Here is a 110,208-nt window from a genome sequence, read left to right on the forward strand (position 1 = left end):
TGGCCGTTTCCACACGCGGCGGCATTGCCATCGACCGGCCGCGTGATCACCAGCCGGCCGCCGGCGTGCATATAGATAAGCCGCCCGCGCTCGTCGATCACGCCTTCGGGCGCGCCGAGCACGCCGAGGATCGCGTCGTAAAAGCGCTTGCTCGCGGCGATGTCGTTCGACCCCAGGGTCACATGGCTGAACATGGCGTGTCCCTCTCCGCGTCAGTAAACGACGACGCTGCGGATGCTCTCGCCCGCGTGCATCAGGTCGAAGCCCTTGTTGATGTCTTCCAGCCCCATGACGTGGGTGATCATCGGGTCGATCTCGATCTTGCCCTGCATATACATGTCGACGATCTTGGGCACGTCGGTGCGGCCCTTGGCGCCGCCGAACGCGGTGCCGCGCCAGTTGCGCCCGGTGACGAGCTGGAACGGGCGCGTCGCAATCTCCTTGCCCGCCTCGGCGACGCCGATGATGATCGAGGTGCCCCAGCCGCGGTGGCAGGCCTCGAGCGCCGTCCGCATCACTTCGGTATTGCCCGTCGCGTCGAAGGTGTAATCGGCGCCGCCGTCGGTCATTCGGACGATCGCCGCGACGACATCCTCGCGGCTCATGCCTTTCGAGTTCAAAAATTCGGTCATGCCGAACTTGCGGCCCCATTCTTCGCGGGTCGGATTGATGTCGACGCCGATGATCTTGTTCGCCCCGGCAAGCCGCGCGCCCTGAATCACGTTGAGCCCGATGCCGCCAAGCCCGAAGACGACGACATTGTCGCCGACCTGCACCTTCGCGGTGTTGATGACCGCGCCCACGCCGGTGGTCACGCCGCAGCCGATGTAGCAGCTCGACTGGAACGGCGCGTCCTCGCGGATTTTCGCTACCGCGATCTCGGGCAGCACGGTGAAGTTCGAGAAGGTCGAACAGCCCATATAGTGAAAGATCGGCTGGCCCTTGTAGCTGAAACGCGTCGTGCCGTCGGGCATCAGTCCCTTGCCCTGCGTCGCGCGGATCGCGGTGCAGAGGTTGGTCTTGCCCGAAAGGCAGCTTTTGCACTGGCGACATTCGGGGGTGTAGAGCGGAATCACATGATCGCCGGGGACGACGCTGGTGACGCCCGCGCCGACCTCACGCACGACGCCCGCGCCCTCATGCCCCAGCACGCTCGGGAAGATGCCCTCGCTGTCGAACCCGCCCAGCGTATAGGCGTCGGTGTGGCAGATGCCGGTCGCCATGATCTCGACGAGCACCTCGCCCGCCTTCGGGCCTTCGAGATCGAGTTCGACGATTTCGAGCGGCTTCTTCGCTTCGAACGCAACGGCGGCGCGGGTCTTCATGGGCGGTCTCCTTCTCGGGCGCTCCAATCAGGCAAATGGGGTCGCAATGCAAGATGCGAGGGTCGCATTCCCAGCCTTCGTCATGCTGAACGCGTTTCAGCATCCATGGCCCGGCGCTATCCAACTAGGGCGGCGCCAGTTTGAGTTTCGCACAAAGACACAAAGCCACAAAGAAGAGGGCTTGGACCCGACAAGCCCATTATTCCCGTCAACGGTGTGGCGGGCCGTGCCGTCGCAAAGGAAAGCCGCTTCGCGGTCCGCACGACATCTTCGTGGCTTTGTGCCTTTGTGCGAAACAAAGAAGCGCGGCGTTGAAGGACAGGTCAGGCCATGGACCCTGAAACAAGTTCAGGGTGACGAGGATGAAGGAAGCACGGCGTCTGCCAGCTTCCCGATTTCTATGTGATGCCGCATCTGCAAAGCGGCGCGTTCGCCTCGCTCCTCGATCCGCTGCGCCCGCAGGAGGAACCGGTCTATCCGCAGCGCCGCCACCTGCTACCGAAGGTGCGGCTGCTCATCGACAAACTGCGCGAAGAATTGCCGGCGTTGCGGCGGAGTGGGGAGGATAGGCTACCGACGATAAGCTAACGTACAGGCGGCGGCGTAGGCACAAAAATAGGGTTCGGGTTTTTACCTCGACACAGTTCAAAGTTTCCCGCTTCCTGTTTTTGGAACCGGGTCGGCCAGCCTCCAATGCAATCCGTTGGCGTAGTATCGATGCCGTCGGTGATCGCGATCGACATTGAATTGATCCTTGCTTCGCCGATAAGACAATTCAAATTTGCTTTCGGCATTCCATCTATCTTGACGAATGATGACCCTGCATAGTCCAATTGCGACGTATCCGTAACAAAGGCCTCAATCTTGCAGTTCCTGATGATCTTCGTGCTCAGAGGGCCGTCTTCCGGCTTATGGTTGGGCCCAAGAATATAGTCATAGTTGTCGTCGATAATGCGGAGATATTGATTAGGCTCGTCATCAGACATCCAAGATGCCATAGCCATTGATGAAATCGCAAATATTGCGCCGATCAACGTACCAACAAGAAACGTTCGGCGGCTCGACGTCTTTATCATGAAATAGGAGCTTACCGAGGATTCCCCTGCTGGCAAGCTTTCGATTTCATACCATCGTCATCCCGGACTTAATCCGGGATCCACAGCAGCGCCGAAGTCATGGACCCCCCTGAGTTCACAAACGAAGTGCAACACCTCAAGCAGGTGGTGCCATGTCGAGATACCGTCATTTATCGCTTGAGGAGCGCTGTTCGATTGCCCGTCTTCATGAAGACGGGCAATCGATCCGGCAGATCGCTGCAGCTCTGGATCGCCAGCCGTCGACCATCGCGCGCGAGTTGAGGCGCAACGCGGGCACCAAGGTCGGTTACCAGCCCGCCTACGCGCAGGCGCAGGCTGAAGCCCGGCGCTGGACCGGCGCCCGGCTGGACCGCGATGATGCCTTGCGTGGGGAGGTGCTCGACCGGCTCGCGTCGGGCTGGTCGCCCGAACAGGTGGCGGGCCGCCTCGCCCGCGAAGCGGGCCATAAGGTCATCAGCCACGAGAGCATCTACCGCTTCGTCTATGCCCAGCTCAAACGCACCAACGACCGGCGCTGGCGCTTCTACCTCCCGCGCGCCAAATACAAGCGGGGATGGCGTACCAAGGGCGGCTGGCCGCGCCACACCGATCGTCCCTCGATCCACAACCGCCCCGACAGCATTGCCGCCCGCAAGCAGGCAGGCCATTGGGAGGCCGATGCCATGCTCTTCTCCGCCCCCGGACAGGCGATCCTCCTCGCACATGAACGCCACTCGCGGCTCACCATCGCCGTGCCCCAAAACAGCCTCAAGGCCGATCCCGTCGCCGACGCCATCGTCCAGTTGCTCCAGCCAATGCCCGCGTCGCTGCGACGGTCGATCACCTTCGACAATGGCACCGAATTTACCCGCCATCACCGCATCGAAAGGCAACTCGCTATCCAGGCCTTCTTCTGCGATCCGCACGCCCCATGGCAGAAAGGCGGCATCGAAAACGCCATCGGTCGCCTCCGTCGATACCTCCCCCGAAAAACCAGCCTCGACGACTTGCCCCCCAACGCCTTCGACGCCATCATCGCAATCTACAATAATACTCCCAGAAAATGCCTCGGCTTCCAAACCCCAGCCGAAGTCTTCATACCGTTGCACTTCAAATGTGAATCCACACCCGGATCAAGTCCGGGGTGACGATAAAGGGAGCGTAGCCCTCAACACTCCACCACGCTGACCGCCAACCCGCCCTTCGACGTTTCCTTATACTTATCGCGCATGTCGCGGCCCGTTTGCAGCATCGTCGCGATCACCGTGTCGAGGCTGACGACATGCGTGCCGTCGCCGATCATCGCGATGCGGCTCGCGTCGATCGCCTTGATCGCGCCCATCGCGTTGCGTTCGATGCACGGGATCTGGACGAGGCCGCCGATCGGATCGCAGGTGAGGCCGAGGTTGTGTTCCATGCCGATTTCGGCGGCATTCTCGACCTGCGCGTTGGTGCCGCCGAGCGCGGCGGTCAGCCCCGCCGCCGCCATCGAGCAGGCAACGCCGACCTCACCCTGGCAGCCGACTTCGGCGCCCGAGATGCTGGCGTTACGCTTATACAGGGCGCCGATCGCGGCGGCGGTGAGCAGGAAGGTGCGCACGCCCTTCGCATCGCCGCGGCAGCCGCGCTTGTAATAGCGGATCACCGCGGGAATGATCCCGGCGGCGCCGTTGGTCGGCGCGGTGACGACGCGGCCGCCGGCGGCATTCTCCTCGTTGACCGCCATCGCCCACAGGTTGATCCAGTCCATCATCGCGAGCGGTTCGGACAGGTTCGCCTCGTGCCGTTCGCGAATGTCGGCGGCAATCTGCGGCGCGCGGCGGCGGACCTTGAGCCCGCCGGGCAGGGTGCCGGTGCTGCAACAGCCCGAATCGATCGAGGCATCCATCGCCGCCGCGATCGCGTCGATCCCCGCCTCGACCTCGGCGAGGCTGCGGTGCGCGAGCTCGTTGTCGAGCATCATCTCGCCAAAGCTCTTGCCCGACGCCGCGCCCATTTCGATCAGGTCGGCGCCCGAGGTGAAGGGATAGGGCAGCTCCACCTCATCCTCGCCGCCGCGGCTGTTGCGTCCCGCTTCCTCCTCGTCGACGACGAAGCCGCCGCCGATCGAGAAATACATGCGCTTCGCCAGAATCTCGCCCGCGTCGTCGCGCGCGGTGAAAGACAGCGCATTGGTGTGGAAGGGCTGGCGCTGGCGCGTCAGGAAATGGAGGTCGCGCTTGGGCTGGAAACGCACGCGGCGGCGCCCGAGCAGATAGAGCGCGCCCTCGGCTTCGGCGCGCGCCCAATGCGCCTCGATCGCCGTCAGGCTGGTTTCGGCGGGGATTTCACCCGCGAGCCCCGCGACGAGCGCGGTGTCGGATGCGTGCCCCTTTCCGGTCAGCGCGAGCGAACCATAAAGGTCGGCCTCGACATGCGCGGTGCGGTCGAGCAGCCGGTGCTCGTCGAGCCAGAGGCCGAAACGCCGCCCCGCGACCATCGGGCCGACGGTGTGCGAGCTCGAAGGGCCGACGCCGATTTTGAAGAGTTCGAAGAGGCTGATCGTCATGCCGGCGGCGTATAGGCGAAGGCGCGCCGGGGCGATAGGACATTACAGAGTATCGCGAACCCGAAAAACATGTGCTCCCGCGAAGGCGGGAGCCCATCTTCCGCCGGCGCTATTTTTAACCGGCAGGAGACGGATCCCCGCCTTCGCGGGGATACACGCTTTCTGATAGCGGAAGATCAGCCCGGATAGGTCCAGCTGCCGTCGCGCGCGAGGTTTTCGGCGGCGAAGTCCCAGTTGAGCAGCTCGTCGACCACCGCATTGACATAGTCGGGGCGGACGTTCTTGCGGTCGATATAATAGGCATGTTCCCACACATCGACGACGAGCAGCGGCTTGACGCCCTTCGTCGCTTCAGTGCCGGCGTCGTGGGTGTCGGTGACCGACAGCTTGCCGTCCTGCGCGACGAGCCACGCCCAGCCCGACGCGAAATGGTTGATCGCGGTGTCCTTGAGCTTCTTTTTCAGATCGTCGAGCGAGCCGAAGTCGCGGTCGATCGCCGCGGCGAGATCGCCCGAAGGCGCGGTCTTCTTGGGCGCCATGCTGTTCCAGTAGAAGGCATGGTTCCACGACTGCGCGCTGTTGTTGAACAGGCCCTTGTTGCCCGCGCTTTCGGCGTGGCGGATGATGTCCTCGAGGCTCTTGCCGGCAAGATCGGTGCCCTCGATCGCGGCATTCACCTTGTCGACATAGGTCTTGTGATGCTTGCCATGATGCGTCTGCAGCGTTTCGGCCGAAATATGCGGCGCCAGCGCGTCGTCGGCGTAGGGCAGCGGCGGAAAGGCGATGGTCATGGCAGTCTCCATTTTCTGTATGAACTATGGGGTCACTAACTCGGTATCGCGCTTAGCGGTTGCAAGGCCGTGAAAGCAAATATTCCTGCAACCAAGCCCCTCCTTCCGAAGGGGGAATTTATTCTTTGCATACGCGCGCCGGCGCCCACCCCTATGCTTCGCGCCACCGTGCGGGCAACGCGATATCGACGACCAGGCCCGTCGGTTCCCAATGGCGCTCGATCGTCCCGCCCAGGTTGTTGCGCACGCTGCGCTCCATCAGCAAGGTGCCGAAGCTGGTTCGGTCGGGCGCCACGACCATGCCCGTGCCGCCGCTCTCGCGCCAGCTCAGCCGGAACTTGCGATCCTCGGCGTCGCCCTCGTCCTGCGTCCACGTCACGTCGACGCGCCCGCTGTCGTTCGACAGCGCACCGTGCTTGACCGCGTTGGTCGCGAGTTCGTTGAACAGCAGCGCCATCGCGACGAGCGCATTTTCGGGCAGCACCAGATCGGGCCCGGCCCAGCGCACGCGCGGAAAGCCGGCCTCGACCTCGCGCATCAGCGCGTGCATCGACCCGGTCATGAAATTGGCGCCGAGGAGGACATTCTGCGCCCGGTTGAGCGCATCGAGGCGGCTGTTGATGCGCTCGACATAATCCTCGACATCGCGCGCCGAATGGCGGGTCAGCGAGATGATCGCGCTGACCGTCGCGAACAGGTTGCGCATCCGGTGGTGCAGCTCGCGCATCAACAGATTGGCGGTTTCCTGCCGGCTCTTCTGTTCGGTGATGTCGACGCAGATCCCCGTCAGCATCGCGTCGTTCGCGCGCACGTCCCAATCGCCCCGCGCGCTGATCCAGCGCACGCCCCGCTCGGGATGGTTGATGCGATATTCGGTCGCATAGGGGTCGCCGCTGTCGATCGATTCGTCGAGTATGCGGCGCACCGCCTCGCGATCGTCGGGATGGACGCGCGCGAAAAAACCCGCGCCGGTCGACAGCGCGGTTTCGAAATCGGCGCCCCACAGTTCGGCGGTCGCGCCGCGCCAGCGCAAATCGTCGGTCCGCGGGTCGAACTGCCACGACGCGATGCACGAAAAGTCGAGCGCGCGCTCGAGCATTTGCCGCGCCTCGTCGCGCTCGACCGCGGCGCGGCGCAGTTCGGCCTCGCCCATGATGATGGCGGCGAAATCCTCTAGCCGCGCAAGCTCGCGCGGCCCGAAGGCTGCGCGCGGTTTCGTGTCGATGATGCACAGCGAGCCGAGAATGAGGCCGTTGTGCGCGCGCAGCGGCACGCCGGCATAGAAGCGGACATAGGGATCGCCGGTCACCAGCACATTGCCCCGAAACCGCGCGTCTTCGGCGGCGTCGGCGACGACGAGCGGCTGGTCGCCGGCGATCATCTGCTGACAGAAGCTGATGTCGCGCGGCTTTTCGGGCGCGTCGAGCCCGTACGCCGATTTGAACCACAGCCGGCGGTCGTCGACGAACGAAATCAGCGCGATCGGCACCTCGAACAGATCGGCCACCAGCTTGGTGACCCGATCGAAGGCCGGTTCGGGCCTGGTGTCGAGAATATGATAGTCGCGAAGCGTCGTCAGCCGCCGCCGCTCGTTGAAGTCCGCATCCCTGTCCCCGCCATCTGCCACATTCCGCCCCTCGCCCCTCGATGCCGCGGCATCGCGATTTTTCCCGGGCCGCTGTGCCATGAAATTGGTCCCTACAAAAGCCTGGCAGCCCGACAGGCGCGCGACTGGTGCCGTTTGACCCATGTCCGCCTTCGGCCCCCGGTGCGTCCCGTACCGTCTTTTACGCACCGCCCCGCAACAAGTTGCAGCCCCCGATTTTCATTATTGTCTCAAAAAAGGAACCCGGGGCAGCGAAGCCGCGTATGATGATTTTAAGAGGGAGGAACCCGCATGAGCCTGGGCGATGAAATCCGCGGCCACCTGCCGTTTCTGCGCCGCTATGCGCGCGCGCTGACGGGAAGCCAGCAGCATGGCGACAATTTCGTCCACACGCTGCTCGAGGTGGTCGTCGCGGCGCCGGAGGAATTTTCATCGAACCGGGGCACCCGCATCGGCCTCTACCGCGCCTTTCACCGCATCTGGGAAAGCGCCTTCATCGACGAAGGCGGCGGCGACGATGAAGAGGATGCGCTCGTCCGCGCCGCGAACCGCCGGCTCGCGCGCATCACGCCGCTCGGACGGCAAATTCTGCTGCTGACCGCGCTCGAAGGCTTTTCGATCGAGGAAGCGGCGCTGATCACCGGCACCGACGATGCGACGGTCGCGACGCTGCTCGACGAGGCGGTCGCCGACCTCGACCGCGAATCGCGCACCTCGGCCCTGATCATCGAGGACGAGCCGCTGATCGCGCTCGAACTCGAACAGATCGTCGAGGCGCTGGGGCACAGCGTCGCGGGCATCGCCGCGACGCACGCCGATGCGGTCGCGGCGTTCGAAAAGACCGAAGCGGGCCTCGTGCTCGCCGACATTCAGCTCGCCGACGGATCGTCGGGGATCGACGCGGTGCAGGAAATATTGGGCGTGGCGCCCGTTCCGGTGATCTTCATCACCGCCTTCCCCGAACGGCTGCTCACCGGCAACCGCGTCGAGCCGACCTTCCTGATTTCGAAACCGTTCCGCGAAAATACGGTGCGCGCGGCGATCAGCCAGAGCCTGCTGTTCACGCCCGAACTCGCGGCCTAGCGCGCCTATCAGTCGCCGCCGGGGCCGTTCGCGGTCAGGTCGTCGACGCGGTCCATGATCGCGCGAAAGGTTTCGCTTGCGGGCAGTTCGTCGTCGCTGCGCAGCGGCATGTCGCCGCCCTCCAAAATCTCGTGCAGCGCCGCGCGCGCGCGCGACACGCGGCTTTTCATCGTGCCCACCGCGCAGCCACAGATCGCCGCGCCCTCTTCATAGCTGAGCCCGCCCGCGCCGATCAGCACCAGCGCCTCGCGCTGATCGACGGGCAGCAGCATCAACCCGCGCTGCACATCGGCGAGGTGCAGGCTGTCGTCCTGATCGTCGGGGGCGACGAGCAGCCGTTCGGCGGCGAGCTCGTCATAGTCGGCGGTGAATTTCTTGCGCCGCATCTGCGACAGGAAACAGTTGCGCAGGATGACGAAGGCCCAGCTTTTCATGCTCGACGGCCCCGGCACATATTGCGCGCGCGCCTTCCACGCCTTCAGCATCGTTTCCTGAACCAGATCGTCGGCGAGATCGGCATTGCCGGTGAGGCTGCGCCCGAACGCGCGCAAATGCGGCAGCATCGCGGCAAGTTCGCGCTTGAAGCTCGCATCGTCGAGCTGCTGGGGGCCTGTGTCGCTCGTCATACCCTGCGTCGATCCGGACGCTGGAGCGGCGTCGGGGAAAAACTGTTCATCTTCATATCGCTTAGCGGCTGGTCGCGGCCAAAGCAAAGCAGAAGTGGGGCGGACGGCGGTGAGAGAAGGGCTCGCGCCGCCCGCCCTCCCGCCGGCCGCCAACTGCGCGAGGTCGGCGCCGGGGCACGAAACGGCGGCAGTGACGATGGGCCGCAAGCATGGATCAGAGGGCCGCTGTGTCTTTCAGGCAACGCACCGGCGCCAAAAAATGCATGGCCGGGGAACTTGCGTGCCCTTCTGTCGTTGCTTCGGCATGGCAACGCATGGCGACGACGGAATGAACGGAAAGCTCAGCTTGCTCCCGATCGCGGAAGCGGCGCACCGGCGGCAAGGAAGTTTTCCCGGCGTCGGCGGCGACCAATGGCATCGCGCACTGACCGGCCGCCAATCGCCGGAGCCGGTGAGCGCGAAGCTGCGCATGATCTATGGCAAAATCGTTGCGGAGGACCTGCCCGACCGCATGCTCGACCTTTTGTCCCAGCTCGATCAGAAAAGCCCCGGATGACCCGCCCCCAAGCTGCGACGCAGCCGAAAGAAGAAGACAATCTTTCCGACAGCGAATTCAAGGCGTTGCTTGCCGACGTCATTCCGCATCTGCGCGCCTATGGCCGCAGCCTGTGCGGCAATCCCGATCTTGCCGACGATCTGACGCAGGACACGATGGTCAAGGCGTGGGCCTCGCGCGACCGCTTCGAGCGCGGCACCTCGATCAAGGCGTGGACCTTCGTTATCCTCCGCAACACCTTCCTCTCGCAGATGCGCCGCAACAAGTTCAAGGGCGAGTATGACGAGGGCGTCGTCGAGCGCACGCTGTCGACCCCCGCGGCGCAGGAGGATTCGGGCGACATGGCCGACCTTCAACGCGGGCTGATGGAATTGCCGCAGGACCAGCGCGAGGCGCTGATCCTCGTCGGCGCCGGCGGCATGTCCTATGAGGAAGCGGCGCAGATCTGCGACTGCGCGCTCGGCACCATGAAGAGCCGGGTGTCGCGCGCGCGCACCGCGCTCGAAGAGATTATGAGCCGCGGCCAATTCTCGCAGAAACGCTCCGATGCCGCTCCGGCCAGCGAGGCGGTCAGCGCGATCATGGACAGTGTCGAGGAAATCGCCGCGCGGCGCGAAGCCGAGCGCTGAGATATGAAGATTTTTTCCTGGCGATTGTGTGTCCCCGCGGAGCCGAAGGCGGCGCGTAGCGCCAACGCAGGGACCCATCTCCTGCCAGCTCGAAATAGCGCTGCCGGATGATGGGCTGCCGCCTCCGCGGGAGCACACCGCTTTTCTTTCGGAGGTCCTCTTGCTGTAGCCTCGCAGCCCTCGCCCTGCCGACAGACACCCTCGACTTTGACAGGATGGCGCGGCAAAATGCCCGCATTCCACAACAAGGCGAGCCTCTCCCCATGAAAACCCTTTCGACCTTTGCGCTTTCGGCGGCCCTTGCCGTCGCCGCCTGCTCGGGCAGTTCGCCGAGCGAAGCCGCGCCCGGCGACACTGCCGCGCTCGACGCCTCGGGCGCGCAGCCCGCTGCGCCGCTCGCCGATGCGCCCTTCACCGTCGAGGAGGTCGCCAGCTTCGACGAGCCGTGGGCGATGACCTTCCTTCCGGGCGGCAAGCAGGCGCTCGTCACCGAAAAGGCAGGCAAGCTCAAACTCTGGCGAGCCGATGGCCCGATCCTCGATGTCGCGGGCGCGCCCGCGGTCGCCTATGGCGGACAGGGCGGCTTCGGCGACGTGATCCTCGCACCCGATTTCGCCGCGACCGGCACCGTCTATCTGAGCTGGGTCGAGGCGGGCGGCAGCGATACCTTTGGCGCGGTCGTCGGCAGGGCGAAGCTCGTGCAAGGCGCCGCGCCGCGCCTCGAAGGCCTCGACATCATCTGGAAACAGGACCCCAAGGTGCCGGGGCGCGGACATTTTTCGCACCGCCTCGCCTTCTCCCCCGACGGGCAATATCTGTTCATCGCCTCGGGCGAGCGGCAGAAATTCGACCCCGCGCAGGACATGACCAAGAATCTGGGCAAGCTGATCCGCCTGAAGCCCGACGGCAGCGTTCCCGCCGATAATCCCTTTGCCGAAAAGGGCGGCGTCACTGCGCAAATCTGGTCGCTCGGCCACCGCAACCTGCTGGGGCTGGCGTTCGACGGCACCGGCAAGCTGTGGCAGCAGGAGATGGGGCCGAGGGGCGGCGACGAGGTCAACCTCGTCGAGCGCGGCGGCAATTACGGCTATCCGGTCGTTTCGAACGGCGATCATTATGACGGCAAGGACATCCCCGATCATCCGACACGTCCCGAGTTCAATGCCCCGAAACTGTGGTGGAACCCGTCGATCTCCCCCGCCGGGCTCGCCTGGTATGGCGGCACCCTTTATCCGGGCTGGCAGAACAGCCTGCTGATGGGGGCGCTGTCGGGCGAAGGTCTGATCCGCATGGCGATCGACGGCGAGGCGCTGCACAAATCCGACCGCTGGGACTTCGGGGAGCGCATCCGCGAGGTCGAGGTCAATGAGGACGGCTCGGTCTGGCTGCTCACCGACGGCAAGGACGGCAGGCTGGTGAAGCTGGTTCCCAAGGACGGATGATCCGCGCCTTCCTCTCCCGCCGCGCCGAATGGCCGGCGCGCGTGCCCGATCCCGACGCGCCGCCGCGCCTCGGGCTGTTGTGGCGTGAGGCAGGGGCGCTCGTCCGCGCGATCGGCGGGCGCATCCGGCCGATGCCGCCCGAGCCCAATCCCGACAGCCCCTATCCGCCCGTCATGGTGCTGCCCGGCTTTCTGTCGGGCGACTGGGCCACGAAGGGCCTGCGCGCCGACCTGCGCCGCGCCGGCTTTCGCTGCTACGCCTGGGGCCTCGGCTTCAACCGCGGCGCGACCGCCGACATCATCGACCGCATCGACGGCCGCGTCGATTGGATCATCGACCGCACCGGGCGCGCGCCCGCGCTCGTCGGCTGGAGCCTCGGCGGCATCTATGCCCGCGAATATGCCAAGCACCACCCCGACAAGGTCGCGCGCGTCGTCACGCTCGGCTCGCCCTTTTCGGGCAGCCGTCGCGCCAATCGCGCGTGGCGCCTCTATCATCTGATCGCGCGTCATCCGGTCGACAATCCCCCGATCGACTTTCACCCCGCGCCGCGTCCCGAAATGCCGACCTTCGCGCTCTGGTCGAAGCATGACGGGGTGATCGCTGTGAACAGCGCACGCGGGCTGCCGCACGAAAGCGACCGCCAGATCGAGGTCGATTGCGGCCATATGGGCTTTGCCTATGCCTCGACCTCGGTCGCGGCGATCGCCAAGGCGCTGACCGAAGAGGTCGGCGAGGACGCCTCCGCCGAGCGATGACCGACGCCGAAATCGCGGGCTTCATTCGCGCCAACCTGCCCATCGCCCCGGTCCCCGGCGTCCCCGAAATCCGGCTGCACAGCGCGGTGCCGTCGAGCCGTATCGGCCGGCTGACGCAGGATGACGAGGCGGCGGATGCACCCTATTGGGCGCATCGCTGGGCGGGCGGGCTTGCGCTCGCGCGCCATATCCTCGACCGGCCCGAAACCGTGCGCGGCCGCCGTATCCTCGACCTCGGCGCCGGATCGGGGCTGGTCGGAATCGCCGCGGCGAAGGCGGGTGCGCGCCGCATCACCGCCGTGGAGACCGGCCGCCACGCGGTCGCTGCGCTGCGGCTCAACGCCAAACTGAACGGCGTCAACATCGCGGTGCAGCGCGCCGACGTCGCGGCACTGCCGCTGCCCGACGCGGACACCGTGCTGGTCGGCGACCTCTTCTACACCGACGAGCTCGCCGAGCGCGTAACCAACTTCCTCGACGGCTGCCTCGGCGCCGGGATCGACATCCTCGTCGGCGATCCGTGGCGCCGCCCGCTGCCGCTGGGCCGGCTTCGGGAAATCGCGCGCTACGACGTCTTCGAAAGCGGACTGCGCAGCGTCGCCAGCGGTGTCTTCCGCTTCGGCGTTCAACAGACGTCGAAGCGGTAATCGGGCTCGGCGCGCCACCGGAAGCGCATCCGTCCGGGCCGGTGCCCAGCCTCGCCCGTCGCCGCGAAACCCAGCCGCAGCAGCAACGCGCGCGACCGCTGGTTGGCGGGGCGGCATTCGGCGACGATCGCGCAGTCCGGCCGCGACGCAGCAAGCGACGCGACCATCGCGCCGACCGCTTCGGTCGCCAAGCCCCTGCCCCGCGCCGCGGCGGCGAACCAATATCCGACCTCATATTCCGGGCCGGGGCGGCGGTGGACGCCGATCACTCCCAGCAGCGCCGCATCGCGCCGGTCGCGCACGGCGTGGAACACATCGCCGCCGCCCGATCCGGCGATCAGCGCGCGCGCGTCGCTTTCGGTGAAGGGGGTGGGGAGGAAATGGACCTGGGACGTCACCGATTCATCGGTGATCGCAGACAGGGCGCGCGCATCGTCCGCCAGCAGGGGCGTGATGCGGATATGGTCGGTCGACAGGGCAAGCAGAGTATCGGTCATGTCGCGTCTTCTTCAAAATACGCACGCCGTGACCGGGGGGTAGTGGTGTGATGATGACCATTCGCCTGTCCGAACACGGCGGCGATGGTCACAGGATGATGCCACGCCGCTCCTAGATAAAGGAGCGCCAATAGGCCTTGAATCGCAGGGATCGGTCGGTGGTCATCACGATTGCGGCGCTATCACCGCCGCGCGCCGCGATCAAGTGCGGGTTGACTCCTTCGTTTCTCGCACTAATTAAAGTTACATGAAACGCGACAGCCGACTTTCGGGCGTGCTTCACGTCCTTCTCCACATGGCGGAGGACGGGGGACCGTTGACCTCCGAACAGCTCGCCGGGGCGATGCGGACCAACGCCGTCGTCGTCCGCCGCATCCTCGGCGGGCTGCGACAGGCGGGATTGGTGCATAGCGAAAAGGGGCATGGCGGCGGCTGGACGATCGCCCGCGAGCCGTCCGGAATCACGATGCGCGACATCTATGACGCGATCGGGCGCCCGCGGCTGATGGCGATGGGCAATCGCACCGATGCGCCCGGCTGCCTCGTCGAACAGGCGGTCAATGCGGCGCTCGACGCGAGCTTCCGCGACGCCGAAGCGCTGCTGCTCGCACGTTTCGAGGCGGTGACGCTTGCCGAGCTCGCCGCCGATTTCCACCGCCGCATGGCGGCGCGCGCCACCCACTCGCAGGAGCATGGTCATGGCTGAAGGCGTCCAATATTTCCTCGACAGCTTCAAGGACCCCGCCGCGGTCGCGCGCTATAGCGAAGGCCCGCGCCGCTTCGTCCCCGGGCTCGACGGGCTGCACCGGATGACGGGCCTGCTGCTCGCCGAGCGCGTGCCGGCCGACGCGCATATTCTCGTGCTCGGCGCGGGCGGCGGCAGCGAGATGAAGGCGATGGCCGACGCCTATCCGGGCTGGCGCTTCACCGGCGTCGATCCCGCGGGCCCCATGCTCGACCTCGCCGCCGAAGTCATGGGGGCGGACGCCGACCGTGCCGAACTGGTCGAGGGCTATATCGACGATGCCCCCGCCGGCCCCTTCGACGGCGCGACCTGCCTCCTCACCCTCCATTTCCTCGACCGCGACGAGCGTGTCCGCACCGCGGCCGGGATCCGGGCGCGCCTCAAGCCCGGCGCGCCCTTCGTCGCCGCGCACGGCAGCTTTCCCCAGGGTGCCGACGAACGCGACCGCTGGCTCGACCGCTATGCGGCCTTCGCCGTGGCGTCGGGCGGCGACCCCGAGCAGGTCGCCAAGGGCCGCGCGGCGGTCGCGACGCATGTGGCAATGCTGAGCCCCGAGGAAGACGAAGCCGTGCTGCGCGCGGCTGGCTTCACCGGGGTCGAAGCCTTTTACACCGCCTTCACCTGGCGCGGCTGGGTCGGCTACGCCTGAAGGTCAGGGAGCAAGGCACGCTTCCGCGATCGCGGTGACGTGGCGCAGGTCGGTGCCGCAGCAGCCGCCGACGACCCGAATCCGCGGGAAGCGTTCGATCAGCGCGCGATGCCGGGCCGCGAGGTCTGCGGGGTCGCCGATGTCGAGTTCGGTCATCGCATCGAGTTCGGCGTGGCTGAGGCACGAGGCGTTCGCGCGCACCCCGCCGATCCGCGCCGTCCAAGCTGCGTCCGCATCGAGGATGCCGTCGAAATGCGTCGGATGGGCGCAGTTGATCATATAATAGGCCGGGTAATCCTCGGTCGCGGCATCGACCGCTGCGATCGCGTCGCCGAGCGCGTCGCCCGTGGGCAGCCGCCCGTCGGTCTCGACGGTAAAGCTGATCGCGACCGGCAAGCCGAGCGCCTTTGCCGCATTCGCAATGCCGACCGCTTCGGGGATGGTGGTCATCGTGATCGCCGCCAGCATGTCGGCGCCCGCCGCGGCCAGCACCCCCGCCTGATGCGCATGATAAGCCTGCGCCTCGTCGGGGAGCATGATCCTGCCCGGATCGTAGCCGTCGCCGCGCGGACCGATACAGCCGCTGATGACGGTCGGCACATCGGCATATTCGGCGCGCAGTCCGCGGAGCAATTCGATCGCGGACCCGTTCAGCCGGTCGAGCTCGGCGAGCGACAAGCCCAAGGGCTCTGCCCAGTCCGGGCTCGCGCGCCAGGTCGCGCTTTCGAGCACCAGCCCCGTCCCCATCCGCCGCGCGAGGTCGAGGAAACCCCGATAATAAGCGTCGAGCACGTCGAGGCTCTCGTCCGATGCAAACAGGGTAACCGACGAAAAATGGGGCAAGTCGATGCCCTTGTTGAACAGGATATCGGTTTCGAGTCCTGCGTCGGTCAGGAAAAAGCGGTTCAGTTGCGGTAAGGAAGCCATCGCCGATACCCCCCGGAGACCGTGGCCAAGTTAGCGGAGCGAGGGGGCCTTGTCCATCGAACCACCCGCCGGATCGCTATCGAGAAAAGGCGCAACAATTTCGTCGCTTACGCGAAGCGGCCGGCCGCTCGCCTTGTCGAGCAATGCCCAGACCGTGCGTGCGCGGACGTGGACCCTGCCGTCGGCACCGGTGAATTCCATGAAGCGATCGAATTTCGCGCCGTGCGGCTTGTCGGCAACCCATGTCCGCGCGATTACCGTCTCGCCGGGGCCGAGCGCGCGCAGATAGTCGATCTCGTGCCGCACCACGACCCAGATATAGGCGTCCTTGTGCGCCTGCGGCGCGGCGGCGTCCCAATGGCCGGTCGCGACCTGCTGAATCCACTGGACCCACACGGCATTGTTGACGTGACCGAGCTCGTCGATGGCATCGGGCGTGGCGGTGAGGGAGAGGGTGAAGTCTTTCATCGGCCGACCATAGCAATCCCCTCCCGCAAGCGGGAGGGGCAGTGAGACTTGCGAACTTGTTCGCTAGTCGCAGCGGGGTGGGCATGCAGCAAGGCCGGTCTGCCCACCCCGCTGCGGCTAGGCAGCAAGCTGCCAACCCTCGCTGCCCCTCCCGCAAGCGGGAGGGGAACTTAAGCCAGCTCGACCGTCGTCACCATATAGCCCGCATCGCGGAGCGCCGCGACGAGGCTGTCGAGATGCTCGCGGTCGCGCGCCTCGCATTCGATGTCGGTGATCAGCCCCTTGGCGGGGAGCGTCGTGAAGATGCGCTGGTGATAGATTTCGATGATGTTGACCTGTTTCTCGTCGAACAGCTTCATCACCTTGAACAGCGCGCCGGGGCGGTCCTGCAAGCGGATGCGCAGGCGCGCGATGCGCCCCGACCGCGCAAGGTCGCGCAGCAGCACATTGGCGAGCAGCCGCGTGTCGATATTGCCGCCGGTCAGGACGAGCCCGACCTTGCGCCCGGCAAATTCCTCGGGATGCGCGAGCATCGCCGCGAGACCCGCGGCGCCCGCACCCTCGACCACCGTTTTTTCGATCTGGAGCAGCAGGCTGACCGCGCGCTCGAGATGGCGTTCGGCGACGAGCACGATGTCGTCGTTGAGCTCGGCAACGACCTTGCGCGTATAGGCGCCCGGCTCCTTGACCGCGATGCCCTCGGCAAGCGTGTCGCCCTCGCACGCCATGTCGACCCCGTTCAGTTCGGCATACATCGACGGGTAAAGCTCGGCCTGCACGCCGACAAGGCGCATGTCGTTCTTGATCCCGCGCGCCGCGGTGCCCATGCCGGTGAGCAGCCCGCCGCCGCCGATCGGGACGATCAGCGTGTCGAGCTCGGGCACGTCCTCCAGCATTTCGAGCGCGACCGTCCCCTGCCCCGCCGCGACATGCGGATGGTCGAAGGGATGGACGAAGGTGAGTCCACGCTCTTTTTCCAGCTCGCGCGCATGGGCGTAGGCGTCGTCGAACTTTTCGCCGAACAGCACGATCTCGGCGCCGTGGCTCGCGGTCTGCGAGACTTTCACCTGCGGCGTCGTCTTCGGCATCACGATCGTGACGGGGATGCCGAGGCGCTTGCCATGATAGGCGAGGCCCTGCGCGTGATTGCCCGCCGACGCCGCGATCACGCCGCGCGCGCGCGCCGCATCGTCCAGCAGCAGCAGCGCGTTGAGCGCCCCGCGCTCCTTGTAAGCGGCGGTGAATTGCAGATTTTCGAATTTCAGCCACACCTCGGCGCCGACCATTTCGGACAGCGTCTGCGACTTGAGCGTCGGGGTGCGCACCACCGCGCCGTTAATTCGCTCTGCCGCCGCGCGCACGTCGTCGAGAGTGATCGCCGGAAAATCGGCGGCGAGCGTGGGGGTGGCAAGGTCTGTCATAGCGACAGGCGCCCTACCCCATCTGGCGCGCGAAGCAAACAATGCTATGGACCACCCCATGAGCGAAGAAAAATTGCGCATCGCCTTCATCGGCACCGGCGTCATGGGCGGACCGATGGCGGGACATCTCGTCAAGGCCGGCCACAGCGTCACCGTCTATAACCGCACCCGTGCCAAGGCCGACGCCTGGGCGGCAAAATATGGCGGCAACGCCGCGGCGACGCCCGCCGAGGCGGCAAAGGGCGCCGACGCCGTGCTTGCCTGCGTTGGAAACGATGACGACCTTGCCGAAGTGACGCTGGGGACGAATGGCGCGTTCGATGCGATGAAGGCGGGTGCGGCTTTCGTCGATCATACGACCGTCTCGGCGCGAATCGCGCGGCGGCTCGCCGATGAGGCGGGGGCGCGCGGGCTGCTGAGCGTCGATGCGCCGGTGTCGGGCGGCGAATCGGGCGCGCAGGCGGGCAAGCTGTCGATCATGTGCGGCGGCAGCGATGCGGCCTTTGCCGCCGCGCAGCCGGTAATGCGCGCCTATGCCGCGCGGATCGTCCATATCGGCGGCCCCGGCGCCGGGCAGACGACGAAGATGGTCAACCAGATCGCGATCGCCGGGGTGCTGCAGGGCCTGTCCGAAGCGCTGCGCTTTGCCCAGGCGTCCAGGCTCGACACCGACAAGGTGTTCGAGGCGGTGTCGGGCGGCGCGGCGGCGAGCTGGCAGATGCTCAACCGCTGGGACACGATGGCGAAAGACGCGTTCGATTTCGGCTTCGCGGTCGACTGGATGCGCAAGGATCTGGGCCTCGCGCTCGAGGAAGCACGGGCCAATGGCGCGACGCTGCCGGTCGCGGCGCTCGTCGATCAATTTTATGCCGAGGTGCAGAAGGCCGGCGGCGGGAGAAAGGACACCAGCTCGCTGGTGACGAGGCTGCCGAAGTGATCCGCGCCGCGCTTTGTGCTTCGCTCGCCCTGCTCTTCGCCGCCCCCGCGCATGCCGATACGCTGATCGACAATGTCAACGGCATCACGCTCGACAAGGACGGCAAGCTTATCCGCTTCACCGGGCTCGTCATCGACAAGGACGGCAAGGTCGCGAAGCTGCTCGACCGCAAGGACAAGCGCCCCGAGCGCCCTGACTTCAAGGAGGACGCGAAGGGCAAGACGCTGATCCCGGGGCTGATCGACGCGCATGGTCACGTCATGGGACTTGGCTTTTCGCTGATGACGCTCGACCTCAGCGAAACGAAATCGCTCGACGAGGCGCTCGCCGCGATCCGCCAATATGCCGCCGACAATCCCGAGCTGCCGTGGATCATCGGGCGCGGCTGGAACCAGGAAGCCTGGGGGCTCGGCCGCTTTCCGACCGCCGCCGACCTCGACGCCGCCGTCCCCGACCGCCCGGTGTGGCTCGAGCGTGTCGATGGCCATGCGGGCTGGGCGAACAGCGCCGCGATGCGCGCCGCGCGCGTCACCGCTGCGAGCAAGGCACCCGAGGGCGGCCGCATCGAAATGGCGAATGGTCAGCCGAGCGGTGTGTTCGTCGATGCTGCCACAAATCTGATTGCCGCTGCGGTGCCGAAGCCGCTCGCGCGCGACCGCGACCGCGCCTTCCTGCTCGCGCAGCAAAAGCTGCTCGAACAGGGGATCACGACGATCGCCGACATGGGCACGACGATCGACGACTGGCAAAGCTATCGCCGCGCCGGCGACAAGCATCAGCTTGCCATCCGTATCATCAGCTATGGCCATGACGTCGACAATATGGCGCTGATCGGCGGGCCGGGACCGACCCCCTGGCTCTATGACGACAAGCTGCGCATGGTCGGGGTGAAACTCTATCTCGACGGCGCGCTAGGGTCGCGCGGGGCGTGGCTGAAGGCGCCCTATGCCGACGCGCCGGGGCAGAAAGGCCTGCCTTTGCTCACGCCGGCGCAGCTGCGCAACAAGATGGTGCGCGCGTCGATGGACGGGTTCCAGGTCGCGATCCACGCGATCGGCGATGCCGCCAATGCCGAAGCGCTCGACGCGATCACCGACCTCAACGCCGACCTGCCCGGCGAGCGCCGCTGGCGCATCGAACATGCGCAGATCGTCGATCCCATCGACATCCCGCGCTTCAAGCAGCTCGGCGTCGTCGCCTCGATGCAGCCGATCCACCAGCCGTCGGACCGGCTGATGGCCGAAGCGCGGCTCGGCCCCGCGCGGCTCAAGGGCGCCTATGCGTGGCGCAGCATGGAGCAGGCGGGCGTGCGCCTGGCCTTCGGGTCGGACGTGCCGGTCGAGAGCGCGAACCCCTTCCCCGGCATCGCCGCCGCGATCTCGCGCACCGACGCGCAGGGCCAGCCTTTCGGCGGCTGGCACCCGGAGGAAGCGGTGAGCCGCGAGACCGCGCTCGACGGTTTCACCCGCAGCGCCGCCTTCGCGGGCTTCGCCGAGGACCGCATCGGCACGCTGATGCCCGGGATGCGCGCCGACTTCCTGATCCTCGATGCCGACCCGCTGCTCGCGAGCCCGAGCGAGATCCGCGGCATGGCCCCGCGCGAAACCTGGATCGGCGGCTATCGCTATTACAAGCGCAAGGGCAGCTGAATGGATCGCCGCCGCCTGCTCGCAGCGATGGCGACCGCCCCGGCGGCACTGGCGCTCGGTGGCGCGAAAAAGCCGAAACGGAACGATCCGCCCGAGCCGCGCCGCTCGCGCCGGCGCAAGGGCGCCAAGGCGCCCGAACGCCACGTCGATGTCGCGGTTGTCGGCGCCGGTGCGCTCGGCGCATGGACCGCGTGGCACCTCGTCCGCAAGGGGCTGAGCGTGCGGCTGTTCGACGCCTATGGCGCGGGCAACGGCCGCGCGGCGTCGAACCTGCCGTCGATGATGCTCGATCCTGTGCAGGGCGGCGACGCGCTCTATGCGGGGCTGGTCGAAGAGAGCCGCGCGGCGTGGGAGCGGCTTTCGGACACGGCCAGCCTGCCGATCCTTGCCCCGTGCGAAGCGGTGACGACGCTCGCCGCGACCGACAATTTCGCCGCGATGCGCGGCAGCGAGCGGCTGACCGGCGAGGCGCTCCGCCCGCGCTACACGCAGGTCGCCTGGCGGCCCGAAGAAGCGGCGCTGGTCGCCGAAAAGGGGGCGATGCTCGCCGGACGCCGCGGCGTGCTCGAAACGATCCTCGACGCGCAGGTCACGCCCGAGGATATGGTGATGCCCGCGCCGCTGCGCGACAAGCGCCGCGACCGCTATGTCCTTCCCGACGGCGGCAGCGCGGACAGCCTCGTCTATGCGAGCGGCGCATGGCTGACCGAGCTCTTCCCGCAGCTTTTGACCCCGCAGCATCTGTCGGCGGTGCGCCACAATATCTTCCACTTCGGCCCCGGGCAGGGCGACACGCAATTCCGGCCGCCCGCAATGCCCGCGCTCGTCGACCGCGCCTATGGCTTCAACCTGCTTCCCGATGTCGAGGGCGTCGGCGTGCGCGTATGGAAGAGCACGCCCGATGCGAGCGTCGATCCCGACAGCTTCGACCGCCGCGCCGATGACCGCGCGCTTGCCGAGGTGCGGCAATGGGTCGCGGCCCGCCTTCCCCGCCTTGCCGATGCGCCGGTCGTCGCGAGCGCGGCGACGCACGATTGCCGCACGGCGACCGGCGACCTGCTGCTCGACCGCCTGCCCGGCCACCCGCGCGTCTGGCTCGTCGGCGGCGGCGCCGGCCGTGCCTTTGCGCTCGCCCCGGCAATCGGCGCACGCATCGCCGCGCATGTCGAGGAGGCGAGCCGGCCGGTCGAGCCGCGATGGGCGCTCTCGCGGCTGGTGGGAGGAGCAATATGACGATCAGCGACGCGCGTTCATCCGTTTCTTCACCGTTCGCATCGAGCGAAGTCGAGATGCCCATCGGCTGGGCGCAATCTCGATGGGTGTCTCGACTTCGACCGAAGGTCGAAGTTTATCCTGAGCGCCTGTCAAGGCAGTCGAAGGGCTCGACACGAACGGAGACGAAAGAATGAAACTCGCCGACTGCCATAATATCGACGATTTCCGCGCGCTCGCGAAGCGGCGGCTGCCGTGGCCGGTGTTCGACTATATCGACGGCGCCGCCGACGACGAGGTGACGCGCCGCCGCAATCGCGCGGCGTTCGATGCCTGCGACCTCGTCCCGCGCGTGCTCGCGGGTGTCGAGACGGTCGACATGCGCACGACCTTGTTCGGGCGCGAAATCGCGATGCCGCTGTTCCTCTCCCCCACGGCGCTCCAGCGGCTGTTCCACTGGCAGGGCGAGCGCGCGGTGCTGCGCGCGGCGGCGAAGGCGGGGACGGTCGCCGGCATATCGAGCCTCGCGACGATCGGCCTCGCCGAAGCGGGGGCGCTCACCGATGGGCCGAAGCTGTTCCAGCTTTACGTCCACAAGGACGAAGGGCTGAATCGCGCGATGCTGGAAGCCGCGCGCGACGCGAGGTTCGATGCGGTGGCGCTCACCGTCGACACGATCGTCGGTGGCAATCGCGAACGCTGCCTGCGCTCGGGCTTTACCTCGCCGCCGCGTTTCACCGCACGCAATATGCTGAGCTATGCGGCCAAGCCCGGCTGGGGATTGAACTACATCCTGCGCGAAAAATTCAGCCTGCCGAATCTTGCGACGCATGTGTCCGAAGGATCGAGCGTCCCCAAATCGGTCGCCGACTATTTCACCTCGATGCTCGACCAGAGCCTCGACTGGAAGCGCGCCGAGGCGATCCGCAAAATATGGGACGGCCCCTTCTGCCTGAAAGGGATCGCCGCGGTCGAGGATGCGAAGCGCGCGGCCGACATCGGCGCGACGGCGATCATGGTGTCGAACCATGGCGGGCGCCAGCTCGACGGGAGCATCGCGCCTTTCGACGCGCTCGCCGGGATCGTCGATGCGGTCGGCGACAAGCTCGAGGTGATCTGCGACGGCGGCATTACCCGCGGGACGCATGTGCTGAAAGCGCTGTCGGTCGGCGCCAAGGCCTGTTCGGGCGGACGGCTCTATCTTTATGCGCTGGCCGCCGCGGGCGAGGCGGGGGTCGATCGTGCGGTCGCGCTGCTGCGCGCCGAGATCGAGCGGGGCATGAAGCTGATGGGCGCAAAGGGCCTCGCCGACCTGGGGCGGGACAATCTGCGCTGGCGATAGTCTGAATCGTCATTGCGAGCGCAGCGAAGCAATCCAGAGCGGTTTACGCACGCGCTGGATTGCTTCGCTGCGCTCGCAATGACGACAATAGGACGGGGCGGCCTCCCCCCAGAAGCCGCCCCGGGCCCGGCGTCAGAAGGAGACGCCGAGCGAAAAGATGACCGCGCCGTCGGCGCCGACGCTTTCCTTGTAGCCGAGCGCCTTGGGCGCATCGGTGTTCACATAGGCGACGCTGCCCGTGAGCGCCTTCCAGCTCGCCGATACGCCGATCGAATAGTCGACGACGCTGCCGTCGGCGCCGCCGAGGAAGCTGTCGCTTTTGGCGAAGCCGATATGGCCGTTGAGGCTGAACGGCGTGCTCGGGATCGCCACGCCGGCGTCGGTGTAGATATAGACGCCGCTGTCGTCTCCGAGCGAATCCTGCCCGCTCGGCGCCCAGGCAATCGCCGTCTTGATCGACGCGGGGCCGATATCGCCCGACATCGCGAGATAGGGCTCGATGATCGAGCTGTCCGCGGTGCCGGGATAGAGATAGAGGGTCGCGCCGATGTCGGCGGTCAGGCCCGGAACAAGCTCGTGCGAATAGCCGCCGACGACGTCGATTTCGGTGCCGTTGGCAAAGCCGATGCTCGACCCCCAGGTCCCGATATAGAGGCCGCTGTCGTGGCTGATCGTGAAGCCGCCCTGGATCGCGGCTTCCTCGTTCGACTGGCTGAAGCCGCGGAAGCGATAGTCGCTGACGACGGTCGCGGTGCCCGAAATGGAGATACCGCTGCTGTCTTCTTCTTCCTGGGCATGGGCGGCCGTCGGAACCGCGGCGGCGGCGAGAAGCATGCCGAGGCACGCGCGGGAGAAATTCTTCATGGACAGATCCTCTGAACAAATAAACGGATCGTCCCTGCCTGCTGCCTGATGGCCGGCCTCTTTTTCGGGCTCGGTCCTGTCAGACGAGCCCTCCTCTTTCACAAAGTTGCCGCACCGCACAATGGGAAAAGTTCCATGAGCTGCCCAAATAATGGGCTATGTGACAAATTTGCAACAACTACCTTTCGCTAAACCGGTTACACCAGCAATATTATTTCAAAATACTAGAAAAGAAGGCCGATACCGAAAACCAGGGTCGGATCGTAAAGCGTATCGACCGCCTTCACCCCCGTCTTGCGGATGTCGGTATCGACATAGCGTGCCGACAACGTCACCGGCCCGTGTATGATGCGCGCGCCGAGCGACCAGTCGAGATAATGGCCGTTCGTCGCCGCCGTCCCGAGCGCACCGTCGGTGTAGCCGACCGACGCGGTCAAGGTGACCGGGCTATTCGGAATGCCCGACGACAGATCGAGATTGAGATAGAGATTGTCGTCGTCGCCGAGCGATTTCTGCTTCGGCGCATAGGCGAGCATCGCGGTTGCGGAGACAGGGCCGAGATCGTGCGACAGCCGGCCCGCCGCTTCGACATAGTCGCTCGGGCCGGCCCGGTCGCGATTGCCCGGATAGACATAATAGGTCGCGCCGAGGTCGATCGAGGTGCCCGGCGCAATCTCGGCCGCATAGCCGCCATAGAGATCGAGTTCATATTGGCCGTAGCGCGGGCTGTCGGGCAGTCCCGATCCCCAGGCCCCCGCATAGAGCCCGCTTATATGGCTGACGGTGACCGTCGATTGCAGCTCGACCTTTTCTTCCGATTGCGAAATGCCGCGGAAGCGATAGTCGGACACGACATTGATCCCCCCCGACACCGAAAGCGGGCCGCTCGGAACGCCCTGCGCCGACGCGGCGGCGGGAACGAACGACAGGGCAAGCAGCGCGCCGCAACACGCCTTGGCCGGAAACTGCATGGAAACTCCTCTCGAAATCGGGACGGGCCGCCGGTCCCCCGCCCGCATGGCCTTTGCCAAGCGACGGCCGGACGTCTAAAGAGCGGCCACGGCTCCTCTTTTATCTGGCATGCAATATGAGCGATCACAATCCCGGCCTGCGCCCCTGGCGCGACATCGCGCGGCGGACAAGCCGCCGGATCATGGTCGGCAGCGTTCCGGTCGGCGGCGGCGCGCCGATCACGGTGCAGACGATGACCAACACGCCGACGAGCGATCCGGTGGCGACGATCGACCAGATCCGCCGCTGCGAGGATGCGGGCGCCGACCTGATCCGCGTCTCGTGCCCCGACACCGACAGCACTGCCGCATTGGGCAAGATCGCCCGCGCGGCGCGCATTCCGATCATCGCCGACATCCATTTCCATTATAAGCGCGCGCTCGAAGCCGCCGATGCCGGTGCCGCCTGCCTGCGCATCAATCCGGGCAACATCGGCTCGTCGGAGCGCGTCGGTGAGGTCGTCCGCGCGGCCAAGGCCAATGGCTGCGCGATCCGCATCGGCGTCAACGCGGGGTCGCTCGAAAAGGACCTGCTCGAAAAATATGGCGAACCCTGCCCCGAGGCGCTCGTCGAAAGCGCGCTCGACCATATCAAGCTCTTACAGGACCATGATTTCCACGAATATAAGGTCGCGGTGAAGGCGAGCGACGTCTTCCTCGCCGTCGCCTCTTACATGCAGCTCGCCGAAGCGGTCGATTGCCCGCTCCACCTCGGCATCACCGAGGCGGGCGGGTTGATCGGCGGCACGGTGAAGAGCGCGCTCGGCATCGGCAACCTCCTCTGGGCCGGGATTGGCGACACGATCCGCGTCAGCCTGTCGGCCGAGCCCGAGGAAGAAGTGCGCGTCGGCTATGAAATCCTGAAATCGCTGGGCCTCCGCACCCGCGGCGTCCGCGTCGTGTCCTGCCCCAGCTGCGCGCGGCAGGGCTTCGACGTGATCCGCACGGTGCAAAAGCTCGAGGATGCGCTTCAGCACATCAAGACCCCGATGTCGCTCTCGGTCCTCGGCTGCGTCGTCAACGGCCCCGGCGAAGCGCGCGAAACCGACATCGGCATCACCGGCGGCGGCAACGGCAAGCATATGGTCTATCTGTCGGGCGTCACCGACCACCATGTTGAGGACGCCGACATGATCGGCCATATCGTGAGGCTCGTCGAAGCGAAGGCCGCTGAGATCGAGGCGGGCAGCGCGGTGAGCATGGATACTCTGCACGGCAAGGCGGCGTGAGCCACCGTCCCCGCTGGATGACCAACCCCGCGGACGTGGGGAGCGGACATTTGCTTTCTTCGTCATCCCGGACTTGATCCGGGATCCATCCCACCGGCGCCGCGCCCATGGACCCCGGATCAAGTCCGGGGTGACGAGGAAGAATGTCCCGTAACGGTCGAAGTTTGACATGACGCACTCAACCCGACACAGCGCCGACATGACCCTCTCGATCCGTCCTGCGGCGCCCGCCGACCTTCCGCTCATCGCCGCCTTTATCCGCGAACTTGCGGAGTATGAGAAATTGCTGCACGCGGTCCGGTTCGACGAAGCGGCACTCGGCGAAAATCTCTTCGGCGCGCGCCCCTATGCCGAGGTGGTGATCGGCGAGATCGACGGGACGCCGCAGGGTTTCGCGCTCTTCTTCCACAATTTTTCGACCTTCGAGGGCAAGCCCGGCATTTACCTCGAGGATCTGTTCGTGCGTCCCGACGCGCGCGGTGCCGGGCTCGGCAAGGCGCTGCTCGCGCATCTGGCGAAGCTCTGCGTGACACGCGACTGCGCGCGGCTCGAATGGTCGGTGCTCGACTGGAACGAGCCCTCGATCGGCTTCTACAAAAGTCTCGGCGCGAAGATGATGGACGAGTGGACAGTGATGCGAGTCGACGGCGACGCGCTCCCCGCGCTGGCCCGGTCTGATACCAAGGTGCGGTGATCGCGGCCGCCGCCCGTCAGGGCCGGCGCGAAAACCAGATCAGCACCACGCCGACGACGGCAAGAACGACGCCGTTGCGCGTCCAGGTGGTATCGCCGAGCATGAAGCTGCTCGACGGCCAGCGCACGATGTCGAGACCTTGCAAGATCCAAAGGCCGCCCATCAGGATCGCCGCCACCCCGACGATCGCCGCTATTGCCTTGATCGAACCCATGTCATCCTCCCGAAATATTTGCCGAAGGCTGGCACAAAGCCGTCGGCCTGTCACGCGCCTTGCGTTGCAGCCCGATCAGCGGGCGCAACCAGCCGACGCGCCGCCCGCCGAGGTAGAAGGCCCAGCAGCCCGCGACGGTCGCCGCGACGAGGACCAGGAAGGATGCGAGCGGCCCGACGCCGCCGAGCAGCAGCCAATAGCCGACGAGCACGATGATCGTCTGGTGGATGATATAGAAGGGAAAGACCGCCTCGGCGAGCATCGCGCGCCCGGGATGATCGCGGTTCGCGAAGCGGTCGGCGACCCCGACGAGCGCGACGATCGCCGCCCATCCCTGCACCAGCCGTATCGCCATGAACAGGGTGACCACGCCTTCGGGCGGCGGCCCCTCGCCCGGCGCGGTCCACAAGGCCCACGCGACATAGGCATAGGCCGCGATGGCGACGACCGCCGCGACCGGCCAGCAGCGCGCGACGGTATCGAACAGCGCCGGCCGGACGCGCAGCAGCCAGCCGATGAAGAAGGGGACGAGATAGTGAAGATGGTTCGGCCCGTCGTCGAACAGCGCGTGCGTCTCGCGATAGCCGGGGAAAGCGAAGAGAATGGCCAGCCATGCCGCGAGCGGAACGAACAGCATTCCCCAGCCGGCGAGCAGCCGCGCCGCGCCGTCGGCGATAGCAACGCGGGCACGCTCGGGGATCGCGGCGAGCACCATGGCCGCAAGCAGCGTATAAACAAATAGATAGACGACGAACCACAGATGCTGCCACGTCGGCAGCACGATTCCTTCGAGCGTCCCGAAGCGGAAATAGTCGCGGCTCCAGAAATGGAGGAAGCCGCCCGCATAGTCATGCTGGGTGACGAGTTCGATCCACGGCTGCACCGGGATGATCGCGATCATGCCGAAGGCGAGCGGGATGAGCAGCCGCGCGCTGCGCGAGCGCAGAAAGGGGCCGGCGCCGCCGAGCTTTGCGAACAAGGCCGCGCTGGCATAGCCCGAGACGAGGAAGAGCAGCGGCAAGCGCCAGCTGTTCGTCGCCATCATCGGGATCTGCACCCAGTCCATCGGGTGCGGCGTTTTGACGTGCCACCCCCACGGCACGAAATACATGCCGATATGATAGAAGATCAGCAGCGCGAAGGCGCCGATCCTGAGCCAGTCCATTCCGTAGTGCCGGTTCGTGTTCATCGCGGCGAATCTCCGTCTTGCCCCGTTCATCCTGAGGAGGGGCCGAGCGAAGTCGAAGACCCGTCTCGAAGGACCCCGGTATAGCGTTTTGGTCCTTTCGAGACGCCATTTCGACGAGCTCAATGGCTCCTCAGGACGAACGGCGTTGTGCAGGAACCCGAAACTGGTCAAAGGATCGCCTTGAAACCATTGCAGCGGGACGAGATGCGGAGCCGATGTGACGGACGAGCAGCGGTCAGGGACGAGCGGCGGCGAAGCCGGGACGAGCGGACTCAGCGCGCGGGCGCTGACCGCGCTGCTGCTCGCGGCGATGTTCCTCTTCGGCCTCGTGCGCATCGCCGCCAACGTCTATTCCTATATCGCCGACCGGCAGGGTGCGGGCCTCGCCACCTCGCCGACGATCGCATGGCTGCTCGAGGGATGCAGCCTCGTCGCCTGGGCGGTGATGATGATCCCCTGCTGGTTCAGCGTGCGCCATATCCGCCCGCCGCGCTTCGGGCTCGCCGCCACTGCGGCGATCCACGCGCTGCTCGCGATCCCCGTTTCGCTCGGCCATATTGCGCTGATGGTCGCCTTTCGCTCCGCGACGTGGTGGGCGATCGGCAATACCTATCATTTCACTTCGCCGGACGGCAGCCCGCTGCACTATGAAATGCGCAAGGATGTGTCGGCCTATGTCGAGCTTGTTTTCATCCTCTTCCTCGTCCAGTGGCTCGTCGCGCGCTATGCGGCGGCGGCGGCGCCCGCCCCGCCGCAGCGGCAGATGCTCGCCGTCGGCGACGGCTCCGTCACCCATCACCTGCCCGTCGACGAGATCGAGCATGTCGCAGCGGCGGGCAATTATGTCGAAATCGCCTGGAAGGGACAGCGGCTGCTCCACCGCGCAACGCTGAGCGCGATCGAGGCCGAACTGGCGGGCGCGGGCTTCGCGCGCATCCACCGGAGCCGGCTCGCCCGCAAGGCCGCGATCCGCCGCGTCGTCACGCAAAAGAGCGGCGACTTCGACGTCGAGATGGACAGCGGCGAGACGCTGCGCGGCAGCCGACGCTACCGGCCGAATATCGAAGGCTGAGACGCGCGATAGCCCAACCTCGTCATTGCGAGCGGAGCGAAGCAATCCAGAGCGGTTTAAGCGGGCCCTGGATTGCTTCGCTGCGCTCGCAGTGACGCCAGGGGATCAACGCCAAATCATCATGATCTATTCGCTGTCGGGCAATTGCTCCTCGACCAGCGGCGCGAGGCCTTTCGCGATCACCGCCACGCCCTTGGCATTGGGGTGCATATGGTCGCCGAGCATCAGCGACGGATCGGTGACGACATCGTCGAGGATGAAGGGATAGAGGCTCGCATCATATTTGGCCGCAAGTTCGGCGTAGATCGGATTGAATTTCCGGGCGTAATCGGCGCCGAGATTGGGCGCGGCGACCATGCCGGTGAGCAATACCGGAATGTCGCGCCGCTTGAGTTCGGCGAGCATTGCGTCGAGGTTGGCGCGCGTCTGATCGGCGTCGATGCCGCGCAGCATGTCGTTGCCGCCGAGCCCGAGCAGTACGAGCGCGGGCTTCGCCTTCGCATTGTCGAGAACGAAGTTCAGCCGCTGGCGCCCCGCCGCGGTCGTGTCGCCCGACACGCCGGCATTCTGCACTCGCGCCGCGACGCCGTCGGCGGCGAGCGCGGCCTGAAGCTGCGGGGCGAGCCCCTCCTTCGGACCGAGTTGATAACCCGCATAGAGGCTGTCGCCGAAGGCGATGACAAGTGGCGCATCGTCCGCGATCGGCGCCCTGGTTTCGGCCCCTTCGCGCTTCGCCGCGGGCGCCTCGGCGCTTCCACAGGCAGCGAGTGGTTGGCAAAGCGCCACGGCGCAACCATATATGAAGGCCGAACGCCATCCGGCGGTTTTCATATCCAAAGGGTTCCTTCCTTGTCCGACGCGCCCCGACCTTCGCCGAGCCTGGCGATCGCCGCCCATAATGTGACGCTGACGCTGGGGAGCGACAAGGCCCCGGTCGAAATTTTGCGCGGGGTCGACCTCGAGGTTGCGGCGGGCACCTCGGTCGCGCTGCTCGGCCCGTCGGGATCGGGCAAAAGCTCGCTGATGGCGGTGCTTGCGGGGCTCGAGCGCGCGAACGGCGGCAGCATCCGGGTCGCGGACCTCGATTTCGGCACGATGGACGAGGACGCCCTCGCCCGCGCGCGCCGCGGGCGGATCGGCATCGTGCTCCAGGCCTTTCACCTTCTCCCGACGATGACCGCGCTCGAAAATGTCGCGGTGCCGCTCGAGCTTGCCGGGCATGGCGATCCGTTCGCACGCGCGGCGGCGGAGCTGGAGGCGGTCGGCCTCGGCCATCGCCTCACCCATTATCCCGCGCAGCTTTCGGGCGGCGAGCAGCAGCGTGTCGCGATCGCCCGCGCGATGGCGAGCGAACCGGCGATCATCTTCGCCGATGAGCCGACCGGCAATCTCGACACCGCGACGGGCCATGCGATCATCGAGCTGATCTTCGCGCGCCGCGCCGCGCTCGGCGCGACGCTGCTCATCATCACCCACGACCCCGAACTCGCCGAACATTGCGACCGCGTCGTCACGATGCACGACGGACGGATCGAGGAGCGGGCGTGAACGGCGCCCTACGATCCTCCCCCTGGGGGAGAGGGAAATCGCATATGCATGCGACGGTGCCTCCCCCCTCCCGCTTGCGGGAGGGGTTGGGGGTGGGCAACGACGTCGCTATGGCCCACCCCGCTGCGACTAGCGAGCAAGCTCGCAAGTCTCGCTGCCCCTCCCGCAAGCGGGAGGGGAAATATCGACGCGCAGAAATCTCAGATGCGATTGCCCTGCGCCACGGTGGGAGGATCTGATGCTCCCGCTCGCGACGCTCTGGCGCATCGCCCGCCGCGATCTTGCGGCCCGCATCCGCGGGCTGCGGTTGCTCGCGGTGTGCCTGTTCCTCGGCGTCGCAACGCTCGCCGCGATCGGCAGCCTGACCCGCGGGATCACTTCCGAACTCGAAACGCGCGGGCAGACGATCCTCGGTGGCGACGTCGAATTCGAACTGCCGCAGCGCGAGGCTACGCCCGCTGAAATGGCGGCCTTCCGCCGCGCGGGAACGGCATCGGCGACGGTGCGGATGCGCGCGATGGCAGCCGTGCCCGGCGGCGACGCGCTGCTCGCCGAGCTGAAGGCGGTCGATGCCGCCTATCCGCTTTATGGCACGATGCGGCTGGAGAGCGGAACGCGGCGCGGTCCGCCCCCGCCCGGGCGCGTGTGGATCGGCGCCGACCTCGCCTCGCGATTGGCGCTGAAGGTCGGATCGCGCGTGAAGTTCGGCGAAAAGATGTTCGTTGTGGACGGCATCATCGCCGACGAGCCCGACCGGCTCGGCGAAGGCTTCACGCTGGGGCCGGTCGCGATCATCGGCCTGGGCGACCTGCCGGCGACCGAGCTGATCCAGCCCGGCAGCCTCTATGAAAGCAAATATCGCATCCGCCTGCCCGGCGGCGCCGACCCTGCCGCGGTCGGCAAGCGCCTTTCGGCCGAATTTCCCGATGCCGGCTGGGACGTCAACGACCGGAGCAACGGCGCGCCGGGGACGCGGCGCTTCATCGAGCGCATGGGGCAATTCCTCGCGCTCGTCGGGCTCGCGGCGCTGGTGATCGCCGGGATCGGGGTCGGCAATGGCGTCGCGAGCTATCTTGCCGGCAAGCGGCCGGGCCTAGCCACGCTCAAGATACTCGGCGCCGACAGCGCGACCGTGATGCGCATCTATGCGCTGCAGATTCTGGCGGTCGCGGCGGCGGCGATCGTCGCCGGGCTCGCGGTCGGGGCGTTCGCGCCGTCGATCATCACCGCAATTGCGGGCGATGTGCTCCCCGTGAAACCCGGCGTCGCCGTCTATCCGCTGCCGCTCGCCGTCAGCGCGGCCTATGGCCTGCTCATCGCGATCGTCTTCGCCCTGCCCCCGCTCGCCGCGGCGCGGCAGGTGCCCGCGGCGGGGCTGTTCCGCGCCACCGTCGACGGCATGGCACGCCCCGAGCGGCGAACGGTGGTCGCCGTCGGCGTTGCACTTGCGGCGATCGTCGCGCTCGCGGTCGGGACGGCGCGCGAGCCGCTGTTCGCGCTTGGCTTCGTCGGCGCGGCGGCGGGCTTGCTCATAATCCTCGTCGGGCTCGGATGGCTGGTGCGGCGCATCGCCAGCCGCCTGCCGCGGCCGAAGCGGCCTTTGCTGCGTCTCGCGCTCGCCAACCTCCATCGCCCCGGCGCGGCGACCGGGGCGCTCGTCGTCGCACTCGGCCTTGGCCTCACCCTGTTCGTTACCCTCGCCGCCGTCCAGACGAGCATCACCGCCGAGATCGCGCGCACCGTGCCGCAGCGTGCGCCGAGCTTCTTCATCCTCGACATTCCGCGCGATGGCGCCGCGCAGTTTCGCGCACTGGTCGCGCAGGCGGATGCGAAGGCCGAGGTCAATATGATCCCCGCGCTGCGCGGCAGCATCACCGAATTTGGCGGCCAGCGCGTCGATCAGCTCGAAACGCTGCCCGAGGGCGCGTGGGTGCTGCGCGGCGACCGCGGCCTGACCTATAGCCCCGATCTGCCCAAGGGCAGCACGCTCGTCGGCGGCGCGTGGTGGCCCGCCGATTACAAGGGGCCGCCGCTCGTCAGCGTCGAACGGGACGTCGCACAGACGCTGGGTCTCAGGATCGGCGACACGCTGACGGTCAATGTGCTGGGGGTCGAGGTGCAGGCGAAAATCGCCTCCTTCCGCACCGTCGAGTGGGACAATTTCGGGCTCAACTATGTCCTCGTCTTCTCCCCCGGCACCTTCGCCGCCGCGCCGCACAATATGGTCGCGACGGTCGCGGTGACCCCGGCGGCCGAGGCCGAACTCGCGCGCAGCCTCCCGCGCGCCTTTCCCTCCGCCTCGCTGATCCAGGTGCGTGATGTCGTATCGCAGGTCACGACGCTGCTCACCCAGATGAGCCAGGCCATCGCCGCGGCGGCGAGCATCGCGATCCTCGCCGGCATCGCGGTGCTGATCGGCGCGATCGCGGCAAGCCGCGAGCGGCGCGTCTACGACAGCGTGATCCTGAAGCTGCTCGGCGCGACGCGCGGGCAGATATTGGGCGCGCAGGGGGTCGAATATGGAATATTGGCGACCGTCCTCGCCATATTGTCGCTCGGGCTCGGTCTCGCGGCGGCGTGGTACGTCGTGACGCAGATCTTCGATTTCACCTTTGCGCCCGACCCGCTGATCGTCGGCCTGACCCTGCTCGGCGGCGCCGGCCTGTCCTTCCTGATCGGCATCGCTGGAAGCTGGCCGCTCCTGTCGGCGCGCCCGGCGCGCGCGCTGCGGAGCCTCTAGAGCATCGTGCCGGAAATCTGCACCGTTTCCCCGAGCGAAGACGAGGGGCCTTGCCGAGCGAAGTCGAGGCTGCGACGCTGCGGTTCTCGCTCCGCTCGAACGAGCCCCTCGTCTTCGGCCAAAGGCCGAAGTTCATCCTGAGCGCCCGCCAGGGCAGTCGAAGGGCTCGGGGATGCGGATGATTCAGATTTCGCGCAATTTGCTCTAGTCGATCAGCCGCACGACTGCGGAGATCGCGGCCAACCCGAGCACGACCGCCACCATCGCCTGCCAGACATGCGGCGGCACGCGCCCGAAATGGCCGCCGCCGACGCGGTTGCCGAGCCACATGGGCGGAAAGAGCAGCAGCGCGAACAGGAACAGCCTGGCGGTCGCGATCCCGACCCACAAGGCCGCGAGCGTGCCGGCGATCGCGGTCAGGAAGAAGATGAGCAGCATCGACGCGCGCGACACCTTCGGGTCGAGCGAGCGGCGCAGATAGAAAGGCACGACCGGCGGCCCCGGCATCGCGGCAAAGCCGGTGAGCAGCCCCGAAGCGATCCCGGTGCCAAACACCGCCCCGCGGCCGGGCCGGTGCCCCTCGGGCTGCTTGGGCAGCAACACCGCGACGAAGGCGCCGACGGCGACCGCGGTAATCAGCAGCCGCGCGACATCGGGCCGCGTCACGTCGAGCACCGCCATGCCGAGCGGCGTCGTCGCCATCGCGGTCAGGCCGATCGGGATCGCCGTCGCGCGGTCGGCGTCGGCGTGGATCAGCCCGATCCCTACGGGGCCGATCAGCAATTGCAGCAGAATGCCGAGCACCACCGCTTGTGCGGGCGGGATAATCAGGCCGAGCAGCGGCACAAGGATGATCGCCATGCCGAAGCCCGTAAGCCCGCGCACATAGGCCGCGGCAAAGGTCATCGCTGCTGCGCCGAGGAGCGTGAGCGGCGCAACGCCGAGAAGACTGTGGCTGGCGATCGGACGTCCCCTCACCTGGTGGTCCGCGCCCGATACCGAAGGATAGGCGCGACGGCCAGCGGAGAGATCAGGCCGGCAGCGGCCAGAGCGCGTCGATCGGCCGTTCGAGCACCCGCGCCGCGACCGCATGGAGCCGCGGCGGCGCGAAGCGCCCCGCCTTCACCGCCGCCGCGAGCCAATCCTCGATCGACCCGCCGGTGTCGATCCAATGATCGTCGCGCAACATGCCATAGATCGCCCCCGCGAGCACATGGATGCCGTCGTCGGCCTTGCGCCAGCGGTCGGCGGGATTGCGACCGACGCCCAGCGCCTCGCTGATCAGCTGGTCGAGCGCCTGCGCCATATCCTCGTTGAGCAGGCCTTCGAGCGTCGTATAGCCCCATTTGGGGTCATGCTCCTTGACGATGCGGGGGATCAGCGGATCGCGCGCCAGCGCCGCGAGTGCGGCGATCGCCGCCGCGCCGTCCATCGGCACCGGCGGATGCAACATCTCGTGCGCCGCCACGCGAACGGTGATCGGCGTGTTCCAGTCGGCCGCCTGAAGGAAGGTCTGCCCCTGCACGCTGATCCCGTGCGGCTTGCAGAATTGCAGCAGGACGACCTCGATTTCGGGATCGAAGGTCCGGCCGGTCAGCTTTTCGTGCCAGCGAATGACATCATAGGCGCCAAGGTCGCTCTGAAGCTGCACGATCCGCCGATCGAGATCGCCGATGCGTTCCGCGCGGAAGGCGGCAAAACCGGCGCCCTGCATCGCCTCGAAGATCATCTTCAGCCGCGGCGCGACGCCGAGGAACCAGCGCCAGTCCTTTTCATCCCATTTGTCGCTGCCCCTATAGGACGCGAGCAATCGCGCCTCGGGCGCGGCCGCCGACTCGATCAGCGCCGCCATGCTGCTGTCGTCGTTCCCCGAGAAGAAGACCGACAGACCGGGACCGAGCAGTCCGAAGCCCGAATCCTCCGCTTCCTGCCACAGCGCCTTGATGTCGGCGCGCAGCGGCTCCGACAGGCGCGGCGCGAACGCCTCGGCGTCGTTTTGATAATATTTCAGATAGAGTTCGCGCCCGGCGAGCGGGCCGAGGAAGGCGAGCGCGTCGAAGCCTTCAGAGGCGCGGACCTTCCAGCGCGTGCGTTGCGAAACCTCCTGCGCCCGGACGAGCGCGGGAAGAGCGAGACTGCCGAGCGAAGCGGCGAGAAAGAAGCGGCGATCCATGCCCCGCGGCTTAACGGTTGGCGGAGTTTCCCGCTTGAACGGACTTTGCCCGGATCGCCGCTGGGGGCATGCCGGTCATTATAGCGACGGCGCGCGTCATATGCGCCTGGTCGGCAAAGCCCTCTGCCGCGGCGAGATCGGCGAGGCTTCCCTGCCAGCCATCGAGCGCCGCAAGCGCGCGCCGCACCCGCGCCTCGAGCCGGAAGCGCTTCGGCGTCACGCCATAGGCTCGAGCAAAGCCGCGGCTGACCGACGCGGGGTCGAGCGCCGCGCCGCGCGCCCAATCGGTCAATCGAAGATCGGGGTCATCGCGCAGCGCCGCAGCGAGCAGGTCGGGCCAGTCATCGACGGGCGAAACGATCGGCACGATATGGTCGCGCACATGACGCGCCGCCGCGACCGGATCGCGCTCGCACAAGCGCACGGCGAAATCGGGATCGGCGAGCCGCCCCGCCCCCGGTCTCATGCCGACGACAAACGGCAGGTTGAGCACCTCGGCCCCGCGCCGCCCGAACAGGTCGCGGTGCGCCGTCCAGCGGTCGTGGACGACGACGGTGCCCGCGTCGGCGTCGATCCGACCCTGATCCCCCGCCTCGACATAACCGCCACTCAGCACCACCGCGACATAGGGTTCGGCATGGCGGTGACGCGGCAATGCCTCGCCCGCCGCGTGCCGGCCTATGCCGGGCAGACTCACGGCTCGCGCAGATCGGGCGGGGTCGCCTCGCCCTTCAGCATCGCGATCGCTTCGGCGAGCGGCATGATGCGCTGCCCTTCCTGCCCGAGCGTGCGGATCGCGACCGTGCCTTCGTCGGCCTCGCGCTTGCCGACGACGAGCAGATAGGGGACTTTGGCGAGGCTGTGTTCGCGCACCTTGTAGTTGATCTTTTCGTTGCGCAGGTCGGTTTCGACGCGAATGCCCGCGGCTTCGAGCCGTGCCGCCGCATCCTTTGCATAATCGTCGGCGTCGCTGACGATCGTCGCGACCACCGCCTGCACCGGCGCAAGCCAGGTCGGGAAGCGACCGGCGAAATGTTCGATCAAAATGCCGATGAAACGTTCGTAGCTGCCGAAGATCGCGCGGTGGAGCATCACCGGGCGGTGACGCTCGCCATCTTCGCCCACATAGGAGGCGTCGAGGCGGTCGGGAAGGACGCGGTCTGACTGGATCGTCCCGACCTGCCACGTCCGGCCGATCGCGTCGGTCAGATGCCATTCGAGCTTGGGCGCATAGAAGGCACCCTCGCCCGGCAGTTCCTCCCAGCCATAGTCCTCGGTCGCGAGCCCCGCGCGCACCACCGCGTCGCGCAGCTCGGCCTCGGCCTGGTCCCACATCTCGTCGCTGCCGAAGCGCTTGTCCGGACGCAGCGCGAGCTTGATCGCATAACCGTCGAAACCCATGTCGCGATAGATGCGGTCGGCGAGCTTGCAGAAGGCCTGCACTTCGCCCACGATCTGATCCTCGCGGCAGAAAATATGCGCGTCGTCCTGCGTGAACTGGCGCACGCGCATCAGCCCGTGGAGCGCGCCGTGCGGTTCGTTGCGGTGGCAACAGCCATTTTCATAGATGCGCAGCGGCAGGTCGCGATACGACTTGATCCCCTGGCGAAAGATCAGGACGTGCGCGGGGCAGTTCATCGGCTTCAGCGCCATCCACTCGGCGGCGTCGGAGACGAGCGGGCCTTCGTCCTCGATATTCGGCACCTCGTCGGGAATGACGAACATATTCTCGCGATATTTGCCCCAGTGACCCGACGCCTCCCACTGGCGCGCGTCCATTACCTGCGGCGTCTTGACCTCCTTATAGCCTGCGCCGTCGATCGCGCGGCGCATATAGGCCTCAAGCTCGCGCCAGACGATATAGCCGTGCGGGTGCCAGAAGACGCTGCCGTGCGCCTCTTCCTGAAGGTGGAACAGGTCCATCTCGCGCCCGAGCTTGCGGTGGTCGCGCTTGGCGGCTTCCTCGAGCTTGTGCAGATGCGCGTCGAGCTGCTTCTTGTTCAGCCAACCGGTGCCATAGATGCGCGTGAGCTGCGCATTGCGCTGGTCGCCGCGCCAATAGGCGCCCGCGACGCGCATCAGCTTGAACGCCTGCGGGTCGACCTTGCCCGTGCTCGCGAGGTGCGGGCCGCGGCACATGTCGAGCCAGTCGTCACCCGACCAATAGACGCTGAGTTCCTCGCCCTCGGGCAATTCCTTCGCCCATTCGGCCTTGAAGACCTCGCCGTCCTTTTCCCATTTGGCGATCAGCGCGTCGCGGCTCCACACCTCGCGGCGCAGCGGCTTGTCGGCGCGGATGATCTCGCGCATCTTTTCCTCGATCGCGGGCAGGTCGTCCATCGAAAAGGGATCGCGGCTCTCGGGCGCCTTCACATCGTAATAGAAGCCGTCGTCGGTCGCGGGACCGAAGGTGATCTGCGTTCCCGGCCACAACGCCTGCACCGCTTCGGCGAGGATATGCGCATAGTCGTGGCGAACGAGCTCGAGCGCCTCGGCCTCGTCGCGGTTCGTTATCAGCGCGAGGTTGGTGTCGGCCTCGAGCGGGCGCAGGATGTCGCGGACCTCGCCGTCGACCTTCGCCGCGAGGGCGGCCTTGGCAAGGCCGGGTCCGATGTCGGCGGCAATCTGCGCCGGGGTGGTGCCGCGCGCGACTTCTCGGGCAGAGCCATCGGGAAGGGTGACGCGGATCATCTCGGACATCGAAAAAGGGGCCTTTCTGGCGGGGTAAAACTGCGCCCCTTTGCCAGTATGCGACAGGAGCGGCAAGGGGTGGTTTCGCAGTCGCCCCTTGCAATGATACACTATATCATTATCTGGGCGGGCGATCCTCTTTCGGAAAGCCCCTGTCGCATGTGCCTCCCCTCCTCCCGCGCGCGCCTGTTCGACGCGGTCGGCGTCGGCCTGTCCTTCGCCTGCCTGATCCATTGCCTCGCGCTGCCGCTGCTGTTGCTGCTCGCGCCCGCGCTCGCCGCATGGCTGTCGCTGCCCGAATGGATTCACGCCGCGATCCTGCTGCTCGCCACGCCCGCGGCAGCCGCGGCGATGACGGACGGGTGGCGCGGACACCGGCGGCTGGCGCCGGGGCTGCTCGCCGCGAGCGGGCTGACCCTGCTCGGCCTCGGTCTCGCCGGTCACGCAGGCTGGCTCGGCACGCTCGATCCCGAAGCCGCCGACCGCTGGTTCACCTCGGCCGGCGCGCTCGGCCTCGCGGCGGCGCATCTTGCCAACTGGCGGCTGCGGCACCGGATGCCCGCCGGGAGAGGCGGCGCGGGAGAAGAGAGGTAAGGTCGCCCCAGCGAAAGCCGGGGCCGCTGGCGTAGCGCAAGAACACGAGCGATCCCAGCTTTCGCTGGGATGACGGAGGTTGGAGGCGGCCGTCATCCTTTCTCGACAAGCATCCCAATCATTATGTCAATGTCGCTTGACTTCTCTATCGGAATATGTCAACTTCCCTTGACTGATTAACAAGGGAGATTGACCCATGCCGTCCATCCGCCACGCCCTGCCCTGGATCGCTGCCAGCCTGTTCTTTGCGCTGGCGAGCATCTTCGAGCTTATCCCCCGATCGCTGGCGCAGACGATGATCGTCGTGCTCCCCGCGCTGATGGTGGCGAGTCTGAACGGCAAGGCTTGCGCGCTTCGCCGCAAGGGCGCCTGACATGGCCGAGGACAGCGAAATCTCGGGCGGCCGTGCGCCGCTCTATTGGGCCGCCGCCTTCGTCGCCGCGATGTTCGGCGCGGGGTTCGGGGCACGGTTCGCAGGCCTCTCCGGCTTCTGGACGATGGTCGTCATGCTGCCGCCGATGCTGCTGCTGATCCCGCTGGTCCGCTCGACCGAGCGCGGCGGCAATTTCGCCGGTTGCGCGTCGCCCGCGCTCAGGCGCTACAACCGGCGCGGGCTGATCTGGGCCTTCACTTATATGGCGGCGCTGTTCTTTGCGATTTCGGTCAACGACTGGCTGAAGCCCGAAGGACCGCTCCTGTGGCTGATCGCGGTGCTGCCGGCGCTGCCGATCGTCTATTTCGTCTGGTCGCTCTATCGCTATCTGATCGAGGAAAGCGACGAATATCTGCGGATGCGCTATGTCGGCCACGCACTGTTCGGGCTCGGCCTGCTGCTGATCGTCGCGACCGTGTGGGGTTTCCTCGAAAGCTTTCAGGTCGTGCCGCACGTCGAAAGCTGGATGGTCGTCCCCGTGTGGGCGATCGGGCTCGGCCTCGCGCAGATCGCGCAGCGGGTGCGCGGCGCGTGAGGAACCGCCTCAAGGTCCTGCGCGCCGAGCGCGACTGGAGCCAGGGCGACCTCGCCGAGCGGCTCGAAGTGTCGCGCCAGTCGGTCAACGCGATCGAGACGGGCAAATATGACCCGTCGCTCCCCCTCGCCTTTCGCATCGCCGACGTGTTCGGCCTGCGGATCGAAGATATTTTCCTGAAGGATTGAACGCGATGAAGAAGAAAATTCCGCTTGGCGCCGCCGTCGCCATCGCCATCGGGATCGCCACGGCGCTCGTCGTCGCGACCGGCGCGCGGGCGGCCGAGCCCGCCGCCTGTGCCGCGCCATTCGTCGAGCGCGACCGCGTCACGATTGCGGTCGAGGGCAAGGGCCCCGACGTCGTGCTGATCCCCGGCCTGTCTTCGCCGCGCGCGGTGTGGAACGCAACCGCCCAGCGGCTGAAAGGCCAATATCGCCTGCATATCGTGCAGGTTCGCGGTTTTGGCGATAATCCGGGGATCAATGCGGCAGGGCCGGTGCTCGACCCGATGATGCAGGAGATCGCGACCTATATCGGCGATTGCATCGCCGGACAGGGCCGCCCTGCCCCCGCGATCATCGGCCATTCGCTCGGCGGCCTCACCGCGATGATGATTGCGGCGCGCGAACCAAAGGCGGTCGGCAAGCTGATGGTGGTCGACAGCCTGCCCTTCTTCGGAATGTTGTTCGGGCCGACAGCGACCGTGGCGACGGTCGAACCGCAGGCCGCCGCGATGCGGACCGCCCTCGCCGCGCGCGACACGGCGGAGGCCGACGAGCGGACCTTGCAGATCATGTCGGCGACCGAAGCGGGCCGTGCGCAGGTCAAGGCCTGGACCACGGCGGCCGACGCCAGGGTCGCGGCGCAGTTGATGTACGAAGACATGACGACCGACCTGCGTCCCGAACTGGGCAAGATCGCCGCGCCGCTGACAATGCTCTATCCGCTCGATGAAAGCGCCATGCCCGCCGCGACGGTCGATAGGCTCTACCGGGGCGCCTATGGTCCGGTGAAGGGGGCGACGCTGACGCGTATCGACGACAGCCGCCACTTCATCATGCTCGACCAGCCCGATGCCTTTGCGAAGGCGGTCGATGCCTTTCTGAACGAATAGCCGTCATTCAAACACCCTCGTCATTGCGAGCGAAGCGAAGCCGCCTCGCTCGCAATGACGGCAACGGGTTTGCCTCCCTTGCCGGAATCGCCCGTCCCCGCTAGGGCGGCGGCAACCGGAAAGGAGCCGCCATGTTCAAGCGCCTGTTCGTCGATCATCCCAGGAGCGTCGATGAAAATTACCTCGAGCATTTCGGGGTCGCCTCGCGTTTCGGGCTGACGATGATCTGGGGCGGGCTGTGCGCGCTCGTCCATGCCGTGGTCCCCGGCTGGTGCATCACGACCGGCAGCGACACGATCCAGCGGCTCAACCGGATCATGGTCGAGCAGCGCCGCGCCAAAGGGCGGGCGGTCGCGCAAATGCAGACCGTCGACTGGGTCATCTGACCGCACCGTGACCGATATAACGCCTCCCGCCTATCTCGAGCGGCCGGGCCGACCGCGGCTCGCCTATCGGCACGTCGCCGGCAGCGGGCCGACGATCGTCTTTCTGCCCGGCTATATGTCCGACATGGAGGGCGGCAAGGCGACCGCGCTCTTCGCCTGGGCGGCGGCCGAGGGGCGCGCCTGCCTGCTGCTCGATTATGCCGGCTGCGGATCGTCGGAGGGGCTGTTCGCCGAACAGAGCCTGCTCGACTGGCGCGGCGACATTCTGGACCTGATCGACGCCAAGGCCGAAGGTCCGGTGCTGCTCGTCGGATCGTCGCTCGGCGGCTGGCTGATGCTGCTCGCCGCGCTGGCGCTTGTGCAGCGCGACGGGCCGGCGCGCGTCGCGGGGCTCGTCGGCATTGCCGCGGCGCCCGACTTCACCGACTGGGGCTTCACGAGCGAGGAAAAGGCGATCATCGAGGCCGAAGGCGAACTCAGCGAAGCGACGCCCTATAGCGACCAGCCCTATGTCACGACGCGGCGCTTCTGGCAGTCGGGCGAAGCAAACCGCCTGCTCGGCACCGAAATCCCGCTCGCCTGCCCCGTGCGCCTGCTCCACGGGCAGGAGGATGGCGACGTCCCGCCCGAAATCAGCCTGACGCTGGCGGCCGCGCTCGCGAGCGCGGACGTGCAGGTCACGCTCGTCAAGGGCGGCGACCACCGGCTCTCGCGCGAGAGCGACATCGCGCTGCTCATCGACACCGTCGCGCGCCTCGCGACGCCGCTTAGCTGAACCAGAGGATCATCCATGGCCCGGAACGACTTTCGTTTCCATGTCACCAAGCGCGTGCGCTACGCCGAAATCGACGCGCAGGCCGTCGTCTTCAACAGCCGCTATCTCGAATATTTCGACATCGGCATCACCGAATATTGGCGCGCGGCGGGCGTCCATGATCGCTGGCCGCACCATGCAAGCCCCGAGTTTCACGTCGCGCGGGCCGAGGTCGATTACAAGGCGCCGATCCTGCTCGACGAAGAGATCGACATTTGCGTGCGCGCATCGCGCGTCGGCCGCTCGTCGATGAGCTATTTGTTCGAACTGCACGGCAAGGGGCGCGAGGATCTGCGCGCGGGCGGGCTGCTGGTGAACGTCCATGTCGGCGAAGCGCGCGGCGCGCCGGCGCCGGTCCCCGATGAATTCGTATCTTTGTTCGAAGCATTTGAAGGGTGCGGCCTTCGCGCCTAATATAGCTCCATGACCAAATATCTCCACACGATGATCCGCGTAGCGGACCCCGACGCCACCGTCGCCTTTTTCAAGCTGATCGGACTCGAGGAAGTGCGCCGTTTCGACAATGAGGGCGGCCGCTTCACGCTGATCTTTCTTGCGCCGCCGGGGCAGGAAGGCATCGCCGAGGTCGAGCTGACCTATAATTGGCCGCCCGAGGACGGCAGCGCGCCCGAAACCTATACCGGCGGACGCAATTTCGGCCATCTCGCCTATCGGGTCGAGAATATCTATGACACCTGCCAGCGGCTGATGGACGCCGGGGTGACGATCAACCGCCCGCCGCGCGACGGACATATGGCCTTCGTGCGCTCGCCCGACGGCATTTCGGTCGAGTTGCTGCAGGACGGCTATCTCGACCCCGCCGAACCCTGGGCCTCGATGCCGAATACGGGTAGCTGGTAGCCAAGGGGCCGGCGTCGCGGCATAATCGCGGCGCGCGCCCCGAACGACTCCGTCGCGCGGCGGGACCGCGGCGCAGAGAGGAGACCGACATGGCCAGGCTCGAGATCGTCCGCATCCCCGTGCTCAGCGACAATTATGTCTGGCTGGTCCACGATCCGGGCAGCTTCGAGACGATGGTCGTCGATCCCGCGGTCGCCGATCCGGTGCTGGCCGAGGCGGAGGCACGCGGCTGGCCGATCACCGCGATCTGGAACACCCACTGGCACCCCGACCACACGGGCGGCAACGCCGACATCAAGGCGAAGACCGGCTGCGAGATCATCGCGCCCGCCGCCGAGCACGAACGCATCCCGACCGCCGACCGGCTGGTCGGGGGCGGCGACACGGTGACGCTCGGCGCGCACGTCGCCGAGGTGTGGGACGTGCCCGCGCACACCGCGGGTCATATCGCCTATCATTTCGCGGGCGACGGCGCGATCTTCGTCGGCGACACGATGTTCGCGATGGGCTGCGGCCGGCTGTTCGAGGGCACCGCGGACCAGATGTTCGCGAATATGCAGCGGCTCGGCACGCTCGACGATGCGACGCGCGTCTATTGCGCGCACGAATATACGCTGTCGAACGCGCGCTTCGCGGTGACGGTCGAACCGGACAATGCGGCGCTGGCGGCGCGACTTGCCGAGGTCGAGGCCGCGCGCGCAGCCGGCGAAGCGACGGTGCCGACGACGATCGGCGCCGAACGCGCGACGAACCCCTTCCTCCGCGCGCCGAGCGCCGCCGAACTCGGACGCATCCGCGCGCTCAAGGACGCGGCGTGAGCGGCCGCGTAAGGCTGCGTTCATCGGAGTCCGTCTAACGAACGTCAGACTGCAAGGAGTATGATCATGGCCAGGCCGACATTCCTCTGCACCGCCGCCCTGCTGGCGGCTTCAGCCCCGTTCCTCACCGGCTGCGCGCCGTCGGGCACCGCCGAGGCCGGCGCCGCGGCACTGACGCCCAAACAGGCGGAGACGCTCGACAAGCAGCTGGCCGGCAAGGTCGCAGGCAAGCCCGAAACCTGCCTGCCCAGCTATCGCTCGAACGACGTGATCCGCGTGTCGGACAATATTCTCCTCTATCGCTCGGGCGGAAACCTCGTCTATCGCAACGACCTGAAAGGCAGCTGCCCCGGCCTTGCGCGCGACAGCGACATCATGGTGATCGAGCAATATGGGTCGCAGGTGTGCAACGGCGACTTTTTCCATCTGGTCGACCGGTCGAGCGGCATCCGCGGCCCGACCTGCGTCTTTGGCGACTTCGTCCCCTATCGCAAACCGGCGGGGGACGCTGGCTGAGCCCATGGCTCGGCGACGGGCGGGGCTCCGGTTTGCGCCGAGCTCTTCGGGTCGCAACCCCGCCCGTCATGGATCAAGTGCCGGTCTTCCTCCGCCGGACAGCGGTTTGCCTTGTGTCGGCTTTGGGGTGGGTAGCGGACGTTTGACCAAACCCCTCCTCTTCAGAGGAGGGGCAGCGAGACTTACGCGCTTTGCGCGTTAGTCGCAGCGGGGTGGTGCTCGAAGTCTTGCGCGCTGTCGCGCGCCACCACCCCCAACCCCTCCTCTGAAGAGGAGGGGCTTAGGAACGGCCGCAACCGCCCGAAAGCCGACATCGCCCGCAAATAGCCCGTCCCGGACGGCCCCTACCCCCGATAGAGCGCCGCGATCCTGTCGGCATAGACGTCGCGCAGGATGTGGCGGCGGATCTTCATCGACGGCGTCATTTGCTCATTCTCGATGCTGAAGGCTTCGTCGGCGAAGTCGAACTTGCGCACCTTTTCGATCACCGACAGCTGGCCGTTGACGCGGTCGACCGCCTCGCGGATCGCGGTGCGGAATTTCTCGTGCTCGCGCAGGCGCTCGAGCTCCTTGGGCAGCCCCTCGGCCTCCGCCCATTCGGCCATCCACTCGGGGTCGGGGACGAGGATCGCGACGAGATGCGGGCGCTTGTCGCCATAGACCATCGCCTGGAGGATTTCGGGCTGGAGGGTCAGCATCCCCTCGACGCGCTGCGGCGAGACATTGTCGCCCTTGTCGTTGACGATCAGATCCTTCTTGCGATCGGTGATGACGATACGCCCCGCTTCGTCGATATGCCCGATGTCGCCGGTGTGCAGCCAGGGGGCGCCGTCGGGATCGGCCGGATCGGCGATCAGCACGCGCTGCGTTTCGGCCTCGTTGCGCCAATAACCCTTCATCACCAGCTCGCCGCGCACGCAGATTTCGCCGTCGTCGGCGATGCGCACTTCGGTGTTCATCAGCGGCGGGCCGACGGTATCCATCTTGAGCCCGGTCTTGGGGCGATTGCAGCTGATCACCGGCCCCGCTTCGGTCTGGCCATAGCCTTGCAGCAGGGTCAGCCCGATCGAGTGGAAGAACACGCCGATCTCGGGATTAAGCGGCGCACCGCCCGACACCAGCGCCTTCATCCGCCCCCCGAAGCGTTGCTGGATTTTCGGCCGGAACAGCTTGTTGAGGAGAAGATCGACCGGCCGGTCGATCAGCCCCATGCGCCGCTCATAATCTTTTTCGCCGATGCGCAGCGCCTGGGCGAGCATCCAGTTCGCGAGCTTGCCCTGTTTCTCGACCGACTTGATCATCCGCGCGCGGATCACCTCGAACAGACGCGGGACGACGACCATGATCGTCGGCTTCGTCTCCTCGATGTTCGATACGAGCTTTTCGAGCCCCTCGCTGTAATAGATTTGCGCGCCGACCATGATCGGCAGGAACTGGCCGCCCGAATGTTCATAGGCGTGGCTCAGGGGCAGGAAAGAGAGGAACACCTCTTCGTCGCCAATCCCGAAGTCGTTGACCAGGATTTCGGCCGCGCCCGCCGCGTTGTGCAGGATCGCGCCATGGTGCTGCATCACCCCGCGCGGCGCGCCGCCGGTGCCGCTGGTGTAGATCAGGCAGGCGATGTCGTCGCGCGACATCGCAAGGCCGTGCGCTTTCGCTTCGTCGACATGCGCCTCGCCGCCGGTGACGAGCGGCGCCCAATCGTGGACCTCGACCTCGCCCTGCTGGCCGACGCGCAGCGGCTCCATGCTGATGACGAGGCTGGCGTTCGAGCGCATCACCGCGGGCATCAACGTGCGCGCAAGCTTCGCGGTCGAGACGATCACCGCGCGCGCGCCGCTGTTGTCGAGGATATGCTGGTGATCGCGCTCGGTATTCGTCGTGTAGGTCGGCACGGTGATGCACCCGGCGGCCATGATCGCAAGGTCGGCGATGCAGAATTCGGGCCGGTTCTCGCTGACGAGAACAACCCGGTCGCCCTCCTTCAGCCCCAGCCGCCGCAGATTATGCGCGAGCGCCGCGACCTGGTTCGCGACCTGCCGCCAGCTGAGCGGTTGCCACACCCGGTCGGCCTTGCGCCACAGGAACGGGTCTTCGCCGCCCCGTTCGGCGCGGTCGAAGAACATCGCGACCAGACTCGGAAAATGGTCGAGATGCGGGTTGTCGAGCTTCATGCCTCTTCTCTCCCGGGAGGATGCTGCGTCTGTTGTTTTCTATTATCTTATTCGGCCGCCGCGCTCGGATCGTCGGTCGCCCAGGTGCCGGGTGTACGCGGGTCGGCGGCACCGCGCCAGCCGGCCGGGGTGCGCTCGATCGCATTGACCTTCGATCCGAAATCCTCGGGCCGGATCGGCTTGCCGAACACCGCCGATTCCTTTGCGATCCGCTGCCCCATCGCATTATCCTCGATGATCGCGCCCTGATCGTCGAAATAAAGATTGGGGAGCGCGATCGCATCCTCGGCGGACAGGCCCCAGTCGAGCACGCCGATCAGCGTCTTGGTGACATGCATGATGATCCGCTTGCCGCCGGCCGAACCGAGCGCGAGGATCAGCTTGCCGTCGGGACCATAGACGATCGTCGGCGACATCGAGGACAGCGGGCGCTTGTTCGCCTCGACCCGGTTCGCGACGGGTTTGCCGTCCTTTTCGGGCACGAAGGTGAAATCGGTGAGTTCGTTGTTGAGGATATAGCCGTTGGCGACGAGCTGGCTGCCGAAGATCGATTCGACCGTCGAGGTCATCGTCGCGACATTGCCGTCGCGGTCGACCGCGACGAAATGCGTCGTGCCATGCTCGGCGACCGGCCCGGTGGGGGTGCGCGGTTCGGCGCCCGGCGGCGAGCCCGCGGGATAGTCGCTGCGCACCGAATAGGGCGAGATCAGCATCCGCCGGCTCGCCAGATATTGCTTGTCGAGCAGTCCCTTCACCGGCACGTCGACGAAATCGCTGTCGCCGAGATATTGGCCGCGATCGGCATAGGCGAGCTGCATCGCCTCGGCGAGCAGGTGCCAGCTCATCACATTGTCCTTGCCCATCGCCTTCATGTCATAGGCTTCGAGCATGCCGAGGATGCCCTGCACGGTCGTCGCGCCCGACGAGGGCGGCGCCATCCCGCAGACCTTGTAGATGCGATAGGTGGTGCAGACCGCCGGGCGCTCCTTCGCCCGATAGGCCTTGAGGTCGGCGAGCGTCATCTTCGCCGGATTGCGCGGCGCCCGCGTCACCGCCGCAACGATCGCCTGCGCATTGGCGCCGGTATAGAAAGCGTCGGGGCCGCGCGCCGCGATGTCGCGCAGCAGCTTGGCATAGGCCGGGTTCCTGATGACCGTGCCCACCGGCGCGGGCTTGCCATCGACATAATAGATGGCGCGAAGCTCGGGGAAATCCTTCCACACATCGGCATAGAGCGTCATGAAACGGTTGAGGACCGGGGTGACCTCAAACCCCTTGTCGGCAAGGTCGATCGCGGGCTGGAAGATATCGGCCCAGGCGAGTTTGCCCCAGCGCTTGTGAACCTCTTCCATCAGGCGGATATTGCCGGGGACACCGACCGACAGCCCGCCGGGAACCACATCCATGAACCCGCGCGGTTTGCCGTCCTTGTCCAGAAAGCGCTCGGGCGTCGCCGCCGCCGGCGCTTTTTCGCGGCCGTCGATCGTCGCAATCGTCCCCGTCTTCGCATCATGATAGAGGAAGAAGCCGCCGCCGCCGATGCCGCTCGACTGCGGCTCGACGAGCGTCAGCACCAGCATCATCGCCATTTCGGCGTCGGCCGCCGATCCCCCTTTCATCAGTATCTCGCGCCCCGCTTCGGTCGCGCGCGGATCGGCGGAAGAGGTGACGCCCTGCGCCGCGGCGAGCGACGGGATGGCGATGACGAAGAGGCTGAGGACGGCAAGGATTCGTTTGATCATGCGCGCGACATTGGCGCGGGGCATGGAGCGTTGCAACCCCGACAACATCCTCCCCTCCCGCCTGCGGGCGGGGTGCCGAGGCTTGCGAACTTGTTCGCTAGCCGCAGCGGGGTGGGCTGACCGCGCCGCCGCAGGCCCACCCCTGCCCCCTCCCGCAAGCGGGAGGGGAACCGGCTATTCGGCCGTCCCCACCGCGTCGGCAACGCGCGCAAAGCCGTCGCGCGCCGCCAGCTCCTCCAGCCCGCGCGCGATGCGCGCGGCGAGACCCGGGCCTTCATAGACCATCGCCGAATAGAGCTGCACCAGGCTCGCCCCGGCGCGGATGCGTTCCCATGCCTGCCCGGCGGTCGCGATGCCGCCGACGCCGATCAGCGGCACGCGCCCGCCGCTCGCGGCGCGGAAATCGCGGAGCCGCTGGAGCGCGAGGGACGCGAGCGGCGCGCCCGACAGCCCGCCCGCCTCGCCCGCATGGCGCGAGGCGAGCGCCGGGCGCTCGACCGTCGTGTTCGAAACGATGATCGCGGCCAGCCCCTTGTCGATCGCCACCGCAACGATGTCGTCGATGTCGGCGGGTTCGAGGTCGGGCGCGACTTTCAGAAAGACCGGCTTCGCCAAATCGCCCTGCGCCGCCGCGACGCCGTCGAGCAGCGCCTCGAGCGCGCCCCTGTCCTGCAGCGCGCGCAGCCCCGGCGTGTTGGGCGAGGAGATGTTGACGGTCAGATAGTCGGCGAGCGGCGCCATCGCGGCGGCGCCCTTCGCATAGTCGGCGATGCGGTCGGCGCTGTCCTTGTTCGCGCCGATATTGATCCCGAGCGGCACCGGCAGGCCGTAACGGCGCAGGCGCACGATGCGCTCGGCCGCGCTTTCCTGTCCGCCATTGTTGAAGCCCATGCGGTTGATGATCGCGCGGTCCTCGACCAGCCGGAACAGCCGCGGGCGCGGATTGCCCGCCTGCGGCAGCGGGGTCAGCGTGCCGACCTCGACGAAGCCGAAGCCGAAATGCGGCATCGCGTGCGCGACGCGCGCATCCTTGTCGAACCCCGGCGCGAGGCCGACCGGGTTGGGAAAGGCGATGCCGGCAAGCTCGGTGGCAAGCGCCGGGCTGGTGAGCGCGCGCCGCGCGCGCGGCAGCGGCTGGAGCGCGGCGAGCGTCAGATCGTGCGCCGCCTCGCCGTCGCTGGCATGGACGAAGGGGCGGATGAGCGCGTAGGCGGCGTCGGCGGCGGAGGCGAGAAACGACATGGCTCGCCATTGCGCCGCGCGGGGCACTATGGCAAGCCCCGCGGCGGGCCAGAAAAAAGCTATGGAAAAACGGGGAGTAATCGTGTCGCACCTTCGCCTTGCCGCCAAATTGTCGAGCTGCCTGTTCGTCCTTGCCGCCGCCGGCTGCGCCCCCGCTGCGGTCGAACAGGCGCCGCCAGCCGCCGCGTCCGCGGCGCCGGCTGGTGCCGGGCTGGCCGAATTTTTCGAAAAATATGACGAAGCGCAGCTTTCGCTCAGTCCGCTGAGCAAGGCCTATCGCGGCATCCGCGACGCCGATTACGGCAAATGGGACGATGTCAGCGACGAGGCGGAAGTCGCCGAATACAAGCTGCAACAGGCGGCGGCGGCGGCGATGCGCAGCAGCTTCGATCCCGCGACGCTGCCGGCCGACGATGCGCTCTCCTTCGAATTGTTCAACGCGCAGGCCGAGCGCGACGAGCGGTTGTTCGCCTTTCGCGACCATGGCTATATCTTCGATCAGATGAACGGCGCGCAGAGCCGGATGCCCGCCTTTCTGATCAACATCCACCGCGTATCGAATCTGAGCGAGGCCGAGGCCTATGTGTCGCGCATTCGCGGCATGGGGCCGGTGCTCGACCAACTGTCGGCGCAATCGGCCGAGCGCGCCGCCAAGGGTATCCAGCCGCCGAAGTGGGTCTATGCCTATGTCATTTCGGACATCGAGAATCTGCTGCGTCCCGACAATGCCGTGATCGAGGATGTCGAGGCGAAGGCCGCCAGGCTCGATGCCGCCGACGCCGACAAGGCGCGGATCGTCGAGGCCGCAAAGGCGGCATGGAACGAGAGTGCCGCCCCCGCCTATGCGCGCCTGCTCGCCGAAATGCGGCGGCAGCAGGCGGGTGCGCCGACCGAGGACGGCGTGTGGCGGCTGCCCGACGGCGCGGCCTATTACCAGGCGCTGCTCGCCAATTACACGACCACCGGCATGACCGCCGACCAGATCCACGAACTCGGCCTGCGCGAAGTCGCGCGGATTCACGGCGAGATGGAAAGGATCAAGGACAAGGTCGGCTTCAAGGGAAGCCTTCAGCAATTTTTCGAGCATCTGCGCACGAGCCCGCAATTCTATTACACGAGCCGCGAAGCCTATCTGGCCGATGTCGATGCCAAGGTGAAGGCGATGGAGGTGCGGCTTCCCGCCTGGTTCAACACGCTGCCCAAGGCGCCTTTGCAGGTGAAGGCGGTCGAAGCCTTTCGCGAGAAATCGGCGGGCAAGGCCTTTTACCAGTCGCCCTCTCCCGACGGATCGCGCCCCGGCACCTATTATGTGAACCTCTATGATCTCAATGACATGTCGAAGACCGAGCTCGAGGCGCTCGTCTATCACGAAGGCGTTCCGGGGCATCACTTGCAGCGCGCGGTGCAGACCGAACTTGAAGGTCTGCCCGCTTTCCGCCGCTTCGGCGGCTTTACCGCCTATACCGAGGGTTGGGGACTTTACGCCGAGGAACTCGCGAAGGACATGGGCGCCTATACCGACCCCTACAGCGACTTCGGGCGGCTCGGGATGGAATTGTGGCGCGCGTGCCGGCTCGTCGTCGATACCGGGATTCATGACCGGCGCTGGAGCCGCGAGCAGGCGATCGCCTATCTGAAACAGAATACGCCCAATCCCGACGGCGACATCGAAAAGGCGATCGAGCGCTATATCGTCTATCCGGGGCAGGCGACGGCCTATCTGATCGGCAAGCTCAAGATCATGGAATTGCGCGAACGATCGCGCGCCGCACTCGGCGATCGCTTCGACATTCGCGCCTTTCACGATGTCGTGCTGAAATCGGGACCGGTGCCGCTTAACATTCTCGAACGGCGCGTCGACGCGTGGATCGCTGCGCAAAAAGGCTGATCGGCGGCATAAAATTGCCTCTTGACGGGTCGCGCTGAAAAGCAAATGCTTTGTTTCAAGCAACAAGGCAGCGACAGCTGTCGGGGTCGGTCTCGTCATGACGCAAAACACAACGCCGCCGCCGGGTGACGGCGAACCGCCGTTCGAGCTGCAATATTTCGCGCCCGATCCCGATCTGGCCGAGATGGTGTCGAGCTTTTACGTCGCGCGCATCAACATCCCCCATTTCGACGAATATGAACGCGCCGACCGGCCGCAATTCCGCGTGATGAGCAATCCCGACGGCGAATATATCTTCGCCGACGGCCATGTCGTCCCGGCCAGCCGCGCCACGATCATCGGCCCGACGAGCGGCCGCGTGCGCGCGATCGCCCGCGGCACGACGCGCCTTTACGGTTTCGGCATGATGCCCGCGGGCTGGGCCACGCTGATGGGCGACGATGCCGACAAGCTGACCGATCGCGCGATCGACGCGACCGCGCTGTTCGGCGACTGGATGGTCGAGGTTGCGGACGCGCTCGACAAGGCTTCGGGCACCGAAGAACGGCTGGTGATCGGCAATAATTTCGTCCGCGAAATCCTGAAGAAGAACGAGCCCGCGCCGGTGTGGTTCACGCGCACCGTCGACGAATGGCTCGCCTCGCACGCCTCGCCGCAGGTCAGCGACCTGGTCGAGGCGACGGGCATGTCGATCCGCTCGGTCGAGCGGATGACCAAGCATTTCTATGGCCTGCCGCCGCGGATGCTCGCGCGTAAATATCGCGCGGTGCGTGCCGCCGCGGCGCTGGCGCGCGGCGAAACGCTCGACGATGCGATGCTCGCCGACGCCTTCTACGACCAGTCGCACCTGATCCGCGAGATCAAGCGCTTCGCCGGGGCGACGCCTGGGCAGCTCTCGCACCCGACGCTTTATACCAAGGCGACGACACGCGGCCGCAAGCAGCTTGCGGGCCGGGTTAGCCCGCTGGTGTCAGACACCTGACACGAAAGCGTCACCGCGCGTTAACCAACTAAAATTGCGCGTCTCGACGTTTTGGCGTTTCCATACAATCCCGAATCATCGCCGAAGCCTATTCGGCCCTTGCGACCCAGAAGAGCTCTTCCTCCTGACGAGGACTGAGACCTTCATCTCGGCACTCATTTGGCTTCGGCCAGATGGGTGCCATTTTTTTATCGTCGCATACGAAGCCGCACGGGTTGCACCGCCGGAACGTCCTCTCTATATAAGTGGAGTAATTTACTCCAGTTAAGAATCGTTCGCAATTCGAACGGGAAAGAGCCCGGACCAAGCGATGCGCCTGTCCAATCTTGCCGACTATGCCGTGGTGCTGATGAGCGCTGCCGCGCGCCAATGCGGGTCGGTGCCGCTGCACGCGGGGCTGCTCGCCGAACAGACGGGGATTCCGGGGCCGACCGCGCAGAAGCTGGTGAGCAGCCTTGCGCGCGCCGGCCTGCTCGTCTCGACGCGCGGCACCGGCGGCGGGGTGCGGCTGGCGCGCCCCGCGGCGGCGATCAACGTTGCCGACATCATCGAGGCGGTCGAGGGACCGATCGCGCTGACAAGCTGTGTCGAGGCGGGGCGCCACGATTGCGCGCTCGAGGGCAATTGCAAGGTGCAGCCGCATTGGGGCGTCGTCAACGGCGCGGTGCGCGGTGCGCTGGCTGAGATCAGCCTCGCGAGTCTCGTCAAACCCCTCCCGCAAGCGGGAGGGGTTTGGGGAGGGCCTGTAGAGGCCGCCCATTCCACGAATATCCCCTCCCGCAAGCGGGAGGGGAGGATAGAAGCATGACCGAAAACACCGGAACCCCCACAAAAGATATCGGCGTCAAGGATCAGGCCGCGCGCGAAGCGGCGCTGCGCGTCGCCGATTACGAGCATGGCTGGTCGTCCGACATCGAAACCGACTTCGCGCCCAAGGGACTCAGCGAAGATACGGTGCGCTTCATCAGCGCCAGGAAGAACGAGCCCGAATGGATGCTCGACTGGCGGCTGAAGGCCTATCGCCATTGGCTGACGATGACCCCGCCCGACTGGGCGAAGCTGAATGTGCCGCCGATCGACTACCAAGACGCGTACTATTATGCGGCGCCGAAGAAGAAGGAGGCGCTCAAGAGCCTCGACGAGGTCGATCCCGAAATCCTGAAAGTCTATGAAAAGCTGGGCATTCCGATCGAGGAGCAAAAGGTGCTCGCGGGCGTCGAGGGCGCGCGCAAGGTCGCGGTCGACGCGGTGTTCGACAGCGTTTCGGTCGCGACCACCTTCCGCGAGGAGCTGAAAAAGGCCGGCGTCATCTTCCTGTCGATCAGCGAGGCGATCCGTGAATATCCCGAGCTGGTGAAGAAGTGGCTAGGGCGTGTGGTGCCGCAGCACGACAATTATTTCGCGGCGCTCAACTGCGCGGTCTTTTCGGACGGCACCTTCGTCTATGTGCCCGAAGGCGTGCGCTGCCCGATGGAGCTGTCGACCTATTTCCGCATCAACGCCGAGAATACGGGGCAGTTCGAGCGCACTTTGATCGTCGCCGACAAGGGCGCCTATGTCTCCTATCTCGAAGGCTGCACCGCGCCGATGCGTGACGAGAACCAGCTTCACGCCGCGGTGGTCGAACTGGTCGCGCTCGACGATGCCGAGATCAAATATTCGACGGTGCAGAACTGGTATCCCGGCAACGCCGAGGGGCAGGGCGGCATCTATAATTTCGTGACCAAGCGCGCGCTCTGTCAGGGCAAGCGCAGCAAGGTGTCGTGGACGCAGGTCGAGACCGGCAGCGCGATCACCTGGAAATATCCGAGCTGCGTCCTCAACGGCGACGACAGCGTCGGCGAATTCTATTCGGTCGCGGTCACCAACAATTATCAGCAGGCCGACACAGGCACCAAGATGATCCACAATGGCAAGCGCACGCGCTCGACCATCGTCAGCAAGGGCATCAGCGCGGGCAAGTCGAACAACACCTACCGCGGATTGGTGCGCGTCGCGCCCAATGCCGAGGGCGTGCGCAACTTCACCCAGTGCGACAGCCTGCTGCTCGGCGACAAGTGCGGCGCACACACCGTCCCCTATATCGAAGTCCGCAACCCCTCGGCGCAGGTCGAGCATGAAGCGACGACGAGCAAGATCAGCGACGACCAGCTCTTCTACGCAATGCAGCGCGGGCTGGATGCCGAGGAAGCGGTGGCGCTGATCGTGAATGGGTTTGCGAAGGAAGTGCTGCAGCAACTGCCGATGGAGTTTGCCGTCGAGGCGCAGAAGCTGTTAGGTATCAGCCTAGAGGGGAGCGTGGGTTAGAAACGAGCAGATTTACCCAATTGAGGAGATGATCATGACTCAGAAAAATGGCCTGAAAAAATTGTTCGCTGTTGCCAGTGCTGCCGTACTGACATGCGGCGTCGCTCCCAGCGCAGTGGCAACTTCTACCTCCTATATCGAAGGGGCGAGTGTTCCCTTCGCCCTCGCCTACGGAACATGCATTTACGCTGAGCCTGGCCCGGCCGATTGCGCAGCCGTTCGTGATTCGCTTCTTGCCGAAGCGGATCCGATACTCAACCGTTTCTATTTTGCAGACGGACTCGAAGCGCGGCGAAGCCTGCGCACATTATTCGACGATATGGATCGTCAAGCCGTCAAGCTTCGCGCTCAGGACAAGACACTCGCTCCTGAAACGCTTTCGTTCATGGGATGCGTCTCCGATGCGATCCGAAACCAGAAGGATTTTCGGCGCGGCGTGTTTATCAGTGGATCTGACGCGTTCAGGGCATGCAAGGGAAATTATGATGCCTATCTAGCGCGCGATCGCTCGACAAATTCGGTCCAGCGCAACGTAAATTTCATGCGATATGTGAAAGCAATTTTGCCCAACACCTCGACTGGTAATCAGCTTATTCACGACGACGGCTTGCTCATCGAACGAGGCCCGCGCGGCTGACGGCATGAGGCCGCCCAACGGGCGGCAGCCAGTCGTCGGCAATAACGACAAAATGCTCCCGCCTCGGTGACGGGCGCGGCGCGTTGGTTGCGTGGGAAGCACCGCTGCTCGCATAGTCAAACAGTTTAGTCTCGCGCTTGGAAGTAAGAAACCGCGCCCCGATCACTACCAAATATCATAGATAGAAATTTATGCTCAAAATCGAAAACCTCCACGCCGCCGTCGCCGACAAGCCGATCCTCAAGGGCCTGTCGCTCAGCATCAACGCGGGCGAAATCCATGCGATCATGGGGCCGAACGGCGCGGGTAAATCCACGCTTGCCTATGTGCTCGGCGGGCGGCCGGGGTATGAGGTGACCGAGGGGTCGGTGACCCTCACCGATCCTCGTCATGCCGGACTTGATCCGGCATCCACGACTGCGGCGCCGGAATGGACCCCGGATCAAGTCCGGGATGACGATGGAGAGGAGCTCGACCTCCTCGCCCTCGACCCGCACGAGCGTGCTGCGGCGGGCCTGTTCCTCGGTTTCCAATATCCGGTCGAGATCCCCGGCGTGTCGAACGTCCAGTTCCTGCGCGAGAGCCTGAACGCCCAGCGCAAGGCACGCGGCGAAGAACCGTTGTCGGGCGGCGATTTCCTGAAACTCGCGCGCGAGAAGGCGGGGCTCTTGAAGCTCGACATGGACATGCTCAAGCGCCCGGTGAACGTCGGCTTTTCGGGCGGCGAGAAGAAGCGCAACGAGATGGTGCAGATGGGCATCCTCGATCCCAGACTCGCGATCCTCGACGAAACGGACTCAGGGCTCGACATCGACGCGCTGCGCGTCGTCGGCGAAGGCATCAACACGATCATGCGGCGTCCCGACAAGGCGGTGCTGCTGATTACGCACTATCAGCGCCTGCTCGACTATGTGGAGCCTGATTTCGTCCACGTCCTCGCCGCCGGCCGGATCGTCAAGTCGGGCGGCCCCGAACTCGCACGCGAACTCGAAGCGCATGGCTATGCGGAGGTGGCGACTTGAGCATCTACACGCACCTTTCCTTTCATCGTCATGCCGGACTTGATCCGGCATCCATGACCGCGTGGACCCCGGATCAAGTCCGGGGTGACGACGCGTGGGAGGTCGCGGCGTGACCACGGCTTCCCTCCCCACGCGCCGCGATGAGGCGTGGCGCTATAGCGATATCGAGGCGCTGGCGCGCCTCTGGCCGCTGCCCGCGCCCGAGAGCATCGTCGTGCCCGCGGGCGGCGATTTCAAACGCGCGATCGTGCAGGATGAAGGCCGCATCCATCAGATCGAAATGAGCATCGGCAGGAATGCCAAGGCGGCTTTGCATTTGCTCAACATCGGCGGCGCCTATGGCCGCATCGAACTGACCGTCACGCTGCACGAGGGCGCCGACTTCACGCTCGGCGCCGCGCAGATCGGCGGCGGCGAGCAAACGCTCGAGATCATCACCACCGTCACCCATGCCGAGCCCGGCGCGACGTCGCGGCAGGTCGTGCGCTCGGTGCTCGGCGGAACCGCGACGGGCACCTATCTCGGCAAGGTCGCGGTCGCGCGCGATGCGCAGGCGACCGACAGCGAGCAGGATGTGAAGGCGATGCTGATCGAGCGTAGCGCGACGGCCAACGCCAAGCCCGAACTCGAAATCTTCGCCGACGATGTGAAGTGCGCGCACGGCTGCGCGATCGGCGAACTCGATGCAGAGGCGCTATTCTATCTCCAGTCGCGCGGGATGCCGCCGGCGGAGGCGAAGACGATATTGCTGCAGGCGTTCGTCGCCGGCGTGTTCGACGGCGCCGAGGATGAAGCGCGGTTGCAGGAACTGGCGCTGGCGAAGCTGGGGGAATTGGTGTGAGCGGCGACGCAAAAATCCTCCCCGGCACGGGGAGGGGGACCAGCGAAGCTGGTGGAGGGGCACCCTCGGGGACACGCTCCACCGATACATCGCGCAAACCGCCTGTGCCCCTCCACCATCCTGCGGACGGTCCCCCTCCCCGTTCCGGGGAGGATTTGAGGAAGGACTTCCCTGGCCTGACCCCCGGCTGGCACTATCTCGACACCGCCGCCACCGCGCAGAAGCCGCAGGCGGTGATCGACGCGACGGTCGCCGCGATGGGCCGCGACTATGCGACCGTCCACCGCGGCGTCTATGCGCGCTCGGCCGACATGACGCTTGCCTATGAAGCGGCGCGGCGGCGGATCGCGGGCTTTATCGGTGCACGCGAGGAGCAGGTGGCGTTCGTGCGCGGGGCAACCGAGGCGATCAACCTCGTCGCCTATGCGCATCCGAAGAAAGGCCGCGTGCTGCTGTCGGTGCTCGAGCATCACAGCAATATCGTGCCGTGGCAGCTCGCGGGGTGGCAGGTCGACGTTTGCCCGCTCACCGACGACGGCCGCATCGACCTCGATGCCGCCGAAAGGCTGCTGACCTCCGAGCATAATATGGTCGCCTTCGCCCATGTCTCGAACGTGCTCGGCAGCCCGCTCGACGTCGCGCGTGCCGCCGATCTCGCGCACCGCGTCGGCGCCGAGCTGCTGATCGACGGCTGCCAGGCGGTGCCGCGGCTGCCCGTCGACGTGTCGGCGCTCGGCTGCGACTATTATGTCTTTTCGGGGCACAAGCTCTATGGCCCGACCGGCGTTGGGGTGCTGTGGAGCGACAAGCTCGATGCGCTGCCGCCGTGGCAGGGCGGCGGGTCGATGATCGACCGCGTGACCTTTGCCAAGACGACCTATGCCCCCGCCCCCACGCGCTTCGAGGCGGGGACGCCGGCGATTATCGAGGCGCTCGGGCTCGCGGCCGCGGTCGATTATGTCGATGCGATCGGGCTCGACGCGATCCATGCGCATGAATGCGCCCTTGTCGGGCGGTTGCGCGAAGCGCTGGCACGCAAGAACAGCGTGCGCCTGTTCGGCCCCGAAAACAGCGCCGGAATCGTCAGCTTCGCGATGGCGGGGGTTCATCCGCACGACATCGGCACTATCTTGGACGAAAGCGGGGTCGCGATCCGCGCCGGGCACCATTGCGCGCAGCCGCTGATGGAGCATCTGGGCGTTCCGGCGACCGCGCGCGCGAGTTTCGGGCTCTATAGCAATGAAGACGATGTGACCGCGCTGATCGAAGGACTGGCGCGCGTCGAAAGGATTTTCGGATGAGTGAGGACAGCAGCATCAGGGTCGAGGAAGTCACCAGCGTCGAGGCGCCGCCCAAGGCGCGCGTCGCCGACGCCGAGACTGCACCCGAAAAGCTGGAGCGCAAGCGCGACTATCTGGAGGGCTTCCTTACCGCCAGACCCCCGGCGGCCGACCCCAATGCGGTCGGCGGCGACCTCTATGAAGCCGTCATCAATGCGCTGAAGGACATTTACGACCCCGAAATCCCGGTGAACATCTATGATCTGGGCCTGATCTACAATGTCGAGATCGACGAGGGGCATGTGATGGTCACGATGACGCTGACCACGCCGCATTGCCCGGTCGCCGAATCGATGCCGGGCGAGGTCGAACTGCGCGTCGGCGCGGTTCCGGGGGTCGGCGATGCCGAAGTCAATCTCGTCTGGGACCCGCCCTGGTCGCCCGCCAATATGAGCGACGAGGCCCGGCTCGAACTGGGGATGCTGTGAAGGATTAAGCCCCTCCTCTTCAGAGGAGGAGTTTTGGGGTGGTGAGCACCGTGCAGGAGCACCACCCCGCTGCGACTAGCGAGCAAGCTCGCAAGTCTCGCTACCCCTCCTCTGAAGAGGAGGGGGTTAGGAGTGGAGATATGACCGAAACAAAAACCCGCACCCGCCCCACCGCAGTCACGCTGACGCCCAATGCCGAAGCGCGCGTCGCGAAGCTGATGGCCGCTGCCCCCGAAGGCGCGATCGGCGTCAAGCTGTCGACGCCGCGCCGCGGCTGTTCGGGGCTCGCTTATTCGGTCGACTATGTGACCGAAGAGGAAAGGTTCGACGAAAAGATCGAGACGCCGGGCGGCACCTTCTACATCGACGGCGCCTCGGTCCTCTATCTGATCGGCAGCACGATGGACTGGGTCGAGGATGATTTCGCCGCCGGCTTCGTCTTCGACAATCCCAACGCCAAGGGCGCGTGCGGCTGCGGCGAGAGCTTTACCGTCTAAGCTAACGGCATACTGACCATCCCGCGGTCCGCACCGCCATGTCGAGGTGCAGATGATCGGCGTGGGCGCGGTTATAGTCGGGTGACAGCACGGTGCTGAACAGGTCGCACGATCCGTCGCGCACCGCATGAAGGAACTCGCTGCGGCGGTCGCCCTGATCCCAGTCGTTGATCAGCGATACGCGCGTCCCGTCGGCAAAGACGAACGCCGAAATGTCGATCGCATTGGCGGTCGAATGCTCGCTCTGCGCCTGCCGCCCGGCAATCTTGCGGCAATTATAGCTGCCGAGATTTTCGAGCTTCGCGACCTTCTGCCCGAAATATTTCTGCGCGAGCGGCTGGACGACATCGCGCGTCCACAGCGCCATCGCCGCGGTGACCGCGCAGCCGGGCGCCGCATTTGCAGGCTGCATCGTCGGTACAAACGCATTGCCCGTCAGGATCATCCGCTGGCTCGCGCGGCACGCGCCCTCGCCCATCGGCGCGCGGCGCTCGTAGCCCGCGCCCGCGCGGTCGAAGGCGGCAAAGCAGGCCGTGTCGTCGCCGGCGAGCGCGAGCAGCTTGCGTCGCGTCGCCCAGCCCTGCGGCTGCGCGAGTTCGAAGCGTGCGGTCGGGTCGTGCTCGGGATGCGCGCGCAGCCAGGCCATCGCGCGGATAGCCGCGATGGTGAGCAGAACGGCGATGCCGAAACCTATGAGATAGGGGCGGAAACTCTTCACCGCCGCACGGTGGCTCAGCCCGCTCCGGCCCGCAAGCTCAGATCGGCTCGAAGCGCACCGTCAGCCCGTCTTTCGGCCGCGGGATCGGCCACATCTGCCAGTCGGGCGCATAGCCCTCGGCGACCGTGATACGGTGCGTCGTCAGCACATGGTGGAAGAAGATCTTCGCCTGCATATAGGCGAAGTGGAGCCCCAGGCACATATGCGCGCCGCCGCCGAAGGGCACCCACGCATATTTGTGCCGCCCGCGCACCGCCTCGGGCGCGAAGCGCATCGGATCGAACCGCTCGGGCTCGGGCCAATATTCGGCCATCATATGCGTGTAGGCGGGATTGATCCCGATGTTGGTGCCGGCGGGTATGTGATAGCCGCCGAATTCGAAATCGCGCAGCGCGCGGCGCGGGATCGCGGGGACCGGCGGGATCAGCCGCAGCGCTTCCTTGAACGCCATTTCGGTGAGTTCGAGTTCGCCGAGGCTGTTATGCCCGACGCCCTCGCCCGCCGGCGCGACCGCGAGCATCTCCTCGCGCAGCTTGTCCTGCCATTCGGGGTGCTTCGCGAGCAGCCAGACGAGCGACGTGATCGAGCTGGTGATCGTATCGTGCGCGGCCATCATCAGGAAATTCATATGATCGACGATCGCCTCGACCGACAGATAGTCGCCGCCCTCGTCCTTCGCCTGACAGATTTGCGTGAAAATGTCCTCGCCCGACGACGCGCGGCGCTCGGGGACCATCTGTGTGAAATAGTCGACGAGATATTTGCGGCCCGCGACGCCGCGCCCCATCGCGGTAAAGGGCATTGGCACGCGGACGATGCCGATCGACGCCTGCACCATGTCGACGAAGGCCTTGTTGACCTTCTCCGCCTCCGGCCCCCATGGAATGCCGAGAAAGCTCGTCGCGGCGAGGTCGAGCGTCAGCTGTTTGATCGCCGGATAGAAGGGGAAGGTCTTGCCGCTCCAAGCGGCGACGCGGTCGCGGATGCCGTCGTTGAGTGCGCCGGCATAGTGGCGCATCGGTTCGGGCTTGAACGCGACCGACAGCGTCTTGCGGTCGGCGCGATGCTTGTCGAAATCCATCAGCATCAGCCCGCGCGGGAAGAGCAGATTGAGGACCGGCCCCCACCCCTGTTCGGACGAAAACAGCTTGTCGCGGTCGAAGAGCACCAGCTCGTTCGCTTCCGCCCCGACGAGCGAAACGCCGCGGCCGCCGAAGCTCTTCGCACGATAGACCTTGCCGAAGCGCGCCACCATACGGTTGGTGAAGCCGGTCGGGTCCTTGAGCTGCGCGAGCGTCGTGCCGAAAACCGGGATGCCGTCGTCGCCGGGAATATGGTCGAGGCTGCTGCCGGAACTGCGCGGCAACCAATGCTGCGTGTCGGGCCCGAAACGCGCCTGTGACCATTCGATCTTCGCCGGGGCATTCATCGTGCGCGACTCTCCATCCATCTCGCCTGATGCAAAGGCTATCGCACTACTGACAGTGATGCAAGTAACGTGCGTCCGCCGCGCCGCGCCCATTCAGCGCAAATTCAACTCGCCTCGGCCATTCAGGCAGCGAAAGCGAAGATCCGCGTGGTCGGATTTTCGCAAGGATCGAACCCATGCGCAAATATTTCCGCCGTCCCCTTTCGCTCACGCTCGGCGCGCTCGCGACGACGACGCTCGGCGGCTGCTATTACGGCGACGTCTATGGCGCCGGCTATGGCGGGGCGGGCTATGCCTGCGGCAATTCCTATTATGACTACGACCCCTATGCTTACGACGATGGTTATGGGTACGACTGCTACGATGCGGCCGACTATGGCAGCGGCTTCGTCAGCATCGGCTTTGGCGGCGGTTGGTACGATAATTATTTCTACCCCGGCTATGGCCTGTGGATGTACGACAATTACCGCAACCGCTATCCGCTGAACGGCCGCTACCTCAACTATTGGGGCGGCCGCCGCGCCTGGTGGAAGCATCGCCGCGATCGCGACGACTGGAACGGCCGTCCCGGCAGGCCTGGCCGCCCCGGCAATTGGAACGGGCACGACCGCGACAGGGACCATGACGGCCGCCCGGGAGGCTGGAACGGACATGATCGCGACGATGATAAGGGGCGGCCGAACCGACCTGGCCGTCCGGGCGGCTGGAACGGTCATCGCGACGACGATCGATCGGACGGAGCGCGACCCGGCAGCAGGCCGCCCGCCGCAGATCGTCCGCAGCGCCCCGATCGTCCCGCCGCCGTGCGGCCGCGACCACAGCGTCCCGGCCTGTCTTCCGATGCGCCCGGCGAGGCCGCCGGACACCGTCGGCCAGTGAGACAGCCCGTAGCGCGCCCGACGCCCCGCCCCAGCCGCCCGGCCGCGACGGCACGACCGGCGCGGCCCGCACCGGCGGCGCGACCGGCACCGGCGCGCTCCGAGCCGAGAATCGCGCCAGCACGCCCCGCCGCGCGCGCGGACCGGAGCACGCGGTCTCGCGCTGCCCGCAACGAATAGCCGCGATCAGGCGGGCGGCGCTGCGGTCATTGCCGGCTCATCCTTGACCCCGGCCGACACCACCGTCGCGGCGACGAGATCGCCGATCACGTTGAGGACGGTGCGGCACATGTCGAGGAAACGATCGACCCCGAGCACCAGCCCGATCCCTTCGGGCGGCACCCCCACCGAGGCGAGGATCAGCGCGATCACCGGCAGCGATCCCGCGGGAACCCCCGCGGTGCCGATGCCGCCGAGAATGCACACGAGCATCACCGAGATCTGCTGCGTCAGCGTCAGGTCGATGCCGAAGAATTGCGCGAGGAAGATCACCGTCACGCCTTCGAACATCGCGGTGCCATTCTGGTTCGCGGTCGCGCCGATCGTCAGCACGAAGCGCGCGACCCGGTCGGGAAGGCGCAGCCGGTCGTGTGCGACGCGCAGCGACGTCGGCAGCGTCGCGTTCGACGAGGCGGTCGCAAAGGCCATGACGAAGGCTTCCTGCGTCTCGCGGAAAAAGGCGATCGGCGATTTTTTCGCGAACAGCTTCAGGATGACCGGAAAGATCACGAACATCTGCAGGCCGAGCGCAAGCAGCACGACGAGGACATAGGCCGAAAGCCGAGCGATCAGATCCCAGCCGAAATGCGCCGCCAGATTGAACATGAAGCAGAAGATCGCGATCGGCGCGAGCTGGATGACGAGGCCGATCAGCCGCATCGCAACCTCGAACACGCCCTCGATCGCAGTCTTCAGCACCTGCGTCTGCGGCGTCTGGACCAGCATCAGCCCGATGCCGAAAAAGAGCGCGAAGAACATCACCGCGAGCACGTCGTTCTGGCTCATCGCGTTGAAGAAATTGTCGGGGACGATCGCGACGACCGCGTCGATGCCCGATTTCGATTCATGCGCGCTCTCGATGATCGCCCCGGCGCGCGCCGCGCCCTCGGCGAGCAGCGAATTGGCGAGCACCGGATCGACCCCCGCGCCCGGCCGCAGCACGTTGACCATCACCAGGCTGACCGCGACCGCGACCGACGACACGATGATGGTGTAGAAGAGCGTCCGCAGTCCGACCGTCTTGAGCGCCCGCATCTCGCCCATTTCGGCGACGCCGACGATCAGTGCCGACACGAGCAGCGGGATCACCAGCATGAACAGCAGGCGGAGGAATATCTGGCCGATCGGTCCGGTGACATAGGTGGTCACGGTGTCGACCCACGGCGCGTCCGCCGCGCCATAATGGACGGCTAGTCCCGTGAACAGGCCCACGGCAAAGCCGACCAGCATCCGCCATTGCAGCCGCCTGGCCCTTGCCTCTTCGCCCTTTTCCGGCGTAGCGGCCGTTGCCTCGTTCATCCCTGTCCTCCTCGTCCTGCCCTGCGCGACCCGTCGCAAGCATAAAGCCGGGGGCGTAACAGTCCGCCGGTCCGCGGGCAATCGCGAGTTTTTTGAGAAGCTACATGAGCAAAGTGATGGCGACGCAGGTCGCCGAACCGACCGCGAGCGTCATCGGAATGCCCGCGCGGAAGAAATCGACGAAGCGGTAATTGCCCGCGGCATAGACCAGCGTGTTGGTCTGATAGCCGATCGGGGTCGCGAAGCTCGCCGAAGCGGCGAACATCACCGCAACGACCATCGGATAGGGATCGACGCCGAGATCGCGGGCGAGCGCGATCGCAAGCGGGGTGACGAGGATCGCGACCGCATTGTTCGTCACCACCTCGGTCAGCAGGACCGACACCAGATAGGTCGCGACGACGAGCGCCCATGGCGGCACCTCGCGCAGCAGCGGGGTCAGTTCGCCGACGATCAGCGCGACGCTGCCCGAATTTTCGAGCGCGAGCCCGACCGCGAGCATCGCAAAGATCAGCACCAGCACATTGCCGTCGATCGAATCCCACGCCTCGTCGGCGTCGATGCAGCGCGTGACGAGGATCAGCCCGACGCCGATGATCGCCGCGACGCCGATGTCCATCAGGTCGAAGCTCGCGAGCAGGATCACCCCGAGCAGCGCCCCGATCGCGATCGGGGCCTTGGCGCGGCGGAATTCGCGTTCGCTGGTCGTGCCGACGCCATAGAGGTGCGGATTGCCGTAAAGCTGTTCGATCTGTTCGGTGGGACCGGTGACGAGGATGCGGTCGATCGCCTGGACGCGGGCATTGGGAAGGTCCGGGCCCGGAGTCTTGCGAAAGCGCGCGATGCCGAGGATGCGCACCTTGAGCGACGAGAGGAAGGGAATTTCGAGCAATCGCCGGCCGATCGCCGGGTGGCTCGGCGCGATCATCGCTTCGACGATCGCTTCGTCGTCCTGGTCGACTTCCTCGCTGCCCGCGGTGAGGCCGATCGCGACATTCTTGTTCGCGCGCATCGACAGCAGCTCCGAAAGGTCGAGCCGCAGGACGAGCCGGTCGTCGGCTTCGAGTATTTCGTCGGCAAGCCCGGTGCGGCGCAGCGCCGAGCCGCGCTTCAGTCCGACGAGCTTGACGCTCGCCCGCTTCGTGAACGGAACGTCGCGTAGCCGGCGCCCGACGAGATTGCCGCCCTTCAATATACGCACTTCGGACAGGAAGCTGCGATGTTCCTGGCTGAGCGCGATCTGGCTGGCGGTATCGTCGGGCAGGAAGCGCCGCGCGATCAGGACGAGCGACAATATGCCCGCGACGCCCGCCACCATGCCTACGGGCGTGATGGTGAAGATGCCGAAGCGGTCGAGCCCGTTATCCTCCGCCACCGCCGCGACGAGCAGGTTCGTCGAGGTGCCGATCAGGGTCGTCGTGCCGCCGAGGATCGAGACGTATGAGAGCGGGATCAAAAGCCGCTTGGCGCTGATGCCGAGCGCGCTCGCCAGCTTGAGCATGATCGGGATCATCACCACGACGACCGGCGTGTTGTTCAGAAACGCCGACGCGACATAGACGCCGAGGAACATCTCGGCGAGCGCCAGCCTTGGGTGCCGCTTCGCGCGCGCGATGATGCGGCTCGCGATCGCGTCGAGCGTCCCGGTGCGCAGCAGGGCGCCCGACAGGATGAACATCGCGCCGATCGTCACCGGCGCCGAGTTGGAAAAAACCGAAAACAGGTCCTTCCCGGTCAAAATGCCGAGGAAGAGGAAGGTGCAGGTGCCGAGGATCGCAACGACGGTCGCCGGAAAGCGCTCCATCACGAAGCCGACGAACATCAGGCCGAGGATGACGAGGCCGATGACCGCCTGATGCTCGGTGACGAAGGCCTCGACAGCGGCGATCATCGGCCGCTAGCACCCGCTCTTCTTCGTCTGAATCGTCATTCCGGCGAAAGCCGGAATCTCGCGCTCACGGTAAAAGGCCACGGCGAGATTCCGGCTTTCGCCGGAATGACGACAGGGAGCGAGGCGGTGTTTCAATCTCATGTCATCAGGCTCTACCCGCACTGCGCCCGGTGCAGCAATTTATGGTCGGCGAGCACGAGCGCCATCATCGCCTCGACCACCGGCGCACCGCGGATGCCGACGCAGGGGTCGTGCCGCCCCTTGGTCACGATATCGGTTGCCTCGCCCGCGCGGTTGACCGTCGCGACCGGCGTGAGGATCGAACTCGTCGGCTTGAAGGCGACGCGCACCACGACCGGCTGGCCGGTCGAAATGCCGCCCGCAATGCCGCCGGCGTTGTTCGAAAGGAAATCGGGGCGATTGCTGCCGTCGCTCGCGGGGCGCATCGGGTCGGCATTTTCCTCGCCGCGCAGCTTTGCCGCGGTGAAGCCGGCGCCGATCTCGACGCCCTTGACCGCATTGATCCCCATCATCGCGGCGGCAAGGTCGCCGTCGAGCTTGGCATAGACGGGCGCGCCCCAGCCGGCGGGAACGCCGCTCGCCGCGCATTCGATCACCGCGCCCAAGGAACTGCCCGCCTTGCGCGCGTCGTCCATCAGGCCTTCCCAGCGCTGCGCGGCGGCGGGATCGGGACAGAAAAAGGGATTACGATCAATCTCTTCAAGGTCGAAATTGGCAGGATCTATCGCATCGCCGCCGATCTCCGCCACCCAGGCGTGGATCTGCACCTCGGGGATGACGAGCCGCGCGACCGCCCCTGCCGCAACGCGCGCCGCGGTTTCGCGCGCGCTCGACCGTCCCCCGCCGCGATAGTCGCGAATGCCATATTTGGCGTCATAGGCATAATCGGCGTGGCCGGGGCGATAGGCCTGCGCGATCTCCCCATAATCCTTCGAGCGCTGGTCGACATTCTCGATCATCAGGCTGATCGGCGTGCCGGTCGTCTTGCCTTCGAAAATGCCCGACAGGATGCGCACCTGATCGGGCTCGCGGCGCTGCGTCGTATGGCGCGACTGGCCGGGGCGCCGCTTGTCGAGGAAGGGCTGGATGTCCTCTTCGGACAGCGACAGCCGCGGCGGGCAGCCATCGACGACCGCGCCGAGCGCCGGCCCATGGCTTTCGCCCCAGGTCGTGAAGCGCAAAACGCGTCCGAAGCTGTTGAAACTCATGCGCGCGGCGTCCTGTCCATGAATTCGATCCGGTTGCCGAAGGGGTCTTCGGTGAAGAAGCGGTGCCGCCCGTCAATCACGCTGTCGTCGTGCGTCGTGAAGCCGGCGCGTTCGAGATGCGCGCGCAGATCGTCGAGCGCGTCGGTCGCGAGCGCGACATGCGCCCTTTTCGCGGGGCGGAAATCGCGTTCGGCGCCCATGTGCAGCTGGCGGTCGCCGAGCGCGAACCAGCAACCGCCGCGCGCCGCCATATCGGCGGGCTTGGGCAGTTCGGCAAGGCCGAGCAGGCCGCCGAAAAAGGCGCGCGCCTCCGCCTCGCCGCCGACCGGCATGGCGACCTGCACATGGTCGATGGCGAGGGCGAGGTCCATAATGGGTCGATGGCGGGATTCGCGCCGCAATTCAAGCGCAACCGGTGCGGCGATTTCAGCCGAGGCGGGCGAAGGCGGGCGCATAGTCGGCGCGGCCCTCGCTTGGCCACGCGCCGCCATCGAGCCTCATCGCCATGAAATACGGGCCGGCAAAGGGCGAAACGAAGCGCGCGCCAAGGTCCGCCGAATAGCCGAAGCGCGAATAATAAGCGGTGTCGCCGAGCACGAAACCGATCGCAACGCCCCGTTCGCGCAGCGCATCGAGGCCGGCGCGAATCAGCGCCCCACCAATGCCCCGCCGCTGATGCACGGGCGACACCGAAAGCGGGGCGAGGCCCGCTGCGGCAAGCGAGCGGCCATCGGCTTCGACATTCATCCGGCTGAACAGGATATGGCCGGCGATCGCGCCCTCGACGTCCGCGACCAGCGACACGAGCGCATCGCCGTCGGCTTCGATTCCGTGAACGAGCTCGGCTTCGCCCTGATAGCCATGGGTGCTACCTGCAAAGGCGGCGCGGATCAGCGCGTCGATCGCTTCGCCGTCCGATGCCTCCGCCGGGCGGATGCGGACGCCGTCAGGCAAGCGCAATGTCCGGCGCATCCTCCTGCTTCATGCCGACGGTGTGATAGCCCGCGTCGACATGATGCGTCTCGCCGGTGACGCCCGAGGCGAGATCGCTCAACAGGTAGAGCGCCGAGCCGCCGACGTCGTCGATCGTGACGTTGCGGCGCAGCGGGGCGTTATATTCGTTCCATTTCAGGATCAGGCGGAAATCGCCGATGCCGCTCGCCGCCAGCGTCTTGATCGGCCCCGCCGAAATGGCATTCACGCGCACCCCCTGCGGGCCGTAATCATTGGCGAGATATTTGACGCTGGTTTCGAGCGCCGACTTGGCGACCCCCATGACATTATAGTGCGGCACGACCTTTTCGGCGCCATAATAGCTCAAGGTCAGCATCGCGCCCCCGCCCTCGCCCGTTTCGGGATCGAGCGGCTTCATCATCGCCGCCGCGCGCTTGGCGACCGCGGTGAAGCTGTAGACGCTGATGTTCATCGTCAGCAGGAAATCCTCGAGGCCGATGTCGGCATAATGGCCGCGGAGCGCTTCCTTGTTGGTGTAGCCGATCGCGTGGACGACGAAGTCGATCGTCGGCCAGCGCGCCGCGAGCGTCGCGAAGGCCTGGTCGAGATTCGCCATGTCGGAGACGTCGCAGTCGATCAGGAAGTCGCAGCCGAGTTCGTCGGCGAGCGGCTTCACCCGCTTGAGCATCACCTCGCCCTGATAGCTGATCGCGAGTTCGGCGCCCGCGCCGTGGAGCGCTCTGGCGATCCCCCAAGCGAGCGACTTGTCGTTCGCGAGGCCCATGATAAGCCCGCGTTTTCCCTGCATCAGACCCGTCATTCCATATCTCCGACATTCACATCGTCGATGCGCCCAATAGCGTCGTGGCCCAAATCCTCAACCTCGACCAGCGCGGCATTGAGTTCGGCGCCGATCACCATACCCAATCCGACGAGGTAGAAAAAGAACAGCGCGACCATCACCCCGGCGAGGCTGCCGTAGGTCGCATCATAGCGCAGCAGGCTGGCGAGGAGCGGCGGCAGCGCCAGCGTGACGCCGATCCACCAGCAGGTCGTGAACAGCGCCCCGGGCCATTTCGGGCAATGCTTGAGCCGGCGATATTTGGACGGGGTGAGCGAATAGAAGAGCATGTAGATCGCCAGAAACAGGCCAAGCCCCGATATGCCGCGCGACAGCAGGACGACCCCCCACGACTGATATTGTTCGGGGAGCACCCGGGTGACGAACTGCTCGATCCCGACGATCAGCACCTGCATGCTGAACGACAGCAGCATCAGCACGACCGCGCCGGTGATGATGCCGATCGACATGATCCGGTAGTGGAAAAAGCCGCGGCTGAAATGCGTGCCATAGGCGCGGCGGAGAATGTCGCGGATCGTCTCGACAAGGCTGCCGACCGTCCACAGCGCGACGAGCGCGCCGAGCCACAGGAAGAGCCCGGTGCGCGCGCCCATCACCTCGCGGATCGGCTCGGCGAGCGTGCGCGAAACGGTCGGCGGCATGATCGAAAAGACCGCGTCGATCGCCGCCTCGCCTCCCGCGCTGCCGCCGAACAGGCTGAGCGCCGCGGCGAGCAGGATGAAGAAGGGGAAGAGCGCGATCAGCGCGAGATAGGCGAGATTTCCCGCATGGATGAAGCCGTCGGTATAGGTGCCGACGATGACGCGGCGCAGAACCTCGAAGATGCGCGTCCCCGGACCCAACCGCTCGCGCGCGTCTTCGATCACGCCCTGCGCGCGTGCCTTCAGATGCAGCCGCTTGGCGCGCTCGGCGCGCGCCTCGGGCGACTGCGGCGAATGGCCCTCGGCCAGAAATTCGCGATCGACCTCATCGGCGACCTCGCGCTCGAGCGCTTCGGTGGATGGTGTTGGCGGGCGCTCAGCCACGCATCACACGCCGAGGTCGGCCCTGACCGACCGGCTATCGGTCCACTCGTCGACCAGCTTGGCGAGTTTCTTGTCGTCGGCGGGCAGGTCGACCATCAACCGCACGAGCTGATCGCCGCGTCCGCCGCCCTTTTGCGAAAAGCCCTTGCCCTTCAGCCGCATCACCTTGCCGGAGGTCGAGCCGGCGGGAATCGACAGCATCACCGGGCCGTCGACGGTCGGCACCTTGATCTTCGCGCCCTTCACCGCCTCGTTCAGCGTGACCGGCAGGTCGAGACGGATATTCGCGCCGTCGCGTTCGAAGAAAGGATGGCTGCCGACGGTGATCGTCACGATGCCGTCGCCGTTTCCGCCCGGCCCCGGCTGCCCCTTGCCCGCGAGGCGCATCTGGGTGCCGGTCTCGACCCCCGCGGGCAGCTTGAGGTCGATCGTGCCGCCATCGGCGAGCGTGATGCGCTGCGTCGCCTGCGTCGCGGCGTCGATGAAGGAAACCGACAGGCGATAGGCGACATTGGCGCCTTTCTGCGGCGGCGGAGCACCGCGCCCGCCGAAACCGCCGAACGGACTGCCGCCACCGCGGCCGCCGAACAGCCCCTCGAAAATATCGCCGAAGTCGGCGCTCTCTCCACCGAAGCCGCCGAAGCCGCCCTGCGCCTGCCCGCGCGGATCGCCGCGAAAGCCGCCGCCGCCATAGCCGAAGGGCATCGCGGGATTCCCCTCGGCGTCGATCTCGCCGCGGTCGAACTGGCCGCGTTTCTCCTTGTCGGAGAGCAGGTCATAGGCCTTGGTGACGTCGGAGAATTTCTCCGCCGCCTTGGGATTTTCCTTGTTCCGGTCGGGATGCAGTTCCTTGGCGAGCTTGCGATAGGCGGACTTTATCTCCGCTTCGCTCGCGCTTTTCGACACGCCGAGGGTGGAATAGGGATCTGCCATATCTCTCCTGTAGCCCGATAAGGTCCCGGCCGGGAAGGCCCGTTGCTTCGGGCCATGTGGGATTGTTGCGAAAGCCGGTCAAGTTCCGTCGGCCGGAACGTCATTCGCTCTCTTGGTTCAGCTTCGAAGACGGCTTTTGCTCGACCCTGCGCCTCCGCCTGATTAAGAGCGTCGCCATGACCACCGAGCCCTTCGCCCTGTTCGATGCCTGGTATGCCGAAGCCCGCGCCAGCGAGCCCAATGATTCGAACGCGATGGCGCTCGCAACCGCGACCGCCGACGGGCGGCCGTCGGTGCGGATGGTGCTGCTGAAAGGCCACGGCCCCGACGGCTTCATCTTCTACACCAACCTCGACAGCCGCAAGGGCGGCGAGCTTGCGGAAAACCCGCAAGTCGCGCTGCTCTTTCACTGGAAGTCGCTGCGCCGCCAGATCCGCATCGAAGGGCCGGTTGCGCCGGTCGCGGACGGCGTCGCCGATGCCTATTTCGCGACGCGCAGCCGCGATAGCCAGCTCGGCGCCTGGGCGAGCGACCAGTCGCGCCCGCTCGACAGCCGCGCGACTTTCGAGGCGCGCTTCGCCGAAATGCAGGCGCGTTTCGAGGGGCGCGACGTGCCGCGCCCGCCGCGCTGGTCGGGCTGGCGCGTGACGCCCGAGCGTATCGAATTCTGGCAGGATCGCGCGCATCGCCTGCACGAGCGCACGCTGTTCGTGCGCGATGGCGAGCGATGGACGAAAGGATTGCTCTACCCATGAGCTGGCGGCACCTTCCCCTCACCCGCGTCGACGCCTTCGCCGACCGGCCCTTCACCGGCAATCCCGCGGCGGTGATGCCGCTCGACGAGTGGCTGAGCGACGATCTGCTGCAGAAAATGGCGGCCGAGAATAATCTTGCCGAAACCGCTTTTCTGGTGCCCGACGACAGCGGCGAGGCCGACTATGAGCTGCGCTGGTTCACCCCCGGCGTCGAGGTCGCGCTGTGCGGCCATGCCACGCTGGCGAGCGGGCATGTGCTGCTGAGCGCCGCGCCGTGGCGCAACGACATGCGCTTTCGCACGCGCAAGGCCGGCATTCTCACCGTTTCGCGCGACGGCGAGGGCGACGGCTATCGCATGGCGCTTCCCGCCTATCCGCCGGCCCCTAAAACCATGCCCGATGTCGCGCGCGCGATGGGCGGCGCGGTGCAGGATATGCTGTGGCACGAAGGCGGCTATGCCTTGCTCGTCTACCCCGACGCAGCGAGTGTCCGCGCGCTCGAACCCGACCTCCGCGCGCTCAAGGAAGGCGGCGACGTCCTCTACATCGCGACTGCCCCCGGCGAGGGCGACCCCTCGGGCGCCGACGTCGTCAGCCGCGCCTTCGCACCCGGCGCCGGGATCGACGAGGACCCGGTGACCGGCTCGGCGCACAGCGTGCTCACCCCCTATTGGACACAGCGCCTCGGCCGCGACCGCTTCGCTGCCTATCAGGCGAGCGCGCGCGGCGGCCATGTCGGATGCCGGATCGACGGCGATAGGGTCGAGCTGTCGGGCCGCTGCGTCACGACGCTGACGGGAGAATTTCTGCTCTGACGGGCGGAAAGGTTCGCGCAGAGACCGCAAAGATTCGTTCGCACGGAGGCGCGGAGCATGTTTGTGTGCTCCCGCGAAGGCGGGAGCCCATCTCCCGACGGCTCCATCTTGCGCCAGCCGGAGATGGGTCCCCGCCTTCGCGGGGACACACGGATGATCGGGCGCAATCTCGATCATATCGCAACATTGGCGAAAAGAAGCCGCTTCTTGTAGACGCGGCTTCTCCGCGTGAACAAATCTCGGCCGCCTCTGCGCGAAACCCCTCCAATCCTGCCGTCAAAGCGCGCCCTGCAAATCGGCCAGATGGCCGCGCAGCGACGGAAACTGGTCGTCGCGCGTGATCCCCAGCCGCACGATCGTCACCCGCTGTGACGGCGAGACGATGATATATTGCCCCTGGTGGCCGATGCAGGCGAAGAGGTCGTTGGGGCCGCGGTCGGGCCACAGCGCCGGGCCAACGCCCGCCGGGCGCGAACGGTTGAGCCAGATGTGCCCGCCATAACCGCCGTCGGTCGGCGAGGGCGTGAGCATGAAATCCATCCAGCTTTCGGGCAGCAGGCGCTGGCCGTTCGCGACGCCGCGATTGCGCAGAAACTCGCCGAAGCGCGCATAATCGCGCGCGGTCGCGTGCATGATCGACCCGCCGATCATCGTGCCCCTGGCATCGAATTCGGGGGTCAGGCTGGTCATGCCGAGCGGTTCGATCAGGCGGCCCTGGATGAACTCGCGCATCGCCTCGCGCCGGGCGTCGGCGCCTTGCGACGGGGTCAGCGCGTCGGTCAATATGTCCGCGAGGATGACGCTGGTCGACGAGCTGTAGTTGAAGACTTCGCCCGGCCGCGCCACCGCAGGCTTCGCTTCGGCAAACCCCGCCATATCCTGTGCGCCTGTGCCGAACAGCATCGTCACCGTATCGCCGTTCCAGACCGGATCGCCCTCTTCGACATGCTCGAGCCCCGACGACATGTGGAGCAGGTCGGCGAGCGTGATCGCGCCGCGCGGATCGCCGCTGCGCTGCCACGCCGCCACCGGCGCGGGAGCATTCAGCGAAAGCTGCCCGTCGGCGACGAGGAAGCCGGTGAGCACCGCGGTGATGCTCTTTGCCATCGACCAGCTGATCAGCTTCGTATCGGGACCGAAGCCGGTGCCATAGCGTTCATAGATCGGCCGGCCGTCGCGCAGCACGAGCAAGGCGCGCGTCTCGCCGACTGCGGCCGCGTCGGTGAACAGCGCATCGGCCTTTGCCTTGATCGCGGGATCGAGCGCCGGCAGCGGGTGCGGGGTATCGGCCGGAGCATCCGGAAGCGAATGGCCGAAGCGCGGCCCCGGCGCCGGGGGCGCCATCTGCCCCGCCGCATGGGTGAGCGACCAACCCGTAAGGAGCGCGAGCGCGGCACTTGCCAGCAGGGTCTTTTTCGTGATCATGGCGCGCCGTGACTAACACCAACCCGCCCGAGCCGGCAACGGCAGAACCGACACCCGCGCCGCCGCCGCCCGCCGAGCGCCCGCGCAAGGACAAGGCCCCGAGCCGTTGGGGCGGATGCCTGCCGTGGGCGGCCATCCTGTTCGTCCTGCTCGCGATCCTGCTGGTCTGGAAATTCCCGTCGCTGAAGGCGCAGGCCGAACTCGGTTCGGCCTATGCCGCGCGGGTCGGCTGTTCGTGCCGCTATGTCCAGGGACGCACCCTCGAAAGCTGCCAGAGCGATTTCGAGCCGGGAATGGAGATGGTCTCGATCAGCCAGGACCCCGAGACGAAGACGATCACCGGCAGCGTCCCCCTCCTCGCCTCGCGCAGCGCGCATTATGCGGGCTCGAGCGGCTGCCTGCTCGATCCGCCCTAGAGCAAATTGCAGGAAATCTGAATCGACCCGTCTCCCCGAGCGAAGACGAGGGGCTCGTTCGAGCGGAGCGAGAACCGCAGCGTCGCCGCCTCGACTTCGCTCGGCAGAGCCCCTCGTCTTCGCTCGGGAAGACGGTGCAGATTTAAGGCTCGCTGCTCTAGGCGGGAACCGCCGTTCTTTCTAAAAATTCGTCCATCGCCGCATTGACCCGGTCCGGCGCCTCCCACGGCACGAAATGGCCGCAGCCCGGCACCTTCACGATCGTCGCATTGGGGACCAATTCGTCGAGCCCGTCAAGATTGCAGGCGGGGAGCGCGACATCGTCGAGCGCCCAGACGACCAGCGTCGGGATGGTCAGCTTCGGAAAGGGCATGGCCGGCGGCTCGGCGTAGGGCGCATCCATCGGCGGCACCTCGGCCGGCGAGGCGCGATACCAGTTGATCATCGCGCGGCAGGCATCGCGATCTTCCCAATCCTTCAGCAATCGGGCGATTTCCTCGGGCGGCTGGATACCGCCGCTCGGCACGCGGCCGGCAAAGGCTTTGGCAAGCAGGCCCGCAATCCCCTGTTCCTCGATCAGCGCGTCGCTCGCGGGATCGCGAAAGATGCGGATATATTGGCTCGCCTCGCGCTGCTCGGCATTGGTCGCGAGCAGCCGCTGGAAGATCGCGGGATGCGGCGCATTGGCGATCACCGCGCGGGTGACCCTGCCCGCCCATTGCGGATGCAGCCCGCCCGGCTGGCCGCCGAGCGCAACGCCCCAGGCGATCGCTCCGCCCCAGTCGTGCCCGACGATCGTGAACTGTCCCACATCGAGCGCGTCGGCGAGCGCGAAGATGTCGGCGATCAGCTTGTCGGGGGTATAGGCTTCGACCTCCTGCGGCTTCGACGAGCCGCGATAACCGCGCTGATCGGGGGCGATGCAGCGGAAGCGCTCCGCGAAATGCGGCAATTGGTGGCGCCAGGTGCGGTGCGATTCGGGAAAGCCGTGGAGAAAGATCAGCGCGGGCGCATCCGTCGGCCCCATATCCACGACATCGAGGTCGACCCCGGTCGAAAGCGTCACCCGCCGCTGCTCGAAATCGCCGCTCATCACCCGCTCCTATTGGTTTCAATTCGCAACGAAGGTGGCCGGGTTTGTCGCGTCTGGCAAGCCCGTTGGGCCGGGCGGAATGATTATTGCGCGCAGAGGCGCAGAGAGCGCCGTTCGAAGAGATTCACGCGGAGACGCGGAGGCGCGGAGAAATGGCACTCGCCGCGAAGCGGCCCTCTTTCCCAAACGTCGTGACGTGATCGAGTTTGCGCCTGATCGTGTGTCCCCGCGAAGGCGGGAGCCCATCTCCTGCCGGCTCAACATGGAGCCGTCTGGAGATGGGCTCCCGCCTTCGCGGGAGCACACAAACGCTCTCCGCGTCTCCGCGCTCCGCGCTCCGCGTGAACCCAAATCTCCGCGCCTCTGCGCGCAAATCACGGATAGGCCGGCGTCGTCGGCATTCCCGGCAGCGGGATATATTCCTCGCTGTCGCCGGGAACGAGCGGGAATTTGCCGTCCTTCCAGTCCTGCTTCGCCGCATTGATGCGGTCGCGCGACGAGCTGACGAAATTCCACCACAAATGGCGCGGGGTCGAAAAGGCTTCCCCGCCGAGCAGCATCACGCGCGCGTCGCTCGCCGCACGCAGCGTCATCGCCTCGCCGGGTTTCAATATATAGAGGCTGTGGCGCACGAGCGGCTCGCCGTCGAGACTCGCATCGCCGATCGCGACGAGCACCGCGCGCTCGTCGGCTTCGGCCTCGATCGGGATGCTGGCGCCCGGCTTCATCAGGATGTCGGCATAGATGGTCGCGGCATGCTGGGTGATCGGCGAGGTCGCGCCCCACAGGCTGCCCATGATCACGCGCGCCGACACGCCGCCATCCTCGATCAGCGGCAACTCCTCCTTCGCAGCATGTTCGAACGCGGGGGCGATCTCTTCCTTGCCGTCGGGAAGCGCGAGCCAGGTCTGCATCCCCGAGATCGCCGAACCGGTCGCGCGCTCGGCGGCGGGGGTGCGCTCCGAATGGACGATGCCGCTGCCCGCAGTCATCAGGTTGCACGCGCCGGGACGGATCGTCGCATAGGTGCCGAGGTTGTCGCGATGGTCGATCGCGCCTTCGAACAGATAGGTGACGGTCGCAAGATTGATGTGCGGATGCGGGCGCACGTCCATCCCCTGCCCGATGTCGAAATGCGCCGGCCCGAACTGGTCGACGAAGATGAAGGGGCCGACCATCGTGCGCGCCTTGTCGGGCAGCGTCCGCCGGACGTCGAAAGCGCCGATGTCGTGGGTCGAGGGTGTGATGACGGTGAACATCGGCCAAGCCTTTCCTATGCGGCGGTCCGCAAGATTTTTTCCATCTTCTTGCCTCGCGCCAATTCGTCGATCAGCTTGTCGAGATAACGGATCTCGCGCATCAGCGGTTCCTCGATCTCCTCGACACGGATGCCGCAGATCACGCCCTTGATCTGGTCGCGGGCCGGATTCAGCGCGGGCGCATCGCTAAAAAAGCCCTTGAGGTCGGTTTTGGCCGCGATCTGATCGTCGAGTTGCTGCTGGCTATATCCGGTGAGCCAGCAAATGATCGCATCGACCTCGGCCTTCGTCCGCCCCTTGCGCTCGGCCTTGGTCACATAATGCGGATAGACGCTCGCAAAGCTGTATTTGTAAACGCGATGCTCGTCCACGGCCGCTCCTCCTATTCCCCCGGCGCGAGCGCCTTGATCGCGAGCGCGTGAACGCGCTGGCCCGGCAGGTCGCCGAGCGCCCTGTTCACCAGCCGCTGCCGCGCAACGCGGTTTTGCCCTGCAAAGCCGTCCCATATGATGAGCAGGCTGAAATGCGATTCGCCGCTGCCGTCGTCGCCGGCATGACCGCGATGCTGCGCGCTGTCGTTGCTGAGGGTGATATTCGCGCCCGGAAAGGCCGCGGCGAGCAGCCCTTCCATTTCGCGTTGCACTGGACCTTTTTCCGCCATGACCCCATGTTGGGGAGGAACGACGACTATGACAAGCCCCCGACCCAACCGATTCCACGGCCGCGTGCCCCGCGAAGCGCAGTGCGACATGCCCGGCTGCGATGCGCGCGGCGAATTCCGTGCGCCCGCTTCGCGCCACCGCTCGCCCGACGGGCCGCCGCCCTACCGCTGGCTGTGCCTCGACCATGTCCGCGAGTTCAACGCGGGCTATAATTATTTCGAGGGCATGAGCGCCGACCAGATTTTCGCCGCCCAGTCGCCGACCTCGGGCTGGGAAACCGAAAGCCGCGCCTTTCGCGCCGCGGGAAGCGCCGACCTGCCGCCGCGCTGGGCCGATTTCAAAGACCCTATGGATGCGCTCGGCGCGCGCTTCCGTCAGCGGATGGATCAGGCGCGGCGCGAAGCGAATGATCCGCGCTTCACCGCCGAGGAGCATCGCGCGATGCAGGTGCTGGGGCTCGAAGCAGGTGCCGATCGTTCGGCGCTGCGTCGCCGCTACAGCGATCTGGTGCGCAAATATCACCCCGACCGCAACGGCGGCGACCGCAGCTATGAAACGCGGCTCGGCGAAGTGGTTGCAGCCTATCAGCTTTTGCGGAAGAATGGCGTTTTCGCATAGGAGGCGGGCGATGGCGGACCTCGACGACCGGCGGATCGAGACGGTGAAACGCCATATGGCGCTCGAGATCACGCATGATTGGGACGGTGTTCTCGCAACCTTCGACCATCCGCGTTACGAGCTGATGGGCCCCGGCACCGTGTTCGACGGCGAAGCGGCGGTCCGCTCCTATTTCGCGATGTCACGCGAACCCTTTCCCGACCAGGCGAACGAGATCATCGCGATCGCCGCCGATAGCGGAAACAACACGGTGCTCGTGGAATTCTGGCTGACGGGAACGCATCTGGGTCCGCTGAAGCTCGGCCTGCGCACGATCGAGCCGACCGGCAAGGCGTTCCGCATCCGCATGGCGGCAAGTTTCGAATTTGCGCCGGGCAGCGACCGGATCGTCTGCGAGCGGCCCTATTACGACCAGTCGGCGGTGCTCCGCGCGCTCGGCATCGTCTGAAAAGGCGTTGCAAGGCGCAACCCATGGCTATACCGGCTAGCCGACGCGCCGCCGGGCGCCGACTCTCCCTGTCTGTGTTGGACCGATTGCCATGACCGATATCCCGAACAGCCTCCCCGACCATCACGGTTCGACGCTCCTCGCGGCGCCCGATACCGAGGTCGATGCGCGCGAGATGTTCGGCGTCGATATCGACATGACTGTGCCCGCATTCAGCGAGGCCGACGAGCGCGTTCCCGACCTCGATCCTGCCTATGTCTTCGACGGCGACACGACCCTCGCGATCCTCGCGGGCTTCAAATACAACCGCCGCGTGATGGTTCAGGGCTATCACGGCACCGGCAAGTCGACGCATATCGAACAGGTGGCGGCGCGCCTCAAATGGCCGTGCATCCGCGTCAACCTTGACGCGCATATCAGCCGCATCGACCTCGTCGGCCGCGACGCGATCGTGCTGCGCGACGGGCAGCAGGTCACCGAGTTCCGCGAAGGCCTGCTTCCCTGGGCGCTCCAGACGCCGACCGCGCTCGTCTTCGACGAATATGACGCGGGCCGCCCCGACGTGATGTTCGTGATCCAGCGCGTGCTCGAGGCCGAGGGCAAGCTGACGCTGCTCGACCAGAATCGCGTCATCCGCCCGAACCCCAATTTCCGCCTCTTCTCGACCGCGAACACCGTCGGCCTCGGCGACACGAGCGGCCTCTATCACGGCACGCAGCAGATCAACCAGGGCCAGATGGACCGCTGGAACATCGTCGTCACCTTGAACTATCTGCCCGCGGCGACCGAAAGCGCGATCATCCTCGCCAAGGTGCCCGCGGCCGACGAAAAGACGGTCGAGAATATGGTCAAGGTCGCCGACCTGACGCGTCAGGGTTTCATCAATGGCGACATTTCGACCGTGATGAGCCCGCGCACGGTAATCAGCTGGGCACAGAATGCCGCGATCTTCAACAATATCGGCTTCGCCTTCCGCCTGTCCTTCCTCAACAAGTGCGACGAGGCCGAGCGGATGATCGTCGCCGAATATTATCAGCGCGTGTTCGGCGAGGATCTGCCCGAAGGCGTCATCGGCAAGTGAGGCCCCCGCGCCTCTCCCTCCTCCCCCTCGATGGGGGAGGCAGCGAGACTTACACGCTTGCGCGTTAACCGCAGCGGAGGGGGTGAGGCAGCGGCATGAAGCGGCATTTTCGGTGGATAGCCCTGCCAGTCATCATGCTTCTGTCGGGCTGCATTTCGGGGGTCGATTACGGCAAGGTCCGCCATGCCGACTATGTCGCCGACCCGCGCTGTACGCCCCAAGCCGGCGCGCCGGTCGATGGCGCGGCGCTGCCGCTGTTCTTCGTCACCAGCCGCCTGCCCGATTGCCGGACCGCCGACATCGAGCTGCTCAGCTATCGCGGCGACCGGGTGCGCTATGGCCGCTTTGCGGCGCCGCGCGACGTCAAAGTGGGTGGCAAAGAGCGCTTTCGCACGCCGCTCGCGCTGCAAGACCAGAGCGACTGGTGGCGCGCCTTGCAGGCCGAAACCGACAGACGGCACGGCCGCGTGCTGCTCTATGTCCACGGCTATCGCGAAAGTTTCGAAACGACGACCAAGGATATGGCGCAGATCGCGCGGATGACCGGCTTCGACGGGCCAGTAATCGCCTATAGCTGGCCGTCGCAGCACGATGTGCTCGGCTATGCGGTCGACGAGACGAACATGTATCACGACGTCCGCAACTTCCGCGACTTCCTGAAATCGCTCGCCGAACAGCCATGGGTCAGGGAAGTGGTGATCGTCTCGCATTCGCTCGGCGCGCGGCTCGTCGTTCCGGCGATCGCCTATGTCGACCGCGCCGCGCCGAGCGCCGACAGCCGCAACATCTCGAACATCATCCTCGCCTCGCCCGACATCGACCGCGAGACGTTCGAGCGCGATATTTCGGATGGCGTGCTGACCGCCGCAAAGGTCGCGCGCGACCGGCGCATCACCCTCTATGTGTCGCTGAAAGACAAGGCGCTTGCGGCGTCGCGCGCGCTCCACGGCTATCCGCGGCTCGGCTCGCCCTATTGTTTCGATCCCTATGAGGCCGCCGACCTCACGGCCGAAGGCCTGCCCGAACGCTGCTACCCCGATGCGATTCCGGGGCTCACCGTGATCGACACGACCGACGTGTCGCGCGGCACGACCGGCCACAGCAATTTCCTGCTGAGCGCCGCGGCGTGCCGCGACTTCATCGCTGTGATAGCAGGCAAAAGGACGCGGCCCGAGCGCAGCCCGACACGCTGGCGCCACGTCTTCCGCTTGCTTCCCGACCCGTCCATGCCCAAGGAGATGGACGAAACCATCTGCCACCGTAACGCCGAAGCCGAAACGCCATGAGCAATCCCACCCCCCTCGACGACCTGAAAACCGCGCTGTCGAGCGTCGCGCGCGCGGTCACCCGCGATGCAGAGGTCGAGGTCGGCTTCACCGCCGACGCGCCGGCGCAGATCGGCAAGGCGATCAAGGTGCCCACCCCGTCGCGCACGCTGCCGCGCGAACAGGTCGCCGAGGCGCGCGGCTTCGCCGACGGCTATGCGCTCAGGATGAAGCATCACAGCGAAAAGCTGCACGCCGCGGCGCGCCCGTCCGAACCGCTCGCCGCCGCCGCTTTCGATGCGATGGAGCGCGCGCGGGTCGAGGCGCTCGGCGCGCGCAACATGGCGGGGATGCGCGCCAACCTGTCGGCGAGCCTCGCGATGCGGATGCGCAGCGACCCGATCAGCCGCGCGCAGAGCCGCGACGAGGTGCCGGTCTCGACCGCGCTCGAATTGATGCTGCGCGAGGCGCTGACCGGCGAGACCTCGCCGCAGGGCACCGAGACCGGCCTGTCGATGGTCCGCGAGTGGATCAATCAGGACGCCGGCGCCGACCTGACCGCGCTGTCGATGCTGCTCGACGACCAGGCCGCCTTCGCCCAGACCGCGCGCCTCGCACTCCAGCACCTCGACCTGATCCACGGCGACGAGCCGCTGGAGGAAGGCGCCGAGGACGGCGGCGAGGAGGATGAGGCCGAGGCCGAGGAAAGCCAGGACCAGCAGGAAAGCGAAGAGGGCGCCAGCGGCGAAAGCCAGGTCGACGCGCGCGCCGAGATGGACGGCGATCAGGCCGACGACGGCGACACCGATCCCGACGCGCAGGAGATGGAGGCCGACGGCGAGCCAGAAATGGGCGGCGAAGGCGACGAGGGCATGCTGCCCGTCCGTCCGAACCGCCTGCCGACCGACGTCCCCGACTTCAACTATGTCCGCTTCACCGAAAAGCATGACGAGATCATCGCCGCGACCGAGCTGTGCGACGCCGACGAACTCACCCGGCTGCGCGCCTATCTCGACCAGCAGATGGCGCATCTGCAGGGCGCGGTGACCAAGCTCGCGAACCGCCTCCAGCGCCGCCTGATGGCGCAGCAGAACCGCGCGTGGGATTTCGACCAGGAGGAAGGCCAGCTCGACGCCGCGCGGCTCGCGCGCGTGATCGTCTCGCCCGGGCATTCGCTCTCCTACAAGATCGAGCGCGACACTGATTTCCGCGACACCGTCGTCACCCTGCTCATCGACAATAGCGGCTCGATGCGCGGGCGGCCGATCAGCATCGCGGCGATCAGCGCCGATATCCTCGCGCGCACGCTCGAACGCTGCGGGGTGAAGACCGAAATATTGGGCTTCACGACGCGGACGTGGAAGGGCGGGCAGAGCCGCGAGGACTGGCTCGCCGCGGGACGCCCCGCGCACCCCGGCCGCCTCAACGATCTGCGCCACATCGTCTACAAGCCCGCCGACGAGCCCTACCGCCGCGCGCGCCGTTCGCTCGGGCTGATGATGCGCGAAGGGCTGCTCAAGGAGAATATCGACGGCGAGGCGCTGATGTGGGCGCACAGCCGCATCGTCCACCGCCCCGAGGAACGCCGCATCCTGATGGTGATCAGCGACGGCGCCCCGGTCGACGATTCGACGCTGTCGGTCAATCACGGCGCCTATCTCGACCAGCATCTGCGCCAGGTGATCGAGTGGATCGAGACCAAGTCGCCGGTCGAACTGTGCGCGATCGGCATCGGGCACGATGTGACGCGATACTACAGCCGCGCGGTGACGATTATGGACGCCGAGCAATTGGGCGGCACGATGGTGGAGCAGTTGGCGGGGTTGTTCGATATCGAGTGAGTGGGCGGCTCGTTAGGTTGTCGATGATCCTTAGAGGCAGTTCAATCATCGCCCGGACTGAATTTTCCAGTTCTTAGCCAGTTGATATAAATCATTATAGTCGCGATTATCCATCCCAACGCCTCTAGGACGGCAGCAGATACCAAGCCCCACATTCCCACGACGAACAGCACGACGCCAACGGGTATCAATCCCCTGTTGGCGAACTTGGCCAATGCGCGGCGTTCATCATCGTGCCGACCTAGCCACGATTTCCTTGCTTCCAGCTGGGCTTCAAACGCACGCATCGACGCCTGACAATCCAGTTGTTCGTCATAAGTTGGTTTCCGCCAACCAGCATAGATGTTCGTGTTATCAGCAAGGACGTCACGGCTGCAGCTTTCCATTCGGCTCTGAGTCCAGAACTCAGCGGCCGATTGTTTGTCCGCCTTGTATTGAGTGAACCCCTGATAGCCTGTCCATAGCAGCCAGAGGACGGCTAAGCTTGATCCCAATCGAAAGGCTAGTGTGTCCGTTCGGAAGTGTTGTTTCGTTATCATGGCAGGGAGCGTCATACCATAATAACAATTACCAGAACATCACCTACCAGCTATTGCTCACGCTCATCAAGTCCGTGCAACCCTCAGAATTACGGCGATGGTGTGGACGGCGCTCCGCTGCGCAGTATTTGTATATACGCACACTTGACCGCTGCGCATTTCGTATATACAATAACCCATAATGATCCTCTGGGACGAATCGAAGCGGCAGATCAACCTCGCCAAGCACGGTTTCGATTTCGCCGATCTGTCGGAAGAGTTTTTCCTGTCGGCCCTGGTGATCCCGGCGAAGAGCGGTCGGCATATGGCGATCGGCCGCCTCGCCGATGGAACGATTGCGGTGGTGTTCGCCCTTCTCGGCACCGAAGGGGTGTCGGTGATCTCGATGCGCCACGCCAGCAAAAAGGAAAGAGGCCTGTTATGACGATGACCGGACGTCCGAGCGAAAAGGAAATCCAGCGGATGATCGCCAGCGATCCCGACGCGCCCGAAGCGACCGACGAGCAGTTGGCGCAGGCGCGCCCCTTTGCCGACGCCTTCCCCGCGCTGGCGGACAAGATGCGCCGGAATGTCGGCGGACGGCCGAAAGCCGACAAAACCAAGGTCGCCGTCTCGATCCGGCTCGATCCCGAAGTGCTCGAGGCCTTCAAGGCTGGCGGCCCCGGCTGGCAGTCGCGCATGAACCGGGCGCTGCGCAAGGTCGTGGGGTTGTGACGTTATGGCGCCGGTCAGCCAAATAACGTGAGGGAATTAAGGCGAAAGTTTACTTAGCCCGGCGGCGCGCTCCGGCGGGGGAAGCCCGCCGCACAATTTCCGAGTGAAGTGGCACAGTTTTCTGCGCTTTTCGTAACCCCCCTCTTCCTCTGCGATCTCTGCGGCCTCTGCGCGAAACATATTGATGGCGCCGCCGGCTTGCCCACCCCGCTGCGGCTAACGAGCAAGCTCGCAAGTCTCGCTGCCCCTCCCCTAAAGGGGAGGGGGTGAGATGGGCATTTTCGCGTCATTGCGAGCGGAGCGAAGCAATCCAGAGTGGGCGTAAGCCGCCCTGGATTGCTTCGCTTCGCTCGCAATGACGGTGGTTTGGGTCGCGGGCCACGCCCTGCGTGACAACCCCCATGCCCCTCGTTACAAATCCTCGCGGCGCAGCAGGGACTCGCGGCCTTATGACGAAAACCGCTGCATCGAATCTGTGCTGACGGTCGCCAGCACCGACTTGGGGGAGCGCATCATTCGATGCGCGGCTGAGGGGGCGACGGCGCGTGAAAAAAGCATCCGACCTGTTCATCGAATGCCTGGAGGAAGAGGGCGTCGAATATATTTTCGGCGTGCCGGGCGAGGAAAATCTCGACTTTCTCGACAGCCTGTCGCGGTCGAAGAAGATCCGGCTGATCCTGACGCGGCACGAGCAGGGCGCGGGGTTCATGGCCGCGACCTATGGGCGGCACACGGGGAAGACCGGCGTGTGCCTCGCGACGCTCGGCCCCGGCGCGACCAATTTCGTTACCGCCGCCGCCTATGCCCAGCTCGGCGGGATGCCGATGATGATGATCACCGGGCAAAAGCCGATCAAGAAGTCGAAGCAGGGCCGCTTCCAGATCCTCGACGTCGTGCGGATGATGGGGCCGATCACCAAATTCACCCACCAGATGGCCTCGTCGGACAATATCCCGAGCCGCGTGCGCGAAGCCTTCCGGCTCGCCGAGGAGGAAAAGCCCGGCGCGGTGCATATCGAGCTGCCCGAAGACATCGCCGACGAACAGACCGACTCCACCCCGCTCAAGCGCAGCCACAGCCGCCGCCCGACCGCCGACGTCAAATCGGTGCGCGAGGCGGTGAAGGCGCTCGAGGCGGCGAAGTCGCCCGTGCTCGTGATCGGCGCGGGTGCGAACCGCACGATGACCAGCCGGATGCTGCTGCAATTCATCGAAAAGACCGGCATTCCCTTTCTGACCACCCAGCTCGGCAAGGGGGTGATCGACGAGCGGCACCCCAAATTCCTCGGCTGCGCGGCACTCTCCGCCGGCGACTTCGTCCACCGCGCGGTCGAGGCGTCGGACTGCATCGTCAACATCGGCCACGATGTGATCGAAAAGCCGCCCTTTTTCATGAAGGCGGGCGGGCCGACCGTGATCCACGTCTCGACCAAGACCGCCGAGGTCGATCCCGTCTATTTCCCGCATATCGAGGTGATCGGCGACATCGCCAACGCGATCTGGCAGATCAAGGAAGACATCGTCCCGAACGGCGGCTGGAAATTCGACGACCTGCTTCGCTACCGGCAGGCCGAGGTTGCGCACACCGCGCCGCTCGCCGCCGACGCGCGCTTCCCGATCTTTCCGCCGCATCTGGTGCGGCAGGTGCGCGCGGCGATGCCCGACGACGGCATCATCTGCCTCGACAATGGCGTCTATAAAATCTGGTTCGCGCGCGGCTACACCGCCTATCGCCCGAATACCGTGCTGCTCGACAATGCGCTCGCGACGATGGGCGCGGGGCTGCCGAGCGCGATGATGTCGGCGATGCTCTATCCCGAGCGCAAGGTCATGGCGATCTGCGGCGACGGCGGCTTCATGATGAACAGCCAGGAAATGGAGACCGCGGTTCGCCTGGGCCTCGACCTGACCGTGCTGATCCTGAACGATTCAAGCTATGGCATGATCCGCTGGAAGCAGGCGAACATGGGGTTCGAGGACTGGGGGCTGACCTATGGCAACCCCGATTTCGTCCGATATGCCGAAAGCTATGGCGCGCACGGCCACCGCGTCGAGAGCGCGGCGCACCTCAAGGAACTTCTCGCGCACTGCCGCGATACTCCGGGTGTGCATCTGATCGACTGTCCGGTCGACTATTCGGAGAACGACCAGATTTTGAACAATGATATCAAACGGTTGTCGAAGGAATTGTAATGTCTGCCCCCTCCCGTTTGCGGGAGGGGCAGCGAGACTTGCGAGCTTGCTCGCTAGTCGCAGCGGGGTGGGCTAGTTCACCGCCGCTGACCCACCCCCAACCCCTCCCGCAAGCGGGAGGGGGGAGAAGCTGAATGAAACTCAAGGACACCTACCCGCTCTATCTCAACAACAAGGCGGCGCAGCCGAATAGCGACCTCGTCGTCACCGACAAATATACGGGCGAGGTCGCCTTTCGCACCGCGCTTGCGACCCCCGACGTGATCGACGAGGCGATCGCCGGGGCGGTGCGCGCGGCGGCGCCGATGGCGAAGCTCGCGAGCTATGAGAAGCAGGAGGTGCTCAACCACTGTGTCGTCCGCTTCAAAGAACGGTTCGACGAGCTTGCCTATGCGCTGTGCGTCGAGGCGGGCAAGCCGATCAGGGACAGCGAGGGCGAGGTCACGCGGCTGATCGACACCTTCCGCATCGCCGCCGAGGAAGCGGTGCGAAATTATGGCGAGGTCCAGCCGCTCGACATTTCGCCCCGCGCCAAGGGCTATATGGGAATGTGGAAGCGCGTGCCGATCGGGCCGTGCAGCTTCATCTCACCGTTCAACTTCCCCTTGAACCTCGCCGCGCACAAGATCGCGCCGGCGATCGCGATGGGCTGTCCCTTCGTGATGAAGCCCGCGTCGATGACCCCGCTCGGCGCGATCATCATGGGCGAGGTGCTCGCCGAGTGCGACATATTGCCCGAGGGCGCGTTCAGCATCCTGCCCGCGACGCGCGACGGCGCCGACCTGTTCACCACCGACGAAAGGCTGAAGCTGCTCTCCTTCACCGGCTCACCCGGCGTCGGCTGGAACCTGAAGGCGAAGGCCGGAAAGAAGAAGGTCATCCTCGAACTCGGCGGCAATGCCGCGGTGATCGTCGACAAGGACGCCGACCTCGATCACGCCCTCGAACGCATCATCTTCGGCGCCTTCTATCAGTCGGGCCAATCGTGCATCGGCGTGCAGCGAATCGTCATCCACGCGGAAATTTACGAAAAATTCCGCGACATGCTGATCGAAAAGACCAAGACGCTGGTAGCCGGCGACCCCAAGGATCGCGCCACCTTCATCGGCCCGATGATTTCGGAGAAGGAGGCGGCGCGCCTCGACGACTGGATCCAGGCGGCGGTGGCGGACGGCGCAAAGCTGCTGACCGGCGGCAAGCGCGAAGGCGCGATGCTCGAGGCGACCTTGCTCGAAAATGTCGACCGCGGCGCGAAAGCCTATCGCGAGGAAGCCTTCGGCCCGCTCGCGATCCTGTCGAAATTCAGCGACTGGAAGGACGCGATGGCCGAGGTCAACGACAGCAAGTTCGGGCTGCAAGCCGGGCTTTTCACCCGCGATTTCCAGCAGATACTCGATGCGTGGGACGAACTCGACGTCGGCGGCATCGTCGTCAACGACGTCTCCTCCTACCGCGTCGACAATATGCCCTATGGCGGGGTCAAGGATTCGGGGCTCGGCCGCGAAGGCATCCGCTTCGCGATGGAGGATATGAGCGAGATCCGGAATATGGTGATCCGGCGGGCTTGATTCTTCACAGGTTTCGTCATTGCGAGCGAAGCGAAGCAATCCAGCGCGGTTTACGCCACGCTGGATTGCCGCGTCGCCTGCGGCTCCTCGCAATGACGGGACCGGAAACGACCCAGCGGTCACAAAACCGCCCTCGAACCTTCTTCAAACTGTCGCGAGTTCGAATCGCCCCCTGTAACAAATCTCGTGTCTAGGCCGTGGGCAGCCAAAGGCTGTTTACGGAGTAGGACATGGCCTCGATTTCGACCCTGCCGATCCCCGCCCACTTTCCCGATCCCTACAGCGCCAAGCCGCATGTGCCCGAGCGCGTGATCGGCAAGCGGCGGAGCTATCGCACCGTGTGGGTCAGCGACATCCACCTGGGCACGCGCGGCTGCAACGCCCCGCTGTTGATCGACTTTTTCGACCATGTCGATTGCGAGACGCTCTATCTCGTCGGCGACATCATCGACGGCTGGCGGCTCAAGAAGCGGCATTTCTGGCCGCCCGAACATAATGACGTCGTGTGGCGCGTGCTCAAGCGCGCGAAGCGCGGCACGCGTGTGGTCTATGTCCCCGGCAACCATGACGAGATGGTCAAGCCCTTCGACGGCTTCAATTTCGGCGGCGTCGAAATTCTCCGCGAGGCGGTGCATGAAACCGCCGATGGCAAGAAGCTGCTGATCGTCCACGGCGACGAGTTCGATGCGGTGATGCTGGCGCACCGCTGGCTCGCCTTCGTCGGCGACGCCGCCTACACCGCGCTGATGAAGGCGAATGTGGTGGTGAACGCCATCCGCAACCGGCTCGGCCTGCCCTATTGGTCGCTGTCGAAGGTCGCCAAGCACAAGGTCAAGAATGCGGTCCAGTTCATCGGCCGCTATGAAGAGGTCGTCGCGCACGCCGCGCGCGCGCGCGGGGTCGACGGCGTCGTGTGCGGCCATATCCACAGCGCCGAAATGCGCGAGATCGAGGGCGCCCTCTATTATAACGACGGCGACTGGGTCGAAGGCTGTACCGCGCTGGTCGAACATCACGACGGGCGCATGGAAATCCTTCACTGGGCCGAGGAAGTCGCCTCGCGCGATGCACCGACCCCGATCGACCGGCAGGCTTCGGCGCGCGCTGCATGAGGATATTGATCGTCACCGACGCCTGGGAGCCGCAGGTCAACGGCGTCGTCCGCACGCTCCAGGCGACCGTGAGCGAATTGCGTGCCGGCGGGCACGAGGTCGAAATCGTCTCGCCCGACCTGTTCCGGTCGATCCCCTGCCCGACCTATGGCGAAATCCGCCTCGCCTTTGCCGGGCGGCGGGCGGTCGCGCGGCATATTCGCGCTTTCGCCCCGCACGCGATCCATATCTCGACCGAAGGGCCGCTTGGGCTCGCGGCGCGGCGCTGGTGCCTCAAGAACCGCTTTCCCTTCACCACCGCCTATCATACGCGCTTTCCCGACTATGTCGCGGCGCGGCTGCCGGTGTCGCCCGATCTGATATGGCGCTTCATCCGCTGGTTCCACCGGCCCGCGCGGCATATCATGGTCGCCACGCGCAGCCTGGCGCGCGAACTCGCCGAGCGAGGCCTCGGCCAGACGATGATGTGGGAACGCGGCGTCGATCACGCGCTGTTCCGCCCCGACCGGGCGCCGCATCCCGCCTTTGCCGGAGTGGCGCGCCCGATCCAGCTCTATGTCGGCCGCGTCGCCATCGAAAAGAATATCGAGGCGTTTCTCGAGACGAAACAGCCGGGCACGAAGGTGATCGTCGGCGACGGGCCGGCGCTGACCGAATTGCAGGCGCGCCATCCCGACGCGCTGTTCCTCGGCAAGCTCGGCGGCGAGACGCTCGCGGCGGCCTATGCCGGCGCCGACGTCTTCGTCTTTCCGAGCAAGACCGACACCTTCGGCCTCGTCGTCATCGAAGCGCTGAGCTGCGGAACGCCGGTCGCCGCCTATCCGGTCCCGGGGCCGGGCGACATCGTGACCGGGGGCGCAGGGGCGCTCGACGACGATCTCGACGTCGCGATTGCGCGGGCGCTGGCCTGCGCCCGCGACGATGCCGCCGCGCTGGGCGCGCGCTACAGCTGGTCGCGCTGCACCGCCCAGTTTCTGAACGCGCTGACCTTCGTGCCTTCGCAGTCGGCGGCCGGCGTCCCGGTCAGGACACCACGGCTCGCGTAGATTACAGGCGGCAGGAAGGACCGGTTGAGGGACAGTCTGCGTCTTATAGCTTCGTCATTCCCGCGAAAGCGGGGATCCAGAACGTGCGCCAGTTGACCCTACACTGGATTCCCGCTTTCGCGGGAATGACGAAGATGGGGGACGGCAGTTCACCATCTCGAAGCCGCCGTCCCCGCTCGTGATTTCGGCGACCTAAAAGGATTTCCGCCACTCCAGCTCGATATAGCGGCCGAGCGGGTCGGTGTAGCCGGGCTGGTAGCTGAGCGGCACAGCGCCGCCCGCGTCGGTTACCCTGCGCTGCGCGTCGAACAGATTGTCGATCGACAGCCGCAGCCGCGAATTTTTGAGGAAGGGCAGGTCGCCGGTGACCTTTGGCATCTGGCCGAAGTCGGCGAAGAAGCGCAGGTCGAAGGTCGCGAGCGGATGGAAGGTCAGGTCGCCGTTCGCGCCGCCGACGACGCTGCTGCCGCTGTCATATTTGGCGCGGACGCGCGCGCCGACCCCCTTGTAGAAGACGCCGCCGTCGAGTTCGACGAGGTTACGGTTGGAGCCCCCGCCGCTGCCGGTCGCCGATCCGTTCAGCAGGTCGAGTTCGGGGACGCCCGGACGGATGAGCACCGTGTCGGTGAGCTTGAACGTATGATAGAGCGAGACCTGCCAGCGGCCGCCCTGCGGCCGTCCGAAGCCTCGTCCACCGCCGCGCCGTCCCATGCCGCGACCGCCGCGAGGGGGGCCACCGCTGCTCGCGCCGGGCGGCGGCCCGGCCTGCTGTGCTTCGCCCGCGCTGCCTTCGCGCCGCGGCGGGGCGTCACCCCCTTCGGGCGGCGGTCCGCCAGGCGGCGGAGCCTCCGTCGATCGTTCGCGGCGGCTGCTCTCGCCGGGGCCGGTTTTCGGCTCCCCGAAGCTCTTGCCGAAATTGAAGCCCCAGCGGATCTGCGAATTGGTCGCGCGGTCGAAATTGACCGGGCGCAGGTCGACCGCGAGCAGGGTGCCGTCGGTATCGCGCACCACGCGGTCGGGAAAGGCCGCCTCGATCTCGGGGGTGAGCAAGGGAAAGCTGTTCGCCGTATCGTCGCTGCGATTATGGTTATAGTCGATCGAGAAGCTCAGCCCGTCGAGCATCGGCACGTCCCAGTTGAGACCGAGCTTGATGTCCTGCCGCTTTTCGGTGAGCAGGTCGGGGTTGCCGCCAGTGATTGTCGTGATCTCGACCGTCTGGCCCGTGGCGAAATCATAGGTGGTCACGCCATCGGTGGTCAGCGGAGCGGCGCCGAGCTGGGTCATCGACGGCGCCGCCTCGTCGCGCTTGTAGCTCGCGATCAGCGACAGATTGCCGGTAAGCCCCCAGTTGAAGGTCGCGCCCCAGCTCGTCAGCGCCGAAAAGTCGCTCGGACGCTCGGCCTGGGCGTTGAGGGTCAGCGACAGCCGGCCGACCTTGCCGACATTATAGTCGGGGTCGAGCAGCGGCACGGTGAGCGATCCGAAGACGCTCGGCGTATCGCGGCCGAGGTCGCTCGTCGTGATGTCGCCCCCGGTCGCCGCGCGGCTGTCGTAGCGCGCGCTGGTGAAGCCGCCGGTGATCGACGCCTGAAGCGGCCCCGCCCACCCCTCGATCACGCTGCCCGAAATATTGGCATTGGCGCCGATATTGCGCTGGCTGCTGTCGAAGCGGTCGGTCGTGCCGCCCGTCCGGTCGGTGAAGATGCGCTGATCGCTGTCCGAATAATTGCCGGTGACCGACCAGCGCCAGCTGTCGAGCATGCCGTTGACGCTCGCCGAGCCCTCCCAATTCTGGGTGCGGCTGTCGCGGCGCAGCGGATCGCCGGGACCTCCGTCGCCGGGGCCGAGCAGCGCCAGGCTGTCGGTCTGGTCGAAGCGCAGGCTTCCCTGCACGTCGGTAACCTTGTCGAGATTGCGGACGATCGTGCCTTCGATCCTATATTCGTCGCTCGCCGGGAGCAGGCTGCGCGCCGGGGCTTCGGCGGCGCGGTCGGCGCTTTCATATTGAAGGTCGCGCTCGCTTTCGAGCAGCATCGTCTGATGCTCCCAGCTTGCGTTGAGGTTGAGCCGGCCCGTCTCGCCGATCGCGATGAAGCCGGGTTCGAGCTCGCTCTTGAATTGCCCGCCCTGCGTCGGCACCCCGGCTTCGGCTTCGGCCGAAATCTGCCGGAAATTCGGCTTGAGCACGATGTTGACCACGCGCTCGGTCGCGGCATAGCCATATTGCAGCGCGACCTCTTCGGGGAAGACCTCGACCTTGGCGATTGCCTCGGGCGGAATATTGCGGACCGCGCCGAACCCCGAAATGCGGCGACCGTTGACGAGCAGCACCGGCCGGCCGCTGCCGCGTCCGCGCCCCGAACGGGTGATCGGCTCGATCGCGGCGAGCAGCTCCTCGACCGACGACACGCCGTAGCTCGCGACCGCCGCCTCGTCGAGTTCGACCTCGGCGGCGAAATCAGTGTCGAGCTGGCCCGCAAGGCGCTGTCCGGTGACGACGATCTCCTCCTCGTCGTCATAATCCTGATCGTCCGGGTCGGGACTAGCCACCTCTTCCGCAGGGGGCTCGGTCGACGCCGCCGCCGCCGGAAGCATAGCCTCGCTATGCGCGAAGGCCGGTACGGCCAGCGAGGCGGCGGTCGTCAACAGCAGCGCGCGGGAGGTCGTCGAGAGGCGATATTTTTTCATCGGGAGAGGAGCCTTCTATTATATTTCTGTGCGTCATGTCTTAGCCGGCGCGGCTGAATACAGCCTGATGCCTTTTTGCCCCGCGGGTTCATCTGGTTGCAATTTGTCGCAACAATATGGCAGTGCCACCGCTGCTCCACGAACGGGCGATAGCGACCGCTGGACAGCATGGCCGCGGCTCTTTATCGGCCACCCATGCCGACTCCAGATGCCCCGCCCGCTCCCGAATCCATCCTGATCGTCGACTTCGGCAGTCAGGTCACCCAGCTCATCGCCCGCCGCGTCCGCGAGGCCGGCGTCTATAGCGAGATCGTCCCGTTCAGCGCCGCCGAAGCCGCGCTCGAACGGATGCAACCGAAGGGCGTGATCCTGTCGGGATCGCCGGCGTCGGTCCCCGCCGCGGGCAGCCCGCGCGCGCCGCAGTCGGTGTTCGACAGCGGCGTGCCGATCCTCGGCATCTGTTACGGCCAGCAGGTGATGAGCGAGCAGCTCGGCGGGCGCGTCGAGCCCGGCGGCAGCGACGGCGAGCGCGACGGCGAATTCGGCCGCGCCTTCCTGACCGTCACCGAACCTTGCGTGCTGTTCGACGGCCTGTGGGAGGTCGGCGAGCGCCACCAGGTGTGGATGAGCCACGGCGACCGCGTGACCGAGTTCGCCCCCGGCTTCCGCATCGTCGCGGTCAGCGACGGCGCGCCCTTCGCGCTGATCGCCGACGACGAACGCCGCTATTATGGCACTCAATTCCACCCCGAGGTCGTCCATACCCCCGACGGCGCCAAGCTGATCGCCAATTTCGTCCGCCACGTCTGCGGCTGTTCGGGCGACTGGACGATGGCGGAGTTCCGCGCGACGAAGATCGCCGAGATCCGTGAACAGGTCGGCGACCAGCGCGTGCTGTGCGGCCTGTCGGGCGGCGTCGACAGCGCGGTCGCGGCGGTGCTGATCCACGAGGCGATCGGCGAGCAGCTCACTTGCGTCTTCGTCGACCATGGCCTCCTGCGGATGAACGAGCGCAAGCAGGTCGAGGAGCTGTTCCGCGGCCATTACAATATCCCGCTTGTCGTCGTCGACGCCGAGGCGCGCTTCATGGCGGGGCTCGCAGGCGTCACCGACCCCGAGAAAAAGCGCAAGTTCATCGGCGCCGAATTCATCAACGTCTTCGAAGAGGAAGCGAAGAAAATCGGCGGCGCCGACTTCCTCGCGCAAGGCACGCTCTATCCCGACGTGATCGAGAGCGTGTCGTTCACCGGCGGCCCGAGCGTCACGATCAAGAGCCACCACAATGTCGGCGGCCTGCCCGAGCGGATGAACATGAAGCTCGTCGAACCGCTGCGCGAACTGTTCAAGGACGAGGTGCGCCTGCTCGGCAAGGAGCTTGGGCTTCCCGACATCTTCGTCGGCCGCCACCCCTTCCCCGGCCCCGGCCTCGCGATCCGCATCCCCGGCGAGGTGTCGAAGGAGCGCTGCGACATCTTGCGCAAGGCCGACGCCATCTATCTCGAAGAAATCCGGAACGCGGGCCTCTATGACGCGATCTGGCAGGCCTTCGCGGTGCTGCTCCCGGTCAAGACCGTCGGCGTGATGGGCGACGGGCGCACCTACGATCATGTCTGCGCGCTGCGCGCGGTGACTTCGACCGACGGCATGACCGCCGACATCTACCCCTTCGACGCGAGCTTCCTCTCGCGCTGCGCGACGCGGATCATCAACGAGGTGCAGGGGATCAACCGCGTGGTATACGACTATACGTCGAAGCCGCCTGGGACGATCGAGTGGGAGTAAGGCATGACCATCGCCTATATCACCATCGGCACCAACGACATGGCGCGCTCCCGGATCTATTATGATGCGGTGATGCCGCATCTCGGCGGACGGCTGGATGTCGAGTATGGCGATCAGGCCTGTTGTTATGTGATGCGCGACGAAAGGCGCGTCTGGATCGGCAAGCCGCAAGACGGCCAGCCCGCGACGGCGGGGAACGGCATCATGCCCGGATTTCTGTGCGACGACCCGGCGGCGGTCGATGCCGCCCATGCGGCGGCGCTGGCACATGGCGGAACCAATGAGGGCGACCCCGGTCCGCGCCCTCTCTACGGGCCGGATTTTTACGGCGCTTATGCTCGCGACCCCGAAGGGAACAAGATGAGCTTCGTCCATTTCGGCTTGTCGGACGCTTGACCAAACCGTTGGGCTGAGCGAACTTCCACCTTCGTTCGCCCTGAACTTGTCGAGGGAGGTAGGGTATGACTGAAACAACCTCCGCGCTCATCGACGAAATCGCCAATGAGGTTGCGGCGCTTGGCACGGTCCTGTTCGCCGCCGCGAACGCCAACGGGGATGGCGCAGGTGTCAGCGAAGCGATCCGCAGCGTCGCATATCTTCTGGATGATTATCGGAATATCGAAGGCGAGGACCCGGCTCCAAGCCTGATCACGCGCCAGCTTCGCATCAATGGTTTGACCGGATGACAGCCGACGCCAACATCCGGCGCTACCCCGTGCCCTTCGTCTGAGGAAAGCAAGATGGACCGGATCGAAACTCACGCCTCCGGCGGCTGCCAGTGCGGCGCGGTGCGTTATCATGCGAGCGCGATGCTCGACACGTCGCACATCTGCCATTGCCGCATGTGCCAGAAGGCGGCGGGCAATTATTTCGCGGCGCTCGTCGGCATTCCGCGCGATGCGCTGACCTGGACGCGCGGGACGCCCGCAGTCTTCAAAAGCTCCGACCCGGTCGCGCGCGGCTTCTGCCGCGACTGCGGGACCCCGCTCTATTACGACTATCTGGAGAGCAGGCATCTGAGCGTCACGACGGGCTCGCTCGACGACCCCGCGCGCTTTCCGCCGAAGATGCAGTTCGGCGTCGAGGGCCGGATGCCGTGGTTCGACACGCTTCCCGGCCTGCCGCAGGAAGGGACGACCGAGGAAACGATGCGCGCGCAGGTCGGCGCGATCGCGGCTACCAACCATCAGCATCCCGACCACGACACGGAAAATTGGCCCGAATGACCCCCACCGCGAAGATATTGCTCCTCGGCTCGGGCGAGCTTGGCCGCGAGTTCGTGATCTCGGCGAAGCGGCTCGGCTGTCATGTCGTCGCATGCGACAGCTATGCCGGCGCGCCGGCGATGCAGGTCGCCGACGAAGCCGAGGTGTTTTCGATGCTCGGCGGCGACGCGCTGCGCGCCGCGATCGAAAAGCACCGCCCCGACCATGTCGTGCCCGAGATCGAGGCGATCCGCACCGAGGTGCTCGCCGAGCTGGAAGCCGAGGGCGTCCATGTCGTCCCCTCGGCGCGCGCCGCGCAGTTGACGATGAACCGCGACGCCATCCGCGACCTCGCCGCGAGCGAGCTCGGCCTCGCCACCTCGACCTTCGAATATGCGACAAGCCGCGACGAACTCGCCGCAGCCGCGACGCGCATCGGCTTTCCCCTCGTCGTGAAGCCGGTGATGTCCTCGTCGGGCAAGGGGCAAAGCACGGTGAAGGACGCCGCCGGCATCGACGCCGCGTGGGACTATGCCGCCGCCGGGATGCGCGGCGACCGGCTGCGCGTGATCGCCGAGGCGTTCGTCGACTTCGATTATGAGATCACTTTGCTCACCGTGCGGCACAAGGATGGCGTCGCCTTCTGCCCGCCGATCGGTCACCGGCAGGAGCGCGGCGACTATCGCGAAAGCTGGCAGCCCGCCGCGATGTCGGCGGCGGCGCTGCGATCGGCGCAGGAGATGGCGGCGAAGGTCGTCGATGCGCTCGGCGGCCACGGCATCTTCGGGGTCGAATTTTTCGTCAAGGGCGACGCGGTGATCTTCTCCGAACTCAGCCCGCGCCCGCACGACACCGGCATGGTCACGCTGATCTCGCAGGATCTGTCCGAATTCGACCTTCACGCGCGCGCGATCCTGGGCCTGCCGATCCCCGCCGTGGCGCTGCGCGGTGCGAGCGCGAGCGCGGTGCTGCTTGCCGACCGCGATGCCGAGGATTTCGCGATCACCGGGCTGGCCGAAGCCTTAACCCCGCCGGACGCCGGCACCGCGGTCGATGTGCGCATTTTCGGCAAGCCGGTGACGCGTCCGTATCGCCGCATGGGCGTCGCGCTGGCGCGGGTCGATGGCGGCACCACCGACGACGCGCGCGCCGGGGCGGTTGCGGCGGCGGGGAAGCTGGCGATCGACTATCGGGGGTAGGCTGCGGAGTGGCGGGACGGCTGCAGCCGACCGATTGCTGCCGTCAGGCCATCACCAGATTCGCGCAGAGACGCAGAGAACGCAGAGGGCAAGCGTAAAATCTCTGCGTTCTCTGCGTCTCTGCGCGAAATGTTTGGAAAGGCGGCATCCGACCGGTTGCCGCCCTTCTTAAGCCCCTCCTCTTCAGAGGAGGGGTTTGGGGTGGTGGGCAACGGTGAAGGCGCACCACCCCGCTGCGACTAACGCGCAAAGCGCGTAAGTCTCGCTGCCCCTCCTCTGAAGAGGAGGGGTTGGCGCAACGTCTCGAATCCACCCCTAAGCCGACTTCGAAAAAAAACGCTGTCCTACATCATTCGGCTGTGCCAGCCTTCGTCTCGGCTCTTTCGATATGTGGATAAAGGCAGTCACGGCCCGGTTTACGGATGCGGGCGGGAGCCGGTGCGGCATGTTTGCCAAACGCGACCAATCGGCGGCTGCACAAGGCTGAACTTTGCTGAACTTTGCAACGACGACGCGGACCCGGCCCGCAACACACGCACCGACGCAGCTAGGCCGCCCCCCTTCCCCCTGCTACACCCCGCGCCATGTCCACGAAGAATCACCTCTATCTGGTCGATGGCTCCAGCTATATCTTTCGCGCCTATCACCGCCTGCCGCCGCTGACGAACCCGAAGGGCGTGCCCGTCGGCGCGGTCTATGGCTATACGACGATGCTGTGGAAGCTCGCGAAGGAGCTGCACGAAGCCGACGGGCCGACGCACCTCGCGGTGATCCTCGACCATTCGAGCGAATCCTTCCGCAACGAAATCTATGACCAGTACAAGGCGAACCGGCCCGAGCCGCCCGAGGATCTGATCCCGCAATTCCCGCTGATCCGCGACGCGACGCGCGCCTTTTCGCTGCCGTGCATCGAGATGGCGGGCTATGAGGCCGACGATCTGATCGCGAGCTATACCGAGGCCGCCGTCCGCGAAGGCTGGGACGTCACCATCGTCTCGTCCGACAAGGATCTGATGCAGCTGGTGCGCGAAGGCGACGGCGCCCCGCAGGTCGATATGCTCGATACGATGAAGAATGTCCGGCTCGGCATCGAAGCGGTGGAGGAGAAGTTCGGCGTCGGCCCCGAGCTGGTCGGCGACATTCTCGCGCTGATGGGCGATGCGGTCGACAATGTGCCCGGCGTGCGCGGCGTCGGGCCAAAGACCGCGACCAAGCTGATCCTCGAATATGGCGACCTCGAAAAAGCGCTGCTGGGCGCGGCGACGATGAAGCCGTCGAAGCTGCGCGACAATCTGATCGAACATGCCGAGATGGCGCGGCTGTCGCGCATACTCGTCGAGTTGAAGCGCGACTGTCCGCTTCCCGACCCGCTCGACGCCTTGAAGCTCGGCGCGATCCCGCCCGCGCCGCTCAAGGCCTTTCTCGACGAACACGGCTTCCGCTCGCTCTCGGCGAAGCTCGACGTCGGCGCCGCGCCGGGCGGTCCGCCGACCCCGCCGCGCGCGGGCGACGAACCCGCTGCGCCCGCCGAGGCGCCGGCATCGACCCCGACCTTGCCGCCAATGCCGCCCATCGACCGCTCGCTATACGAATGCGTGACCAGCATCGACGCGCTCGATCGCTGGATCGCCGAGGCGAAGGCCGCGCATGTCGTCGGGGTCGATACCGAGACCGCGAGCCTCGACAGCGTGACCGGTGCGCTCGTTGGGGTGAGTCTGTCGACCGCGCCGGGGCGCGCCTGCTACATCCCGCTCGGCCACGGCGGCACCGACATGTTCGCCGAACGCCCCGATCAGATCGCGATGGCCGATGCGCTGCCGCGGCTGGCCACGCTCTTCGCCGACGATGCGGTGCTCAAGGTCGGGCATAACCTCAAATATGACATCGGCGTGCTCGCGCAGCACGGGCTCGTCATCGCACCCTATGACGACACGCTGGTGATGAGCTTCGCGCTCGATGCCGGCAAGCAGCAGCACGGGCTCGACGAACTGGCGAAGCTCCACCTCGATCACACCTGCCTGACCTTCAAGGAGATGTGCGGGACGGGCAAGTCGCAGATCAGCTTTGCCGAAGTGCCGCTCGACCGCGCGACCCAATATGCCGCCGAGGATGCCGAGGTCGCGCTGCGCCTGTGGAAACTGCTGAAACTCCGCCTGCCGCTCGAGGGCGGGACGCGCATCTATGAAATGGTCGACCGCCCGCTCGTCGCGACGGTCGAGGCGATGGAGCGCGCGGGGATCATGGTCGACCGCGACTATCTGGCGAAACTGTCGGCCGAGTTTGCGGGCGAGATGCTGCGCATGGAGGGCGAGATCCACGCCCTCGCCGGCCAGCCCTTCACGATCGGCAGCCCGAAGCAGCTCGGCGAGATATTGTTCGACAAGATGGGGCTGAAGGGCGGGCGCAAGGGCAAGTCGGGCGTGTGGTCGACCGACCAGAACGAGCTCGAACGGCTCGAACGCGACGGGGTGCCGATCGCGCGCAAGATTTTGGAATGGCGCCAGCTCGCGAAGCTGAAGTCGACCTATACCGACGCCTTGCAGGAACAGATCAACGCGAAGACCGGGCGCGTCCACACGAGCTACAGCCTCGTCGGCGCGCAGACCGGGCGGTTGTCGTCGACCGATCCGAACCTCCAGAATATCCCGATCCGCACCGAGGTCGGCCGCCAGATCCGCGACGCCTTCATCGCCGCGCCGGACCATGTGCTCATCGCCGCCGACTATAGCCAGATCGAGCTCAGGCTTGCGGCGCATATGGCCGATGTGCCCGAACTCAAACAGGCGTTCGCCGAGGGGCAGGACATTCACGCCGCGACCGCGATCGAGCTGTTCGGCGAGGTCAATCGCGACACGCGCGCGCGCGCCAAGACGGTGAATTTCTCGATCCTCTATGGCATTTCGCGCTGGGGCCTCGCGGGGCGGCTCGAGATCACGCCCGACGAGGCGCAGGCGCTGATCAGCCGCTATTTCGAGCGCTTCCCCGGCATTTCGGACTATATACAGACGACGCTGGAGGGCGCGCGCGAGCGCGGCTATACCGAGACGCTGTTCGGGCGGAAGACCTGGTTCCCGCGCATCAAGGCGGCGAGCCAGAACGAGCGGCAGGGCAGCGAGCGCGCCGCGATCAATGCGCCGATCCAGGGCACCAGCGCCGACCTGATCAAGCGCGCGATGGCGCGGATGCCGAACGCGCTGGCCGATGCGGACCTGAGCGACGTCAAGATGCTGCTCCAGGTCCACGACGAACTCGTGTTCGAGGCGCCCGCCGGCAAGGCCGAGGCCGCGGGCGCAGTCATCCGCCGCGTGATGATGAGCGCCGCCGAGCCGGTGCTGACGCTGTCGGTGCCGCTCGAGGTCGAAATCGGCACGGGCGCGAGCTGGGGCGACGCGCATTGATGTTCGCGCTGCTGCTGCTCGCCGCCCAGTCGATCGCTCCGCTCCCGCCCGCCGCGCCGGCCGGCGCCGAAGCAGCGGCGCCTCCGCCCGTTGCCGAGGCGGACGTGCGCGAATATGCGGCGATCATCGGACGCAAGGCGGTGGGCAAGCCCGTCAGCGGCCCCTTTGGCACCGCCGACAAGGTGCTGGTCCTCGCGCGCGACGACAAGGGCTATCCGGTCGTCGGCGCGAGCTTCGGCTATCCGGTGCGCGACAGCTTGCCCCCGCCACCGGGCGGCGCGCTGGCGGTGGTGCGGCTGCACCAGAAACCGAGCACGATCGTCCCCGGCCCGACCGACGACGATCGCGCTTTCGTCGCCGCGAACAGGCTTCCGCTATTCGTGATCGGCGAATGGCAGCGCCCGGCACCGATGTGGGAAGTCGCGTGGCTCGACGGCGCGGTGCGCATCCGCTCGATCGGCGAGGTCGGCGAGATCGGGCCGTGGCAGGACTGATCGGCGCGACAGATTGCGCCCCCCGCCCTTTCAATGGGCCGCCCCCGCGTCTATGACGATGCGGTGACGTCTGGCTGACGCAGATGTGACAGCCACCGACGAAAGGCCCGCATGACCCTCCATTCACCCCATTCCGCCGCCAAGATCCAACCGCCGACGCGCATTCAGCAGAATATTCTCGCGCGCGGCGAGCGGCGGGTGCTCAACTGGCTGTGCGCCCGGCTTCCCGCCTGGGTGACGCCCGACCAGCTCACTCTGCTCGGCTTCCTCGGCGCGGCGCTCGTCGCCGCGGGCTATATGCTGAGCTGGATCGACGACGAATGGCTCGGCCTGTCGCTCGCGGGCTATCTCATCAACTGGTTCGGCGATTCGCTCGACGGCAGCCTCGCGCGCTGGCGGCGGATCGAGCGGCCGGCTTATGGCTATTTCGTCGACCACAGCGTCGACGGACTCGCGATCCTGCTGATCGTCGGCGGGATCGGGGCGAGCCCCTATTTCCGGCTCGACGTCGCGCTGCTCGGGGCGGTCGGCTATCTGCTGCTCGCGATCCACACCTTCCTCTCGGCAAAGGTGCTCGGCGAGTTTCGCCTGTCCTATATGGCGGGCGGACCGACCGAACTCCGGCTGGTGCTGATGGCGATGACGATGGTCATGCCGCTGGTCGGCGGCGCGACGGTGCTCGGCACCGATTTTTCGGCGTTCGACCTGTTCGGCCTCGTCGTCGCGAGCATCCTCGTCACGCTGTTCGTCGTCCAGAGCCTCGCCACCGCGAAGCTGCTCGCCGCGCGCGGCGGCTGAGCTCAGCCGCGCACGCGCGCCATCGGATAGGTGCCGAGCAGGGTCAGCGACTTGGTCTGGAAATCGAGTTCCTCGAGCGCACGGTCGACCGTTTCTTCGCCGGGCGCGCCGACGATATCGGCATAGAATTTGGTCGCCGCGAAGCTGCCCCCGACCTGATAGCTTTCGAGCTTGGTCATGTTGACACCGTTCGTCGCGAAGCCGCCAAGCGCCTTGTAGAGCGCGGCGGGGACATTCTTCACCTCGAAGACGAAGGTGGTCATCAGCGGCGCGCCCGTAGCCGCGCCGGGGGCCAGCGGCTCGCGCGCCAGCACGACGAACCGCGTCATATTATGGTCGGCGTCCTCCATGCCGGTGCCATGCAGGGTCAGCCCGTAGAGTTCGGCCGCGTGCGGCGGCGCGAGCGCGGCGAGGCCGACCTCGTCGCTGTCGGCGACCCACGCCGCCGCGCCCGCGGTGTCGCTGTGCGCGACGGGCGAGATATTGTGGGTGCGCAGCCAGTTCCGGCACTGGCCGAGCGCCTGTTCATGGCTCATCGCGCGGGTGACGGGGCCGAGGTCGCGGCTCATCAGGCCATAGCGGATCGGCAGGAAATGCTCGCCGACGATGTGCAGCCCGGAATCGGGGAGCAGGAAGTGGATGTCGGCGACGCGGCCGTGCAGGCTGTTCTCGATCGGGATGATCGCGCGGGCGACGCGGCCGTCGCGGACGGCGTCGATCGCATCCTCGAAGGCGTAGCAGGGAAGCGGCAGCGCCTGCGGATCATATTCGCGCGCGGCAAGGTCGCTGTTCGCGCCGGGCGCGCCCTGAAACGCCAGCCCGCGTGCGGGATCGGCGAGCGCCGCCGCCTTCATCCCGTCGACCAACCGCTGCGCCGAAGCCGAATAGCTGCCCATATCTGCCTTCCTGAAGTGCGCCGCGGCGCATAGCGGGCGACCGCACCGCGCGCAACCTTGCCCGCGTGCGCGAAACCGCGTTCATCCCCTTGCGCCGCCGCGCGCGCGTCAGTAAGGGAGCGACCAATTCTATCAAGCGCGCCGACAAGGGGGCGCCAGCGAACGGGGCTGCACGCATGGACAATCGCAACAACACTATTGCCGGATGGGTCTTGTTTGCCGGCATTTGCGCGCTCGGGCTGTCGATCGGCTCGGGCATGGTGTTTGCGACCCACCACCCCGAAAAGGAAGGCTATCCGATCGAGGATAGCGAAGCCGGCGCCGGCGGCGAAGCGGCAACTCCGCTCCCCAATCTGCTCGCCGCGGCCGACCCCGCGAAGGGCGAAGCGGTATTCGCCAAATGCGCGGCGTGCCACACCGTCAACCAGGGCGGCGCCAATGGCATCGGCCCCAACCTCTATGGCACGATGGGCGAGGAAATCGGCCACGGCAAGCAGGGCTTTGCCTTTTCGGCAGCGCTCGCGGGTGTCGGCGGAAGCTGGGACTTCGAAAAGATGGACGCATGGCTGACCAGCCCGCGCAAGTTCGCGCCGGGAACGAAAATGTCGTTCGCAGGCCTGTCGAGCCCCGAGGACCGTGCCAATCTGATGATCTATCTGAATTCGCAGGGATCGAACCTGCCGCTGCCCGCACCGGTCGAAACCGCCGCGGCGGAAGGGGGCGAAGAAGCTGCGGCCGCTGCGGCCGAGGGTGATGCGGCCCCGGCCGAAGCCGCTGCCGCACCGGCAGAAGGCGAAGCGCCCGCTCCGGCCGAAGCCAAGAAATAATGCGCGCCGCGCCCGTCCTGCTGGCGGGCGCGCTCATCGCCGCGTCGCTCGGCGGCTGCGGCAAGGCGAGCAAGCCTGACGAAGCCCCGGCGGCGCAGTCTGCGCCGGCCGAGCCCCCTGCACCTGCTGCGATCGAACCGACCGCGGCGATGGGCGAGCAGATTTTCCGTCGCTGCATGGCGTGCCACACGGTCGACAAGGGCGGCGCGAACGGCATTGGCCCGAACCTCCACGGCGTGGTCGGCCGCACGGTCGCCGCGCATCCGGGCTTTTCCTATTCGGGCGCGATGAAGGGTAAAGGCGGCGTGTGGGACGAAACCGCGCTCGACGCCTTTCTCGAAGATCCGATGAAGACGCTCCCCGGCACGCGCATGGCATTTGCCGGCGTCATCGACGCAGCGGATCGCGAGGCGTTGATCCTGTATCTGAAAACGCAGTCCGAATAGCCCCTCCTCTTCGGAGGCGATTATAATATCTGCAAATGCGCGTCGGCTTTGGGGTGGGGAGGAGCTGCCGTTCGACAAAACCCCTCCTCTTCAGAGGAGGGGCAGCGAGACTTGGGAGCTTGCTCCCTAGTCGCAGCGGGGTGGTGCATGGCGTCTTGCGCGCTGTCGCGCGCCACCACCCCAACCCCTCCTCTGAAGAGGAGGGGCTTGAGAACGTCCCGTCCGGCCCGAAAGCGACCCTCAATCCTCGGCATTCTCGTAGAAATGCTGGATGATGCTCCACGCCTCTTCCGCCGTTTCGACGAAGGCGAAGAGGTCGAGGTCGCGGGCGCTGACGACGCCTTCTTCGACCAGCGCGTCGAAATTGACGACGCGGTGCCAGAACTCCTTGCCGAACAGGAGCACGGGGATCGGCTTGATCTTTCCGGTCTGGATCAGCGTCAACAGCTCAAACGTCTCGTCGAAGGTGCCGAAGCCGCCCGGAAAGACGCACACCGCGCGCGCGCGCAGCAGGAAGTGCATCTTGCGCAGCGCGAAATAGTGAAACTGAAAGCTGAGGTCGGGGGTGACGAAGCGGTTCGGCGCCTGCTCGTGCGGCAGGACGATATTGAGGCCGATCGATTCGCGCCCCTCGTCGGCGGCGCCGCGGTTCGCGGCCTCCATGATCGACGGGCCGCCGCCCGAGCAGACGACGAAATGACGGCACCCCTTGTCGTCGCACGGATATTGGCTCGCGAGCCGCGCGAGCGCGCGCGCTTCGTCATAATATTTGGCCTTGGCCTTCAGCCGGCGCGCGATGTTGCGGCTTTCGTCATCGGTCGCGGCCGCTTCGAGGCCGTCGGCGACGCCCGGTTCGGGAATGCGCGCCGAGCCATAGATGACGAGCGTGGATTCGATTCCCGCTTCCTCGAGCAGCAATTCGGGCTTGAGCAGTTCGAGCTGGAAGCGGACCGGGCGCAGATCCTCGCGCAGCAGGAAGTCGGTATCCTGAAAGGCGAGCCGATAGGCCGCGCTCGCGGTCTGCGGGGTGGAGAGCGCCTGCTTCGCGAACTGGGCGTCGTCCTTCGCCTTGTGAAAGCGCGAGCGGTGCGGTTGTTTGTCTTCTGCCATCCGCGAGCGGCTAGCCGCTCCGCATGACTTTGCCAAGACGAACCCGCGTCAGCGGCAATAGCCGTTGCCGCTCATGTCGAGATGGAAGTGATTATAGTGCGCCGCATTATAGTCGGGGCTGAGTACGGTGCCGAAGCGGCGGCACGCCGATGTGTGCAGCGCGCGCAGGAACTGCTGCGACGATTTGTCGCCGTTCCACCCGCCGTCGAGCATGATCCGCCGGCCATCGGCGAGCACGAAGCCCGAGACGTCGACAGCGTTCGACAGCGCATGCTGCGACAGCCGGCCAGAGCGGCCGCCATAGATATTGCGGCAGCTGTAGGTGCCGAAGGTTTCGACCCTTACCACCTCGGTCCTGAAATAGAGGCGCGCCGCGGGGCGCACGGCATATTCGACCCACGCGGCGAAATTGCGCGCGAGCGGACAGGTCATCGGCCCCAGATTGGTGACCGGGGTGCCGATGTCGAGCAGCTTCACCGAATCGATCGACGTGCAGCCGCCGCCGTGATCCGCATTGGGCAGCGGGGTGAATTTCACCCCCGCTTGCTGGAGGTCGGCGGCGCATTGCCGCGCCGCCGCGCTGGTGAAGGAGGGGGTGAGGGTCGCCTGCGGGCGCGACGACGGACTGGCAGCCGGGCGCTGCGACGCGCTGCGCTTCATCGCATCGGGGGTTCCCGAGCAGGCCGCGACGGCCAATGCGGCAGCAACCGCCACAAGGGTCCGCGGCCGGTGGGCCAGGGTCATCGCCATGGCGCCAACCTACCGAAAATCTGGTTAACAAGCTGCAAAGCATTTGCTCGGCTCACCGAAAATTTCGCACGGGCAGCGCAATTTGTTTGACTCGTGCGCGCTCGCCCTTAAACGCGGCGCCGGGCCACGCGGTCCCAACGCCGCGCGTGCTCTCTGTAAGGAGAGTTTTATGATTGACGCCACGAAGCCGCAGGTGCGCCCTGCGCGCGCCACTTTCTCTTCCGGTCCCTGCGCGAAGCCGCCGGGCTGGTCCCCCGAAAAAATTTCCACCGAATCGCTCGGCCGTTCGCATCGCGCGAAGATCGGCAAGGCGCGCCTCCAATATTGCATCGACCTGATGCGCGAGGTGCTGCAATTGCCCGACACCCACCGCATCGGCATCGTCCCCGGATCGGACACCGGCGCCTTCGAAATGGCGATGTGGACGATGCTCGGCGCGCGCCCGGTGACGACGCTGGCGTGGGAGAGCTTCGGTGAGGGCTGGGTCACCGATGCCGCCAAGCAGCTCAAGCTCGACCCGACGATTATCCGCGCCGATTACGGCCTGCTTCCCGACCTCAGCCAGATCGACTGGTCGAACGACGTGCTCTTCACCTGGAACGGCACGACTTCGGGCGTCCGCGTTCCGAATGGCGGCTGGATCGCCGATGACCGGCAGGGCCTGAGCTTCGCCGACGCGACCAGCGCGGTGTTCGCCTATGACCTGCCGTGGGACAAGATCGACGTCGCGACTTTCAGCTGGCAGAAAGTGCTCGGCGGCGAAGGCGGCCACGGCGTGCTGATCCTCGGCCCCCGCGCGGTCGAACGCCTCGAAAGCCATACTCCTGACTGGCCGCTGCCCAAAGTGTTCCGCCTGACCAAGGGCGGCAAGCTGGTCGAGGGCGTGTTCAAGGGCGAGACGATCAACACGCCGTCGATGCTCGCGGTCGAGGATGCGATCTTCGCACTCGAATGGGCGAAGTCGCTCGGCGGGCTCGACGGGCTGAAGGCACGCAGCGATGCGAACGCCGCGGCGCTCGATGCGATCGTCGAGGCGCGCGACTGGCTGAGCCACCTCGCCGCCGATCCCGCGAGCCGGTCGAAGACGTCGGTGTGCCTGTCGGTCGCCGGAGCGGATGCGGATTTCATCAAGAAATTCGCCGGCCTGCTCGAAGCCGAAGGCGCGGCATACGACATCGCGGGCTATCGCGACGCGCCTCCGGGGCTGCGCATCTGGTGCGGCGCCACCGTCGACACCGCCGATATCGAAGCGCTCGGCCCGTGGCTCGACTGGGCTTACGCTTCGCTCAAGTGATTTCTGTGTGTCCCCGCGGAGGCGGGGACCCATCTCCTGCCATTTCATTCCGCAAGCATCGGGAGCTGGGCTCCCGCCTTCGCGGGAGCACACGGAAGGTATTATTCCAATGACCACACCCAAAGTCCTCATCAGCGACAAGATGGACCCCAAGGCCGCGCAGATCTTCAAGGAACGCGGCATCGACGTCGACGTCATCACCGGCAAGACGAAGGACGAGCTGATCGCCATGATCGGCGATTATGACGGGCTCGCGATCCGCTCGGCAACGAAGGTCACCGCCGACGTCCTCGCTGCGGCAACGAAGCTGAAAGTTGTCGGGCGCGCGGGCATCGGGGTCGACAATGTCGACATAGCCGAAGCGTCGAAAAAGGGCGTCGTCGTGATGAACACGCCGTTCGGCAACTCGATCACCACCGCCGAACATGCGATCGCGATGATGTTCGCGCTCGCGCGCCAGATCCCCGAAGCCAATGCGCTGACGCAGGCGGGTAAATGGCCGAAGAACGACTTCATGGGCGTCGAACTGACGCAGAAGACGCTCGGCCTGATCGGCTGCGGCAATATCGGCAGCATTGTCGCCGAGCGCGCGCTGGGGCTGAAGATGAAGGTCGTCGCCTTCGACCCCTTCCTGACCCCCGAGCGCGCGATCGAACTCGGCGTCGAAAAGGCCGATCTCGACACGTTGCTGGCAAGAGCCGACTTCATCACGCTGCACACGCCGCTCACCGACCAGACGCGCAACGTGCTGTCGAAGGAGAATCTCGCCAAGACCAAGAAGGGCGTGCGGATCATCAATTGCGCGCGCGGCGGGCTGATCGACGAGGCGGCGCTCAGGGACGCGCTCGATTCGGGCCATGTCGCGGGCGCGGCGCTCGACGTGTTCGCGACCGAGCCGCCGGCGGCCGACCATCCGCTGTTCGGTGCGCCGAACTTCATCTGCACCCCGCACCTCGGCGCGTCGACCGACGAGGCGCAGGTCAATGTCGCGATTCAGGTCGCCGAGCAGATTTCGGACTATCTGCTCACCGGCGGGATCACCAACGCGCTCAACGTGCCGAGCCTGTCGGCCGAGGAAGCGCCGAAGCTGCGCCCCTATATGAGCCTCGCCGAAAAGCTCGGCAGCCTCGTCGGCCAGCTCGCGCACGACAATCTCAACACCATCTCGATCGAGGTCGAGGGCGCGGCGGCCGAGCTCAACATGAAGCCGATCACCGCGGCGGTGCTCACCGGGCTGATGCGGCGCTATTCGGACAGCGTCAACATGGTCAACGCGCCGCATCTCGCGCGCGAGCGCGGAATGGACGTGCGCGAAGTGCGCCACGATCGCGAAGGCGACTATCACACGCTGATCCGCGTCACCGTCGCGACGAGCCAGGGCGACCGCTCGGTCGCGGGCACGCTGTTCAGCAACAACGACCCGCGCCTCGTCGAGATGTTCGGGATCAAGGTCGAGGCCGACCTTGCGGGCGACATGCTCTATATCGTCAACGAGGACGCGCCGGGCTTTATCGGCCGCATCGGCGGCACGCTCGGCGATGCCGGGCTCAACATCGGCACCTTCCACCTCGGCCGCCGCGCCGCGGGGGGCGAAGCGGTGCTGCTGCTCAGCCTCGATTCGCCCATGCCCGAACCCTTGCTGTGGCAGATTTGCCAGCTTCCCGGCGTCAAGACGGTGAAGGGGCTGAAGTTTTAGGCCAACGCCCCCCTCCCCTTCAGGGGAGGGGCAGCGAGACTTGCGAGCTTGCTCGCTAGTCGCAGCGGGGTGGGCAAACGCACCGCCAGATGCTCGCTTCGCTCGCGCCCACCCCCAACCCCTCCCGCAAGCGGGAGGGGAGATTTGTTGAACTCGCAGCCCCGCCATCCTAAGGCCACCGCAATGACCAAGGCCCCCGCCCTGCTGCCCGAAGGCCTCCGCGACCGCCTGCCCGCGCAGGCGGAAGCGGCGTCGCGCGTGACGCGCGCGCTCGTCGATGCGATGCGATCGCACGGCTATGGCCGGGTCGCGCCGCCGCTCGCCGAATTTCGCGAGACGCTGGGCGGCGACGACGAGCGCGCCTCGCGCGACCTGCTGCGCTTCACCGATCCGGTGTCGCAGCGCACGATCGCGCTGCGCCCCGACATGACGCGGCAGGTCGGCCGCATCGCCACCTCGCTGCTCGCGCAGGCGCCGCGACCGCTGCGGCTCTGCTATGCGGGGCAGGTCGTCAAGCTGCGCGCGAGCCAGCTTCGCCCCGCGCGCGAAATGTTGCAGGTCGGCGCCGAGCTGATCGGCAGCGACAGCGTCGCCGCGGCGCGCGAGATCGTCGGCGTCGCGATCGACGCGCTCGAGGCGGCGGGGATCGGGCCGGTGACGCTCGACTTCACCCTTCCCGACGTCGTCGACCTGCTCGCGGGCGGGCCGCTGCCGGTTGCGGTCGACCGCGACGAACTGCGCGACGAACTCGATGCCAAGGATGCCGGCGCGCTGATCCGCATCGGCGCCGAGGCCTATCTGCCGCTGCTCCGCGCGACCGGCCCGTTCGACCGCGCGATCGCCGACCTGCGCGCTTTCGACACCGCGGGCGTGCTGACGAGCCGCCTCGACGCGATCGAGGCGATCGCCGCGCCGATCCGCGATCGCGTCGCGCTGACGCTCGACCCGACCGAGCGCCACGGTTTCGCCTATCAAAGCTGGTTCGGTTTCTCGATCTTCGTCCCCGGACAGGGCGCCCACGTCGGATTGGGCGGCAGCTATGCGATCCCGGTCGGCGGCGGGCAGGAAGAGCCCGCGGTCGGCTTTTCGCTCTATCCCGACCCGCTGATCGACGAAGGGCTGGCGCAGGAGGACGAGCGCGAGCGGCGGATTTTCCTGCCGCTCGGCCACGACGCCGCGATCGCCGCAAGCCTGCGCGCCGACGGCTGGCGCACCGTCGCGGCGCTCACCGGCGCCGACGATGCCACGCGGCTGGGCTGTGGTTACAGCCTCGGCCCCGACGGGCCCGTTGCGCTCCCCGAATAGGCGTTATTCCGTCGCTTCCGCCGGACAGTCCAGCTCGCCCGGAATCACATCGAAATGGCGCGGTCCGACCATGCCCGCGGGCGCCGGCCTTTCGACGATCGCGACCGGCAGGAAACAGGTGCCGGCCGAGACGCGGTAGAGGTCGGGACGGACATATTCGATCCGGTCGACCTGCTGATCGTCGGGAAGGAGCGCCTGAACCTCGCTGCTCTCCAATATCGCCTTCAACTCGGCAAGCCGCTGATATTTGGGCGGTAGTGCCGCCGTGGCGGGGATCGCGGCAAACAGGAATCCGATGGCGAGAGTCGTCGGCAATCTCTTCATTCTATCCCTCCGTCATTCTGAAAATCCGCCCGTCCAAATCGCGGCACGCCCTTGTTCTGGCCCGGCGGGTCGAGAACGGTGGTGTCCAGATCGAGCGGTTCGCCGATCCAGTGCGCGAGCGTCGTATGGTCGGCGAGGTCGTCGTCGGTGAGCGGATGAACCAGCGCGCGCAGCCCCGCCG

The 110,208-nt window shown here is 66.2% G+C and carries 114 protein-coding genes (2 of these 114 running past the window's edge); 69 read left to right on the forward strand and 45 right to left on the reverse strand.

Annotated features, from left to right (window positions below):
• Positions 1-194 carry the 5' portion of a VOC family protein gene (locus KNJ79_RS12760; RefSeq protein ID WP_317151342.1) on the reverse strand. Its footprint begins 193 nt before the window's first position, so the window shows 194 of its 387 coding nt (coding positions 1-194); the start codon lies at positions 192-194; the stop codon falls past the left edge of the window.
• A gap of 18 nt (positions 195-212) precedes the next feature.
• Positions 213-1,325, reverse strand: a complete 1,113-nt coding sequence (locus KNJ79_RS12765; protein ID WP_317151343.1) for an S-(hydroxymethyl)glutathione dehydrogenase/class III alcohol dehydrogenase — start codon at positions 1,323-1,325, stop codon at positions 213-215.
• A 402-nt stretch (positions 1,326-1,727) separates the two neighbouring features.
• On the opposite strand from KNJ79_RS12765, the gene KNJ79_RS12770 reads away from it, so the two are divergent.
• A complete protein-coding gene (locus KNJ79_RS12770; RefSeq protein WP_317151344.1) occupies positions 1,728-1,913 on the forward strand; it encodes a type 2 periplasmic-binding domain-containing protein in 186 nt (61 codons plus the stop codon).
• On the opposite strand, the gene KNJ79_RS12775 is transcribed toward KNJ79_RS12770, so the two are convergent.
• Positions 1,910-2,401 (reverse strand): hypothetical protein, encoded by a 492-nt coding sequence (locus tag KNJ79_RS12775; RefSeq protein WP_317151345.1) that lies wholly within the window; start codon positions 2,399-2,401, stop codon positions 1,910-1,912. The two genes, KNJ79_RS12770 and KNJ79_RS12775, sit on opposite strands and share 4 nt — an antisense overlap.
• Before the next feature lie 152 nt (positions 2,402-2,553).
• Here KNJ79_RS12775 and KNJ79_RS12780 point away from each other — a divergent pair, with 152 nt between their 5' ends.
• On the forward strand, positions 2,554-3,549 hold the full coding sequence (locus KNJ79_RS12780; RefSeq protein WP_317151346.1) for an IS30 family transposase: 996 nt from the start codon (positions 2,554-2,556) through the stop codon (positions 3,547-3,549).
• 20 nt (positions 3,550-3,569) lie between these two features.
• Here the strand turns inward: KNJ79_RS12780 and KNJ79_RS12785 are convergent, their stop codons facing one another.
• The 3 genes from KNJ79_RS12785 to KNJ79_RS12795 all read right to left on the reverse strand — a co-directional run bounded on the left by KNJ79_RS12785 (position 3,570) and on the right by KNJ79_RS12795 (position 7,367).
• Entirely contained in the window at positions 3,570-4,949 is a 1,380-nt protein-coding gene (locus tag KNJ79_RS12785; RefSeq protein WP_317151347.1) for an L-serine ammonia-lyase, read from the reverse strand.
• Positions 4,950-5,125: 176 nt separating this feature from the next.
• The gene (locus tag KNJ79_RS12790) at positions 5,126-5,740 is read right to left on the reverse strand and encodes a superoxide dismutase (protein WP_089216370.1); all 615 of its coding nucleotides are present in this window, start codon (positions 5,738-5,740) and stop codon (positions 5,126-5,128) included.
• 151 nt (positions 5,741-5,891) lie between these two features.
• Positions 5,892-7,367 (reverse strand): GAF domain-containing protein, encoded by a 1,476-nt coding sequence (locus KNJ79_RS12795; RefSeq protein ID WP_317151348.1) that lies wholly within the window; start codon positions 7,365-7,367, stop codon positions 5,892-5,894.
• A gap of 270 nt (positions 7,368-7,637) precedes the next feature.
• Here KNJ79_RS12795 and KNJ79_RS12800 point away from each other — a divergent pair, with 270 nt between their 5' ends.
• Positions 7,638-8,429 (forward strand): response regulator, encoded by a 792-nt coding sequence (locus tag KNJ79_RS12800; protein WP_317151349.1) that lies wholly within the window; start codon positions 7,638-7,640, stop codon positions 8,427-8,429.
• An 8-nt stretch (positions 8,430-8,437) separates the two neighbouring features.
• Here the strand turns inward: KNJ79_RS12800 and KNJ79_RS12805 are convergent, their stop codons facing one another.
• Entirely contained in the window at positions 8,438-9,055 is a 618-nt protein-coding gene (locus KNJ79_RS12805; protein WP_089216367.1) for a sigma-70 family RNA polymerase sigma factor, read from the reverse strand.
• A gap of 196 nt (positions 9,056-9,251) precedes the next feature.
• On the opposite strand from KNJ79_RS12805, the gene KNJ79_RS12810 reads away from it, so the two are divergent.
• From KNJ79_RS12810 to KNJ79_RS12830, 5 genes are all read left to right on the forward strand, one after another.
• Complete coding sequence (locus KNJ79_RS12810) at positions 9,252-9,611, forward strand: NepR family anti-sigma factor (RefSeq protein WP_141133984.1); 360 nt, start codon at positions 9,252-9,254, stop codon at positions 9,609-9,611.
• Positions 9,608-10,240, forward strand: coding sequence for a sigma-70 family RNA polymerase sigma factor (locus KNJ79_RS12815; protein ID WP_089216365.1), 633 nt, complete (start codon positions 9,608-9,610; stop codon positions 10,238-10,240). Before KNJ79_RS12810 ends, KNJ79_RS12815 begins: the two co-directional genes overlap by 4 nt.
• Before the next feature lie 263 nt (positions 10,241-10,503).
• Entirely contained in the window at positions 10,504-11,682 is a 1,179-nt protein-coding gene (locus KNJ79_RS12820) for a PQQ-dependent sugar dehydrogenase (protein ID WP_317151350.1), read from the forward strand.
• A complete protein-coding gene (locus tag KNJ79_RS12825; RefSeq protein WP_089216363.1) occupies positions 11,679-12,440 on the forward strand; it encodes an esterase/lipase family protein in 762 nt (253 codons plus the stop codon). The genes KNJ79_RS12820 and KNJ79_RS12825 overlap by 4 nt, the downstream gene beginning before the upstream one ends.
• On the forward strand, positions 12,437-13,087 hold the full coding sequence (locus tag KNJ79_RS12830) for a class I SAM-dependent methyltransferase (protein WP_317151351.1): 651 nt from the start codon (positions 12,437-12,439) through the stop codon (positions 13,085-13,087). Before KNJ79_RS12825 ends, KNJ79_RS12830 begins: the two co-directional genes overlap by 4 nt.
• On the opposite strand, the gene KNJ79_RS12835 is transcribed toward KNJ79_RS12830, so the two are convergent.
• The gene (locus KNJ79_RS12835) at positions 13,066-13,584 is read right to left on the reverse strand and encodes a GNAT family N-acetyltransferase (RefSeq protein WP_089216361.1); all 519 of its coding nucleotides are present in this window, start codon (positions 13,582-13,584) and stop codon (positions 13,066-13,068) included. The genes KNJ79_RS12830 and KNJ79_RS12835 overlap by 22 nt on opposite strands.
• A gap of 247 nt (positions 13,585-13,831) precedes the next feature.
• Between KNJ79_RS12835 and KNJ79_RS12840 the strand changes: the two genes are divergently transcribed.
• Positions 13,832-14,290, forward strand: a complete 459-nt coding sequence (locus KNJ79_RS12840; protein ID WP_317151352.1) for an RrF2 family transcriptional regulator — start codon at positions 13,832-13,834, stop codon at positions 14,288-14,290.
• Positions 14,283-14,978, forward strand: coding sequence for a class I SAM-dependent methyltransferase (locus KNJ79_RS12845; RefSeq protein ID WP_317151353.1), 696 nt, complete (start codon positions 14,283-14,285; stop codon positions 14,976-14,978). The genes KNJ79_RS12840 and KNJ79_RS12845 overlap by 8 nt, the downstream gene beginning before the upstream one ends.
• Before the next feature lie 3 nt (positions 14,979-14,981).
• On the opposite strand, the gene KNJ79_RS12850 is transcribed toward KNJ79_RS12845, so the two are convergent.
• The 3 genes from KNJ79_RS12850 to KNJ79_RS12860 all read right to left on the reverse strand — a co-directional run bounded on the left by KNJ79_RS12850 (position 14,982) and on the right by KNJ79_RS12860 (position 17,794).
• Positions 14,982-15,905 (reverse strand): homocysteine S-methyltransferase family protein, encoded by a 924-nt coding sequence (locus KNJ79_RS12850; protein WP_089216358.1) that lies wholly within the window; start codon positions 15,903-15,905, stop codon positions 14,982-14,984.
• A gap of 30 nt (positions 15,906-15,935) precedes the next feature.
• The gene (locus tag KNJ79_RS12855; protein ID WP_317151354.1) at positions 15,936-16,373 is read right to left on the reverse strand and encodes an acyl-CoA thioesterase; all 438 of its coding nucleotides are present in this window, start codon (positions 16,371-16,373) and stop codon (positions 15,936-15,938) included.
• 170 nt (positions 16,374-16,543) lie between these two features.
• A complete protein-coding gene (locus KNJ79_RS12860; protein WP_317151355.1) occupies positions 16,544-17,794 on the reverse strand; it encodes a threonine ammonia-lyase in 1,251 nt (416 codons plus the stop codon).
• A gap of 58 nt (positions 17,795-17,852) precedes the next feature.
• Here KNJ79_RS12860 and KNJ79_RS12865 point away from each other — a divergent pair, with 58 nt between their 5' ends.
• From KNJ79_RS12865 to KNJ79_RS12885, 5 genes are read left to right on the forward strand one after another with little or no spacing between them, the layout of a single operon-like run.
• Positions 17,853-18,731, forward strand: a complete 879-nt coding sequence (locus KNJ79_RS12865) for an NAD(P)-dependent oxidoreductase (protein WP_317151356.1) — start codon at positions 17,853-17,855, stop codon at positions 18,729-18,731.
• Positions 18,731-20,380 (forward strand): amidohydrolase, encoded by a 1,650-nt coding sequence (locus KNJ79_RS12870; RefSeq protein ID WP_317153921.1) that lies wholly within the window; start codon positions 18,731-18,733, stop codon positions 20,378-20,380. Before KNJ79_RS12865 ends, KNJ79_RS12870 begins: the two co-directional genes overlap by 1 nt.
• Positions 20,381-21,613 (forward strand): NAD(P)/FAD-dependent oxidoreductase, encoded by a 1,233-nt coding sequence (locus KNJ79_RS12875; RefSeq protein WP_317151357.1) that lies wholly within the window; start codon positions 20,381-20,383, stop codon positions 21,611-21,613. It abuts the gene before it with no gap.
• Positions 21,610-21,789, forward strand: coding sequence for a hypothetical protein (locus KNJ79_RS12880; RefSeq protein ID WP_317151358.1), 180 nt, complete (start codon positions 21,610-21,612; stop codon positions 21,787-21,789). The genes KNJ79_RS12875 and KNJ79_RS12880 overlap by 4 nt, the downstream gene beginning before the upstream one ends.
• Positions 21,786-22,934 (forward strand): alpha-hydroxy acid oxidase, encoded by a 1,149-nt coding sequence (locus KNJ79_RS12885; RefSeq protein ID WP_317151359.1) that lies wholly within the window; start codon positions 21,786-21,788, stop codon positions 22,932-22,934. The genes KNJ79_RS12880 and KNJ79_RS12885 overlap by 4 nt, the downstream gene beginning before the upstream one ends.
• Positions 22,935-23,066: 132 nt before the next feature.
• Here the strand turns inward: KNJ79_RS12885 and KNJ79_RS12890 are convergent, their stop codons facing one another.
• Complete coding sequence (locus KNJ79_RS12890; RefSeq protein ID WP_089216353.1) at positions 23,067-23,798, reverse strand: TorF family putative porin; 732 nt, start codon at positions 23,796-23,798, stop codon at positions 23,067-23,069.
• Between the two features lie 224 nt (positions 23,799-24,022).
• Complete coding sequence (locus tag KNJ79_RS12895) at positions 24,023-24,769, reverse strand: TorF family putative porin (RefSeq protein WP_317151360.1); 747 nt, start codon at positions 24,767-24,769, stop codon at positions 24,023-24,025.
• Between the two features lie 116 nt (positions 24,770-24,885).
• Here KNJ79_RS12895 and ispG point away from each other — a divergent pair, with 116 nt between their 5' ends.
• Both ispG and KNJ79_RS12905 read left to right on the forward strand, forming a co-directional pair.
• Positions 24,886-26,037: a flavodoxin-dependent (E)-4-hydroxy-3-methylbut-2-enyl-diphosphate synthase gene (gene ispG, locus KNJ79_RS12900; RefSeq protein WP_317151361.1), complete on the forward strand. Its 1,152-nt coding sequence runs from the start codon at positions 24,886-24,888 to the stop codon at positions 26,035-26,037.
• Between the two features lie 199 nt (positions 26,038-26,236).
• On the forward strand, positions 26,237-26,731 hold the full coding sequence (locus KNJ79_RS12905) for a GNAT family N-acetyltransferase (RefSeq protein ID WP_317151362.1): 495 nt from the start codon (positions 26,237-26,239) through the stop codon (positions 26,729-26,731).
• A gap of 16 nt (positions 26,732-26,747) precedes the next feature.
• Here KNJ79_RS12905 and KNJ79_RS12910 read toward each other — a convergent pair whose 3' ends face one another.
• The gene (locus KNJ79_RS12910; RefSeq protein WP_089216349.1) at positions 26,748-26,945 is read right to left on the reverse strand and encodes a hypothetical protein; all 198 of its coding nucleotides are present in this window, start codon (positions 26,943-26,945) and stop codon (positions 26,748-26,750) included.
• Between the two features lies 1 nt (position 26,946).
• Complete coding sequence (locus KNJ79_RS12915; RefSeq protein ID WP_317151363.1) at positions 26,947-28,134, reverse strand: acyltransferase family protein; 1,188 nt, start codon at positions 28,132-28,134, stop codon at positions 26,947-26,949.
• Between the two features lie 217 nt (positions 28,135-28,351).
• Between KNJ79_RS12915 and KNJ79_RS12920 the strand changes: the two genes are divergently transcribed.
• The gene (locus tag KNJ79_RS12920; RefSeq protein WP_317151364.1) at positions 28,352-29,206 is read left to right on the forward strand and encodes a LytTR family DNA-binding domain-containing protein; all 855 of its coding nucleotides are present in this window, start codon (positions 28,352-28,354) and stop codon (positions 29,204-29,206) included.
• Positions 29,207-29,332: 126 nt separating this feature from the next.
• On the opposite strand, the gene KNJ79_RS12925 is transcribed toward KNJ79_RS12920, so the two are convergent.
• Positions 29,333-30,037, reverse strand: coding sequence for an arylesterase (locus KNJ79_RS12925; protein ID WP_317151365.1), 705 nt, complete (start codon positions 30,035-30,037; stop codon positions 29,333-29,335).
• Between the two features lie 18 nt (positions 30,038-30,055).
• On the opposite strand from KNJ79_RS12925, the gene KNJ79_RS12930 reads away from it, so the two are divergent.
• Both KNJ79_RS12930 and KNJ79_RS12935 read left to right on the forward strand, forming a co-directional pair.
• Complete coding sequence (locus KNJ79_RS12930; RefSeq protein ID WP_317151366.1) at positions 30,056-30,754, forward strand: ABC transporter ATP-binding protein; 699 nt, start codon at positions 30,056-30,058, stop codon at positions 30,752-30,754.
• Positions 30,755-30,992: 238 nt separating this feature from the next.
• Positions 30,993-33,494, forward strand: coding sequence for an ABC transporter permease (locus KNJ79_RS12935; RefSeq protein ID WP_317151367.1), 2,502 nt, complete (start codon positions 30,993-30,995; stop codon positions 33,492-33,494).
• A gap of 204 nt (positions 33,495-33,698) precedes the next feature.
• On the opposite strand, the gene KNJ79_RS12940 is transcribed toward KNJ79_RS12935, so the two are convergent.
• From KNJ79_RS12940 to thrS, 4 genes are read right to left on the reverse strand one after another with little or no spacing between them, the layout of a single operon-like run.
• A complete protein-coding gene (locus KNJ79_RS12940) occupies positions 33,699-34,472 on the reverse strand; it encodes a sulfite exporter TauE/SafE family protein (protein WP_317151368.1) in 774 nt (257 codons plus the stop codon).
• A gap of 52 nt (positions 34,473-34,524) precedes the next feature.
• Positions 34,525-35,667, reverse strand: a complete 1,143-nt coding sequence (locus tag KNJ79_RS12945) for a hypothetical protein (protein ID WP_317151369.1) — start codon at positions 35,665-35,667, stop codon at positions 34,525-34,527.
• A 10-nt stretch (positions 35,668-35,677) separates the two neighbouring features.
• Positions 35,678-36,364, reverse strand: a complete 687-nt coding sequence (locus tag KNJ79_RS12950) for a helix-turn-helix domain-containing protein (protein WP_089216341.1) — start codon at positions 36,362-36,364, stop codon at positions 35,678-35,680.
• The gene (gene thrS / locus KNJ79_RS12955; protein WP_317151370.1) at positions 36,361-38,367 is read right to left on the reverse strand and encodes a threonine--tRNA ligase; all 2,007 of its coding nucleotides are present in this window, start codon (positions 38,365-38,367) and stop codon (positions 36,361-36,363) included. The genes KNJ79_RS12950 and thrS overlap by 4 nt, the downstream gene beginning before the upstream one ends.
• Positions 38,368-38,460: 93 nt before the next feature.
• Between thrS and KNJ79_RS12960 the strand changes: the two genes are divergently transcribed.
• From KNJ79_RS12960 to KNJ79_RS13010, 11 genes are all read left to right on the forward strand, one after another.
• Positions 38,461-38,952, forward strand: coding sequence for a MerC family mercury resistance protein (locus tag KNJ79_RS12960; protein WP_317151371.1), 492 nt, complete (start codon positions 38,461-38,463; stop codon positions 38,950-38,952).
• Positions 38,953-39,148: 196 nt separating this feature from the next.
• Positions 39,149-39,325, forward strand: coding sequence for a hypothetical protein (locus KNJ79_RS12965; protein ID WP_317151372.1), 177 nt, complete (start codon positions 39,149-39,151; stop codon positions 39,323-39,325).
• 1 nt (position 39,326) lies between these two features.
• Positions 39,327-39,920, forward strand: a complete 594-nt coding sequence (locus tag KNJ79_RS12970) for a hypothetical protein (RefSeq protein WP_317151373.1) — start codon at positions 39,327-39,329, stop codon at positions 39,918-39,920.
• Positions 39,917-40,108 carry a helix-turn-helix transcriptional regulator gene (locus tag KNJ79_RS12975; protein WP_317151374.1) on the forward strand — a complete coding sequence of 64 codons (192 nt, stop codon included), beginning with the start codon at positions 39,917-39,919 and terminating at the stop codon, positions 40,106-40,108. Before KNJ79_RS12970 ends, KNJ79_RS12975 begins: the two co-directional genes overlap by 4 nt.
• Positions 40,109-40,113: 5 nt before the next feature.
• Entirely contained in the window at positions 40,114-41,034 is a 921-nt protein-coding gene (locus tag KNJ79_RS12980) for an alpha/beta fold hydrolase (RefSeq protein ID WP_317151375.1), read from the forward strand.
• A 131-nt stretch (positions 41,035-41,165) separates the two neighbouring features.
• On the forward strand, positions 41,166-41,420 hold the full coding sequence (locus KNJ79_RS12985) for a DUF6356 family protein (RefSeq protein WP_317151376.1): 255 nt from the start codon (positions 41,166-41,168) through the stop codon (positions 41,418-41,420).
• Between the two features lie 7 nt (positions 41,421-41,427).
• The gene (locus tag KNJ79_RS12990; protein ID WP_317151377.1) at positions 41,428-42,195 is read left to right on the forward strand and encodes an alpha/beta fold hydrolase; all 768 of its coding nucleotides are present in this window, start codon (positions 41,428-41,430) and stop codon (positions 42,193-42,195) included.
• 15 nt (positions 42,196-42,210) lie between these two features.
• Complete coding sequence (locus KNJ79_RS12995; protein WP_317151378.1) at positions 42,211-42,648, forward strand: acyl-CoA thioesterase; 438 nt, start codon at positions 42,211-42,213, stop codon at positions 42,646-42,648.
• A gap of 9 nt (positions 42,649-42,657) precedes the next feature.
• The gene (locus KNJ79_RS13000; protein WP_317151379.1) at positions 42,658-43,095 is read left to right on the forward strand and encodes a VOC family protein; all 438 of its coding nucleotides are present in this window, start codon (positions 42,658-42,660) and stop codon (positions 43,093-43,095) included.
• A gap of 89 nt (positions 43,096-43,184) precedes the next feature.
• Positions 43,185-43,913, forward strand: a complete 729-nt coding sequence (gloB, locus tag KNJ79_RS13005) for a hydroxyacylglutathione hydrolase (protein ID WP_317151380.1) — start codon at positions 43,185-43,187, stop codon at positions 43,911-43,913.
• A gap of 66 nt (positions 43,914-43,979) precedes the next feature.
• Positions 43,980-44,429 (forward strand): hypothetical protein, encoded by a 450-nt coding sequence (locus tag KNJ79_RS13010; RefSeq protein WP_245836757.1) that lies wholly within the window; start codon positions 43,980-43,982, stop codon positions 44,427-44,429.
• 344 nt (positions 44,430-44,773) lie between these two features.
• Here the strand turns inward: KNJ79_RS13010 and KNJ79_RS13015 are convergent, their stop codons facing one another.
• The 3 genes from KNJ79_RS13015 to KNJ79_RS13025 all read right to left on the reverse strand — a co-directional run bounded on the left by KNJ79_RS13015 (position 44,774) and on the right by KNJ79_RS13025 (position 49,587).
• The gene (locus KNJ79_RS13015; protein WP_317151381.1) at positions 44,774-46,603 is read right to left on the reverse strand and encodes an AMP-dependent synthetase/ligase; all 1,830 of its coding nucleotides are present in this window, start codon (positions 46,601-46,603) and stop codon (positions 44,774-44,776) included.
• 47 nt (positions 46,604-46,650) lie between these two features.
• Entirely contained in the window at positions 46,651-48,345 is a 1,695-nt protein-coding gene (gene ggt / locus KNJ79_RS13020; RefSeq protein WP_317151382.1) for a gamma-glutamyltransferase, read from the reverse strand.
• Positions 48,346-48,519: 174 nt separating this feature from the next.
• On the reverse strand, positions 48,520-49,587 hold the full coding sequence (locus KNJ79_RS13025; protein WP_317151383.1) for a quinone-dependent dihydroorotate dehydrogenase: 1,068 nt from the start codon (positions 49,585-49,587) through the stop codon (positions 48,520-48,522).
• An 82-nt stretch (positions 49,588-49,669) separates the two neighbouring features.
• Here KNJ79_RS13025 and KNJ79_RS13030 point away from each other — a divergent pair, with 82 nt between their 5' ends.
• From KNJ79_RS13030 to KNJ79_RS13075, 10 genes are all read left to right on the forward strand, one after another.
• The gene (locus KNJ79_RS13030; protein ID WP_317151384.1) at positions 49,670-51,475 is read left to right on the forward strand and encodes a DUF885 domain-containing protein; all 1,806 of its coding nucleotides are present in this window, start codon (positions 49,670-49,672) and stop codon (positions 51,473-51,475) included.
• A gap of 97 nt (positions 51,476-51,572) precedes the next feature.
• Complete coding sequence (locus tag KNJ79_RS13035) at positions 51,573-52,457, forward strand: helix-turn-helix domain-containing protein (RefSeq protein WP_089217462.1); 885 nt, start codon at positions 51,573-51,575, stop codon at positions 52,455-52,457.
• 310 nt (positions 52,458-52,767) lie between these two features.
• Entirely contained in the window at positions 52,768-53,265 is a 498-nt protein-coding gene (locus KNJ79_RS13040) for an RrF2 family transcriptional regulator (protein WP_245836955.1), read from the forward strand.
• Complete coding sequence (sufB, locus tag KNJ79_RS13045; protein WP_317151385.1) at positions 53,262-54,764, forward strand: Fe-S cluster assembly protein SufB; 1,503 nt, start codon at positions 53,262-53,264, stop codon at positions 54,762-54,764. Before KNJ79_RS13040 ends, sufB begins: the two co-directional genes overlap by 4 nt.
• Before the next feature lie 34 nt (positions 54,765-54,798).
• Positions 54,799-55,401 carry a hypothetical protein gene (locus tag KNJ79_RS13050; RefSeq protein ID WP_317151386.1) on the forward strand — a complete coding sequence of 201 codons (603 nt, stop codon included), beginning with the start codon at positions 54,799-54,801 and terminating at the stop codon, positions 55,399-55,401.
• Positions 55,402-55,592: 191 nt separating this feature from the next.
• Positions 55,593-56,423: a Fe-S cluster assembly ATPase SufC gene (gene sufC, locus KNJ79_RS13055; RefSeq protein WP_317151387.1), complete on the forward strand. Its 831-nt coding sequence runs from the start codon at positions 55,593-55,595 to the stop codon at positions 56,421-56,423.
• 109 nt (positions 56,424-56,532) lie between these two features.
• Complete coding sequence (locus KNJ79_RS13060) at positions 56,533-57,264, forward strand: SufD family Fe-S cluster assembly protein (RefSeq protein ID WP_317151388.1); 732 nt, start codon at positions 56,533-56,535, stop codon at positions 57,262-57,264.
• 155 nt (positions 57,265-57,419) lie between these two features.
• Positions 57,420-58,565, forward strand: a complete 1,146-nt coding sequence (locus KNJ79_RS13065) for an aminotransferase class V-fold PLP-dependent enzyme (RefSeq protein WP_317151389.1) — start codon at positions 57,420-57,422, stop codon at positions 58,563-58,565.
• Positions 58,562-59,032 (forward strand): SUF system Fe-S cluster assembly protein, encoded by a 471-nt coding sequence (locus KNJ79_RS13070; protein ID WP_317151390.1) that lies wholly within the window; start codon positions 58,562-58,564, stop codon positions 59,030-59,032. The genes KNJ79_RS13065 and KNJ79_RS13070 overlap by 4 nt, the downstream gene beginning before the upstream one ends.
• 140 nt (positions 59,033-59,172) lie before the next feature.
• Positions 59,173-59,529 (forward strand): HesB/IscA family protein, encoded by a 357-nt coding sequence (locus KNJ79_RS13075; protein ID WP_317151391.1) that lies wholly within the window; start codon positions 59,173-59,175, stop codon positions 59,527-59,529.
• A 1-nt stretch (position 59,530) separates the two neighbouring features.
• Here the strand turns inward: KNJ79_RS13075 and KNJ79_RS13080 are convergent, their stop codons facing one another.
• The gene (locus KNJ79_RS13080; RefSeq protein ID WP_317151392.1) at positions 59,531-60,247 is read right to left on the reverse strand and encodes an extensin-like domain-containing protein; all 717 of its coding nucleotides are present in this window, start codon (positions 60,245-60,247) and stop codon (positions 59,531-59,533) included.
• 37 nt (positions 60,248-60,284) lie between these two features.
• Positions 60,285-61,676, reverse strand: a complete 1,392-nt coding sequence (locus KNJ79_RS13085; RefSeq protein WP_317151393.1) for a cytochrome P450 — start codon at positions 61,674-61,676, stop codon at positions 60,285-60,287.
• 176 nt (positions 61,677-61,852) lie between these two features.
• Between KNJ79_RS13085 and KNJ79_RS13090 the strand changes: the two genes are divergently transcribed.
• The gene (locus tag KNJ79_RS13090) at positions 61,853-62,734 is read left to right on the forward strand and encodes a hypothetical protein (protein WP_317151394.1); all 882 of its coding nucleotides are present in this window, start codon (positions 61,853-61,855) and stop codon (positions 62,732-62,734) included.
• Positions 62,735-62,740: 6 nt separating this feature from the next.
• On the opposite strand, the gene KNJ79_RS13095 is transcribed toward KNJ79_RS13090, so the two are convergent.
• The 8 genes from KNJ79_RS13095 to KNJ79_RS13130 form a co-directional block, all read right to left on the reverse strand.
• Positions 62,741-64,072 carry a dicarboxylate/amino acid:cation symporter gene (locus KNJ79_RS13095; protein ID WP_317151395.1) on the reverse strand — a complete coding sequence of 444 codons (1,332 nt, stop codon included), beginning with the start codon at positions 64,070-64,072 and terminating at the stop codon, positions 62,741-62,743.
• Positions 64,073-64,172: 100 nt separating this feature from the next.
• The gene (locus tag KNJ79_RS13100) at positions 64,173-65,963 is read right to left on the reverse strand and encodes an SLC13 family permease (RefSeq protein ID WP_089217452.1); all 1,791 of its coding nucleotides are present in this window, start codon (positions 65,961-65,963) and stop codon (positions 64,173-64,175) included.
• Between the two features lie 152 nt (positions 65,964-66,115).
• Positions 66,116-67,192 carry a chorismate synthase gene (aroC, locus tag KNJ79_RS13105; protein WP_317151396.1) on the reverse strand — a complete coding sequence of 359 codons (1,077 nt, stop codon included), beginning with the start codon at positions 67,190-67,192 and terminating at the stop codon, positions 66,116-66,118.
• The gene (locus tag KNJ79_RS13110) at positions 67,189-67,563 is read right to left on the reverse strand and encodes a VOC family protein (RefSeq protein WP_317151397.1); all 375 of its coding nucleotides are present in this window, start codon (positions 67,561-67,563) and stop codon (positions 67,189-67,191) included. The genes aroC and KNJ79_RS13110 overlap by 4 nt, the downstream gene beginning before the upstream one ends.
• Positions 67,564-67,618: 55 nt before the next feature.
• Positions 67,619-68,146 (reverse strand): GNAT family N-acetyltransferase, encoded by a 528-nt coding sequence (locus KNJ79_RS13115; RefSeq protein ID WP_317151398.1) that lies wholly within the window; start codon positions 68,144-68,146, stop codon positions 67,619-67,621.
• Positions 68,139-68,966: an SDR family oxidoreductase gene (locus KNJ79_RS13120; RefSeq protein ID WP_317151399.1), complete on the reverse strand. Its 828-nt coding sequence runs from the start codon at positions 68,964-68,966 to the stop codon at positions 68,139-68,141. The genes KNJ79_RS13115 and KNJ79_RS13120 overlap by 8 nt, the downstream gene beginning before the upstream one ends.
• The gene (locus KNJ79_RS13125) at positions 68,963-70,033 is read right to left on the reverse strand and encodes a YihY/virulence factor BrkB family protein (protein WP_317151400.1); all 1,071 of its coding nucleotides are present in this window, start codon (positions 70,031-70,033) and stop codon (positions 68,963-68,965) included. Before KNJ79_RS13125 ends, KNJ79_RS13120 begins: the two co-directional genes overlap by 4 nt.
• 3 nt (positions 70,034-70,036) lie before the next feature.
• Positions 70,037-70,966 carry a DnaJ C-terminal domain-containing protein gene (locus KNJ79_RS13130; RefSeq protein ID WP_317151401.1) on the reverse strand — a complete coding sequence of 310 codons (930 nt, stop codon included), beginning with the start codon at positions 70,964-70,966 and terminating at the stop codon, positions 70,037-70,039.
• A 176-nt stretch (positions 70,967-71,142) separates the two neighbouring features.
• On the opposite strand from KNJ79_RS13130, the gene pdxH reads away from it, so the two are divergent.
• On the forward strand, positions 71,143-71,721 hold the full coding sequence (pdxH, locus tag KNJ79_RS13135) for a pyridoxamine 5'-phosphate oxidase (protein WP_089217445.1): 579 nt from the start codon (positions 71,143-71,145) through the stop codon (positions 71,719-71,721).
• The gene (locus KNJ79_RS13140; protein WP_317151402.1) at positions 71,718-72,536 is read left to right on the forward strand and encodes a PhzF family phenazine biosynthesis protein; all 819 of its coding nucleotides are present in this window, start codon (positions 71,718-71,720) and stop codon (positions 72,534-72,536) included. The genes pdxH and KNJ79_RS13140 overlap by 4 nt, the downstream gene beginning before the upstream one ends.
• Positions 72,537-72,812: 276 nt before the next feature.
• On the opposite strand, the gene KNJ79_RS13145 is transcribed toward KNJ79_RS13140, so the two are convergent.
• The gene (locus tag KNJ79_RS13145) at positions 72,813-73,961 is read right to left on the reverse strand and encodes a serine hydrolase domain-containing protein (RefSeq protein WP_317151403.1); all 1,149 of its coding nucleotides are present in this window, start codon (positions 73,959-73,961) and stop codon (positions 72,813-72,815) included.
• A gap of 8 nt (positions 73,962-73,969) precedes the next feature.
• Between KNJ79_RS13145 and KNJ79_RS13150 the strand changes: the two genes are divergently transcribed.
• Positions 73,970-74,377: a hypothetical protein gene (locus KNJ79_RS13150; RefSeq protein WP_317151404.1), complete on the forward strand. Its 408-nt coding sequence runs from the start codon at positions 73,970-73,972 to the stop codon at positions 74,375-74,377.
• 157 nt (positions 74,378-74,534) lie between these two features.
• On the opposite strand, the gene KNJ79_RS13155 is transcribed toward KNJ79_RS13150, so the two are convergent.
• The 4 genes from KNJ79_RS13155 to KNJ79_RS13170 all read right to left on the reverse strand — a co-directional run bounded on the left by KNJ79_RS13155 (position 74,535) and on the right by KNJ79_RS13170 (position 77,390).
• On the reverse strand, positions 74,535-75,470 hold the full coding sequence (locus KNJ79_RS13155) for an alpha/beta fold hydrolase (protein WP_317151405.1): 936 nt from the start codon (positions 75,468-75,470) through the stop codon (positions 74,535-74,537).
• 374 nt (positions 75,471-75,844) lie between these two features.
• Positions 75,845-76,729 (reverse strand): pirin family protein, encoded by an 885-nt coding sequence (locus tag KNJ79_RS13160; protein ID WP_317151406.1) that lies wholly within the window; start codon positions 76,727-76,729, stop codon positions 75,845-75,847.
• Between the two features lie 14 nt (positions 76,730-76,743).
• Positions 76,744-77,100 (reverse strand): DUF2200 domain-containing protein, encoded by a 357-nt coding sequence (locus KNJ79_RS13165; protein ID WP_317151407.1) that lies wholly within the window; start codon positions 77,098-77,100, stop codon positions 76,744-76,746.
• An 11-nt stretch (positions 77,101-77,111) separates the two neighbouring features.
• Positions 77,112-77,390 (reverse strand): BolA family protein, encoded by a 279-nt coding sequence (locus KNJ79_RS13170; protein WP_317151408.1) that lies wholly within the window; start codon positions 77,388-77,390, stop codon positions 77,112-77,114.
• 28 nt (positions 77,391-77,418) lie between these two features.
• Between KNJ79_RS13170 and KNJ79_RS13175 the strand changes: the two genes are divergently transcribed.
• The 5 genes from KNJ79_RS13175 (at position 77,419) to cobT (ending at position 82,644) form a co-directional block, all read left to right on the forward strand.
• The gene (locus KNJ79_RS13175) at positions 77,419-78,009 is read left to right on the forward strand and encodes a J domain-containing protein (protein WP_317151409.1); all 591 of its coding nucleotides are present in this window, start codon (positions 77,419-77,421) and stop codon (positions 78,007-78,009) included.
• A gap of 10 nt (positions 78,010-78,019) precedes the next feature.
• Entirely contained in the window at positions 78,020-78,457 is a 438-nt protein-coding gene (locus KNJ79_RS13180; RefSeq protein WP_317151410.1) for an ester cyclase, read from the forward strand.
• 91 nt (positions 78,458-78,548) lie between these two features.
• Positions 78,549-79,538 carry a cobaltochelatase subunit CobS gene (gene cobS, locus KNJ79_RS13185; RefSeq protein ID WP_089217436.1) on the forward strand — a complete coding sequence of 330 codons (990 nt, stop codon included), beginning with the start codon at positions 78,549-78,551 and terminating at the stop codon, positions 79,536-79,538.
• Positions 79,539-79,633: 95 nt separating this feature from the next.
• Complete coding sequence (locus KNJ79_RS13190) at positions 79,634-80,824, forward strand: alpha/beta hydrolase (RefSeq protein ID WP_317151411.1); 1,191 nt, start codon at positions 79,634-79,636, stop codon at positions 80,822-80,824.
• Positions 80,821-82,644 carry a cobaltochelatase subunit CobT gene (gene cobT / locus KNJ79_RS13195; protein ID WP_317151412.1) on the forward strand — a complete coding sequence of 608 codons (1,824 nt, stop codon included), beginning with the start codon at positions 80,821-80,823 and terminating at the stop codon, positions 82,642-82,644. The genes KNJ79_RS13190 and cobT overlap by 4 nt, the downstream gene beginning before the upstream one ends.
• Before the next feature lie 41 nt (positions 82,645-82,685).
• On the opposite strand, the gene KNJ79_RS13200 is transcribed toward cobT, so the two are convergent.
• A complete protein-coding gene (locus KNJ79_RS13200) occupies positions 82,686-83,183 on the reverse strand; it encodes a hypothetical protein (RefSeq protein ID WP_317151413.1) in 498 nt (165 codons plus the stop codon).
• 181 nt (positions 83,184-83,364) lie between these two features.
• On the opposite strand from KNJ79_RS13200, the gene KNJ79_RS13205 reads away from it, so the two are divergent.
• The 6 genes from KNJ79_RS13205 to KNJ79_RS13230 all read left to right on the forward strand — a co-directional run bounded on the left by KNJ79_RS13205 (position 83,365) and on the right by KNJ79_RS13230 (position 89,815).
• Positions 83,365-83,607: a BrnT family toxin gene (locus tag KNJ79_RS13205; protein ID WP_317151414.1), complete on the forward strand. Its 243-nt coding sequence runs from the start codon at positions 83,365-83,367 to the stop codon at positions 83,605-83,607.
• Complete coding sequence (locus KNJ79_RS13210; RefSeq protein ID WP_317151415.1) at positions 83,604-83,897, forward strand: BrnA antitoxin family protein; 294 nt, start codon at positions 83,604-83,606, stop codon at positions 83,895-83,897. Before KNJ79_RS13205 ends, KNJ79_RS13210 begins: the two co-directional genes overlap by 4 nt.
• 545 nt (positions 83,898-84,442) lie before the next feature.
• Positions 84,443-86,089: an acetolactate synthase large subunit gene (locus tag KNJ79_RS13215; protein WP_317151416.1), complete on the forward strand. Its 1,647-nt coding sequence runs from the start codon at positions 84,443-84,445 to the stop codon at positions 86,087-86,089.
• A gap of 134 nt (positions 86,090-86,223) precedes the next feature.
• Positions 86,224-87,657, forward strand: coding sequence for an aldehyde dehydrogenase family protein (locus KNJ79_RS13220; RefSeq protein ID WP_317151417.1), 1,434 nt, complete (start codon positions 86,224-86,226; stop codon positions 87,655-87,657).
• A 230-nt stretch (positions 87,658-87,887) separates the two neighbouring features.
• Positions 87,888-88,769 carry a UDP-2,3-diacylglucosamine diphosphatase gene (locus tag KNJ79_RS13225; protein WP_089214809.1) on the forward strand — a complete coding sequence of 294 codons (882 nt, stop codon included), beginning with the start codon at positions 87,888-87,890 and terminating at the stop codon, positions 88,767-88,769.
• Positions 88,766-89,815, forward strand: a complete 1,050-nt coding sequence (locus KNJ79_RS13230; protein ID WP_317151418.1) for a glycosyltransferase family 4 protein — start codon at positions 88,766-88,768, stop codon at positions 89,813-89,815. Before KNJ79_RS13225 ends, KNJ79_RS13230 begins: the two co-directional genes overlap by 4 nt.
• A gap of 192 nt (positions 89,816-90,007) precedes the next feature.
• Here the strand turns inward: KNJ79_RS13230 and KNJ79_RS13235 are convergent, their stop codons facing one another.
• Complete coding sequence (locus KNJ79_RS13235) at positions 90,008-92,503, reverse strand: TonB-dependent receptor plug domain-containing protein (RefSeq protein ID WP_317151419.1); 2,496 nt, start codon at positions 92,501-92,503, stop codon at positions 90,008-90,010.
• A gap of 195 nt (positions 92,504-92,698) precedes the next feature.
• Between KNJ79_RS13235 and guaA the strand changes: the two genes are divergently transcribed.
• From guaA to KNJ79_RS13275, 8 genes are all read left to right on the forward strand, one after another.
• The gene (gene guaA, locus KNJ79_RS13240) at positions 92,699-94,285 is read left to right on the forward strand and encodes a glutamine-hydrolyzing GMP synthase (protein ID WP_317151420.1); all 1,587 of its coding nucleotides are present in this window, start codon (positions 92,699-92,701) and stop codon (positions 94,283-94,285) included.
• Between the two features lie 3 nt (positions 94,286-94,288).
• Positions 94,289-94,681, forward strand: coding sequence for a VOC family protein (locus KNJ79_RS13245; protein WP_317151421.1), 393 nt, complete (start codon positions 94,289-94,291; stop codon positions 94,679-94,681).
• 65 nt (positions 94,682-94,746) lie between these two features.
• Positions 94,747-94,971, forward strand: coding sequence for a hypothetical protein (locus KNJ79_RS13250; RefSeq protein WP_089214814.1), 225 nt, complete (start codon positions 94,747-94,749; stop codon positions 94,969-94,971).
• Positions 94,972-95,025: 54 nt separating this feature from the next.
• Positions 95,026-95,511 carry a GFA family protein gene (locus KNJ79_RS13255; protein WP_317151422.1) on the forward strand — a complete coding sequence of 162 codons (486 nt, stop codon included), beginning with the start codon at positions 95,026-95,028 and terminating at the stop codon, positions 95,509-95,511.
• Positions 95,508-96,689, forward strand: a complete 1,182-nt coding sequence (purT, locus tag KNJ79_RS13260) for a formate-dependent phosphoribosylglycinamide formyltransferase (protein ID WP_317151423.1) — start codon at positions 95,508-95,510, stop codon at positions 96,687-96,689. Before KNJ79_RS13255 ends, purT begins: the two co-directional genes overlap by 4 nt.
• A gap of 584 nt (positions 96,690-97,273) precedes the next feature.
• A complete protein-coding gene (gene polA / locus KNJ79_RS13265; RefSeq protein WP_317151424.1) occupies positions 97,274-100,087 on the forward strand; it encodes a DNA polymerase I in 2,814 nt (937 codons plus the stop codon).
• On the forward strand, positions 100,087-100,581 hold the full coding sequence (locus KNJ79_RS13270; RefSeq protein ID WP_317153922.1) for a hypothetical protein: 495 nt from the start codon (positions 100,087-100,089) through the stop codon (positions 100,579-100,581). Before polA ends, KNJ79_RS13270 begins: the two co-directional genes overlap by 1 nt.
• 111 nt (positions 100,582-100,692) lie before the next feature.
• Positions 100,693-101,379 (forward strand): CDP-alcohol phosphatidyltransferase family protein, encoded by a 687-nt coding sequence (locus KNJ79_RS13275; RefSeq protein ID WP_089214819.1) that lies wholly within the window; start codon positions 100,693-100,695, stop codon positions 101,377-101,379.
• 2 nt (positions 101,380-101,381) lie between these two features.
• Here KNJ79_RS13275 and KNJ79_RS13280 read toward each other — a convergent pair whose 3' ends face one another.
• Entirely contained in the window at positions 101,382-102,275 is an 894-nt protein-coding gene (locus KNJ79_RS13280) for a prephenate dehydratase (RefSeq protein WP_317151425.1), read from the reverse strand.
• A 176-nt stretch (positions 102,276-102,451) separates the two neighbouring features.
• On the opposite strand from KNJ79_RS13280, the gene KNJ79_RS13285 reads away from it, so the two are divergent.
• Both KNJ79_RS13285 and KNJ79_RS13290 read left to right on the forward strand, forming a co-directional pair.
• Entirely contained in the window at positions 102,452-103,102 is a 651-nt protein-coding gene (locus tag KNJ79_RS13285) for a c-type cytochrome (RefSeq protein WP_317151426.1), read from the forward strand.
• Positions 103,102-103,548: a c-type cytochrome gene (locus KNJ79_RS13290; protein WP_317151427.1), complete on the forward strand. Its 447-nt coding sequence runs from the start codon at positions 103,102-103,104 to the stop codon at positions 103,546-103,548. Before KNJ79_RS13285 ends, KNJ79_RS13290 begins: the two co-directional genes overlap by 1 nt.
• A 240-nt stretch (positions 103,549-103,788) precedes the next feature.
• On the opposite strand, the gene KNJ79_RS13295 is transcribed toward KNJ79_RS13290, so the two are convergent.
• Complete coding sequence (locus KNJ79_RS13295) at positions 103,789-104,658, reverse strand: LOG family protein (RefSeq protein ID WP_317151428.1); 870 nt, start codon at positions 104,656-104,658, stop codon at positions 103,789-103,791.
• Between the two features lie 48 nt (positions 104,659-104,706).
• The gene (locus KNJ79_RS13300; RefSeq protein WP_394357181.1) at positions 104,707-105,402 is read right to left on the reverse strand and encodes an extensin family protein; all 696 of its coding nucleotides are present in this window, start codon (positions 105,400-105,402) and stop codon (positions 104,707-104,709) included.
• Positions 105,403-105,577: 175 nt separating this feature from the next.
• Between KNJ79_RS13300 and KNJ79_RS13305 the strand changes: the two genes are divergently transcribed.
• The 3 genes from KNJ79_RS13305 (at position 105,578) to KNJ79_RS13315 (ending at position 109,703) form a co-directional block, all read left to right on the forward strand.
• Positions 105,578-106,702: a phosphoserine transaminase gene (locus KNJ79_RS13305; protein ID WP_317151430.1), complete on the forward strand. Its 1,125-nt coding sequence runs from the start codon at positions 105,578-105,580 to the stop codon at positions 106,700-106,702.
• Between the two features lie 109 nt (positions 106,703-106,811).
• The gene (serA, locus tag KNJ79_RS13310; RefSeq protein ID WP_317151431.1) at positions 106,812-108,398 is read left to right on the forward strand and encodes a phosphoglycerate dehydrogenase; all 1,587 of its coding nucleotides are present in this window, start codon (positions 106,812-106,814) and stop codon (positions 108,396-108,398) included.
• Between the two features lie 183 nt (positions 108,399-108,581).
• Positions 108,582-109,703, forward strand: coding sequence for an ATP phosphoribosyltransferase regulatory subunit (locus KNJ79_RS13315; RefSeq protein WP_317151432.1), 1,122 nt, complete (start codon positions 108,582-108,584; stop codon positions 109,701-109,703).
• 3 nt (positions 109,704-109,706) lie between these two features.
• Here the strand turns inward: KNJ79_RS13315 and KNJ79_RS13320 are convergent, their stop codons facing one another.
• Positions 109,707-110,027 (reverse strand): hypothetical protein, encoded by a 321-nt coding sequence (locus KNJ79_RS13320; protein ID WP_317151433.1) that lies wholly within the window; start codon positions 110,025-110,027, stop codon positions 109,707-109,709.
• On the reverse strand, positions 110,024-110,208 hold the 3' end of the coding sequence (locus tag KNJ79_RS13325) for a DOPA 4,5-dioxygenase family protein (protein ID WP_317151434.1). The gene runs 214 nt beyond the window's last position; 185 of the gene's 399 nt are visible here — the last part of the coding sequence; the start codon falls outside the window, past its right edge; its stop codon occupies positions 110,024-110,026. Before KNJ79_RS13325 ends, KNJ79_RS13320 begins: the two co-directional genes overlap by 4 nt.

It is taken from the genome of Sphingopyxis indica (genome assembly GCF_032879645.1).
Lineage (GTDB): Bacteria > Pseudomonadota > Alphaproteobacteria > Sphingomonadales > Sphingomonadaceae > Sphingopyxis > Sphingopyxis indica.

Excerpts from the sequence above, each read along its gene's own strand:
- KNJ79_RS13245 (WP_317151421.1), top strand. The coding sequence starts at position 94,289 with ATGACCATCGCCTATATCACCATCGGCACCAACGACATGGCGCGCTCC.
- KNJ79_RS13095 (WP_317151395.1), bottom strand. The coding sequence starts at position 64,072 with ATGAACGAGGCAACGGCCGCTACGCCGGAAAAGGGCGAAGAGGCAAGG.
- KNJ79_RS13155 (WP_317151405.1), bottom strand. The coding sequence starts at position 75,470 with ATGAGCGGCGATTTCGAGCAGCGGCGGGTGACGCTTTCGACCGGGGTC.
- KNJ79_RS12905 (WP_317151362.1), top strand. The coding sequence starts at position 26,237 with ATGACCCTCTCGATCCGTCCTGCGGCGCCCGCCGACCTTCCGCTCATC.
- KNJ79_RS12825 (WP_089216363.1), top strand. The coding sequence starts at position 11,679 with ATGATCCGCGCCTTCCTCTCCCGCCGCGCCGAATGGCCGGCGCGCGTG.
- aroC (WP_317151396.1), bottom strand. The coding sequence starts at position 67,192 with ATGAGTTTCAACAGCTTCGGACGCGTTTTGCGCTTCACGACCTGGGGC.
- KNJ79_RS12830 (WP_317151351.1), top strand. The coding sequence starts at position 12,437 with ATGACCGACGCCGAAATCGCGGGCTTCATTCGCGCCAACCTGCCCATC.
- KNJ79_RS12875 (WP_317151357.1), top strand. The coding sequence starts at position 20,381 with ATGGATCGCCGCCGCCTGCTCGCAGCGATGGCGACCGCCCCGGCGGCA.
- KNJ79_RS13250 (WP_089214814.1), top strand. The coding sequence starts at position 94,747 with ATGACTGAAACAACCTCCGCGCTCATCGACGAAATCGCCAATGAGGTT.
- KNJ79_RS12965 (WP_317151372.1), top strand. The coding sequence starts at position 39,149 with ATGCCGTCCATCCGCCACGCCCTGCCCTGGATCGCTGCCAGCCTGTTC.
- KNJ79_RS13175 (WP_317151409.1), top strand. The coding sequence starts at position 77,419 with ATGACAAGCCCCCGACCCAACCGATTCCACGGCCGCGTGCCCCGCGAA.
- KNJ79_RS12780 (WP_317151346.1), top strand. The coding sequence starts at position 2,554 with ATGTCGAGATACCGTCATTTATCGCTTGAGGAGCGCTGTTCGATTGCC.
- KNJ79_RS12845 (WP_317151353.1), top strand. The coding sequence starts at position 14,283 with ATGGCTGAAGGCGTCCAATATTTCCTCGACAGCTTCAAGGACCCCGCC.
- guaA (WP_317151420.1), top strand. The coding sequence starts at position 92,699 with ATGCCGACTCCAGATGCCCCGCCCGCTCCCGAATCCATCCTGATCGTC.
- polA (WP_317151424.1), top strand. The coding sequence starts at position 97,274 with ATGTCCACGAAGAATCACCTCTATCTGGTCGATGGCTCCAGCTATATC.
- KNJ79_RS12890 (WP_089216353.1), bottom strand. The coding sequence starts at position 23,798 with ATGAAGAATTTCTCCCGCGCGTGCCTCGGCATGCTTCTCGCCGCCGCC.
- thrS (WP_317151370.1), bottom strand. The coding sequence starts at position 38,367 with ATGTCCGAGATGATCCGCGTCACCCTTCCCGATGGCTCTGCCCGAGAA.
- KNJ79_RS13110 (WP_317151397.1), bottom strand. The coding sequence starts at position 67,563 with ATGGACCTCGCCCTCGCCATCGACCATGTGCAGGTCGCCATGCCGGTC.
- KNJ79_RS12855 (WP_317151354.1), bottom strand. The coding sequence starts at position 16,373 with ATGAAAGACTTCACCCTCTCCCTCACCGCCACGCCCGATGCCATCGAC.
- KNJ79_RS12910 (WP_089216349.1), bottom strand. The coding sequence starts at position 26,945 with ATGGGTTCGATCAAGGCAATAGCGGCGATCGTCGGGGTGGCGGCGATC.
- KNJ79_RS13130 (WP_317151401.1), bottom strand. The coding sequence starts at position 70,966 with ATGGCAGATCCCTATTCCACCCTCGGCGTGTCGAAAAGCGCGAGCGAA.
- gloB (WP_317151380.1), top strand. The coding sequence starts at position 43,185 with ATGGCCAGGCTCGAGATCGTCCGCATCCCCGTGCTCAGCGACAATTAT.
- KNJ79_RS13315 (WP_317151432.1), top strand. The coding sequence starts at position 108,582 with ATGACCAAGGCCCCCGCCCTGCTGCCCGAAGGCCTCCGCGACCGCCTG.
- cobT (WP_317151412.1), top strand. The coding sequence starts at position 80,821 with ATGAGCAATCCCACCCCCCTCGACGACCTGAAAACCGCGCTGTCGAGC.
- KNJ79_RS12805 (WP_089216367.1), bottom strand. The coding sequence starts at position 9,055 with ATGACGAGCGACACAGGCCCCCAGCAGCTCGACGATGCGAGCTTCAAG.
- KNJ79_RS13000 (WP_317151379.1), top strand. The coding sequence starts at position 42,658 with ATGACCAAATATCTCCACACGATGATCCGCGTAGCGGACCCCGACGCC.
- KNJ79_RS12840 (WP_317151352.1), top strand. The coding sequence starts at position 13,832 with ATGAAACGCGACAGCCGACTTTCGGGCGTGCTTCACGTCCTTCTCCAC.
- KNJ79_RS13025 (WP_317151383.1), bottom strand. The coding sequence starts at position 49,587 with ATGTCGTTTCTCGCCTCCGCCGCCGACGCCGCCTACGCGCTCATCCGC.
- KNJ79_RS13255 (WP_317151422.1), top strand. The coding sequence starts at position 95,026 with ATGGACCGGATCGAAACTCACGCCTCCGGCGGCTGCCAGTGCGGCGCG.
- KNJ79_RS12820 (WP_317151350.1), top strand. The coding sequence starts at position 10,504 with ATGAAAACCCTTTCGACCTTTGCGCTTTCGGCGGCCCTTGCCGTCGCC.
- KNJ79_RS12880 (WP_317151358.1), top strand. The coding sequence starts at position 21,610 with ATGACGATCAGCGACGCGCGTTCATCCGTTTCTTCACCGTTCGCATCG.
- KNJ79_RS13040 (WP_245836955.1), top strand. The coding sequence starts at position 52,768 with ATGCGCCTGTCCAATCTTGCCGACTATGCCGTGGTGCTGATGAGCGCT.
- KNJ79_RS12960 (WP_317151371.1), top strand. The coding sequence starts at position 38,461 with ATGATACACTATATCATTATCTGGGCGGGCGATCCTCTTTCGGAAAGC.
- KNJ79_RS13305 (WP_317151430.1), top strand. The coding sequence starts at position 105,578 with ATGATTGACGCCACGAAGCCGCAGGTGCGCCCTGCGCGCGCCACTTTC.
- KNJ79_RS13270 (WP_317153922.1), top strand. The coding sequence starts at position 100,087 with ATGTTCGCGCTGCTGCTGCTCGCCGCCCAGTCGATCGCTCCGCTCCCG.
- ispG (WP_317151361.1), top strand. The coding sequence starts at position 24,886 with ATGAGCGATCACAATCCCGGCCTGCGCCCCTGGCGCGACATCGCGCGG.
- KNJ79_RS12925 (WP_317151365.1), bottom strand. The coding sequence starts at position 30,037 with ATGAAAACCGCCGGATGGCGTTCGGCCTTCATATATGGTTGCGCCGTG.
- KNJ79_RS13200 (WP_317151413.1), bottom strand. The coding sequence starts at position 83,183 with ATGATAACGAAACAACACTTCCGAACGGACACACTAGCCTTTCGATTG.
- KNJ79_RS12865 (WP_317151356.1), top strand. The coding sequence starts at position 17,853 with ATGAGCGAAGAAAAATTGCGCATCGCCTTCATCGGCACCGGCGTCATG.
- KNJ79_RS12800 (WP_317151349.1), top strand. The coding sequence starts at position 7,638 with ATGAGCCTGGGCGATGAAATCCGCGGCCACCTGCCGTTTCTGCGCCGC.
- KNJ79_RS13220 (WP_317151417.1), top strand. The coding sequence starts at position 86,224 with ATGAAACTCAAGGACACCTACCCGCTCTATCTCAACAACAAGGCGGCG.
- KNJ79_RS12885 (WP_317151359.1), top strand. The coding sequence starts at position 21,786 with ATGAAACTCGCCGACTGCCATAATATCGACGATTTCCGCGCGCTCGCG.
- KNJ79_RS12785 (WP_317151347.1), bottom strand. The coding sequence starts at position 4,949 with ATGACGATCAGCCTCTTCGAACTCTTCAAAATCGGCGTCGGCCCTTCG.
- KNJ79_RS13010 (WP_245836757.1), top strand. The coding sequence starts at position 43,980 with ATGGCCAGGCCGACATTCCTCTGCACCGCCGCCCTGCTGGCGGCTTCA.
- purT (WP_317151423.1), top strand. The coding sequence starts at position 95,508 with ATGACCCCCACCGCGAAGATATTGCTCCTCGGCTCGGGCGAGCTTGGC.
- KNJ79_RS13280 (WP_317151425.1), bottom strand. The coding sequence starts at position 102,275 with ATGGGCAGCTATTCGGCTTCGGCGCAGCGGTTGGTCGACGGGATGAAG.
- pdxH (WP_089217445.1), top strand. The coding sequence starts at position 71,143 with ATGACCACCGAGCCCTTCGCCCTGTTCGATGCCTGGTATGCCGAAGCC.
- KNJ79_RS12970 (WP_317151373.1), top strand. The coding sequence starts at position 39,327 with ATGGCCGAGGACAGCGAAATCTCGGGCGGCCGTGCGCCGCTCTATTGG.
- KNJ79_RS13190 (WP_317151411.1), top strand. The coding sequence starts at position 79,634 with ATGAAGCGGCATTTTCGGTGGATAGCCCTGCCAGTCATCATGCTTCTG.
- KNJ79_RS13205 (WP_317151414.1), top strand. The coding sequence starts at position 83,365 with ATGATCCTCTGGGACGAATCGAAGCGGCAGATCAACCTCGCCAAGCAC.
- cobS (WP_089217436.1), top strand. The coding sequence starts at position 78,549 with ATGACCGATATCCCGAACAGCCTCCCCGACCATCACGGTTCGACGCTC.
- KNJ79_RS13180 (WP_317151410.1), top strand. The coding sequence starts at position 78,020 with ATGGCGGACCTCGACGACCGGCGGATCGAGACGGTGAAACGCCATATG.
- KNJ79_RS13140 (WP_317151402.1), top strand. The coding sequence starts at position 71,718 with ATGAGCTGGCGGCACCTTCCCCTCACCCGCGTCGACGCCTTCGCCGAC.
- KNJ79_RS13090 (WP_317151394.1), top strand. The coding sequence starts at position 61,853 with ATGCGCAAATATTTCCGCCGTCCCCTTTCGCTCACGCTCGGCGCGCTC.
- KNJ79_RS13210 (WP_317151415.1), top strand. The coding sequence starts at position 83,604 with ATGACGATGACCGGACGTCCGAGCGAAAAGGAAATCCAGCGGATGATC.
- KNJ79_RS13120 (WP_317151399.1), bottom strand. The coding sequence starts at position 68,966 with ATGACGGGTCTGATGCAGGGAAAACGCGGGCTTATCATGGGCCTCGCG.
- KNJ79_RS13170 (WP_317151408.1), bottom strand. The coding sequence starts at position 77,390 with ATGGCGGAAAAAGGTCCAGTGCAACGCGAAATGGAAGGGCTGCTCGCC.
- KNJ79_RS13085 (WP_317151393.1), bottom strand. The coding sequence starts at position 61,676 with ATGAATGCCCCGGCGAAGATCGAATGGTCACAGGCGCGTTTCGGGCCC.
- KNJ79_RS12775 (WP_317151345.1), bottom strand. The coding sequence starts at position 2,401 with ATGATAAAGACGTCGAGCCGCCGAACGTTTCTTGTTGGTACGTTGATC.
- KNJ79_RS13285 (WP_317151426.1), top strand. The coding sequence starts at position 102,452 with ATGGACAATCGCAACAACACTATTGCCGGATGGGTCTTGTTTGCCGGC.
- KNJ79_RS13225 (WP_089214809.1), top strand. The coding sequence starts at position 87,888 with ATGGCCTCGATTTCGACCCTGCCGATCCCCGCCCACTTTCCCGATCCC.
- KNJ79_RS12810 (WP_141133984.1), top strand. The coding sequence starts at position 9,252 with ATGGGCCGCAAGCATGGATCAGAGGGCCGCTGTGTCTTTCAGGCAACG.
- KNJ79_RS13290 (WP_317151427.1), top strand. The coding sequence starts at position 103,102 with ATGCGCGCCGCGCCCGTCCTGCTGGCGGGCGCGCTCATCGCCGCGTCG.
- KNJ79_RS12980 (WP_317151375.1), top strand. The coding sequence starts at position 40,114 with ATGAAGAAGAAAATTCCGCTTGGCGCCGCCGTCGCCATCGCCATCGGG.
- KNJ79_RS12765 (WP_317151343.1), bottom strand. The coding sequence starts at position 1,325 with ATGAAGACCCGCGCCGCCGTTGCGTTCGAAGCGAAGAAGCCGCTCGAA.
- KNJ79_RS13300 (WP_394357181.1), bottom strand. The coding sequence starts at position 105,402 with ATGACCCTGGCCCACCGGCCGCGGACCCTTGTGGCGGTTGCTGCCGCA.
- KNJ79_RS12895 (WP_317151360.1), bottom strand. The coding sequence starts at position 24,769 with ATGCAGTTTCCGGCCAAGGCGTGTTGCGGCGCGCTGCTTGCCCTGTCG.
- KNJ79_RS12860 (WP_317151355.1), bottom strand. The coding sequence starts at position 17,794 with ATGACAGACCTTGCCACCCCCACGCTCGCCGCCGATTTTCCGGCGATC.
- KNJ79_RS13160 (WP_317151406.1), bottom strand. The coding sequence starts at position 76,729 with ATGTTCACCGTCATCACACCCTCGACCCACGACATCGGCGCTTTCGAC.
- serA (WP_317151431.1), top strand. The coding sequence starts at position 106,812 with ATGACCACACCCAAAGTCCTCATCAGCGACAAGATGGACCCCAAGGCC.
- KNJ79_RS13070 (WP_317151390.1), top strand. The coding sequence starts at position 58,562 with ATGAGTGAGGACAGCAGCATCAGGGTCGAGGAAGTCACCAGCGTCGAG.
- KNJ79_RS13050 (WP_317151386.1), top strand. The coding sequence starts at position 54,799 with ATGACTCAGAAAAATGGCCTGAAAAAATTGTTCGCTGTTGCCAGTGCT.
- KNJ79_RS13275 (WP_089214819.1), top strand. The coding sequence starts at position 100,693 with ATGACCCTCCATTCACCCCATTCCGCCGCCAAGATCCAACCGCCGACG.
- KNJ79_RS12995 (WP_317151378.1), top strand. The coding sequence starts at position 42,211 with ATGGCCCGGAACGACTTTCGTTTCCATGTCACCAAGCGCGTGCGCTAC.
- KNJ79_RS13035 (WP_089217462.1), top strand. The coding sequence starts at position 51,573 with ATGACGCAAAACACAACGCCGCCGCCGGGTGACGGCGAACCGCCGTTC.
- KNJ79_RS12790 (WP_089216370.1), bottom strand. The coding sequence starts at position 5,740 with ATGACCATCGCCTTTCCGCCGCTGCCCTACGCCGACGACGCGCTGGCG.
- KNJ79_RS12815 (WP_089216365.1), top strand. The coding sequence starts at position 9,608 with ATGACCCGCCCCCAAGCTGCGACGCAGCCGAAAGAAGAAGACAATCTT.
- KNJ79_RS13100 (WP_089217452.1), bottom strand. The coding sequence starts at position 65,963 with ATGATCGCCGCTGTCGAGGCCTTCGTCACCGAGCATCAGGCGGTCATC.
- sufC (WP_317151387.1), top strand. The coding sequence starts at position 55,593 with ATGCTCAAAATCGAAAACCTCCACGCCGCCGTCGCCGACAAGCCGATC.
- KNJ79_RS12850 (WP_089216358.1), bottom strand. The coding sequence starts at position 15,905 with ATGGCTTCCTTACCGCAACTGAACCGCTTTTTCCTGACCGACGCAGGA.
- KNJ79_RS13320 (WP_317151433.1), bottom strand. The coding sequence starts at position 110,027 with ATGAAGAGATTGCCGACGACTCTCGCCATCGGATTCCTGTTTGCCGCG.
- KNJ79_RS12915 (WP_317151363.1), bottom strand. The coding sequence starts at position 28,134 with ATGAACACGAACCGGCACTACGGAATGGACTGGCTCAGGATCGGCGCC.
- KNJ79_RS12985 (WP_317151376.1), top strand. The coding sequence starts at position 41,166 with ATGTTCAAGCGCCTGTTCGTCGATCATCCCAGGAGCGTCGATGAAAAT.
- KNJ79_RS12935 (WP_317151367.1), top strand. The coding sequence starts at position 30,993 with ATGCTCCCGCTCGCGACGCTCTGGCGCATCGCCCGCCGCGATCTTGCG.
- KNJ79_RS13230 (WP_317151418.1), top strand. The coding sequence starts at position 88,766 with ATGAGGATATTGATCGTCACCGACGCCTGGGAGCCGCAGGTCAACGGC.
- KNJ79_RS13145 (WP_317151403.1), bottom strand. The coding sequence starts at position 73,961 with ATGATCACGAAAAAGACCCTGCTGGCAAGTGCCGCGCTCGCGCTCCTT.
- KNJ79_RS13015 (WP_317151381.1), bottom strand. The coding sequence starts at position 46,603 with ATGAAGCTCGACAACCCGCATCTCGACCATTTTCCGAGTCTGGTCGCG.
- ggt (WP_317151382.1), bottom strand. The coding sequence starts at position 48,345 with ATGATCAAACGAATCCTTGCCGTCCTCAGCCTCTTCGTCATCGCCATC.
- KNJ79_RS12945 (WP_317151369.1), bottom strand. The coding sequence starts at position 35,667 with ATGGATCGCCGCTTCTTTCTCGCCGCTTCGCTCGGCAGTCTCGCTCTT.
- KNJ79_RS13235 (WP_317151419.1), bottom strand. The coding sequence starts at position 92,503 with ATGAAAAAATATCGCCTCTCGACGACCTCCCGCGCGCTGCTGTTGACG.
- sufB (WP_317151385.1), top strand. The coding sequence starts at position 53,262 with ATGACCGAAAACACCGGAACCCCCACAAAAGATATCGGCGTCAAGGAT.
- KNJ79_RS13295 (WP_317151428.1), bottom strand. The coding sequence starts at position 104,658 with ATGGCAGAAGACAAACAACCGCACCGCTCGCGCTTTCACAAGGCGAAG.
- KNJ79_RS13075 (WP_317151391.1), top strand. The coding sequence starts at position 59,173 with ATGACCGAAACAAAAACCCGCACCCGCCCCACCGCAGTCACGCTGACG.
- KNJ79_RS12835 (WP_089216361.1), bottom strand. The coding sequence starts at position 13,584 with ATGACCGATACTCTGCTTGCCCTGTCGACCGACCATATCCGCATCACG.